Source organism: Comamonas sp. HJ-2 (assembly GCF_053615495.1).
Map to the genome: position 1 here is coordinate 55,399 of NZ_JBSIFD010000012.1, position 114,935 is coordinate 170,333.

At 63.1% G+C, this 114,935-nt stretch carries 99 protein-coding genes (2 of these 99 only partly in view); 49 read left to right on the forward strand and 50 right to left on the reverse strand.

Features of this window, described 5'->3' with window-relative positions; genetic code table 11:
• The 3 genes in view from ACWGXF_RS11390 to ACWGXF_RS11400 are tightly spaced (at most 45 nt apart) and all read left to right on the forward strand, a layout consistent with a single transcriptional unit that may run on beyond the window.
• A protein-coding gene (locus tag ACWGXF_RS11390) for a putative bifunctional diguanylate cyclase/phosphodiesterase (protein ID WP_452101937.1) crosses the window boundary here: on the forward strand, positions 1-298 show its final stretch. The gene continues 1,781 nt to the left of window position 1, outside the view; 298 of the gene's 2,079 nt are visible here — the last part of the coding sequence; its start codon lies beyond the left edge, outside the window; its stop codon occupies positions 296-298.
• Positions 299-343: 45 nt separating this feature from the next.
• A complete protein-coding gene (locus tag ACWGXF_RS11395; protein ID WP_034354761.1) occupies positions 344-1,795 on the forward strand; it encodes an AMP nucleosidase in 1,452 nt (483 codons plus the stop codon).
• A gap of 9 nt (positions 1,796-1,804) precedes the next feature.
• Positions 1,805-3,019 (forward strand): GGDEF domain-containing protein, encoded by a 1,215-nt coding sequence (locus ACWGXF_RS11400; RefSeq protein ID WP_452101938.1) that lies wholly within the window; start codon positions 1,805-1,807, stop codon positions 3,017-3,019.
• A 1-nt stretch (position 3,020) separates the two neighbouring features.
• Here the strand turns inward: ACWGXF_RS11400 and ACWGXF_RS11405 are convergent, their stop codons facing one another.
• Positions 3,021-4,613, reverse strand: coding sequence for a GMC family oxidoreductase (locus tag ACWGXF_RS11405; RefSeq protein WP_012839982.1), 1,593 nt, complete (start codon positions 4,611-4,613; stop codon positions 3,021-3,023).
• 194 nt (positions 4,614-4,807) lie between these two features.
• On the opposite strand from ACWGXF_RS11405, the gene ACWGXF_RS11410 reads away from it, so the two are divergent.
• The 5 genes from ACWGXF_RS11410 to ACWGXF_RS11430 all read left to right on the forward strand — a co-directional run bounded on the left by ACWGXF_RS11410 (position 4,808) and on the right by ACWGXF_RS11430 (position 8,991).
• Entirely contained in the window at positions 4,808-5,656 is an 849-nt protein-coding gene (locus tag ACWGXF_RS11410; RefSeq protein ID WP_452101939.1) for a 3-hydroxybutyryl-CoA dehydrogenase, read from the forward strand.
• 75 nt (positions 5,657-5,731) lie between these two features.
• Entirely contained in the window at positions 5,732-6,547 is an 816-nt protein-coding gene (locus ACWGXF_RS11415) for a crotonase/enoyl-CoA hydratase family protein (RefSeq protein ID WP_012839984.1), read from the forward strand.
• A gap of 21 nt (positions 6,548-6,568) precedes the next feature.
• Positions 6,569-7,894, forward strand: coding sequence for a serine hydrolase domain-containing protein (locus ACWGXF_RS11420; protein ID WP_452101940.1), 1,326 nt, complete (start codon positions 6,569-6,571; stop codon positions 7,892-7,894).
• 154 nt (positions 7,895-8,048) lie between these two features.
• Positions 8,049-8,522, forward strand: a complete 474-nt coding sequence (locus tag ACWGXF_RS11425) for a MarR family winged helix-turn-helix transcriptional regulator (protein ID WP_039050103.1) — start codon at positions 8,049-8,051, stop codon at positions 8,520-8,522.
• Between the two features lie 52 nt (positions 8,523-8,574).
• Positions 8,575-8,991: an organic hydroperoxide resistance protein gene (locus tag ACWGXF_RS11430; RefSeq protein WP_003068688.1), complete on the forward strand. Its 417-nt coding sequence runs from the start codon at positions 8,575-8,577 to the stop codon at positions 8,989-8,991.
• Here ACWGXF_RS11430 and ACWGXF_RS11435 read toward each other — a convergent pair.
• Positions 8,988-9,653, reverse strand: a complete 666-nt coding sequence (locus ACWGXF_RS11435) for a 2'-5' RNA ligase family protein (RefSeq protein WP_256628787.1) — start codon at positions 9,651-9,653, stop codon at positions 8,988-8,990. The genes ACWGXF_RS11430 and ACWGXF_RS11435 overlap by 4 nt on opposite strands.
• Before the next feature lie 176 nt (positions 9,654-9,829).
• On the opposite strand from ACWGXF_RS11435, the gene ACWGXF_RS11440 reads away from it, so the two are divergent.
• Positions 9,830-10,864: a serine/threonine protein kinase gene (locus tag ACWGXF_RS11440; RefSeq protein ID WP_256628789.1), complete on the forward strand. Its 1,035-nt coding sequence runs from the start codon at positions 9,830-9,832 to the stop codon at positions 10,862-10,864.
• 22 nt (positions 10,865-10,886) lie between these two features.
• On the opposite strand, the gene ACWGXF_RS11445 is transcribed toward ACWGXF_RS11440, so the two are convergent.
• Together ACWGXF_RS11445 and ACWGXF_RS11450 are read right to left on the reverse strand one after the other, a co-directional pair.
• Positions 10,887-11,339: a hypothetical protein gene (locus ACWGXF_RS11445; RefSeq protein ID WP_164091272.1), complete on the reverse strand. Its 453-nt coding sequence runs from the start codon at positions 11,337-11,339 to the stop codon at positions 10,887-10,889.
• Positions 11,340-11,359: 20 nt separating this feature from the next.
• A complete protein-coding gene (locus ACWGXF_RS11450; protein ID WP_039050105.1) occupies positions 11,360-12,067 on the reverse strand; it encodes a TetR/AcrR family transcriptional regulator in 708 nt (235 codons plus the stop codon).
• A 120-nt stretch (positions 12,068-12,187) separates the two neighbouring features.
• On the opposite strand from ACWGXF_RS11450, the gene ACWGXF_RS11455 reads away from it, so the two are divergent.
• Positions 12,188-13,396 carry an MFS transporter gene (locus tag ACWGXF_RS11455; protein ID WP_452101941.1) on the forward strand — a complete coding sequence of 403 codons (1,209 nt, stop codon included), beginning with the start codon at positions 12,188-12,190 and terminating at the stop codon, positions 13,394-13,396.
• Between the two features lie 6 nt (positions 13,397-13,402).
• On the opposite strand, the gene soxR is transcribed toward ACWGXF_RS11455, so the two are convergent.
• Complete coding sequence (soxR, locus tag ACWGXF_RS11460) at positions 13,403-13,870, reverse strand: redox-sensitive transcriptional activator SoxR (protein ID WP_003068674.1); 468 nt, start codon at positions 13,868-13,870, stop codon at positions 13,403-13,405.
• A gap of 201 nt (positions 13,871-14,071) precedes the next feature.
• On the opposite strand from soxR, the gene ACWGXF_RS11465 reads away from it, so the two are divergent.
• Entirely contained in the window at positions 14,072-14,566 is a 495-nt protein-coding gene (locus ACWGXF_RS11465) for a RidA family protein (RefSeq protein ID WP_256628794.1), read from the forward strand.
• Between the two features lie 21 nt (positions 14,567-14,587).
• Positions 14,588-15,796: an MFS transporter gene (locus ACWGXF_RS11470; RefSeq protein ID WP_256628796.1), complete on the forward strand. Its 1,209-nt coding sequence runs from the start codon at positions 14,588-14,590 to the stop codon at positions 15,794-15,796.
• A gap of 112 nt (positions 15,797-15,908) precedes the next feature.
• On the opposite strand, the gene htpG is transcribed toward ACWGXF_RS11470, so the two are convergent.
• The 3 genes from htpG to ACWGXF_RS11485 all read right to left on the reverse strand — a co-directional run bounded on the left by htpG (position 15,909) and on the right by ACWGXF_RS11485 (position 20,944).
• Positions 15,909-17,858 (reverse strand): molecular chaperone HtpG, encoded by a 1,950-nt coding sequence (gene htpG / locus ACWGXF_RS11475; RefSeq protein WP_452101942.1) that lies wholly within the window; start codon positions 17,856-17,858, stop codon positions 15,909-15,911.
• Positions 17,859-18,184: 326 nt separating this feature from the next.
• Positions 18,185-20,128 carry a pseudouridine synthase gene (locus ACWGXF_RS11480; protein ID WP_256628798.1) on the reverse strand — a complete coding sequence of 648 codons (1,944 nt, stop codon included), beginning with the start codon at positions 20,126-20,128 and terminating at the stop codon, positions 18,185-18,187.
• Between the two features lie 84 nt (positions 20,129-20,212).
• Entirely contained in the window at positions 20,213-20,944 is a 732-nt protein-coding gene (locus ACWGXF_RS11485) for a Crp/Fnr family transcriptional regulator (RefSeq protein ID WP_452101943.1), read from the reverse strand.
• A 226-nt stretch (positions 20,945-21,170) separates the two neighbouring features.
• Between ACWGXF_RS11485 and ACWGXF_RS11490 the strand changes: the two genes are divergently transcribed.
• The 8 genes from ACWGXF_RS11490 to ACWGXF_RS11525 all read left to right on the forward strand — a co-directional run bounded on the left by ACWGXF_RS11490 (position 21,171) and on the right by ACWGXF_RS11525 (position 31,131).
• Positions 21,171-23,096, forward strand: coding sequence for an AMP-dependent synthetase/ligase (locus ACWGXF_RS11490; protein WP_256628801.1), 1,926 nt, complete (start codon positions 21,171-21,173; stop codon positions 23,094-23,096).
• Positions 23,097-23,107: 11 nt separating this feature from the next.
• Positions 23,108-23,893, forward strand: coding sequence for an ABC transporter ATP-binding protein (locus ACWGXF_RS11495; protein WP_003068658.1), 786 nt, complete (start codon positions 23,108-23,110; stop codon positions 23,891-23,893).
• Between the two features lie 10 nt (positions 23,894-23,903).
• Complete coding sequence (locus ACWGXF_RS11500; RefSeq protein ID WP_034362866.1) at positions 23,904-24,833, forward strand: branched-chain amino acid ABC transporter permease; 930 nt, start codon at positions 23,904-23,906, stop codon at positions 24,831-24,833.
• A 17-nt stretch (positions 24,834-24,850) separates the two neighbouring features.
• Positions 24,851-25,915, forward strand: coding sequence for a branched-chain amino acid ABC transporter permease (locus ACWGXF_RS11505; RefSeq protein ID WP_003068654.1), 1,065 nt, complete (start codon positions 24,851-24,853; stop codon positions 25,913-25,915).
• A gap of 199 nt (positions 25,916-26,114) precedes the next feature.
• Entirely contained in the window at positions 26,115-27,431 is a 1,317-nt protein-coding gene (locus tag ACWGXF_RS11510) for an ABC transporter substrate-binding protein (protein ID WP_012840000.1), read from the forward strand.
• 189 nt (positions 27,432-27,620) lie between these two features.
• Positions 27,621-28,460, forward strand: coding sequence for an ABC transporter ATP-binding protein (locus ACWGXF_RS11515; protein WP_012840001.1), 840 nt, complete (start codon positions 27,621-27,623; stop codon positions 28,458-28,460).
• A 159-nt stretch (positions 28,461-28,619) separates the two neighbouring features.
• Complete coding sequence (locus tag ACWGXF_RS11520) at positions 28,620-29,867, forward strand: phenylacetate--CoA ligase family protein (protein WP_256628807.1); 1,248 nt, start codon at positions 28,620-28,622, stop codon at positions 29,865-29,867.
• A 274-nt stretch (positions 29,868-30,141) separates the two neighbouring features.
• Entirely contained in the window at positions 30,142-31,131 is a 990-nt protein-coding gene (locus ACWGXF_RS11525; RefSeq protein ID WP_003068642.1) for a tripartite tricarboxylate transporter substrate-binding protein, read from the forward strand.
• A 75-nt stretch (positions 31,132-31,206) separates the two neighbouring features.
• Here ACWGXF_RS11525 and ACWGXF_RS11530 read toward each other — a convergent pair whose 3' ends face one another.
• From ACWGXF_RS11530 to ACWGXF_RS11540, 3 genes are all read right to left on the reverse strand, one after another.
• Positions 31,207-31,527 carry a DUF1840 domain-containing protein gene (locus tag ACWGXF_RS11530; protein WP_012840003.1) on the reverse strand — a complete coding sequence of 107 codons (321 nt, stop codon included), beginning with the start codon at positions 31,525-31,527 and terminating at the stop codon, positions 31,207-31,209.
• Between the two features lie 12 nt (positions 31,528-31,539).
• Entirely contained in the window at positions 31,540-32,811 is a 1,272-nt protein-coding gene (locus ACWGXF_RS11535; protein ID WP_081007649.1) for an SAM-dependent methyltransferase, read from the reverse strand.
• Between the two features lie 74 nt (positions 32,812-32,885).
• Positions 32,886-33,503: a hypothetical protein gene (locus tag ACWGXF_RS11540; RefSeq protein ID WP_003068635.1), complete on the reverse strand. Its 618-nt coding sequence runs from the start codon at positions 33,501-33,503 to the stop codon at positions 32,886-32,888.
• 42 nt (positions 33,504-33,545) lie between these two features.
• Here ACWGXF_RS11540 and ACWGXF_RS11545 point away from each other — a divergent pair, with 42 nt between their 5' ends.
• Positions 33,546-34,727, forward strand: coding sequence for an aminopeptidase (locus tag ACWGXF_RS11545; protein ID WP_256628811.1), 1,182 nt, complete (start codon positions 33,546-33,548; stop codon positions 34,725-34,727).
• A gap of 115 nt (positions 34,728-34,842) precedes the next feature.
• Positions 34,843-36,528, forward strand: coding sequence for a phosphoethanolamine transferase (locus tag ACWGXF_RS11550; protein WP_256628813.1), 1,686 nt, complete (start codon positions 34,843-34,845; stop codon positions 36,526-36,528).
• Between the two features lie 76 nt (positions 36,529-36,604).
• Here the strand turns inward: ACWGXF_RS11550 and ACWGXF_RS11555 are convergent, their stop codons facing one another.
• Genes ACWGXF_RS11555 through ACWGXF_RS11575 form a run of 5 tightly spaced genes read right to left on the reverse strand, consistent with a single transcriptional unit; the run spans position 36,605 to position 40,902 of the window.
• Entirely contained in the window at positions 36,605-37,375 is a 771-nt protein-coding gene (locus ACWGXF_RS11555; RefSeq protein ID WP_003068629.1) for an ABC transporter permease, read from the reverse strand.
• An 8-nt stretch (positions 37,376-37,383) separates the two neighbouring features.
• Complete coding sequence (locus ACWGXF_RS11560) at positions 37,384-38,232, reverse strand: ABC transporter ATP-binding protein (protein WP_054073784.1); 849 nt, start codon at positions 38,230-38,232, stop codon at positions 37,384-37,386.
• 57 nt (positions 38,233-38,289) lie between these two features.
• Entirely contained in the window at positions 38,290-39,318 is a 1,029-nt protein-coding gene (locus tag ACWGXF_RS11565; protein WP_202787748.1) for an ABC transporter substrate-binding protein, read from the reverse strand.
• 53 nt (positions 39,319-39,371) lie between these two features.
• The gene (locus ACWGXF_RS11570; RefSeq protein WP_039050116.1) at positions 39,372-39,872 is read right to left on the reverse strand and encodes a nucleoside deaminase; all 501 of its coding nucleotides are present in this window, start codon (positions 39,870-39,872) and stop codon (positions 39,372-39,374) included.
• Positions 39,873-39,885: 13 nt separating this feature from the next.
• Positions 39,886-40,902, reverse strand: coding sequence for an ABC transporter substrate-binding protein (locus ACWGXF_RS11575; protein WP_256628817.1), 1,017 nt, complete (start codon positions 40,900-40,902; stop codon positions 39,886-39,888).
• Positions 40,903-41,373: 471 nt separating this feature from the next.
• On the opposite strand from ACWGXF_RS11575, the gene ACWGXF_RS11580 reads away from it, so the two are divergent.
• Entirely contained in the window at positions 41,374-42,372 is a 999-nt protein-coding gene (locus ACWGXF_RS11580) for an isopenicillin N synthase family dioxygenase (RefSeq protein ID WP_256628819.1), read from the forward strand.
• Positions 42,373-42,560: 188 nt separating this feature from the next.
• Here ACWGXF_RS11580 and ACWGXF_RS11585 read toward each other — a convergent pair whose 3' ends face one another.
• The 6 genes from ACWGXF_RS11585 to ACWGXF_RS11610 form a co-directional block, all read right to left on the reverse strand.
• Entirely contained in the window at positions 42,561-42,815 is a 255-nt protein-coding gene (locus tag ACWGXF_RS11585; protein ID WP_003050754.1) for an acyl-CoA-binding protein, read from the reverse strand.
• Positions 42,816-42,994: 179 nt separating this feature from the next.
• Positions 42,995-44,200 (reverse strand): porin, encoded by a 1,206-nt coding sequence (locus ACWGXF_RS11590; protein WP_256628821.1) that lies wholly within the window; start codon positions 44,198-44,200, stop codon positions 42,995-42,997.
• A gap of 250 nt (positions 44,201-44,450) precedes the next feature.
• Positions 44,451-45,422, reverse strand: coding sequence for a quinone oxidoreductase family protein (locus ACWGXF_RS11595; RefSeq protein ID WP_012840015.1), 972 nt, complete (start codon positions 45,420-45,422; stop codon positions 44,451-44,453).
• Between the two features lie 79 nt (positions 45,423-45,501).
• On the reverse strand, positions 45,502-46,470 hold the full coding sequence (locus ACWGXF_RS11600; RefSeq protein WP_452101944.1) for a Bug family tripartite tricarboxylate transporter substrate binding protein: 969 nt from the start codon (positions 46,468-46,470) through the stop codon (positions 45,502-45,504).
• A 17-nt stretch (positions 46,471-46,487) separates the two neighbouring features.
• Positions 46,488-47,546 (reverse strand): BKACE family enzyme, encoded by a 1,059-nt coding sequence (locus ACWGXF_RS11605; protein WP_012840017.1) that lies wholly within the window; start codon positions 47,544-47,546, stop codon positions 46,488-46,490.
• 114 nt (positions 47,547-47,660) lie between these two features.
• Positions 47,661-48,509 carry a TauD/TfdA dioxygenase family protein gene (locus tag ACWGXF_RS11610; RefSeq protein ID WP_452101945.1) on the reverse strand — a complete coding sequence of 283 codons (849 nt, stop codon included), beginning with the start codon at positions 48,507-48,509 and terminating at the stop codon, positions 47,661-47,663.
• Positions 48,510-48,666: 157 nt separating this feature from the next.
• Here ACWGXF_RS11610 and ACWGXF_RS11615 point away from each other — a divergent pair, with 157 nt between their 5' ends.
• Complete coding sequence (locus tag ACWGXF_RS11615) at positions 48,667-49,701, forward strand: AraC family transcriptional regulator (protein ID WP_452101946.1); 1,035 nt, start codon at positions 48,667-48,669, stop codon at positions 49,699-49,701.
• Here ACWGXF_RS11615 and ACWGXF_RS11620 read toward each other — a convergent pair.
• Together ACWGXF_RS11620 and ACWGXF_RS11625 are read right to left on the reverse strand one after the other, a co-directional pair.
• Positions 49,688-50,899 carry a M20 aminoacylase family protein gene (locus ACWGXF_RS11620; RefSeq protein ID WP_003068607.1) on the reverse strand — a complete coding sequence of 404 codons (1,212 nt, stop codon included), beginning with the start codon at positions 50,897-50,899 and terminating at the stop codon, positions 49,688-49,690. The genes ACWGXF_RS11615 and ACWGXF_RS11620 overlap by 14 nt on opposite strands.
• 84 nt (positions 50,900-50,983) lie before the next feature.
• The gene (locus tag ACWGXF_RS11625; RefSeq protein ID WP_256628830.1) at positions 50,984-52,144 is read right to left on the reverse strand and encodes an ABC transporter substrate-binding protein; all 1,161 of its coding nucleotides are present in this window, start codon (positions 52,142-52,144) and stop codon (positions 50,984-50,986) included.
• 160 nt (positions 52,145-52,304) lie between these two features.
• Here ACWGXF_RS11625 and ACWGXF_RS11630 point away from each other — a divergent pair, with 160 nt between their 5' ends.
• From ACWGXF_RS11630 to ACWGXF_RS11650, 5 genes are all read left to right on the forward strand, one after another.
• Complete coding sequence (locus tag ACWGXF_RS11630) at positions 52,305-54,368, forward strand: molybdopterin-containing oxidoreductase family protein (RefSeq protein ID WP_256628831.1); 2,064 nt, start codon at positions 52,305-52,307, stop codon at positions 54,366-54,368.
• A gap of 195 nt (positions 54,369-54,563) precedes the next feature.
• A complete protein-coding gene (locus tag ACWGXF_RS11635; RefSeq protein ID WP_452101947.1) occupies positions 54,564-56,123 on the forward strand; it encodes a sensor domain-containing diguanylate cyclase in 1,560 nt (519 codons plus the stop codon).
• Positions 56,124-56,428: 305 nt separating this feature from the next.
• A complete protein-coding gene (locus ACWGXF_RS11640) occupies positions 56,429-58,024 on the forward strand; it encodes a flavin monoamine oxidase family protein (RefSeq protein ID WP_256628833.1) in 1,596 nt (531 codons plus the stop codon).
• Between the two features lie 30 nt (positions 58,025-58,054).
• A complete protein-coding gene (locus ACWGXF_RS11645) occupies positions 58,055-58,552 on the forward strand; it encodes a c-type cytochrome (RefSeq protein WP_202787757.1) in 498 nt (165 codons plus the stop codon).
• A gap of 18 nt (positions 58,553-58,570) precedes the next feature.
• The gene (locus ACWGXF_RS11650) at positions 58,571-59,119 is read left to right on the forward strand and encodes a RidA family protein (protein WP_256628835.1); all 549 of its coding nucleotides are present in this window, start codon (positions 58,571-58,573) and stop codon (positions 59,117-59,119) included.
• Positions 59,120-59,202: 83 nt separating this feature from the next.
• On the opposite strand, the gene ACWGXF_RS11655 is transcribed toward ACWGXF_RS11650, so the two are convergent.
• The 5 genes from ACWGXF_RS11655 to ACWGXF_RS11675 all read right to left on the reverse strand — a co-directional run bounded on the left by ACWGXF_RS11655 (position 59,203) and on the right by ACWGXF_RS11675 (position 64,668).
• Positions 59,203-60,828, reverse strand: coding sequence for an MFS transporter (locus ACWGXF_RS11655; protein WP_256628837.1), 1,626 nt, complete (start codon positions 60,826-60,828; stop codon positions 59,203-59,205).
• Positions 60,818-61,156 (reverse strand): DoxX family protein, encoded by a 339-nt coding sequence (locus ACWGXF_RS11660; protein WP_256628838.1) that lies wholly within the window; start codon positions 61,154-61,156, stop codon positions 60,818-60,820. The genes ACWGXF_RS11655 and ACWGXF_RS11660 overlap by 11 nt, the downstream gene beginning before the upstream one ends.
• Before the next feature lie 2 nt (positions 61,157-61,158).
• Positions 61,159-63,048, reverse strand: a complete 1,890-nt coding sequence (locus ACWGXF_RS11665) for an amidohydrolase (RefSeq protein WP_256628840.1) — start codon at positions 63,046-63,048, stop codon at positions 61,159-61,161.
• Positions 63,049-63,199: 151 nt separating this feature from the next.
• The gene (locus ACWGXF_RS11670; protein ID WP_003068587.1) at positions 63,200-63,877 is read right to left on the reverse strand and encodes an isochorismatase family protein; all 678 of its coding nucleotides are present in this window, start codon (positions 63,875-63,877) and stop codon (positions 63,200-63,202) included.
• A 71-nt stretch (positions 63,878-63,948) separates the two neighbouring features.
• Positions 63,949-64,668: a pirin family protein gene (locus ACWGXF_RS11675; RefSeq protein ID WP_039050128.1), complete on the reverse strand. Its 720-nt coding sequence runs from the start codon at positions 64,666-64,668 to the stop codon at positions 63,949-63,951.
• Positions 64,669-64,846: 178 nt separating this feature from the next.
• Here ACWGXF_RS11675 and ACWGXF_RS11680 point away from each other — a divergent pair, with 178 nt between their 5' ends.
• Positions 64,847-65,749, forward strand: a complete 903-nt coding sequence (locus ACWGXF_RS11680) for a LysR family transcriptional regulator (protein ID WP_039050129.1) — start codon at positions 64,847-64,849, stop codon at positions 65,747-65,749.
• A gap of 110 nt (positions 65,750-65,859) precedes the next feature.
• On the opposite strand, the gene ACWGXF_RS11685 is transcribed toward ACWGXF_RS11680, so the two are convergent.
• From ACWGXF_RS11685 to ACWGXF_RS11695, 3 genes are all read right to left on the reverse strand, one after another.
• Positions 65,860-66,834 carry a Bug family tripartite tricarboxylate transporter substrate binding protein gene (locus tag ACWGXF_RS11685; protein ID WP_003068579.1) on the reverse strand — a complete coding sequence of 325 codons (975 nt, stop codon included), beginning with the start codon at positions 66,832-66,834 and terminating at the stop codon, positions 65,860-65,862.
• A 99-nt stretch (positions 66,835-66,933) separates the two neighbouring features.
• On the reverse strand, positions 66,934-67,974 hold the full coding sequence (locus tag ACWGXF_RS11690; protein WP_256628845.1) for a TraB/GumN family protein: 1,041 nt from the start codon (positions 67,972-67,974) through the stop codon (positions 66,934-66,936).
• A gap of 18 nt (positions 67,975-67,992) precedes the next feature.
• Positions 67,993-69,063 (reverse strand): fumarylacetoacetate hydrolase family protein, encoded by a 1,071-nt coding sequence (locus ACWGXF_RS11695; RefSeq protein WP_054073770.1) that lies wholly within the window; start codon positions 69,061-69,063, stop codon positions 67,993-67,995.
• A 109-nt stretch (positions 69,064-69,172) separates the two neighbouring features.
• On the opposite strand from ACWGXF_RS11695, the gene ACWGXF_RS11700 reads away from it, so the two are divergent.
• From ACWGXF_RS11700 to ACWGXF_RS11710, 3 genes are all read left to right on the forward strand, one after another.
• The gene (locus ACWGXF_RS11700; RefSeq protein WP_256628847.1) at positions 69,173-69,964 is read left to right on the forward strand and encodes an IclR family transcriptional regulator; all 792 of its coding nucleotides are present in this window, start codon (positions 69,173-69,175) and stop codon (positions 69,962-69,964) included.
• A gap of 25 nt (positions 69,965-69,989) precedes the next feature.
• The gene (locus tag ACWGXF_RS11705) at positions 69,990-71,138 is read left to right on the forward strand and encodes a DUF3108 domain-containing protein (RefSeq protein ID WP_256628849.1); all 1,149 of its coding nucleotides are present in this window, start codon (positions 69,990-69,992) and stop codon (positions 71,136-71,138) included.
• Between the two features lie 285 nt (positions 71,139-71,423).
• Positions 71,424-71,723 carry a BTH_I0359 family protein gene (locus ACWGXF_RS11710; RefSeq protein WP_003068569.1) on the forward strand — a complete coding sequence of 100 codons (300 nt, stop codon included), beginning with the start codon at positions 71,424-71,426 and terminating at the stop codon, positions 71,721-71,723.
• 84 nt (positions 71,724-71,807) lie between these two features.
• On the opposite strand, the gene ACWGXF_RS11715 is transcribed toward ACWGXF_RS11710, so the two are convergent.
• The gene (locus ACWGXF_RS11715; protein WP_202787767.1) at positions 71,808-72,053 is read right to left on the reverse strand and encodes a hypothetical protein; all 246 of its coding nucleotides are present in this window, start codon (positions 72,051-72,053) and stop codon (positions 71,808-71,810) included.
• Complete coding sequence (locus ACWGXF_RS11720; protein ID WP_452101948.1) at positions 72,050-73,150, reverse strand: AbrB family transcriptional regulator; 1,101 nt, start codon at positions 73,148-73,150, stop codon at positions 72,050-72,052. The genes ACWGXF_RS11715 and ACWGXF_RS11720 overlap by 4 nt, the downstream gene beginning before the upstream one ends.
• A 147-nt stretch (positions 73,151-73,297) precedes the next feature.
• On the opposite strand from ACWGXF_RS11720, the gene ACWGXF_RS11725 reads away from it, so the two are divergent.
• Positions 73,298-74,194, forward strand: a complete 897-nt coding sequence (locus ACWGXF_RS11725) for a ChaN family lipoprotein (RefSeq protein ID WP_452101949.1) — start codon at positions 73,298-73,300, stop codon at positions 74,192-74,194.
• Positions 74,195-74,219: 25 nt separating this feature from the next.
• Here the strand turns inward: ACWGXF_RS11725 and ACWGXF_RS11730 are convergent, their stop codons facing one another.
• A complete protein-coding gene (locus ACWGXF_RS11730) occupies positions 74,220-76,922 on the reverse strand; it encodes a GGDEF and EAL domain-containing protein (RefSeq protein WP_039050135.1) in 2,703 nt (900 codons plus the stop codon).
• 51 nt (positions 76,923-76,973) lie between these two features.
• Here ACWGXF_RS11730 and purU point away from each other — a divergent pair, with 51 nt between their 5' ends.
• The 7 genes from purU to ACWGXF_RS11765 all read left to right on the forward strand — a co-directional run bounded on the left by purU (position 76,974) and on the right by ACWGXF_RS11765 (position 85,002).
• On the forward strand, positions 76,974-77,822 hold the full coding sequence (gene purU / locus ACWGXF_RS11735; protein WP_003068559.1) for a formyltetrahydrofolate deformylase: 849 nt from the start codon (positions 76,974-76,976) through the stop codon (positions 77,820-77,822).
• A 24-nt stretch (positions 77,823-77,846) separates the two neighbouring features.
• On the forward strand, positions 77,847-78,749 hold the full coding sequence (locus ACWGXF_RS11740) for a LysR substrate-binding domain-containing protein (RefSeq protein ID WP_012840040.1): 903 nt from the start codon (positions 77,847-77,849) through the stop codon (positions 78,747-78,749).
• A gap of 111 nt (positions 78,750-78,860) precedes the next feature.
• Positions 78,861-80,780: a UvrD-helicase domain-containing protein gene (locus ACWGXF_RS11745; RefSeq protein ID WP_256628856.1), complete on the forward strand. Its 1,920-nt coding sequence runs from the start codon at positions 78,861-78,863 to the stop codon at positions 80,778-80,780.
• 156 nt (positions 80,781-80,936) lie between these two features.
• Positions 80,937-82,058: an ABC transporter substrate-binding protein gene (locus ACWGXF_RS11750; RefSeq protein ID WP_256628858.1), complete on the forward strand. Its 1,122-nt coding sequence runs from the start codon at positions 80,937-80,939 to the stop codon at positions 82,056-82,058.
• A gap of 138 nt (positions 82,059-82,196) precedes the next feature.
• Positions 82,197-83,744, forward strand: a complete 1,548-nt coding sequence (locus ACWGXF_RS11755) for an FAD-linked oxidase C-terminal domain-containing protein (protein WP_256628859.1) — start codon at positions 82,197-82,199, stop codon at positions 83,742-83,744.
• A 14-nt stretch (positions 83,745-83,758) separates the two neighbouring features.
• Positions 83,759-84,091 carry a hypothetical protein gene (locus ACWGXF_RS11760; protein ID WP_452101950.1) on the forward strand — a complete coding sequence of 111 codons (333 nt, stop codon included), beginning with the start codon at positions 83,759-83,761 and terminating at the stop codon, positions 84,089-84,091.
• Positions 84,082-85,002: a PQQ-dependent sugar dehydrogenase gene (locus tag ACWGXF_RS11765; RefSeq protein ID WP_256628862.1), complete on the forward strand. Its 921-nt coding sequence runs from the start codon at positions 84,082-84,084 to the stop codon at positions 85,000-85,002. Before ACWGXF_RS11760 ends, ACWGXF_RS11765 begins: the two co-directional genes overlap by 10 nt.
• Positions 85,003-85,015: 13 nt before the next feature.
• On the opposite strand, the gene ACWGXF_RS11770 is transcribed toward ACWGXF_RS11765, so the two are convergent.
• The 6 genes from ACWGXF_RS11770 to ACWGXF_RS11795 form a co-directional block, all read right to left on the reverse strand.
• Positions 85,016-86,347, reverse strand: a complete 1,332-nt coding sequence (locus ACWGXF_RS11770) for a D-serine ammonia-lyase (RefSeq protein ID WP_256628864.1) — start codon at positions 86,345-86,347, stop codon at positions 85,016-85,018.
• 75 nt (positions 86,348-86,422) lie between these two features.
• Positions 86,423-88,657, reverse strand: a complete 2,235-nt coding sequence (locus ACWGXF_RS11775) for a phosphocholine-specific phospholipase C (RefSeq protein ID WP_172415294.1) — start codon at positions 88,655-88,657, stop codon at positions 86,423-86,425.
• Between the two features lie 25 nt (positions 88,658-88,682).
• Entirely contained in the window at positions 88,683-88,847 is a 165-nt protein-coding gene (locus ACWGXF_RS11780; protein WP_256628866.1) for a hypothetical protein, read from the reverse strand.
• Positions 88,848-89,075: 228 nt separating this feature from the next.
• The gene (locus ACWGXF_RS11785) at positions 89,076-92,198 is read right to left on the reverse strand and encodes an efflux RND transporter permease subunit (protein ID WP_256628868.1); all 3,123 of its coding nucleotides are present in this window, start codon (positions 92,196-92,198) and stop codon (positions 89,076-89,078) included.
• A 162-nt stretch (positions 92,199-92,360) separates the two neighbouring features.
• Positions 92,361-93,689, reverse strand: coding sequence for an efflux RND transporter periplasmic adaptor subunit (locus ACWGXF_RS11790; RefSeq protein WP_256628870.1), 1,329 nt, complete (start codon positions 93,687-93,689; stop codon positions 92,361-92,363).
• Positions 93,690-93,704: 15 nt separating this feature from the next.
• Positions 93,705-94,991, reverse strand: coding sequence for a TolC family protein (locus ACWGXF_RS11795; RefSeq protein ID WP_256628871.1), 1,287 nt, complete (start codon positions 94,989-94,991; stop codon positions 93,705-93,707).
• Positions 94,992-95,138: 147 nt separating this feature from the next.
• On the opposite strand from ACWGXF_RS11795, the gene ACWGXF_RS11800 reads away from it, so the two are divergent.
• A complete protein-coding gene (locus tag ACWGXF_RS11800) occupies positions 95,139-95,828 on the forward strand; it encodes a heavy metal response regulator transcription factor (protein WP_003068520.1) in 690 nt (229 codons plus the stop codon).
• Between the two features lie 10 nt (positions 95,829-95,838).
• On the opposite strand, the gene ACWGXF_RS11805 is transcribed toward ACWGXF_RS11800, so the two are convergent.
• Positions 95,839-96,180, reverse strand: coding sequence for a DUF5713 family protein (locus ACWGXF_RS11805; RefSeq protein ID WP_256628874.1), 342 nt, complete (start codon positions 96,178-96,180; stop codon positions 95,839-95,841).
• A gap of 58 nt (positions 96,181-96,238) precedes the next feature.
• On the opposite strand from ACWGXF_RS11805, the gene ACWGXF_RS11810 reads away from it, so the two are divergent.
• From ACWGXF_RS11810 to ACWGXF_RS11820, 3 genes are all read left to right on the forward strand, one after another.
• The gene (locus tag ACWGXF_RS11810; protein ID WP_012840053.1) at positions 96,239-97,660 is read left to right on the forward strand and encodes a heavy metal sensor histidine kinase; all 1,422 of its coding nucleotides are present in this window, start codon (positions 96,239-96,241) and stop codon (positions 97,658-97,660) included.
• Positions 97,661-97,759: 99 nt separating this feature from the next.
• Positions 97,760-98,164, forward strand: coding sequence for a hypothetical protein (locus tag ACWGXF_RS11815; protein ID WP_232096845.1), 405 nt, complete (start codon positions 97,760-97,762; stop codon positions 98,162-98,164).
• A 97-nt stretch (positions 98,165-98,261) separates the two neighbouring features.
• Entirely contained in the window at positions 98,262-98,693 is a 432-nt protein-coding gene (locus tag ACWGXF_RS11820) for a hypothetical protein (RefSeq protein ID WP_003068510.1), read from the forward strand.
• 113 nt (positions 98,694-98,806) lie between these two features.
• On the opposite strand, the gene ACWGXF_RS11825 is transcribed toward ACWGXF_RS11820, so the two are convergent.
• The 3 genes from ACWGXF_RS11825 to ACWGXF_RS11835 form a co-directional block, all read right to left on the reverse strand.
• Positions 98,807-99,775: a siderophore ABC transporter substrate-binding protein gene (locus ACWGXF_RS11825; protein WP_452101951.1), complete on the reverse strand. Its 969-nt coding sequence runs from the start codon at positions 99,773-99,775 to the stop codon at positions 98,807-98,809.
• 79 nt (positions 99,776-99,854) lie between these two features.
• Positions 99,855-101,876, reverse strand: coding sequence for a ligand-gated channel protein (locus ACWGXF_RS11830; RefSeq protein ID WP_012840057.1), 2,022 nt, complete (start codon positions 101,874-101,876; stop codon positions 99,855-99,857).
• A 351-nt stretch (positions 101,877-102,227) separates the two neighbouring features.
• The gene (locus ACWGXF_RS11835) at positions 102,228-103,553 is read right to left on the reverse strand and encodes a DUF445 domain-containing protein (protein WP_256628879.1); all 1,326 of its coding nucleotides are present in this window, start codon (positions 103,551-103,553) and stop codon (positions 102,228-102,230) included.
• 152 nt (positions 103,554-103,705) lie between these two features.
• Here ACWGXF_RS11835 and ACWGXF_RS11840 point away from each other — a divergent pair, with 152 nt between their 5' ends.
• Positions 103,706-103,951: a DUF3297 family protein gene (locus ACWGXF_RS11840; RefSeq protein ID WP_003050615.1), complete on the forward strand. Its 246-nt coding sequence runs from the start codon at positions 103,706-103,708 to the stop codon at positions 103,949-103,951.
• A gap of 192 nt (positions 103,952-104,143) precedes the next feature.
• Here ACWGXF_RS11840 and hmpA read toward each other — a convergent pair whose 3' ends face one another.
• On the reverse strand, positions 104,144-105,322 hold the full coding sequence (gene hmpA, locus ACWGXF_RS11845; protein ID WP_256628881.1) for an NO-inducible flavohemoprotein: 1,179 nt from the start codon (positions 105,320-105,322) through the stop codon (positions 104,144-104,146).
• Positions 105,323-105,481: 159 nt separating this feature from the next.
• Here hmpA and norR point away from each other — a divergent pair, with 159 nt between their 5' ends.
• Positions 105,482-107,068, forward strand: a complete 1,587-nt coding sequence (gene norR, locus ACWGXF_RS11850; RefSeq protein WP_256628883.1) for a nitric oxide reductase transcriptional regulator NorR — start codon at positions 105,482-105,484, stop codon at positions 107,066-107,068.
• Here the strand turns inward: norR and ACWGXF_RS11855 are convergent, their stop codons facing one another.
• The 4 genes from ACWGXF_RS11855 to ACWGXF_RS11870 all read right to left on the reverse strand — a co-directional run bounded on the left by ACWGXF_RS11855 (position 107,069) and on the right by ACWGXF_RS11870 (position 113,882).
• Complete coding sequence (locus ACWGXF_RS11855) at positions 107,069-107,479, reverse strand: FKBP-type peptidyl-prolyl cis-trans isomerase (RefSeq protein WP_039050153.1); 411 nt, start codon at positions 107,477-107,479, stop codon at positions 107,069-107,071.
• A gap of 93 nt (positions 107,480-107,572) precedes the next feature.
• Positions 107,573-108,715, reverse strand: a complete 1,143-nt coding sequence (locus ACWGXF_RS11860) for an aminotransferase class V-fold PLP-dependent enzyme (RefSeq protein WP_256628885.1) — start codon at positions 108,713-108,715, stop codon at positions 107,573-107,575.
• Between the two features lie 211 nt (positions 108,716-108,926).
• Positions 108,927-112,223, reverse strand: coding sequence for an acetyl-CoA carboxylase family protein (locus ACWGXF_RS11865; protein WP_256628886.1), 3,297 nt, complete (start codon positions 112,221-112,223; stop codon positions 108,927-108,929).
• Between the two features lie 60 nt (positions 112,224-112,283).
• On the reverse strand, positions 112,284-113,882 hold the full coding sequence (locus ACWGXF_RS11870) for an AMP-binding protein (RefSeq protein WP_256628888.1): 1,599 nt from the start codon (positions 113,880-113,882) through the stop codon (positions 112,284-112,286).
• A gap of 164 nt (positions 113,883-114,046) precedes the next feature.
• On the opposite strand from ACWGXF_RS11870, the gene ACWGXF_RS11875 reads away from it, so the two are divergent.
• Positions 114,047-114,817 carry a TetR/AcrR family transcriptional regulator gene (locus tag ACWGXF_RS11875; RefSeq protein ID WP_256628890.1) on the forward strand — a complete coding sequence of 257 codons (771 nt, stop codon included), beginning with the start codon at positions 114,047-114,049 and terminating at the stop codon, positions 114,815-114,817.
• 46 nt (positions 114,818-114,863) lie between these two features.
• Positions 114,864-114,935: the beginning of a branched-chain amino acid ABC transporter substrate-binding protein gene (locus tag ACWGXF_RS11880; RefSeq protein WP_452101952.1), read on the forward strand. Its footprint extends 1,176 nt past the window's final position; the window shows 72 of its 1,248 coding nt (coding positions 1-72); the start codon lies at positions 114,864-114,866; its stop codon lies off the right edge, out of view.

Consider the following 114,935-nt stretch of genomic DNA (forward strand, 5'->3'; position numbering starts at 1 on the left):
CTCGTCTCTTGCCTATCTGCGCAAGCACCCCATAGACCGACTCAAGATCGACCGCTCATTCGTGACCGATCTGCCCCACAACCCTGATGCGGCCGCCATTGTCAATGCCATCGTGCAGATGGGCCGTAGCCTGCATCTGGAGATTCTGGCCGAGGGTGTGGAAAGCACTGAACAGCTGCAACTTCTGAGAGAGATGGGCTGTGCCATGATGCAAGGGTTTCTCGTGTCAGCGCCACTATCTGCCGAGCAGGCTTCGGCATGGATGTCGCAACACTGTCAACTGCTACAAAGACAATAGTGCATGGCCTCGAATACACCGACACCCTCTCATAAAAGCAGCAGCATGTTTCATACGGATGCCCCTCAGGCATTGGCCCATGTGCAGCAGCTGTACCGCGAGCAAATCGATCATCTGCGAGCTGCCATGCAGCGTTTCGTGGCGGGTGAAACTCCGGCCGCGCCCATTCATGCCTACTACCCGTTCGTACGCATCAAGACCACCACGGTGGCGCAAGCCGATACCAAGCTGACCTACGGCTTTGTGGAAGGCCCGGGCACCTACGAGGCCACGCTGACCCGGCCCGACCTGTTTGCCAGCTACTTCGGCGAGCAACTGCGCCTGCTGATCCTGCACCACCAGGTCCCCATCGAAGTGGGCCTCAGCGACAAACCCATCCCGATTCATTTCTCGTTCGCCGACAACGACCATATCGAAGGTTCGCTCTCGCCAGAGCGCCGCATGCTGATGCGCGATGTGTTCGATCTGCCCGACCTGGAATCCATGGACGACGGCATCGCCAACGGCACCTGGCGCGCGGCGGCAGGCGAGGCCCTGCCTCTGTCGCTGTTCACCGCCCCGCGCGTGGATTACTCGCTGCATCGCCTGCGCCACTACACAGGCACGGCCCCCGACTGGTTTCAGAACTTCGTGCTGTTCACCAACTACCAGTTCTATATCGACGAATTCATCCGCCTGGGCCACGCCGAAATGGCCAAGGAGGACAGCGAATACATTGCCTTTGTCGAACCCGGCAATGTGGTGACCCGCCGTGCCGGCCTGCCCGCGGAAGCCGTCGACGAACTCGGCACGGCGCCGCCGCGCCTGCCGCAGATGCCGGGATACCACCTGGTGCGCGCGGACAATAGCGGCATCACCATGGTCAATATCGGAGTGGGCCCGGCCAATGCCAAGACCATCACCGACCACATCGCCGTGCTGCGCCCCCATGCCTGGATGATGCTGGGCCATTGCGCAGGCCTGCGCAACAGCCAGCAACTGGGCGACTATGTGCTGGCCCACGCCTATGTGCGTGAAGACCATGTGCTGGACGAAGAGCTTCCTCTATGGGTGCCGATTCCTGCGCTGGCCGAAATCCAGGTCGCGCTGCAGCAGGCCGTGGCCGATGTGACGCAGATGGAGCGTGCCGATCTCAAGCGCATCATGCGCACCGGTACCGTGGCCAGCACCGACAACCGCAACTGGGAACTGCTGCCCGACAACCTGCCCCAGCGCCGCTTCAGCCAGAGTCGAGCCGTGGCGCTGGATATGGAGTCGGCCACCATTGCCGCCAACGGCTTCCGCTTCCGCGTGCCCTATGGCACCTTGCTGTGCGTGAGCGACAAGCCGCTGCACGGCGAGATCAAGCTGCCTGGCATGGCCAACCATTTCTATCGAGAGCGTGTGGACCAGCACCTGCGCATCGGCATGCGTGCCGTCGACATACTGCGCGAAGGCGGCTCCGACCGCCTGCACAGCCGCAAGCTGCGCAGCTTTGACGAAGTGGCCTTCCAGTAAAGCCCAGCCATGCCGGAAACCGACCCGTTTTCCATGACATTGATGGTGGCCGTCAATTTGATGACGGTCGCTTTTGCACTGCCATGGTTTATGGGTCAGCAAATGAGCCGGGCGACCAGAAATGCTCAGCAATTCCTGCTTTTGCAGGGGCTGGCCTGGTTGCTCGTCTTCTGCGCCGGGCATGTACTCCCCTTCACATGGAATGCGCTGCTGTCGATATCCAGTGCCGCTGCTGCAACCGGCGCACTGTGGCAGCTGCATAAAGCACTCAAGGGTTGGCTTGGACCTCGCAACAAGATACTCACCCGCTCCCTGGCCGTTCTGTGCCTGCTGACACTTGCGGGCGTGCTGGTTCTGATCGAGAGCAAGCCCTATCGGTTGGCTTGGTTCAATATCAGCTACGGCTTGAGCCTTGTCACTCTGGTCTGCCTGACCTTATCGCCTCAAACCAACTCGGCCACGGCCTGGCGTTATCCGCTATTGGGTGCGGGCCTTTGCATCGCAAGCATTCTGCTCATACGCGGCTACTTCACCTTGAACGCTCCCTGGCTGCGCAGCTTTGCAGAGGAACCCAGCCCACATATGCTGCTTTCATGGCTGATCCCCATAGGTTCCGCCATTTTTTTCGTATCGATCCTGATGGCCTGCCGTGACGAAGAAGTCCGCCAGCGATCCGCAAACGCACCAGAAGACAGCCTGACCGGCCTGCCGCTGCGCCAGGCCATCAAGAACCAGGCCCGCTTCATGCTGAACAGAGCTCGACGCGAAGGCCTGCCGCTGGCCTTGATTCTGATCGACATGGATCATTTTTCCCGGGTCAACAGCCGCCATGGCTATCAGGCCGGAGACGCGGCGCTGCAGCTCATGTCACGCACTCTGCGAAAGCAGATGCGCGGCGACGAGGTCGTGGCCAGATGGCAGGGTGAATCCTTTTGCCTGCTGATTCACGCCGATCAATTGGGTGTCAGGTCGCTGCTGACTCGCATCCAGTCCGCATTCCAGATCGGCGCGCAGTACGAACTGCAGATGGATCTGGACTTCAGCGCGGGTTGTGCCCTGGTCCCCTCAGCCTGGAAGAGCCTGAGCCTCAGCGAGCTGGCCAGCCATGCCGGCACCGCCCTGCAACAGGCCAAGAATCAGGGCCGGGGAAGGGTGGAATGCACCACTCTGACGCCTCCGCCCGGCGAGGATCATGCCCCCTCCGACTTGGCTCCGCTGGCCTGAGTCAGCACTCGGCCTTGATCAGATCTGCCGCCTTCTCGGCGATCATGATGGTCGGCGCATTCGTATTGCCGCTCACGATGCGCGGCATGACCGATGCGTCGACCACGCGCAGCCCTTGCACGCCATGCACCCGCAAGCGTGCATCGACCACATCCTTCACGCCAGGCCCCATGCGACAGCTTCCCACAGGGTGATAGATGGTGTCGGCGTAATTGCGGATGAACTGCTCGATCTCCGCATCGCTGCGCGCCTGTGCCGAATACTCCAGCTCCCGCCCCTCGAAACGGGCCAGTGCAGGCTGCCCGAGAATTTCGCGCATGCGGCGTACGCCGCGCACCAGGCGCTGCATATCGTCGGCCTCGGCAAAGAAGGCAGGGTCTATGAGCGGCATGGCTCTGGCATCGGCAGAGGCCAGCTTCACGCTGCCCCGGCTCCTTGGCTGCAGCAGACAGACATGGCAGGAATAACCGTGACCCAGCACCGTCTTGCGACCGTGGTCGACCAGCTTGCCCACCACAAAATGCAGCTGCAGATCGGGTGCACGCTCCTGCGGCCCGCTGCGGACAAAACCGCCGGCCTCGGCAAAGTTGCTGGTCAGCATGCCCCGGCGCTCATGGCGCCAGCGTCCCATGCCCTGCCAGACATTCCTGAGGCCGGCAAACGACAGGCCAAAGCTGTCCGTCATCTGCGGGCCGTCCACCACCTGCACCACATCGGGGTGGTCATGCAAATGCTCGCCCACACCGGGAAGGTGATGCACGACATCAACGCCTGTTTGCTGCAGGTGCTCGCCCGGCCCTATGCCAGAGAGCATCAGCAGCTGCGGCGACTGCAGCGCCCCCGCACAAAGCAAGACCTCGCGCCGGCAGCGCAGCTGCCGGGTCTGACCACCCTGCACATACTCCACTCCGACAGCTCGGCGACCTTCCATCAGCACCCGCAGCACCTGCACACCGGTCAGGATTTCCAGATTGGGCCTGCTGCCTCGCACCGGTGTCAGATAAGCCTTGGCGGCACTGCAGCGCTCGCCCTTGTGATGCGTGACCTGATACAGACCCACGCCCTCCTGAGCAGTGCCGTTGAAGTCGAGGTTGTGCGCATGACCGGCCTGCACGCCCGCGCGCACAAAGGCCTGGGCCAGCGGGTTCGGATCGCAGAGATCGGAGACATGCAAAGGGCCGCTGGCACCATGCAGCGCATCCGCGCCGCGCGTATTGCATTCGGCCTTCAGAAAATAGGGCAGAACATCACTCCAGCCCCAGCCTGGATTACCCTGAGCGCTCCAATATTCGTAGTCCGCAGGCTGGCCGCGCAGATAGATCATGGCATTGATGGAGCTGGAGCCGCCCAGCACCTTGCCGCGCGGCTGGTAGCCTCGCCGACCATTGAGGCCGGCCTGCGGCACCGTGCTCATGGCCCAGTTGAAGTTTTTCTGCTTGGCCATCAGCGCCAGCCCTGCCGGGCAGTGGATCAGCACGCTTTTGTCTTCGCCACCAGCCTCCAGCAAGGTCACGGTGACCTGCGGGTTCTCGCTGAGCCTGGCGGCCAGCACCGCACCAGCGGAGCCGCCTCCCACCACCAGATAGTCACGCATGTCCGCCCTCCTTGTGCCGCAAATTCTGACCAGAGGCCTGCAGCAGCGAAACGAGGAATAACACGGTCGTGCAGAAGAAACTGTCACCGTTATGACTTCTAACACGCCAACCATGCCCGACTAGGGTCAAACCCGGTCAGAACCGGGATAACATTTTCCCGTTCAAACGCACTTATCTGAATGGAGACAAAAAGATGGCAATCCAAACCGTAGGCATCATCGGCGCCGGCACCATGGGCAACGGCATCGCGCAGGCTTGCGCCGTGTCGGGAATCGACGTGGTGATGGTGGATATCTCCGAGGCTGCCGTGCAAAAAGGCCTGACCACCGTGGCCGGCAGCCTGGACCGCCTGATCAAGAAGGAAAAGATCAGCGAAGCCGACAAGAACGCAGCGCTGGCACGCATCAAGACCTCGACCAGTTACGAGGATTTGAAGTCGGCCCAGTTGGTGATCGAAGCCGCCACCGAGAACTACGAGCTCAAGGTCAAGATCCTCAAGCAGCTCGATACCCTGCTGGCACAGGACGTGATCGTTGCAACCAACACCTCGTCCATTTCCATTACCCAGCTGGCAGCTGCCACGCAGCGTGCCGACAAGTTCATCGGCATGCATTTCTTCAACCCCGTGCCCATGATGGCCCTGGTGGAAATCATCCGCGGCCTGCAGACCAGCGACGCCACCCACGATGCCGTCAAGGCCCTGTCGGAAAAACTGGGCAAGTCGCCCATCACCGTCAAGAACGCTCCCGGCTTTGTGGTCAACCGCATTCTGGTGCCCATGATCAACGAGGCCTTCCAGGTGCTCAGCGAAGGCACGGCCTCGGCCGAGGACATCGACGCCGGCATGAAGCTGGGCTGCAACCAGCCGATTGGCCCGCTGGCCCTGGCCGACATGATCGGCCTGGACGTCTGCCTGGCCGTGATGGAGGTCTACCTCAAGGAATTCGGCGACAGCAAGTACCGCCCCTGCTTCCTGCTGCGCGAAATGGTGGCCGCCGGCCGTCTGGGCCGCAAGACCGGCCAAGGTGTTTACACCTACTAAATCGCCGGCCTCCAGGTCTTGTGCGCGACTGCGGCGGCTGCGACAGCCGTCTAAGGTTGCAGCAGGAGACCTGCCATGCAAATCGACCATCCCAGCCCTCCGCCCGAGGGCTGCATTTCTTGTGAAGTCCGCGGCCATGTGCTGCTGATAGGCATCAACCGCCCGGCCAAGCGCAATGGCTGGACGCCGGCCATGTTCCGGCAACTGGCAGAGGCCTATACCCGACTCGACGACGAGCCAGAATTGCGCGTGGGCCTGCTCCATGCTTTCGGTGAACATTTCACGGCGGGACTGGATCTGCCTGTCATCGCCGAGTTCATGAAAAGCGGCCAGAAGGTCATCCCTGCAGGTCTCGTGGAGCCCCATGACTATGGCCTGCCCGGCTACCGCCGCCGCACCAAGCCCATGGTCGCAGCCGTCAAGGGCATCTGCTTTACCGTCGGCATAGAGCTGATGCTGGGCGCCGATATCGTCGTCGCAGCCGACAGCAGCCGCTTTGCACAGATGGAAGTACAGCGCTGCATCATGCCCACGGGCGGCGCCACGCTGCGCATGCCCGAGCGCGCCGGCGTGGGCAATGCCATGCTGCATTTGCTGACCGGCGACGCCTTCGATGCAGCCGAAGCCCTGCGCTGCCACTTTGTGCAAAAAGTGGTGCCTGCAGGCCAGGAACTGGACGAAGCTTTTCGCATTGCCGAGCGCATTGCCGCCCAGGCGCCGCAGGCCGTGGTGGCCACGCGCCTCAATGTCCTCAAGGCCATAGAGCTGGGCCAGGCCGCCGCCGTGGCCGATTTCATCCCCGTGCAGCAGCGCCTGGCCAACAGTGAGGACGCCGCCGAAGGCGTGCGCTCCTTTATCGAGAAACGCCCAGCCCGTTTTACCGGTCGTTAACCCCAAGTCCAAGAGGTGATGATGAGCTTGAAGTCTTTTTCGCGCAAAGCGCTTGTGCCACTTGCGCTGACAGCTATGGTTTCTGTAGTCTATGCACAGGCTGCCGCGCCCGCGTTGCCCGACCCGGCCAGCACCAGCGTGCAGGCCATGGGCTGGATGCAGGGCTTTCCGCCCGCTGCCGACAAGCTCATCACCTTCGACAACCCCCTGGGCAATACCTTTCCACGCAATCGCTGGACCTTCTCGCATATCCGCGAAATCACGCCCACTGCCAATGTGTGGCGCGGTCCCGGAGCACCCAGCGCCCTGCGCTCGGCTCCGGTCGACATCGAGCAGGTGCGCTTCAAGGTCATGGGCACGGGCGAGGAACTGAGCTTTGTCCAGGCACTGGATCGCAACTACACCGATGGCATTCTGGTCATGCACAAGGGCCGCGTGATCTATGAGAAATATCTGGGCGCACTGGAGCCGCAGCGCCCGCACCTGGCCATGTCGGTCACCAAGTCCTTTGTCGGCACCCTGGCCGCCTTGCTGGCCCATGAAGGCATCATCAAGCCCGAGGCACCGGTGACCGACTATCTGCCCGAGATGAAGAACACAGCCTATGGCGACGCCACGGTGCGCCAGGTGATGGACATGACGATCGGCGTGAAGTACTCCGAGAACTACGCCGATCCCAAGGCCGAAGTCTGGGACTACGCCCGTGCCGGCGGCATGATGCCACAGGGCAAGGACTATGCCGGGCCCAGGAGCTTCTACGAATTTCTGCAGACCCTGCAAAAAGAGGGCGAGCATGACCAGGGCTTTGCCTACAAGACAGTCAACGCCGAAGTCCTAGCCTGGATCGTGCGCCGCGCCAGCGGCAAGCCTCTGGCCCAGCTGCTGTCCGAGCGTATCTGGAGCCGCATCGGAGCCGAGCAGGACGCCTACTTCATGGTGGATCGCATAGGCACGGAATCGGGCGGCGGCGGGCTCAACACCACGCTGCGCGACCTGGCCCGCTTCGGCGAGCTGATGCGCAACGAAGGCCGCGCCGCCAGCGGCCAGCAGGTGCTGCCCAGGGCCGTGGTCCAGGACATCCGCCGCGGCGCCGACCCGGCCAAGTTCGTGAAGGCCGGTTATGCCACGCTGCCCGGCTGGTCGTATCGCAATATGTGGTGGGTCTCGCACAACTCCAACGGGGCCTATATGGCGCGCGGCATTCACGGTCAGGCCATCTACATCGACCCCAAGGCCCAGATGGTGGTGGTGCGCTACGCCTCCCACCCGATTGCTGGCAATGCGGGCATAGACCCGACCAGCCTGCCCATGTACCAGGCGCTGGCCGATGCACTGACCACCCGTTAGGCACTTGCCCGCTAGGCACGAGACAGCTTCAGCCGCGACAGGCTCCGCTCACGGAGCCTGTTTGCATTGCACCAGACCTCTGCACTGTCTCCTGCGGTTTGGTGATCTGCAAATTAAATTGCACACAATTTAATTGTCTGCAATAATTCAACCCATGCGATCCGATGACGACCTTCTCCCCGACAGCTCCGAGCTGCTGCGCCTGGACAATCAGGTCTGCTTTGCGCTGTACTCGGCATCGCTGGCCATGACCAAGCTCTACAAACCCTTGCTGGATGCCATAGGCCTGACTTACCCTCAGTATCTGGTCATGCTGGTGCTCTGGGAAGGCGACCAGCTCACGGTCTCGGAACTGGGCGAACGTCTTTACCTGGATTCAGGCACGCTGACGCCCTTGCTCAAGCGACTGGAGAGCGCAGGCCTGCTGGCACGCCAGCGCGATGCACAGGACGAACGCCGCGTGCGCATCGCCCTCACGGATACCGGCCGGGCACTGCGCGCCGAAGCCGAAAAAATACCTGCCTGCGTGCTTCGGAGCACGCAGTGCACCCTGCCCGAACTGCAGGCTCTCACGGGCCAGCTCGGCACACTGCGCGCACGGCTGGCACCGCGCCGCAGCCACTCCTGACGATTTCCTCCACCCGCCCGCATTGCCGGGCAATCTCGCAAAGGAAGACACCATGGCCCAACTCGACAAGGTTCTCTACACCGCCCACGCCCACACCACCGGCGGCCGCGAAGGCGCTTCGCGCACCGATGATGGCCGTCTGGACATCCAGCTGAGCTCGCCCGGCGGCGCCGGCAAGGGCACCAACCCCGAGCAGCTGTTTGCTGCCGGTTACTCCGCGTGCTTTATCGGCGCCATGAAGGCCGTGGCCGCTCGCCAGAAGCTGACCCTGCCTGCCGACCTGTCGGTAGACGCAGAAGTCGATCTGGGCCCCGTGGGCGAAGTGTTCGGCATCGCCGTGCGCATGAAGATCAGCCTGCCCGGCATGGACAAGGCTGCGGCCCAGCAACTGGTGGACGCCGCTCACAAGGTCTGCCCCTACTCCAACGCCACGCGCGGTAATATCGACGTGACGCTGACCATCGCCTAAAGCGGCTCAGGCCACAGGGCACCGGGCGCTGCAACATAGCGCCCGGTGTCCAGTTCGAAGATGCCTTCAAGCGTCAGCGGCCCGGCAATATCGGCCGCCGCATAGCGGGTCAGCGCCAACTCCCTTACCTCGAAGACCGGCAAGTCCTGGATCAGTGCCAGCAACTTGTCCACAGCCTCTCGCAGTGGCAGCCGTCTCGCATAGTGGCCCAAGGTCACATGGGGTACATAGCGCCAGCCCGGCGCGGGCTCCATGGGCACCAGCGCCTTATGCAGGCGCTGCAAGCATTCCTGCCCCCGATCGACGCCCAGATAAGGCACGGTGGTGAAGCTGCCAGCCCCCGCGACTTGCACGGCAAAAGGGCGCAGCCGCAGGCTTTGCAGCATGGCGACATCGGCGCGCAGCGCCAGCCGGTCATATTCCCGCGCCTCATGCCTGTCCCCGCCCCGGCACAGCCCCCTATAGGCCAGCGTGATATGCGGCTGGCGCGCATGGCGCGGCAACAGGGCATCACCGAGTCTGGATCTGGCCTGCTGCATCAAGGACTCCAGGTCAGGGCCTTGCAGCATCACCACCCAGACGGCGCACCAGGGGCAGCCTTTGTGCCACTCGGCAAAATCCCGGTCCTCGCAGGGCTGTGAAAGTTCTTCGCTCTCTTGCATGCGGGCAGTGTGCCAGCTTCGGCCGCAGGCACGGCACCAGGACAGTTTTCCCACTTTTCAGGCCGCCAAGCCTCGCCTGTCAAATGGGTACCGCTATCAAATCAAAAGCAATCTTGTCGGCGTATGCGCAACCCCGTCCGACCCGGACTGGCCTGTTTGGGCCTGACAATGCAGGGATGAGCGATACACAAGACCCCTCTCACCCCTATGCGGACCTCACGCCAGACTGCGTGATCGATGCGCTGTGCAGCACGGGCCTTGTGCCGGACGGACGGCTGACGGCGCTGAGCTCCTATGAGAACCGCGTCTATCTGGCCCACCAGGACGAGGGCGACAAGGTCGTCGCCAAGTTCTACCGCCCCGGCCGCTGGAGCCGCACCCAGATCGAGGAAGAGCACGCCTTCTCCCAGGAGTTGGCGGACGTGGAAGTTCCCGTGGTTGCGCCGCTGGTGCTGCAAGGGCAGACCGTGCATGAACATGCGGGCTTTCTGTTCAGCATCAGTCCCTGGCGCGGCGGGCGCCGCCCCGAGCTGGACGACTGGGAGGTGCTGGAATGGACAGGCCGCTTTCTGGCCCGCATCCACACCGTGGGTGCCGCTCGGCCCTTTGCGCATCGTCCGGCGCTGAACCTGAAAAGCTTCGGCTACGAATCCATGCACTATCTGCTCGAACATGAGGTCGTGGCGCTCGAAGTGCGCAGCCGCTGGCAGCAGGCTTGCGACAAAGCTCTCTCATTAATAGCACCATCCGCTGACGGATTAAGCGCCGCAGGCCATTTTGGCCTGCATTCTGCGACGCAGATTCGCCTGCATGGCGACTGCCACCCGGGAAACATTCTCTGGACGCCACTGGACGACGAAGGTCATGGCGGCCCGCATTTCGTCGATCTGGACGATGCGCGCAGCGGTCCAGCCGTGCAGGATCTGTGGATGCTGCTCTCGGGCGACCGGGGCCAGCAGACGCAGCAGTTGTCGGCCCTGCTCGAAGGCTATGAACAGTTCCGCAGCTTCGACCGGCGCGAACTGGCGCTGATCGAGCCACTGCGCACCCTGCGCCTGCTGCATTACAGCGCCTGGCTGGCGCGCCGCTGGCAGGACCCGATCTTTGCCATCAACTTCCCATGGTTTGGCAGCACCGACTACTGGCAGGGCCAGGTGGACATGCTGAACGAACAGATCGAAGCCATGCAGCAGGAGCCACTCTACGCCTAAGGCGGTCCATGCCTGCAAAGAGCTAGCAGCGCCCCTGCAAACGGCATTCGGGCACGAGTTGCCCACGCGCATCGCGCCATTGCACGGCATCGCCATTCTGTGCCGGGGCAACAGGCGCAACAGACAGCGCCTCGGTTGCCTGCGGGCGATTGGGATCATGCAGCACGGTGGAGGACCCCACCCCGACACCCACGCTGGCACCGCCCACACCAGTGGAAGCGCCGACACCGGCACTTCCCAGCACCTGCCCGCGCTGATTGACGCCTACGCCCACACCGACAGGCCCGACGCCCGTGCCGACGCCTGCGCTGAGACCGCCGCTGCCAAGGCCCACGCCCACGGAAAACGGCCCCACCGGAATCCCGACGCCCACGCCAGCTCCTACGGAGCCGCAGGCGGGCAAGGCCAGCACCAGAGCAGCGGCACAGATCGTGCTCAGGATTCTGTGATGACCGGGCTTTATGGTGACTGGCATGGAATTCATCTCACTGACTCTCACTGACGTTTGACAGCCGCATTGTCACCCGCCGTGACCGCAAAAAGGTTATCAATCAGTAGCTCGACCAGTGGCTTGAGAGCCAGCTTCTGCGAGCCCTCGGAAGCCAGCAGGTTGTTGTGCACCAGCGCCATCCAGAACGGGCTGGCCAGCAACTGGGCACTGCGGCTGACCGAGCGGGTCTTGAGCTCACCCTCTTTCACTGCCAGCGCCAGCAAGTCCTGCACATAGTTCTGCCAGGCATCAAAAGCCAGCTCTTTGTACAGTCTGGCCAGCTCGGGCGCATGCCGTGCCTCGCTGAGCACCAGACGTGCCAGCATGCCGCGCTCGCTGCTCTCGACCGCTTCCAGCGTCGGCAGCAGACTGCGGCGCAGAAAGGCACGCACCGTCTCGCTTTTTCGACGCTTGAGCGGCTGGTAGACGGCCGAATGCCGCAGCGCATGCTCCACCACGCCCCGCAGCAGCTCATCCTTGGATGGGTAGTAGAGATACAGCGTGCCCTTGGCCACCTGCGCGCGGCAGGCGATGCGCTCCATGGTGCTGCGGGCCACGCCGCACTCCACGAACTCGGCCAGCGCGGCCTCCGCGATCTGCTGACGGGTCTGCGCCGTCTTGTCGAGACTCGGGCCACGCGTGCGCCGCTGACGCTTTGCCACTGTGCCGATATCCGGGTCCGCACAAGGGGCTGCCGTCGCAACATCCGCCATGCTCTGAAATCCTTTTCTAGAATTCATAAAATTGACCAATTAGTCATTTTTAACAATTTTAGGCCAAGCCGACTTGCCCGCACCGGGCATGCGGATGACTGCTCCACCAAAGCCTTCCCAATGCAATCCCGTCTGAGCCCCTATGCCTGGGTCTGCTTTTCCATGTGCGTCGGCGTCATGGGAACGGCGCTTGCCAGCCCGCTCTACCCGCTCTACCAGCAGGCCTGGGGGCTGCAACCCAGCCATATCACGCAGATTTTCGTGACCTATATGCTGGGCGCCTTGATCAGCCTGCTGTTTCTGGGCCGTCTGACCAACCTCTTCGGTTTTCTCAAAGTGCTGCGCCTGGGACTGATGGTGATGACCGTGGGCGTCATCGGCTCGGCCCTGTCCTGGAATGCCTGGAGTCTGGGCGCCTCCCGCTTCATCATCGGCCTGGCCTCGGGCCTGATCACCACCTCGGCCTCCATAGGCATGACCCAGCTCAACAACAAGGGGGACCTGCAGCGTGCTGCTGCGACCACCAGCCTGACGATTGCCTTCGGCTTCGGCCTGGGGCCCGTGGTTGGCGGCCTGATGGCGCAATGGGTGCCCCACCCGCTGGTCAGCAGCTATCTGCCGCCCATCGCACTGAGCTTTCTGGGCATCCATGCGCTGTTCAAGATCCAGCTGCCGGCGACCAGTGCGCCTGTCCACAACGCTCCCGGCCTGACACTGAAAGATGTTCTGCCCAGCATTTCCCAGCCGCGCAAGCCCTTTCTCTACCACTATGCGCTGGGCTGCATGGCGGCGTTCTCTGCCTTCGGCATGTTCAGCCTATTTGCCGCCATGGCCCCCAGCTTCATGGCCCAGATGCTGCCCTGGCACGGACCGGCAGTCTCTGGCCTGTCCATCGGCGTCATCCTGTTTCTGTCGGCCGGCATTCAGCTCATCGCCCGGCCCTACCCCACCAAGCGACTGATCATCATCGGCTTCTTCGCCCTGGCGGCGACCAATGCCCTGCTGGTTCTCAATCTGTTTGCCGGCTCGCCATGGCTGTTCGCACTGAGCGTGCTGAGCATGTCCTGCGGTCATGCACTGTGCAATCTCTCGGGCATGGCCGTGGTCAACAAGGTCTCCAAACCCGCCAACCGCACGGGCCTGCTTTCCACCTATCTGGTCGTGGGCTATGTAGGCACCATCGTCCCCATCCTGGGCATGGGCTGGCTGTCAGACCATATCGGGCTGACGGGCGCATTGATAGCCTTCTGTGCCTGTCTCGGCCTGCTGTCGGCACTGCTGGGCGTCATCAGCGCAAGGGCACGCGTGCTGCCCGTGCCGCGCCAGTAAACCCAGCTATCTGAAATGCGGGCCGGCTCCTTGCGCCGCAAGACAGTCATGGTCGTTGCGCAGCGGGCAGGCCTGCAGAGACAGGCAGCCGCAGCCTATGCAGGAGTCGAGCTGATCCCTGAGCTGGGTCAGCATGGCAATGCGTGCATCGAGCTGTGCCTGCCAATGCAAGGACAGGCGACTCCAGTCGGCCTTGCCGGGTACGCGGTTGGCCGGCAGATGGGCCAGTGCCTGCGCGATCTCGGCCAGGGGCACGCCCATGCGCTGGGCCACCTTAATCACGGCCACCCGTCTCAGCACCGCGCGCGCATAGCGGCGCTGGTTGCCCGCAGTGCGCGCACTCTCGATCAAGCCCTGCTTCTCATAGAAATGCAGCGCCGATACCGCCACCCCGCTGCGGCTGGCGACCTCTCCCACACTGAGATCCGGCATTCCCTCAGCCTCGGCCACCAGGCCGCTTCCGCATCCATTCATATCGGCGGTCTCTTCACACTGCACAGTCATCTCCCGCTGCTTTCCCGTTGCCCCTGCCTGGCCGCCATGACCGCAATCCTGTGTGGTCATACAAACCTCTTGACCTCAAGCTTAGTTGAGGTTGAACAATTCCAGCAGCTTCCGAAACAAAGGCCTGCTGCTGGCGGGCCCTGCCGAAGCCGCCTTGCCTGAAAGACTTTCATGGACGCCAAGCCCAGTTTCATTGCCCAAGCCTCTTCCCCACAACCGTGCTATCTGCAGCCCACCGGTCTTTATGACAGCCTGCCCAATGGCTACACCCACGTGGTCACCGTCCAGGAGCCGCTACGCTGGCTCTTCGTCTCGGGCCAGGGCGGAGAAAACGCCCTGGCCGAGCTGCCAGACAGCTTTGCCCAGCAGGCTGCGCAGGCTCTGGCCAATATCAAGACCGCCCTGGCCGCCGGCGGCGCGGACATGGGCCATGTGCTCAAGCTCACCGTGCTCATCGTCGATCATTCGCTGGAGCGCTTCGAGCACTGGCAAAGCGCCGTGAGACAGCATTGGGGCAGCGGCGAGGCCGGCGACCAGCGGCCGCGCTTTCCGGCCTGCACGCTGATTCCCGTGCCCAAGCTGGCCCTGCCCGGCATGCTGATCGAGGTGGAGGTCACGGCGGCCCTGCCCATGGCGGTGGGCGCCAAAGCCGCCACTCCCGCCTGACACCCTGCACCTGAACGCCTCATGAAGACCACAACACCAGCGGCCACTACCGTCCTCTCCAGAACCACCCTGCTGCTCATGGCCACGGCCTGCGGTCTGTGCGCCGGAGCCAATTACTTCAACCAGCCCTTGCTCAACTCCATGGTCCGGCATCTGCAGATCAGCGATGCCCAGGCCTCCAGCACCGTGACCATGGCCCAGGTCTCCTACGGCCTGGGGCTGCTGTTTCTGGTGCCGCTGGGCGATATGCTGGAGCGCCGCCGCCTGGTTCTGACGCTGATGCTGCTGGCCGCCTGCGGCATGCTGCTCTCGGGTATCAGCGGCCTGGCAGGCAGTTTTGCGCTGCTGGCTGCCGGCACGCTGATGGCCGGTGTCTTCTCGGTGGCCGCCCAGGTACTGGTGCCCATGGCGGCCACCTTCGCCGCTCCCGGCACCAGCGGCCGCGCCGTAGGGCTGGTCATGAGCGGCCTGCTGATCGGCATTCTGGCCTCGCGCAGCGTGGCGGGGATCCTGTCCGATCTGGGCGGCTGGAGCACCGTCTACTGGGCAGGTGCCATCGCTACGGCCTTCATGGCCCTGCTACTGGCACGGGCCCTGCCCAAGGCGGCTCCCGCCGCTCCCGTCAGCTATGGCGAAGTCATGAAGTCCCTGGGAGACTTGCTGCGCCGGCATCCGCGCCTGCGCAGCCGCGCGCTGATTGGCGGCACCGGCTTTGCCACCGTGAGCGTGCTGTTCTCCACCATGGCGCTGCTGCTGGCCGGGCCGGGCTTTGAACTCTCGGATCTCATGATCGGCCTGATCGGCATAGTCGGCATTGCCGGCGCACTGATGGCCAATGTGGCAGGCCGCATGGCCGACAAAGGGCTGGAGCAGTCCACCACGCTGGCCGGCGCCATTCTGATGCTGCTGGGCTGGCTGTGCCTGTGGCTGGGCGGCAGCAGCATCTGGTGGTTCATGCTGGGCCTGCTGGTGGTCGACGGAGCCTTGCAGGCCCTGCACATCAGCAACCAGAACGTGGTCTATGCATTGGCGCCCGAGGCCAGATCGCGCATCAATGCCGTCTATATGACCACATACTTCCTCGGCGCCTCCCTCGGTTCGGCACTGGGCTCGTGGGCCTGGCTGGCACATGGCTGGACCGGCACCAGCCTAATGGGCGGCCTGCTGGGCCTGTTCACCCTGGCCATGGTGCTCTGGGATCGCAGCCTGCTTGAACGTTCACGCAGCTAATCAATTTTGATAGCTTTTAGCACTCTACCCATAAGCGATACAGCCGGAAATCATAAAAAATCCCCGCAGAGCCACCACTCTGCGGGGATTTTTATCGGGGTAACCGAACCGCTCAGGCCAGCAGCGCGTTCACACGCTTGACATAAGCAGCCGGATCCTCGGGCATGCCGCCCTCGGCCAGCACGGCCTGGTCGAACAGAATCTGGGCCAGATCGTTGAAGTGGACGGAGCCGTCCAGCTTCTTGACCAGGGCGTGATCGGGGTTCACTTCCAGCACGGGCTTGGACTCGGGCGCGGCCTGGCCGGCCTGCTTGAGCAGGCGGGCCAGTTGCAGGCTCATGCCGCCGTCGCTAACCACCAGGCAGGCGGGCGAGTCGACCAGGCGGCTCGTGGCGCGCACGTCTTCGGCACGGTCCTTGAGCGCTTCCTTAAGCTTGGCCAGCACGGGCTTGAAGGCTTCGGCGGCTTCCTCGGCGGCCTTCTTCTCTTCCTCGTTCTGCAGCTTGCCCAGATCCACGGCGCCCTTGGCCACGGACTGCAGCGGCGTGCCGTCAAAGTCGTGCAGATAGTTGAGCGCCCACTCGTCCACGCGATCGGTCATCAGCAGGACTTCGATGCCCTTCTTCTTGAACACTTCGAGCTGCGGGCTGTTCTTGGCCGCAGCCAGGGTGTCGGCCGTGATGTAGTAGATCGCGTCCTGACCTTCCTTCATGCGTGCCTTGTAGTCGGCAAACGATGTGTTCAGACCTTCGTGCATGGTGGTGGCAAAGCGCAGCAGCTTGGCAATGCGCTCCTTGTTGCCGAAGTCCTCGCCCAGGCCTTCCTTGAGCACGGCGCCGAACTCGTTGTAGAACTGTGTGAACTTGCCTTCCTTGGCCTTGTTCTCTTCGCTGACCACGTCCTGCACGCCATCGGCAGCCTCGGCCGCAGCTTCGTGCCTGTCGTGCCGTGCCAGGTCTTCCAGCATCGACAGCACGCGCTTGGCCGAGCCATCGCGGATCAGGCGCACATCGCGGCTTTCCTGCAGCAGCTCGCGGCTCACGTTCAGCGGCAGGTCGGCGGAGTCGATCACGCCCTTCACAAAGCGCAGATACTGGGGCATCAGCGCCTCGGCATCGTCCATGATGAAGACGCGCTTCACATAGAGCTTGATGCCGGCGTGCTTGTCGCGCTGGTACAGGTCGAACGGGGCCTTGGCGGGGATGTAGAGCAGCTGCGTGTACTCGGTATTGCCTTCGACTCGGTTGTGGCTCCAGGTCAGCGGGTCCTCGAAGTCATGGCTGATGGCCTTGTAGAACTCCTTGTATTGCTCTTCCGTGATGTCCTTCTTGGCGCGGGTCCACAGGGCGCTGGCCTTGTTCACGGTTTCCCATTCGCCGGTCTTGACCATCTCGCCGGGCTGATCGTTCTCGCCGTCCTTCCACTCCTCCTTTTCCATCAGGATGGGCAGGCTGATGTGGTCGGAATATTTGGAGATGACCTGCTTGAGCTTGTAGCCGTTGAGAAACTCCTCGGCATCTTCACGCAGGTGCAGGATGATGCTGGTGCCGCGCTGGGCGCGTTCGATCTGCTCGATCTCGAAGTCGCCCGTGCCGCCGCTGATCCAGCGCACGCCGGCCGATGCCGGAGCACCGGCGCGGCGGGTTTCCACCGTGATCTTGTCGGCCACGATGAAGCCCGAGTAAAAGCCCACGCCGAACTGGCCGATCAATTGCGAATCGGCCTTCTGGTCGCCGCTGAGCTTTTCCATGAAGGCCTTGGTGCCGCTCTTGGCAATCGTGCCCAGATTGTCGATGGCCTCCTGCTCGCTCATGCCGATGCCGGTATCGGTGATGGTCAGCGTGCGGGCAGCCTTGTCGAAGGAAACGCGCACTTCCAGCTCAGGCTGATCGCCGTAGAGGCTGGCATCGCCCAGCGCCTCAAAGCGCAGCTTGTCGCAAGCATCCGAAGCATTGGAGATCAGCTCGCGCAGGAAGATTTCCTGGTTGGAATACAGCGAATGCGTGACCAGGTGCAGCAGCTGGGCCACTTCGGCCTGGAAGGAATGGGTTTGCTTTGTCATGTCTTTGTGAGCGAAAAACTGAAAATCAAAAGCCGCCCGGAGAACCTCTCAAGGCGATTCGCAGTCATAGCTAGGGCCTGCCCCTGATATTTCAAGGGCTATTCGGGCAAGAAAAAAGCGCAAGCACTTATTCAAAAAGAATAGCTACTTGCGCTTATCAATAAAGAGTCAGAGGCCAATTTCACTGAAAAACTGGCGCACCCCAAGCAAGAGACACCGAGGAAGGGCCTGGGCGGCCCCGCCGCCCCGCACCGAGGGTGTCGCCCCCTCCCATAGCGCGCAGCGCGTAGAGAGAGGGGGAAGCCGCAAAGCGGCTCAGGGGGAGCTTAGAAACTCTCGTGTGGAGCCAGATAGCGCCATTGGCCGGTGGGCAGATTGCCCAGGGTCACGCCGCCGATGCGGATGCGCTTGAGGCCCACGACCTTGAGGCCGACCTGCTCGCACATGCGGCGAATCTGGCGCTTCTTGCCTTCGGTCAGCACAAAGCGCAGCTGCTCGGGGTTTTGCCAGTCCACCTGGGCCGGCTTGAGCGGCTGCTCGTCCAGCGACAGGCCGTGGCGCAGCAGAGCCAGCTTTTCCTCGGGGAAGACGGACTGCACATCCACGTCGCGATCGCCGAAGGTCACTCGCACCAGGTATTCCTTGTCGACTTCCGAGTCCTCGCCAATGATCTGGCGCGCCACGCGGCCGTCCTGCGTCAGCACCAGCAGACCCACGGAGTCGATGTCCAGACGGCCGCAGGGAGCCAGGCCCTTGAGCTGGCTGAAGTTGAAGCGCGTCTTGCTGCGGTCTTCGTTCCAGCGGTTCTCGTTGGTGATCAGCACCACGGCGGGCTCATGGCCGTCCTCGGCCTGACCGCTGACATAGCCCATGGGCTTGTTCAGCAGGATGGTGACCTGCTGGTCCTGGCGCTCCTGAGCCTTCTGGTCGATCTCGATCCTGTCGCCGGGCACCACGTTCTGGCCCATGGTTGCGACTTCGCCGTTGACCGTGACCCAGCCGTTTTCCACCCACTCATCGGCTTCGCGACGCGAGCACATGCCCATGTCGGCAATGCGCTTGTTGATGCGCACGGCACCGGGACGGTCGTCCTGGCGCGCTTCGGCTTCGGGAGCACGCTTGACGGGAATCGCACGGTCCGAGCCATCGGCTGCGGGGCGATAGGTGCGAATACCGGTGGTGGGGCGACGGGTCGCCTCCGACACAAACGAGCCGGGAATATGGCGCTTTTCCGGCTCGCCACCACGCTCGTCGCGGCGTTCGCCACCACGCTCGTCGTTGCGGCGGTTGTTACCGCGACGGGCATCCCCGCGACGGTCGTCACGATCAAAGGAGCGGCCTTCGAGACGGTCACCGTAGCCACGGCTCTGCGGACGATCACCAAAGTCGCGGCCCTGCGGGCGATCGCCACCACGGCGCTCGCCATCACGGGGCTGGTATTCGCGGCGTTCGCCACCTTCGGAGCGGTCTTGGCGACCAAAACCACGGTTTTGCGGACGGTCACCAAAGTCACGACCCTGAGGACGCTCATCGCGGCGGCCTTCAAAGCGATCACCGCCACGACGTTCGCCGTCGCGTGGACGGAATTCACGGCGCTCGCCACCTTCGGAGCGCTCAAAACGGCCCTGTTCAGGACGGCCAAAACCGGACGAACGTGGACGGTCGCCAAAGTCACGACCGCCTTGCGGACGCTCATCACGGCGGTCGTCACGAGGATGGAATTCACGACGCTCGCCGCCTTCGGAGCGCTCAAAGCGACCCTGGTCGGGGCGGCCAAAACCGGACGAACGTGGACGGTCACCAAAGTCACGGCCGCCTTGAGGGCGGTCGTCACGAGGACGGAACTCGCGGCGCTCGCCACCGCGATCACCATCACGCGACTCGCCATAGGGGCGGAAACCACGGTCATCGCCGCCAAAACGGCGCTCGCCGCCTTCGTCGCGATCCGCGCGGGGACGGCGCTCATCGCGCTGCGAGAAGCCGCCGCGACGCTCACCGTCATCACGAGCAGGGCGACTGCCATCAGGACGACCAAAGCCTGAAGCGCGGGGGCGCTCGTCGCGCTCACGCTGAGGGCGTGCGCCACGCTCGCCACGCGGGCCGCGATCGGTGCCGCCAGCGGGCCTGGAGCCACGGGCTGCCGCTGGCTTTTCGGCCTTGGCTGGCTTGGCCGGTGCACGCAAAACAGGGCGCGCCGACGAGGAATCAGAAGGCGCGGAGGAATTGCCAGCACCAGGGGCGCCGGACTCTTTAGGAGGTTTGACTGACATTTGGGCGTAATTGTCTCGCGACGCGCGGGCGCGAGGCGAGAGTTATCCACAATTCCAGCGCGGAGCTAGGTTATAGGACGTCCCTCAGGCAAGCGCCTTGCGCGACGCACAGAACTCACCATGCCGCAGCGCTTCCAGGTCCAGTACGCGCAGACCGCCATACTCGATCTGGATCACGCGCTCGCACTGCAGCACGGACAAGGCCTCGTTCACACGCTGACGCGACAGGCCGACCAGATTGGCCAGCTCCTGCTGGGTGATGCGCAGAATCTGCCCCACGCCGGGATAGAGCAAGGGGTTGAACAAGGCGGCCAGAGTGCGCGCCACGCGCAGATCGGGATTGCTCATGCGGTCTATCTCGCGCGCCGCGATGAACTGGCCAAGGCGCTCGTTGAGCTGGTTCATCACAAAACGGTTGAAACCTATGGAGTGATCAAGCAGCCAGTGGAACATGTCTATGGGCAGGCCGCCCACAACAGTCTTGCGGATGGCCTGCACGTTGTAGCGATAGGGCTCACGCTTGATGACCGTTCCCTCACCAAACCAGCCGCCGGGAGGCAGGCCGGCCAGCGTCATGCTGACTCCGTCGGCGCTTTCGGTGTTCATCTTGAGAAGGCCGTCGACCACGCCAAACCAGTAGGTAGGCGGGCGACCGGTGCGGCAGACATAGTCACCCGGCTCGGCATCGCCGACGAGCAGCACGCGTGCCACGTTTTCACGCTCTATGGGCAACAGAACGGGCCACCAGGGAATGCCATCGAGTTCTGAGCTCAAAGGCTTGCGCCGCCTTTGATGCAGGGACAGTTCTTGACTCATGCCCAGAAGCATTGCCAAAGCCGCGCTGGCGCAACAGCGGGATTTCCACGAGGCAGCAAATGCGCCATTTTCAGCAGCATTTGTTACAGCGGATTTTCACTATGCAGGCTTTCCCTCAAATTGTCGTCAAACAGACATCCTGACGTCAAAGTCGCTCATAGCATGTCTGCAAGACTTTCGTGAAGGGTAGCCGCGGCGGCTCCAACCCCAACCAAGAGGATCAGGCATGACAACCACGTTCCCGCAACTGCTGCTCAAGCACGCGACAGAACGCCCCGATGCGCCCGCCCTGCGCGAAAAGGAGTATGGCATCTGGCAAACCTGGAGCTGGCGCGAAGCCGCACAGACCGTGCGCCACATGGCCTGCGGCCTGCGCGCGCTGGGGCTTGCAGGTGGCCAGAACCTGGCGTTCATCAGCGATAACCGGCCCCATGTCTACATGGGCTTTCTGGCCGTTCAGGCCTGTGGCGCAGTGCCCATTCCGCTGTACCAGGATGCCGTGGCCGCCGAGATGCGCTTTGTGATGGAGGACGCGGAGATCGCGTTCGCTTTCGCCGAGAACCAGGAACAGGTGGACAAGCTGCTGGAAGTGCGCGAGAGCGTTCCCGGCATTCGTCACATCATCTATGACGATCCGCGCGGCCTGCGCAAATATGACCAACCCGGACTCATCAGCACCGATGAGCTGCTGGCCAAGGGCAAGGAATGGGATGCACGGCACGCGGGAGCCTATGAGGCCATGGTCCAGGCCGTCTCGCCCGACGATGTCTCGGTCATCCTCTACACCTCGGGCACCACGGGCAAGCCCAAGGGGGTGTGCCAGACCCACGCCAGCTTTGGCGAATCTGCCCGCGGCGGCGTGCAGACCGATGGCCTGAATGCTTCCGACAATGTGATCTGCTATCTGCCGCCGGCCTGGGTGGGAGACCATCTGTTCTCGTTTGCGCAATGGCTGGTAGCGGGCTTCACCATCAACTGCCCGGAATCCGCCTCGACCATCGCCATCGACCTGCGCGAGATCGGACCCAGCTACTACTTTGCTCCGCCGCGCATATTCGAGGGCATGCTGACCTCGGTCTCCATTCGCATGGAAGATGCCTCTCCGCTCAAGCAATGGATGTATGCCAAGGCCATGGAGGTGGCACGTCGCGTAGGCTCGGACATTCTGGACGGCAAGAGCGTCAGTGCCATGGATCGCTTCAAATATCAGTTGGGCAGCTTGTTCATCTACGGGCCGCTGCGCAATGCTCTGGGCCTTTCGCGCATCCGCGTGGCCTATACGGCAGGCGCTGCCATCGGCCCCGAGCTGTTTCGCTTCTTCCGCTCCATCGGAATCAACCTCAAGCAGCTCTACGGTCAAACCGAAACCTGTGCCTATGTCTGCCTGCAGCGCGACCGCCAGGTGGAACTCTCCAGCGTGGGCCAGGCGGCTCCAGGCATCGAGCTCAAGATTGCCGACAATGGCGAGGTGCTGGTCAAGGGTGTGTCCGTGCTCAAGGAGTACTACAAGCGCCCCGACGCCACGGCCGAGGTGATCGACGCCAGCGGCTACTTCCATACCGGCGATGCCGGAGTGATCGACGCCAACGGTCAGCTGCGCATCATCGACCGCGCCAAGGATGTGGGCAAGACCAGCCGCGGCGCCATGTTCGCGCCCAACTACATAGAGAACAAGCTCAAGTTCTTCCCGCATATCAAGGAAGCCGTTTGCTTCGGCCATGGCAAGGACGAGGTCTGTGCCTTCATCAACATCGACTACGAGGCCGTGGGCAACTGGGCCGAGCGCCAGGGCCTGCCCTACGGCGGCTATGTGGACCTGGCCAGCAAGGCCAAGGTGCTGGAGCTGGTGGCCGACTGCATAGACAAGGTCAACGCCGACCTGGCCAGCGAGCCCGGCATGGCCGACACCCAGGTGGCGCGCTTTCTGGTGCTGCACAAGGAGCTGGACCCCGATGACGATGAGCTGACCCGCACCCGCAAGGTGCGCCGCAACTTCATCGCCGACAAGTACGGCGTGCTGGTGGATGCGCTCTACACCGGCAAGCAGCAGCAGTTCATCGAGACCCTTGTGAAGTTCGAGGACGGCCGCACGGGCAGCGTCAGCGCCACGCTGACCATCGTCGAAGCCAAGCTCCACCCGGCTGCCGCCTGAGAGGAATTTTCATGAATACAAGAACCAGCGGCGAAGTGATTCTGGACATCAAGAACATCAGTCTGCGTTTCGGCGGCGTCAAAGCCTTGACCGATATCTCGTTCAATGTCAAAGAGCACGAAATCCGCTCCATCATCGGCCCCAACGGCGCCGGCAAGAGCTCCATGCTCAACTGCATCAACGGGGTCTATACACCGTCCGAAGGCTCCATCACCTTTCGCGGCCAGACCTTCAGTCATATGAACAGCCGCCAGGTGGCCGAGATGGGTGTCGCACGCACCTTCCAGAACCTGGCGCTGTTCAAGGGCATGAGCGTGATCGACAACATCATGACCGGCCGCAACCTCAAGATCCGGAGCAACATCCTCATGCAGGCCCTGCGCATCGGCCCTGCGCAACGCGAGGAAATGCAGCACCGCGAGTTCGTCGAACACATCATCGACTTTCTCGAAATCCAGGCCTATCGCAAGACTCCCGTGGGCCAGCTTCCCTATGGCCTGCAAAAGCGCGTGGACCTGGGCCGGGCCCTGGCCATGGAACCTCAGGTTCTGCTGCTGGACGAGCCCATGGCCGGCATGAACGTGGAAGAAAAGCAGGACATGTGCCGCTTCATCCTCGATGTGAACGAGGAGTTCGGCACCACCATCGTGCTCATCGAACACGATATGGGCGTGGTCATGGACATTTCGGACCGTGTCGTGGTGCTGGACTATGGCAAGAAGATCGGCGACGGCGCTCCCGATGAAGTACGCAACAACGAAGACGTGATCCGCGCCTATCTGGGCGCAGGCCACTGAAGGAGCAGTCATGGGATTTTTCTTAGAGACATTGTTCGGCGGCCTCATGGTGGGCACGCTGTATGCACTGATCGCCATCGGCTTTGTGCTGATCTTCAAGGCCTCTGGTGTCTTCAACTTTGCGCAAGGCGCCATGGTGCTGTTTTCGGCCCTGGCCATGGCGCGTTTTTCGCAATGGATTCCCGGCTGGCTGGGCCTGGAGCCGGGGCTGGTCGGCAACCTGCTGGCCATCGTCGTCACCCTGGCTCTGATGGTGGGCGTGGCCTGGGTGATCGAACGTCTGGCCCTGCGCCATCTGGTCAATCAGGAGCCCATCACCTTGCTGATGGCCACGCTGGGCATTGCCTATTTGCTCGACGGCCTCGGCCCCATGGTCTTTGGCAGCGAGGTCTACAAGATTGACGTAGGCATGCCCAAGGACCCCGTCTTCATCATGGACAGCCTGTTTCAGGGCGGCGTGATGATCAGCCTGGAAGACCTGTATGCGGCCTGCATCGCCGCCATCCTGGTGATCTGCCTGAGTCTTTTCTTTCAGAAGACCAAAACCGGACGCGCGCTGCGTGCCGTGGCCGACGACCACCAGGCCGCCCAGTCCATCGGCATTCCGCTGTCGCGCATCTGGGTCATCGTCTGGTCGGTGGCCGGCGGCGTGGCTCTGGTCGTCGGCATCATCTGGGGCAGCAAGCTGGGCGTTCAGTATTCGCTGTCGCTGGTGGCCCTGAAGGCCCTGCCCGTGGTGATTCTGGGCGGCCTGACATCACTGCCCGGCGCCATCATCGGCGGCCTGATCATCGGCGTGGGAGAGAAGCTCTCCGAGGTCTACATCGGCCCCATGGTGGGCGGCGGCATCGAGACCTGGTTTGCCTATGGTCTGGCCCTTTGCTTCCTGCTGGTACGACCCCAAGGTCTGTTCGGCGACAAGATCATTGACCGCGTCTGAACAGGGAGAACAAGAATATGTTTTATCGTGAAAACGGCCAGTTCAAGACCAGCTACGCGGCAGACCAGCAGATCTTCGGCGTCGCGCAGGACCGCTGGGTCATCCTGCTGGTGCTGGCCTTTGCCTTCCTGGCCATTCCCTTCATTGCCAGCGACTACACCTTTCAGGCGATTCTGATTCCTTTCGTCATCATGTCGCTGGCGGCGCTGGGACTCAATATCCTCGTCGGCTACTGCGGCCAGATTTCGCTGGGTACCGCCGCCTTCATGGCCGTGGGTGCCTATGCGGCCTACAACCTGCAGGCCCGCATTGAAGGCATGCCTTTGCTGGTAGCACTTCTGGGCGGTGGCGTGGTGGCCATGGCGTTCGGCGTGGTGTTCGGTCTGCCCAGCCTGCGCATTCGCGGCCTGTATCTGGCCGTGGCCACGCTGGCCGCCCAGTTCTTTGTGGACTGGCTGGCGACCCGCGCGGCCTGGGTGACGAACAACTCCTCTTCCGGCTCGGTCAGCGCCAAGCCCCTGGCCATTCTGGGCTGGGCCATCGACACGCCCATGGAAAAGTACCTGCTCTGCCTGGCGATTCTTTGTCTGCTCGGCCTGGCCGCCAAAAATCTGGTGCGCAGCTCGGTAGGACGTGAATGGATGGCCATGCGCGACATGGACGTGGCAGCTGCAGTGATCGGCATTCGCCCCACCTACGCCAAGCTGTCGGCCTTTGCGGTCAGCAGCTTTATCGTCGGCGTGGCCGGAGCGCTCTGGGGCTTTGTCCACCTGGGCGCCTGGGAACCCGCGGCCTTCAGCCTGGACCGCTCGCTGCAGCTGCTGTTCATGATCATCATCGGCGGCCTGGGCTCGGTCGTGGGCAGCATCTTCGGCGCCGCCTTCTTCGTGCTGCTGCCGCTGCTGCTCAACCAGGTGCCCCACTGGCTGGGCCTGCCGCTGTCCACTGCCACGGCGACCTATCTCGAGCACATGATTTTTGGTGCGCTCATCGTGTTCTTCCTGATTGTGGAACCCCACGGATTGGCCAAGCTCTGGGCCACGGCCCGTCAGAAGCTGCGCGTCTGGCCGTTTCCGCATTGACGACTCCCCCTTGTGCCGCTGACGCGGCTTCTCCCAAGGGGGACGGTACCTTCGCCAGGGAGGCTCCGCCGCGAGGCGGCTCTTGCTCGGTGCCCCTGAATTGCTGAGTGCTTGATTGAGAGATAGCTGATTTATTTACAAGACACCGCAGAGTGCCTGCAACCGGGACAGCGTCCCATACAACCCAAGGAGACAGTCGATGATGTTCAAGAAAGTTGCGATTGCTGCCGCTGCTGTTGCTGCAGGCATGGGAGCCTTGATGGCCTCGCCTGCGGCTCAGGCCCAGGAGCAGTTCGTGCCTCTGCTGGTGTATCGCACGGGCCAGTTCGCGCCCCTGGGTATTCCATGGGCGGACGGCAAGCAGGATTACCTCAAGCTGGTCAATGCCAAGGGTGGCGTCAACGGTGTGAAGATCAAATTCGAGGAATGCGAAACCGCCTATGACACGGCCAAGGGTGTGGAATGCTACGAGCGCCTCAAGAACAAGGACGGCGGCGCCTCGGGCTTTGACACCCAGTCCACCGGCATCACCTTTGCCGTGACCGACAAGGCTCCCGGCGACAAGGTGCCGGTGGTCACCCCAGGCTATGGTCTGTCCCAGTCCGTGGACGGCAAGGTCTTCGAGTGGAACTTCCCGCTGCTGGGCAACTACTGGACAGCCGCCGACTCCATCGTGCAGGACATTCTGAAGAAGGAAAAAGGCAACCTTAAGGGCAAGAAGATCGCTCTGGTCTATCACGACTCGCCTTATGGCAAGGAGCCGATTCCGCTGCTGGAAAAGCGCGCCGCCAAGGATGGCTTTGAGCTGATCAAGCTGCCCGTGACCGCCCCCGGCGTGGAGCAAAAATCCACCTGGCTGCAGATCCGCCAGAACCGCCCCGACTATGTGCTGCTGTGGTCGGCCGGCGTGATGACTCCTACGGCCGTGCGTGAGGCGCAGGCCACGGGCTACCCCCGCGAGAAGATGTATGCCGTCTGGTGGGGCGGCTCCGACCATGACGTCAAGGACATCGGTGCCGGCGCCAAGGGCTACAACACGGTGACCATCCACAACACGGCCGAGAGCGACAAGGTGCATGGCGACATCAAGTCCATGCTCTACGACAAGGGTCAGGGCACGGCCAAGGACGCCAAGGAACTGGGCCAGCTGGCACATACTCGCGGCATGGTGATCTCCATGCTGCAGGTTGAGGCCATCCGCACCGCTCAGGAAAAGTTCGGCAAGGGCAAGGTCATGACACCCGAGCAGGTGCGCTGGGGCCTGGAGAACCTGAACATGACGCAGGAACGCCTGAACGAGCTGGGCTTCGGCAAGATCATCCGCCCCTTCAAGACCAGCTGCGACAACCACCTGGGCGCCGATTGGGCCCGTATTGCCACCTGGGACGGAAGCAGGTTCAAGGTGACTTCCGACTGGTACCAGGCCGACAAGTCCATGGTCGATCCGCTCTACAAGGAATTTGCGGAAAAGTACGCCAAGGAAAAGAACGTCAAGGTAAGAACCTGCACCCCCTGAGGCGATTCACGCCTTCCCCCCTCACTGGCGCCAAGCGCCTGAGGGGGACGACGGCGCGGCCTGCCCAGGTCCTTGCTTGATGTCTCTGACCAAGGCCCGCCTCGTCGCAACCGGATTTATAAAAATCAGCCTCGAGCGCTTATCCATAAAGTGCAGACAGCTATCTATTTTGAGTTATCAGGTGACCGCATGACCGATATCGCGCACACAGTTTCCACTTCTGCCCAGACCGCACCGCTGGTGGAAGTCAATGGCATCGAGGTCATCTACAACCATGTGATCCTGGTGCTCAAGGGCGTCTCGCTACAAGTACCCCACCAGAGCATCGTGGCCCTGCTGGGCGGCAATGGCGCAGGCAAGACCACCACGCTGCGCGCCATCTCCAACCTGCTCAAAGGCGAGCGCGGCGAAGTCACCAAGGGCGGCATTACGCTGGAGGGCGAGCAGATCGCCAACCTCTCGCCCGCCGAACTTGTCAAGCGCGGAGTGGTCCAGGTCATGGAAGGACGCCACTGCTTCGCCCACCTGACGATCGAAGAAAACCTGCTCACCGGCAGCTACACACGCACGGACAAGGGCGAGATTGCAGCCAATCTCGAGAAGGTCTACAACTACTTCCCGCGCCTCAAGACCCGGCGCACCAGCCAGGCTGCCTACACCTCGGGCGGCGAGCAGCAGATGTGTGCCATCGGCCGTGCGCTGATGAGCAACCCGCGTATGGTTTTGCTAGACGAGCCTTCCATGGGCCTGGCGCCGCAGATCGTGGACGAGGTCTTTCACATCGTCAAAGACCTCAACAGCAAGGAAAAAGTCACCTTCCTGCTGGCCGAACAGAACACCAACATGGCGCTCAAATACGCCGACTACGGCTACATCATGGAAAGCGGGCGCATCGTCATGGACGGCTCCGCCAAGGATCTGGCCAGCAACGAGGACGTCAAGGAGTTCTATCTGGGCGTGGGCGGCGGCGAGCGCAAGAGCTTCAAGGACGTCAAGAGCTACAAACGCAGAAAACGCTGGCTGGCCTGATGGCTGCCCCCTGAGGCGCTTCGCGCCTTCCTCCCAGGGGGACGACAGCCTCGCTGCGCGGCTGCGCTTGCTCGCTGTCTCTGGCTTGGTGCGCGCCAGTTTTTAGCTTGCGCCCATTGACTTCCGTTTTGCTTGCAGATTTTCTCTACAGGATTTGCCATGAGTGATTTCTACGATGCCCTGGAAACCCGCAGCCCCGAACAGCGCGAAGCCGACTGCATGGCCAGCCTGCCGCTGCAGATTGCCCATGCACAGCAGCGCTCCAGCGCTTTTGCCGAAATTCTCAAAGGTGTGGATGCATCCCGTATCACCAATCGCGCAGCGCTGGCCACCTTGCCTGTGACGCGCAAGAGCGAGCTGCTGGAGCGCCAGGCCGCACAGCGTCCGCAGCAGATTTTTGGCGGATTCAATGCCATTGGCCTTGGCCACGACATGCCCAGGCTGTTTTCCAGCCCCGGCCCCATCTACGAGCCCGAAAGCCGCCGCCCCGACTACTGGCGCATGGCCCGCTCCATGTACGCCGCAGGCTTCAGGGCTGGTGAGCTGGTGCATAACTGCTTCAGCTATCACTTCGTGCCCGCCGGATCGATGATGGAAACCGGCGCCCAGGCCCTGGGCTGCACGGTGTTCGCGGGCGGCACGGGCCAGACCGAGCAACAGGTGCAGGCCATGGCTGATCTGCGGCCTGCAGCCTATGTGGGTACGCCCAGTTTTCTGAAAATCATTGTGGAAAAGGCCCTGGAGATGGGAGTGAAGCTGCCCAGCCTGACCAAGGCCATGGTCAGCGGCGAAGCCTTCCCCCCCTCGCTCAGCCAATGGATGCGCGAGCATGGCATAGATGCCTACCAGAGCTATGGCACGGCCGATCTGGGCCTGATTGCCTATGAGACCAGCGCCCGTGAAGGTCTGGTGCTGGACGAGGGCGTGATCGTGGAGATTGTGCGCCCCGGAACCGGCGACCCTGTGGCGGAGGGCGAGGTGGGCGAGCTGGTCATCACCACGCTCAACCCCGACTATCCGCTGATCCGCTTTGGCACGGGTGACCTCTCGGCCTATCTTCCGGGAACCTGCCCCACGGGTCGCACCAATGCCCGCATCAAGGGCTGGATGGGCCGCGCCGACCAGACCACCAAGGTGCGCGGCATGTTCGTGCATGCCAAACAGGTGGCCGAGGTCGTCAAGCGCTTTCCGCAAATCGTCAGGGCCAGGCTGGTGGTGACGGGTGAGATGGCCAACGACCAGATGCAGTTGCTGGTTGAAACCACGGAAACCGCACCGGGCTTTGCCCTGCAGGTGATCGACGCCTTGCGCGAAGTCACCAAGCTGCGTGGCGAAGTGCAGATGGTGTCTCCCGGCAGCCTGCCCAATGACGGCAAGGTGATCGAGGACGCACGCTCCTATCAGTGAAGCTCTGAAGAGCTGCCGGCATTCGACTGGCTCTGCAACCTAAAGGTTTTGTACTGGGACTTGAGCTTGGCCAAGCCCCTGCACATGTGTCGCCAATACGCGACAGGCAATCGGTTTGCTTTAACGCAAATGCAATGTGATCGCCCGCTCCATCAAGGGATAACACTTAGAAAATAACAAAAACCCCACAGATTAGCGCTACCTAGAATCCGGCTTTACGTCACGACAAGTCAACCGTCCTGGTCTGCTTGCACATTATTTTTAGGGAGACACTGTGAAAACTATTTTCAAGATCGCCACCATCGCTCTGGCCGCCACCGCAGCCATCAGCAGCCATGCCGACAGCTACCCAGCCGCTGGCAAGACGATCACGATCATCGTGCCTTTCACGGCAGGCGGCCCCACCGACAAGGTGGCTCGCGACCTGGCCGAATCCATGCGCAAGCAGCTTAACAATGCCACCATCGTCATCGACAACGCAGACGGTGCCGGCAGCACGATTGGCACGGCCAAGGCCGCACGTGCACGCAATGACGGCTACACGCTGCTGCTGACGCATATCGGCATGTCCACCATTCCGACGCTGTACCGCAAGCTGTCCTTCAACGTACTCAACGACTTCGAGTACGCCGGCATCATCAACGATGTGCCCATGACGCTGATCGGCCGCCCCACTCTGCCCGCCAAGAACTTCGCCGAAGTCAAGGACTGGGTCAGCAAGAACCAGGGCAAGGTGAATCTGGCCAACGCCGGCGTGGGCTCGGCATCGCACCTGTGCGGCCTGATGTTCCAGGCCTCGCTGCAGCAGGACATGACGCCCGTGCCCTACAAGGGTGCAGCTCCTGCGATTGCCGATCTGATGGGCAACCAGGTGGACCTGCTGTGCGACCAGACCACCAACACCACTTCGCAGATTGCCGCCAAGAAGGTTCAGGCCTATGCCGTGACCACTGCCAAGCCTCTGACCACGCCTGCACTCAAGGACCTGCCCACGCTGCAGTCCCTGGGCTTGAAGGACTTCAACGTGACCATCTGGCACGGTCTGTACGCCCCCAAGGGCACGCCTGCCGATGTGGTGCAAAAGATCAACGAGGCCATGAAGGCTTCGCTCAAGGACCCCGAGTTCATCAAGCGCCAGGAAGCCCTGGGTGCCGTGATTGCCACCGACGACCGCACCAACCCTGCGGGCCACAAGAAGTTTGTGGAAGCCGAAATCGCCAAGTGGGGCAAGGTCATCAAGGCCGCCGGCATCTACGCCGACTGAGAACGCACGATCCGTTCAACGCAAAAAAGCCTGCATCTGCAGGCTTTTTTGCATGGGGCGACCGAAGAAGGCCGCTTACCAGGTCACTTCCTTGCCATCGGCGGCGCTGCGCCTGAGCATGTCGACAAAAGGCACGATGCGCTGGCCCAGGGCCACGCCGTCCTGATTTGCAGGCACGGCATCCTCCTCCTGCGCTTCGTCTTGCGGCTGCGCACGTCTGGCCGCATCTTCGGCGGCTGCAGCCTCCAGCGCGACGATCGCGGCCGGAATCTGCTCCACGGTGATGATGCCATGCACCTCATCGGGAGACTTGCCGATGATTTCCAGCAGCTTGCGGCCGTTGGCGTCCAGCATGATGAGGTCTGCCGTGGCACGCGATTTGAATTTGTAGGGCATGGAGCGATTCCTTCAGCGGTAGATGTATTCGCGGTTGAAAGGATAGCCGCTCTGCGCACCCGCCATCGCACCGCTGCGCAGATCGCCATCGGGTTTGCTGCACAGCATCTGATGCAACGCAATCCAGCCATGCTCGAAGCCCATGGCCGAGCCCGCCAGATAAAGACGATAGGCACGCAAAGCCCTGGCGGCCTTTTCCTCGTCGTACTGGGCTTGCAAAATGATTTGAGCTTCGCCCAGCCTGGCCTCCAACCCATCCGACCAGGCCCAAAGCGTGCGCGCGTAATGCGGGCGCAAGTTCTCGGTATCCACCATTTCCAGTCCGCTGGCCGCCAGATCATGCAGCACGCGGCTGACATGCATGAGCTCTCCACCGGGAAAGATGTAGCGGTTGATGAACTCGCCCATGCCGGCACCCAGCTCCACATTGCTGACGCCGCCCGCCGTGATGCCATGGACCAGGGCCAGTCCGCCGGGCCTGAGCATGGAATAAATGGTTTCGAAGTATTCCTGCAGATTGGCACTTCCCACATGTTCGAACATGCCGACTGAGCCGATCTTGTCGAATGGCTCCACATCACCCATTTGCCGGTAGTCGCGCAACTCGACCTGAACCTTGCCCTGCAGGCCCTTCTCGGCAATCAGACGCTGCACATGATCGAACTGGTTGCGCGACAGTGTGATGCCGTGGGCCTGCACGCCGTAATGCTCGGCTGCCCAGAAGACCAGTCCGCCCCAGCCAGAGCCTATGTCCCAGAAGCGTTCTCCGGGCTGGAGCTTGAGCTTTCTGCAGATGTGATCGAGCTTGGCCTCCTGCGCCTGCGCCAGGCTCATGCCCTGCTCTTTGTAGTAAGCGCAGGAATAGACGCGGCGCGGGTCCAGCCACAGTGCGTAGAAGTCGTCGGAGAGATCGTAATGAAACTGAATCTGCTCCGCATCGCGGGTCAGCGTGTGCATCGCCAGCGACCTGGCCTTGGAGACCGTCTGCCCCAGCCAGGAGGGCGTATGACCGACCGGATCACCGCGCAACAGCCCGGCCGCTGCCGCCATGATGTCGCGGGAGCTGCCCTTGACCTCCACCCAGCCCTCGACGATGGCCGAACCAATCGAGCCGATCTGGCCGTCCAGCAGCGCCGCAACAGCCTTGGGAGAGCGAAAAATGAGTTGAACCGCACTGTGTTCAGGCCCGATACGCTCGCCCGAGGGAAGCTGTATCGATGCAGTCACAGGAAGTCTTGCTAGCAGCGGCTCCAATGTGCTCAACAGGTTTTTCATGAAAACCATTGTTCACATCGACTATGGCAGGGTCAAGACGGAAAACATCCCTGCCGAAAACTGCCTCCAGGTCTGGCAGAGGATCAGTTACGGGCTTTCACCAGCCTGTCGTAGGCCTTGAGGGTGGCTGGGGCCACAGACTGCAGCACTTGTTCATAAGCCGTCTTGTGACGCGCCAGCAAGCGCATGGAGGCAACGGTGCGGCTGCGGCAGAACCAGTGGCAGGTGTGTTGCATCAGCATCAGCTCGGCCGTCATGGTGAAGGCTCGGCGCTTGCGCTCCTCCTCGTCAGCCGCATCCCCCACACGGGCGGCCGCCAGCGCCTGGGCATGAAGCTTCATGGTCTCGCGCACATCCATGGTGGCCGAAGGCAGAACCCTGGTCATATAGGGCAGCGCCAGCGGCAGGGTACTGGCACGCGTCTGCTCGGCCGGCAGGGTGGCGAACTCATCCGCGAAACGCTGAAACTGGCTCACCAGACTGCTCTCGGTATTGGCCAGCACGGGCCAGATCTGTTCACGCCTCTGCGCATCCTTCTCGCCGATGACACGCAGATATCCCTCCATCAGATTGGCCATGAGCTTCTCGATCTGAAAGCGTGCCAGATGCTGGGCCAGAAGCTGGGTGTGCTGACGCTGCTCCTGCTTCTTGAGCACGTAGAGCACGGTGGTGACAATGATGGCGAGCGTTAGAAAATCCATGAAGCGAAACCAGACAGGCGGACAAGCGCAATGAGAAAAAGGATGAGTGTAGTCAGCCTGAGGGCTTTGCTGGGAATTAGTGCCGCAATTGCAGGCCTGACGGGCTGCAGCAGCGCCGGCTATTACTGGCAAGGTTTCAAGGGACAGATGCAGATTCTTCAGGCCGCACGACCTATTGATGACTGGCTGGCAGAAGACAGTACCTCCGCAGCACTGCGTCAACGCCTGCAGACTGCGCAACGGATGCGCCGCTTCGCCAGCCGGGAACTGGCTCTGCCCGACAACGCCAGCTACACCCGCTACGCTCAGCTGCAGCGTCCGTTTGCGGTCTGGAACGTGGTGGCAGCCCCGGCCTACAGCCTGGAGATGCACCAGTGGTGCTTTCCCGTCACCGGCTGCATTGCCTACCGAGGCTACTTCAGCAAGAGCGACGCACAGGCGCAGGCACTGACGCTTCAGTCCCTGGGTTTGGAAACCAGCGTCTATGGCGTGCCTGCCTACTCCACGCTGGGCTATCTGAACTGGCTGGGCGGCGACCCCTTGCTCAGCACCTTCACCTCCTGGCAGGAGGGTGACTTTGCCGGCCTGCTGTTCCACGAACTGGCCCATCAGCTGCTGTATGTGAAGAATGACACGGTCTTCAACGAATCCTTTGCCACCACAGTGGAACGCATGGCCACGCCCTTGTGGCTGCACAGCCATGCCAGCGCCGCCACGCAACAACGCTGGCAACAGAGCCTGCAGCGGCGCGAGCTATGGCAGCAGCTGACGCGCGAGACCCGCCAGCGCCTGCAACAGATTTATGAACAGAAAAATACTGAAGCCTTTGATGCCAAAGTGCTGGAAGCCATCAAAAGCAAAGTATTTGACGAATTCCGCGCCACTTATGCGCAGCTCAGAGCGCAATGGATTGCCAGCGACGAGCCCCTGCTGACCAGTCTCGCCCTGCGCGAGCAGTATTACCGGCGCCTGACCCAGACCGATGAATGGGTGGCCCAGGCCAATAACGCCAGCTTCGGTGCCCTGGCCGCCTATGACGACTGGGTGCCGGCCATGACTCGCTGGTGGCAGCAACTGCGCGGCGAAGGCCCAGCCACTCCCGAGACCTGGCGCAGCTTCTATGCGCAGATGCGCGAGCTGGCAGCCTTGCCTGCTGAAGAGCGCAAGCTGCGGCTATGCGCCCAGTGGGGAAAAGCGGCAGAAACAGCGACCCAGTGCCAATAAATACGTCAAATTGACATAAAACAATTTTTTACAAGGGTTAACCATGTAGGAGGCTTCAGCGGTTTTTAAGAAAGTCCCGCCAGACTTCTCCGATACCTATTTTTTGCCGTCCACCGTGGCTACCCAAGACTCCGTTTCCGCCCCATTTTTCAAGGGGCTTTTTCAACCTCGCACGCCTCAGTTCATCGCTCTGGCCCTGGCCATCTGGCTGACACTGACGGCGAACTGGGCCCTGTGGCTGCGCCTGCCTTCCCTGGATGGCTATCACGGCAGTCTGGCCCTGCTGGCCCTGCGGGTTGTGCCGCTGGTGCTGGGCGCCAGCCTTCTGCTGACCTCTTTGTTTGCCTGGCCGCGCTTTACCAAGCCGCTCTGGGTGGCGCTGCTGCTGGTGGCGGCCAGTTCCCAGTACTTCATGGTCAGCTACGGCACCGTGATGGACAAGGGCATGATTCACAACATCCTGCAGACCGATGCGCGCGAAAGCTCGGACTTGTTCAACATCAAGCTGCTGGCCGAGGTGTTGATCATCGCCATACTGCCAGCCATCTGGCTGTGGAAAACCCCGCTCAAACGCGCCAACAGCGCCTGGCGCAATATGCTGCGCACCGCCTTGCTGCTGCTGGGCGGCATTGCCCTGATAGCCGCATCACTGGCCGTTTCCTACCGCGATCTGGCCCCCGTGGTGCGCAACAATCTTTGGCTGCGCTACATGATCAATCCGATCAACCCCGTGCTGTCCGCAGCCTCGGTGGCGCTGGATCCTCTGCTCAACAAGCCCAGGCCTTTTGTCAGCATCACAGGCGGCGCGGCCCTGGGTGCCAGCTATGCCGCAGCCCAGAAACCGCCGCTGCTGGTGCTGGTGGTGGGCGAGACTGCACGCTCAAAGAATTTCAGCCTCAACGGTTACGAGCGCGATACCAACCCCGAGCTGGCCAAGCGCGATGTGCTGAGCTGGCGCAATGCCCGCTCCTGCGGCACCAGCACCCGCGAATCGGTGCCCTGCATGTTCTCCAACCTGGGCCGCGAAGGCTTTTACGCCTCCAAGGTCGAGCATGACAACCTGCTCGACGTGCTGCAGGCCGCCGGACTGGCCGTGCTTTGGGTGGACAACCAGGCAGGCTGCAAAGGCGTGTGCAAGCGTATCCCCATGGCCGATACCGCCGACAGCGTGAATACGCCGGCCGGCAAGGCGCTGTGCGCCCAGGATGGCGAATGCCTGGATGCTCTGCTGCTCAGCGGCCTGGACGAGCGCATCGCCAAGCTGGACCCCGCACGCCGGGCAAAGGGCCTGGTTCTGGTCATGCACCAGATGGGCAGTCACGGTCCCGAGTACTTCAAGCGCTCCACTGCAGACCTCAAGGCTTTCAAGCCCGAGTGCGCCACCAATGCACTGTCCAGCTGTTCGCAGCAAAGCGTGGTCAATGTCTACGACAACTCCATTCGCTATACCGACCACTTCCTGGCCCAGACCATAGACTGGCTCAAGACCCAGCAAAACCAGTTTGAAACCGGCATGTTCTACATGTCAGACCATGGCGAATCGCTGGGCGAGCTCGGTGTCTATTTGCACGGCATGCCTTACGCCATGGCGCCCGACGATCAAAAACATGTGCCCATGATTGCCTGGCTGGGAACGCTGGGTGCGCGCACCGGCCTGAATCAGGCCTGTCTGAGCAAGACTCTGGACCAGCCGCTCTCGCACGACAACCTGTTCCATACGGTGATGGGATTGATGGATGTCACTTCTCCAACCTACAAGCAGCCTCTGGATGCATTTGCCAGCTGCCGCACGGCCAGCTAGCCATTGACTGCGCAGCACAAAAAAAGCCTGCCGGATGCACGATCCGGCAGGCTTTTCCGCTTTCAGCAGCTGCGTATCACTCGCCCTGAGAGCCGCGGCGCGCCCAGCCCGTGGTGTGCTTTTCCAGCAGGTTGAACAGCTCGTACATCACCATGGCCATGGCTCCCACCACGATCAGCCCCGCAAAGGCCAGGCCCATCTGCATGGAAGAGCCGGCGGAGACCAGCAGATAGCCGATACCCTCGTTGGCAGCCGTCATCTCGCTGACCGTGGTGCCGACGAAGGCCAGCGTGATCGCGACCTTGAGCGAGCCGTAGAAATACGGCAGGGAGCGCGGCAGGCCGACCTTGATCAGCACGTCCCAGCGCTTGGCTCCCAGCACGCGCAGCACATCCTCGAGTTCGGGCTCCAGCGTGGCCAGACCCGTGGCGATATTGACCATGATGGGGAAAAAGCTGATCAGAAAGGCCGTGAGAATGGCCGGGCCTGCGCCGATGCCGAACCAGACCACCAAAATCGGCACGAACGCTGCCTTGGGCAAGGCGTTGAAAGCCGTCATCAGCGGGTAGAAGGCCGCATAGGCCAGACGCGAGGAGCCGATCAGAAAGCCCAGCAGCACGCCCACCACGATTGCCAGGGCAAAGCCTGCCATCGTCACCCAGTAGGTGCGCCAGGCATGCATGGCAATCGTGCCCGCAAACTCATAGAGCTGATGGCCAATGGCCCAGGGGCTGGGGAAGATGAACTCCGAGACGCCTAAGCCCGAGCAGATGATCTGCCAGAGCAGGACGATCAGCAGCAACAGCAGCCAGGGAGCCCAGCGCTCGGCGGTTTTTTGATGTTTCATGATGCGCCTTATTGAGGAATGGCGGCAGCGGTTTCGGGGCCGCTCTTGCGCAGGGCGCCGATATGGCCGCGCAGCTCGTAGACGATGTCCGAGAACTCGGGGGTGTAGGTGACCTCCAGATCACGCGGGCGCGGCAGGTCGATGTCGCGGCGCACCACGAAGCGGCCCGGGCTCTTGCTCATCACATAGACGGTATCGGCCAGGAACACGCTCTCGCGCAGATCATGGGTGACCAGGATCACATTGAACTTCTGCTCGGCCTGAAGGTCGCGCAAGATGCACCACAGCTCTTCGCGGGTGAAGGCATCGAGCGCGCCAAAGGGCTCGTCGAGCAGCAGCATCTGCGGCTCGTGAATCAGGGCGCGGCAGATGCTGGCGCGCTGCTGCATGCCGCCGGAAAGCTGCCAGGGAAACTTGCGCTCATAGCCTGCCAGACCCACCTTGCCCAGCAGCTCTATGGCACGCGCCTCGTATTCCTTGCGCTTTTGCTTGAACTGCGAACGGTGCGGCTCCACGATCTCCAGCGGCAGCAGCACATTGTCCAGCGTGGTGCGCCAGGGCAGCAGCGAGGAGGACTGAAACGCCATGCCCGAGATCTTGAGCGGCCCTGTCACGCGCTGGCCATCGACCGTGATGCGCCCCATGGACGGCATCTTCAGGCCCGTGGTGAGCTTCATGAACGTGGACTTTCCGCAGCCCGAAGGACCGACGATGGCGATGAACTCGCCGCGCTGCACCGTGAGGTCGATGGCCTCCACCGCAAAGTGATTGGCCTGCAGCAGCTCTTCGTTATAGGCCAGCCAGACGTCTTTGAATTCGACGAAGGGCCGGACAGCTTCTGTATCTGATGATTTCATAAAAACAGGCTGTAGCAACCGTCACACAAGCGCATACAGCTATCAATCAATGAGCAATTACTTTTTGGGAAAGACGTCGAGATCCGCGACTGGCGGCAGAAAGCGGCCGTTCCAGAGCGTCTCGGGGTTCACGCGTGTCTTGGTCGCATAGACGTCCGAGATCTGGGAAGCCATCAGCGCCATGCGTGTGGGGCTGACCTGCCCAAAGCCCTCGCCGCGCGCGTCGGCTGTGTTGATCACGGTGTCGATCGCCAGCTGCAGACGGCGGGTTTCGAGCGCCGTGTTGACGATGCCGTCGCGCTCCTTCACATAGGCAATGGCTGCGCCGGGGTTGGCCATGACTTCCTTGGCGCCCTTGCTGAAGGCCTTGAGGAAGGCACGCACGGCTTCGGGGTTCTCGCGCACCAGCTTGGCGCTGGCGATGATGGCGTTGCCATAGAGCTTGACGCCGTTGTCGGCAAACGGCATGACTGCCACATCGGCCGCCTTCACGCCCCGCGCCTCCAGGTTCAGCAGCGAAGTAAAGGTAAAGCCCGTGATGGCATCGATATCGCCGCGCACCAGCATGGTCTCGCGCAGCGGCGGATCCATGGTGGTCCATTGCACATCGCCGACTTTGTTGGCCTTGGCAAACAACGGAAAGCCGCGTCGGCCTGCATCAAAGACCGGCGCTCCCAGCTTCTTGCCCGTCAGGTCCGCCGGCTTGGCGATGGCGCTCTTCTTGAGCGCCATGACCGAGGCCGGCGTGTTGTTGTAGACCATCATCACGGCCACGGGCTTGTCCTTGACTTCGGGGTTGTTGGCATGAAACTCCATGAGCGCGGCCAGATCGGCAAAGCCCATGTCGTAGGAGCCTGATGCCACGCGCTGGATGGCGCCGCCCGAGCCGCTGCCGGCATCCACCGTCACATTGAGCCCTGCGGCCTGGAAATAGCCCTTGGCGACTGGCTGCAGAAACAGCGCCGCAGGCCCTTCGAAACGCCAGTCGAGCTGGAATTTGATGGGCGTTGCGGCAAAGGCTGCCGTGGCGCTGGCAAAGCTGCCCAGGGCCAGAACGGATTGCAGGAACAGGCGCTTGGTTTGCATGATGGCTTCCCTCTCTCTATGTCAATGAATTGCGGTTGAGTTCGTGTCGGCGCTCAGACTTTCCAGGCGCCCTGGTGTGAACTGCTGGCCTCTTCGATCAAGGCCGGCCCGATACATTCGATGGCGTGCGAAGCGGTCTGAAACACATCGCGGCAGGACAGCTCGGCATCCTTCTGATCGATCCGCTCGCCACGGAACACGCGCAGCCGCTCGGCATCGATGCCATAGACCACGCGGCCGATGGCGGACCAGAAGATCGCGCCGGCACACATCACGCAGGGCTCGGCAGACGAGTACAGCGTGGCGACGGCCAGTTCATCTCGTGAATGCAGGGGGCTGGCCAGGCGGATGGCGGACAGCTCGGCATGGGCCGTGCAATCGCCGCTTTCGCCGTTGGCATTGCTGGCCCGGGCCAGCACGCGTCCGTCGGCCGCCACGATCAGCGCGCCAAACGGCCGGTTGCCGCGCTCGCGCGCCGTATCGGCAAGCGCAATGGCTTCACGCAGATAGCGGCCATCGCTGTCATTCAAGGTCTGGGCTTGAGGCAGGGACATGGAGGCTTCCTCCTCAGGCCTTGAGCATGCGCGCCGACCTGGCTGGCAGCATGCTGCTGTTGAACAGTGCATCGGCAGATGGCGTGGTCTTGAGCGCAAAGGTCTGCACCACGCCGTCCAACTGCTGCTCCATCAAACGCTTGCTGAAATCGCCCAGTCCATGGCTTTTCGTATCTGCCGCGGCCACATACTGTGCGGTGATGGACCAGCGCTCCAGCTCCAGCTTCTCATCGAGCATCGGCTCGCGCTGGCGCACGGCGGTAATGCCTGCTGCGGGGTTGGCAAGGCACTCCACAATCGCCCGGTTGGTGGCGCGCAGGAAGGCGGCCACGACCTGCGGCTTCTCGGCGATCAACTGGCTGGACGCGAGAATCGCATTGCCATACAGATGAACGCCGGCATCGCTGTAGCGCAGTATGGAAAGCTCCTCGGGCTTGAGGCGCGCAAAGAGCGACACCGCCGAGTCATGGAAATAGGTGGCGGCATCCACATCGCCACGCACCATGACGTTGTCGCGTGCCGAGAACTCCGTCGTCGACCAGGCAAACAGATCGGCGGGCAGATTCTTGCGCCGCGCCACCATGGGCCAGGCACGGCGCGTGGACTCCACTGCCGCTGCAGCCACCTTCTTGCCCTTGAGACTTGCGAAGTCCGAAGTGATGCCTCTGTCCTTGCGCCCGATGATCACAAAGGGCGCGCGGTTGTAGTACTGGTAGACGGCTTGCACGCGAGGTGTGCCGGCGTTCTGTGCATTGAACTCGATCAGCGAACTGATATCGCCCAGTCCGAGCTGGTAGGCACCACTGGCGATACGTGTAATCGAAGCCACCGAGCCCGACCCTACGTCCAGACTCACATCCAGCCCCTCATCGCGGTAGTAGCCGTTTTGCTGGGCCAGAAAGAACGGCGCCGTCTGGCCGTTGACGCGGAAATCCAGCGTGAACTTCAGCGGAGTCAGCGACTTGCCCTGGGCATGAACCCAGGGTGCGCCGCAAAGAGGCAGGGCGGCAAGAAATTGGCGACGTAGCATGGTGGAACTCTCAGGTCTCTGGCGACAGGAACGCCAGCAGCTGCCGCTGCTGACAGGACTTGAGCAATTTCCGGGCACTGCACGCGGATGCAGGCTGAACGCTTCTACTCGTTCAACCTTCTAGCAATTGGCGTGCCTGCTTTGGGTTGCGCCTCGCCAGGTATCAACAAAGTGCATGCAAAAGAGATGGATGCATGGATTCATGCACGGCAATGCACCAGATTGAAGCCATGCACCAAAACCAAGAGTGTCAGCGCCCTGGTAAATGGCTGGCACGCTGTTTGCTGCACTCAAATCAAGAGTAGAAGCGTTCAGCACGGTGCTCTGACCTTCCTCCGGTCAGCAGCTTCGCGGGTCATTGCTCTTGAAGTGGGTGCGGCACACAGCCGCGCCTGGTATCCACACTTCAGATGCCCGCACCAAGCCTCACTGGCAACACCGGTGTCTGAAGTCATCGCAAGAGAAATTCTTATGCAGACCATGACCAGCCACTCTTACAGCCTTGGCGAACTGGACAAGGAAGCCCGCATGGGCGGGCAAGGCGCAGAAACCTCGGCGCGCGAAGTTCGCGTCATAGACATCAGCGACTTCGAGCAGCGCAAGCAGGAGATTGCCGAGCAGATCTGGAGCGCTTCGATAGAAATCGGCTTCTTCCAGGTTTCCGGCCACGACATTGCCCAGGCCGATATCGACGCCGCGTTCGGTAGAGCCGAGCAGCTATTCGCCTTGCCGCCCGAAACCAAGTCGCAATGGCCGCTATCGCGCAATGCAGGCTGGGAGCACAAGGCGCAGATTCGCCCTTCCACGCGCACTCCCGACCAGAAAGAGTCCTATCAGGTCACACGCCCGCGCATGCAAGGCTTGTGGCCCAGCGAGCAGGAGTTGCCCGGCTTCAAGCAGGCCACGCTGGCTTTTGAGCATCAATGCTGGCAGGTTGGCATGCAGCTGCTGTCCTGCTTTGCCTACAAGCTGGGCTTTGACGATGAATTCTTCACCCGCGCACATGACCCCGCCGTGCCCAGCTACCAGAGCACGCTGCGCATGCTGCATTACTTTGCAGTGGACCCGGCGCTCAAGGACGAAATCGGCCTGTGGCGTGCAGGCGCACATACGGACTTCGACTGCCTGACGCTGTTGTTCCAGCGCGCCGGCCTGGGTGGGCTACAGGTGCTGCCCGGCAAGGAGGCCGAGACCCAGCAATGGACGCCCGTGAAGCCCGTGGATGGCGTCATCACCTGCAATATCGGCGACATGCTGATGCGCTGGAGCGACGACCAACTGCCCAGCAACTTCCACCGCGTGCGCAACCCTCAGCCCCATGAGTACCAGGGGGCCCGCTATAGCCTGGCCTTCTTCTGCCAGGCCAATGAGGATGCGGTGATAGAAGGGCCGGCCAAAAAATATCCGCCCATCACAGGGGCGGAATATTTGCGTCAGCGCATCAGCGCCAATTTCTCGAACAGGTACTGACCCCTCCTGAGCAGCCCTGCCGCTTCCTCCAAGGGGACGACACCTTCGGGGCGGCCCTTCCTCGGTGTCCCTGGCTGGGGGGCGCCAGTTTCCAGCCCCCCCGTCTCTGGTGCAGTGTGATGTGGTCCGAATTGAAACGACAAAGCCCCGGAGCCCGGGGCCTTGTCGGCGATCAGGGGTGGCGCGAATCAGCGCAGCGACTCGATGAGATCGATGTACTGCTGCTTGGCCTCATCCGGCGTTGTGCCTTCCAGCTTGGCCCAGGCATCCCACTTGGCGCGGGCCACCATGTCGGTGAAGCTGGGCTTCTTGGCTTCGTTGTCACCCTCGGTTGCCTGCTTGTACAAGGCATAAATCTTGAGCAAGGTGGCGTTGTCGGGACGCTCGCCAAGCGAGGTGGAATTCTTGACGGTCTCTTCAAACCGGGCGTTCAGATCGGACATGAAAGGTCTCCTGGGCTTTAATAGTCGAGGCCAGTGTAGCCAAAAATCCGGGAAATTAGAACGACCGTTCTTTTTATTTCACAAAGTACTGCAACGCCGACAAGCAGCCCTTTGCGGAACGCACTCCCTCAAATCCGCCTCTTCGTGATTCGCCTCGCGGCAGCAGCAACGGACTGCCTTCAGAACATCATGCGCAGACCCGCATCAAAGCCCAATGCGCTGCGTGGCTGCATTCCGGGGCTGTTGCTGTAGGCCGGTTGCGGCATGATGACCGGGCTGCTGACGGCCAGCGGCGTCACACCCATCACCGCAGGATTGTTGTGTCCATTGCTCACGCTGATACGTGACACCGTGGTGTAGAGCGCCGTGCTTTTGGAGAGGTTATGCACATAGCCCAAGGCCAGCTTGTTCACCGATGCGTCGCCGGCTCCCTGCCCATTTTTGAATTGCACCCTGGCCACCGACGCCCTGAGCTGATGCAGTCCGACAGGAATTTGCACACCAGCCAGAAGTCCGTCATAGCGGTCTGTGGCCCGCACATCGCTGCGCGCATTGCGCACCTGCGACCACTCGCCCAACACACGGACCGGGCCGAAGTTGTACGAACCGCCCAGGTTCAAGGACTTGATGGTTTCCTTGCGGCCGTTGAAAGTGCCCAGCATGCTTTCGCCATAGCCCAGCGCAATATCGGTGGGGCCGCTGGCCCAGCCAATGCGCCCACCGGCATAGCGGCCGCGCCTGGCATCATTTTCCGGGAAGGCATACATCAGCTGACCATAAATTCCGCCCAGCCCTGTCGGCAGGTGGTAGCCGATGGAGTTGTTGGCGCGCAGATAATTGTCCGTGCCTGCCGACAAACCGTTTCCCAGCAAGCGTTCGGGCAGCGTACCGCTGGTCTGCGTACTCAGCGCACGGTTGATGGCCAGGTTGCTGCTGACCACCGCCAGCAAATTGACGCCCACGCCGTTGACGGAATAGGGATCAAAGGCCCAGTCATTCAGAAACGACGGCGTGTGATCACGCCCAAGGCGCAGCTCGCCCCAATTGCCCGCCAGGCTGACGGTGGAGCGTCGCCCAAAGTTCAGCGCACCGCCGCCCGTGTCGTTGGTCACAGGTGCTTCCAGCCACATGCTGGCAGACATTCCAGCCCCCAGATCTTCAACGGCACGAACACCCAGACGGCTGGCCAGATTACCCGAGGGTGACAGTGCCCAGATACCTTGGCTGGCCGTACGGCCGGAGCCATCCCAGGAATTGCTGCGCACCATGTAGCGGCTGACGCCCGCATCCATGACACCAAACAGCGTCACGGATGACTGAGCGCTGGCCAGGCTGCTGGCGGACAAGGCAAAAAGACTCCAGATATAGCGTGAAATACGTGGCATTTCATGTCTCCTTTTCGTTATGAATTCGCGGTATTGATCCGCGAAATCACTCTAGAAAAGGAAGGCTGCAGCTCTTGTGCAGTTGATGCCATTCATTGCTTATTTGGTGCCATGTTCCCAAGGTGAAATCCCTAGGAATGTCGCCCTGCCGCATGGCCAATGTCAGACAGAAAAAAGCCGGAGCCTTGGGAAAGGCACCGGCACGGATTTTCGCAATGGCTTTACCCGCCCAATATTTGCGCCCAGCAGCTCATGGCACGAGTACCGTGGCCCCCACAGTCTTGCGCGCTTCCAATGCGCGATGGGCTTGTGCCGCCTCGGCCAAGGCAAACTCCTGCTGAGGCTCGCTCACGATGCGCCCCGCCAGCACGTGCTCGAACAGCTCTGCAGCCATCTCCAGCATATGTGAACGGGGCTGGATGTAATGCATCATGGCCGGCCTCGTCATCCAGATCGAGCCTTTGGCGGCCAGCAGCGATGAGTCCACCACCACGGAGCCGGAAGAGGTTCCGTTGCTGACCAGCGAGCCACGCGGCTGCAGGCAATCGAGCGAGTCCATCAGTGTGTCCTTGCCTACCGAGTCGTAAACCACGGGAACGCCCTTGCCTGCCGTGATTTCCTTCACTCGCTCGACGATGTTTTCACGCGAAGTCACGATGGTGTGTGCGCATCCGTTCGCCCTGGCCAGCTCGGCCTTCTCATCCGTGCTGACCGTACCAATCATGTTGACCCCCATGGCGCGAGCCCACTGACAGGCAATCAGGCCTACGCCTCCGGCAGCTGCGTGATAGAGAATGGTTTCACCGCCCTGCAGCGGATAGACCTGACGGAACAGATACTGGGCCGTCATGCCTTTCATCATGAGTGTGGCTGCAGTACGGTCTGAAATTCCGTCGGGCAACGGAATCAGCACTTCTGCAGGCATCACACGCGCCTGTGCATAAGCGCCTTGCGGGCCGGTCAGATAGCCGACGCGGTCACCCACCCGGATATCCGTCACACCCGTTCCGACGGCCTCGACCACACCGACGGCATCCGAGCCCAGCCCGTTGGGCAAGGCCAGCGGATAGCGCCCAGTGCGGAAGTACACGTCGATGAAGTTGAGCGCGATATAGCTATGCCGCACGCGCGCCTGGCCTGGGCCGGGGTCTCCCACGGCAACGTTTTCCAGTCGCAGGACTTCTGGACCGCCAGTCTCGTAAAAGCGAATGGCCTGAGTCATGAAATGCTCCTGTATCTATTGAGGTGCAAGTCCGGGCATCCTCAGTCGCAGACATGCCCGGACCGATTGACGAGCCGACTCAGTTCAGCTTGATGCCGAAATTCCTGACGATCTCGCCATTGCGCTGGTATTCGGCCTGCAGATCGGTAGACAGCTGCTCCAGCGTGCGCTCCTGGCGAATCGGCTCAAAGCCTGTGGCCGCATAACGTGCCTGCACCGCCTGGCTGGCATTGACCTTCTGCAGCGTGGCATTGATCTTCTCCAGCAACGGCTGCGGCGTCTTTGCCGAAGCAAACACACCCGCCCAGTTGCTGAAATCAAGCTCCGGATAACCGAGCTCTGCCATCGTCGGCACCTGGGGGTAGTCGGCCAGCCGGCTTTTGTAAGCCACGGCCAGCAGCCTGACCTTGCCGCTGGGAACCAGCGGTTTGGTGGTCACGGAGCCATCGAACATCAGCGGGATCTGATTGCCCATGATCTGTGCCAGCGCCGGTGCCGAGCCTGGAAACGGCACATGCTGCATGTCCAGCCCCGCCTTCTGATTCAGGATCGCCCCTGCGTACTGCGATGCCGTCCCCTGGCTGTAGGAGGCAAAGGACAGCTGGCCCGGATGGGCCTTGATATAGGCAATGGCCTCCTTGGCATCCTTGGCCGGGAACTGAGGCGAAGCAATGAAGACCATGACGGAGCGTGCCATCTGCGAGACGGGTCTGACATCCTTCATGGCATCAAAGCCCCCCTTGAGTATATGCGGAACCTCGGTCAGGATATTGGTCACCGTCACCAGCAGGGTATTGCCGTCTGAGGGCTGGGACAGCATGTATTTCACCGCCATGGCACCGCCGGCACCGGGGCGGTTTTCCACAATCACAGGCTGTTTGAGCTCATGCGCCAACTGATCGCTGATGATGCGAGCAAACACATCGATCGTGCCGCCGGGCGGGGCAGGAACAATGAGCTTGACGGGCTTGTCGGTGAAAGCGAAGGCGCTGCCAGTTGGCAAAGCTGCAGCCAGAGCAATGGACAGCAGGACTGGAATGCGTTGCATCGTGCGCTCCTTTGACCTCAGGCGACTTTGCGCAGAAAACCCTGCTGAGCACCGTTGCGATTCGGAGCAAAGCCGTTCCTTGCCAGGCTCTCCTCCACCGTGTCGTAGAACACGCCGATCTGGCAGATTTCGCGCGCCTGGGCAGGAGTGGCGATGGGGCGGCTGCATTCCTTGGCAATGCGCACCAACTGCTCGATCTGCTCCACCGTGCCCATTTTTCGGGTTCGGGTCTGATTCCACAGATTGTCTTCGGTGCCGCAGCGCACATGCAGGCCCATGGCAATGCCCATGAGATTGATGGGCAGCACGTTCAGCACCGAGGCCTCTACCGTGAGCACCGCACCGTCGGGCACGGCGCGCACAAAATTGGCCAGGCTGTAAACGCTGGGCTGGTCCATTCCGCCGCCGATGGCCACCCAGTTCAGCACCAGCGGTCCTTTGTAGATGCCGCGACGCATCAGCCGCTCCACCGACTCGAAGCTGTTGATGTTGTAGCACTGGAAGGCACTCTGAATGCCGGCCGCACTGAGGCGGCGTATATGCTCTTCGGCCCAGCCCGGCTGTGCTGGCACGGTCATTTCCTTGTAGGCATTGAACACCGCAGGGTCCTCCATCGAAGTGCCCTCGATATCCCGCGCATCGAACTGCTCCAGAATGTTCATCTGCGAGGTATTGATGGTCACCGTCACCTGATCGGGCTTGGGGTCCAGCTCAGCCAGCATGTGGCGGGTATCGTCAGACAGCCATTTGGCGGCCGCGCCATCGGTTTCGGGTGCAAAGCTGATCGACCCACCTACCTGGATGATCATGTCCGGGACACGAGCACGCACGCCGGCAATCAGCTCGTTGAACTTGGAAAGCCGCTTGCTGCCGCGGCCGTCGAGCTCGCGTACATGCAAGTGCAGCACCTGGGCGCCGGCGTTGTAGCAGTCCACGGCTTTTTGAATCTGCTCCTCCATCGTGACGGGAATTTCGCCGGGGAAGTCCTCCGGCAGCCACGAAGGTGCATAAGGAGCTGCAGTGATGATGAGAGGCTGCTGATTTTCGGCAACCAGGTGACCGTCGAGGAAATTCATGATGATGTCTCCGTTGTTATATGAATGCCATGCCCGCACTCAGAGCCTTGCGTACAACTGTGCTTCGCACCGCCCGGCCAGGTTCTGCGCCTTGCCACGAACGTCTTTCGATGCTCAAAAAGTCGGTGTGCCAATGATTCCGGCGCGCTCCATCTTTCGATGGCTGGGCGGGTAGTCCATCACCGCGTAATGCTGTGTCGCGCGGTTGTCCCAGATGGCGATGCTGCCGGGCTCCCAGCGCCAGCGGACCTGGTACTCGGGGATCGCGGCCTGGCTGATCAAGAACTGCAGCAGACTGGATGAGCCCTGGGTGAAGTCCTGGCCCACACGCACATTGGCGGGCGTGTGGAAGTTCGTGAAATGAGTGGTGAAGCCGCTGACAAACAGCACTTTTTCACCGGTTTCCGGATGTGTACGAACCACCGGGTGCTCCGCATCCGGAAACTGCGCCTTGAGGGCCAGACGCTTCTGCGCAGGCATGGCTGCGCCAAAGGTGCACTCAATGCTGTGGCGTGCCCGCAGCGGGGCTATCACGTCCTTGATATGCGATGGAAGCATCTCGTAAGCCAGCGCCATATTGGCCCACATGGTGTCGCCGCCGACCGGCGGACATTCGATGCAGCGCAGCACGCAGCCCATGGGCGGCACCTCGCGCCAGGTGGCATCGCAATGCCAGGAGTTTTCATACCGGTCCAGCGGCTTGTCCGGCGTCTTGTAGATCTGCACCAGGCCGGGATGCTCGGGGTCGCTGCCGACCACCGGGTGGTCCTCCAGCTCGCCAAAACGCCGGGCAAAACCGACATGCTCGGCGCGACTGATACTCTGGCTGCGCAAGAACAGCACCTTGTGCTTGAGCAAGGCCGTCTTGATCTCTGCGAAAAGCCCATCATCGCGCAGCGCATCCGCCAGTTGCACATCGACCAACTCCGCGCCTATGGCACAGGTCAGAGGGTTTATCTGCATCACTGTCTCCTACACTTTTTTGAACCCAGGCTTGTTGCTAGTCTCTGCCGCCCGGTAAGTCCACTGTAGAAAACCTGTGTCACATAGGTTGTGCATTTCATGCCGCACGCTATGCATCTCATGCCAGAATTTCTCCGACTTTTTGCGTGGAGCAGTCATGGTCACTTTTGTGCGCGCGGCATCTCTGACGAATTTCTCGGAACTCTTCAGCGAACTGGGAGGAGACCCTGATGCGGCATTGCGTCGTGCCGGCCTGCGCCCAGCCGTGGTGCGCGAGCAGGATCAGCTGATCGATGCATTGACGGCCGGACGCCTGCTGGAAGAAGCTGCAAGCATCACGGGTTGCGAAAACTTCGGGCTGCGCATGGCGCAATCACGGCAGGTTTCAAACTTCGGTGTCATCAGCCTTTTGTTGCTGCACCAGCCCACCTTTCGCAAGGTGCTGAGCACGCTGATCGAGCATGTGCACATGCTCAATGAGTCGCTGGTGATTCATATGGACGACGCCAATGGCGTCGTGGTGCTGCGCGAAGAGTTCACCCTGCCGGATGCATTGCCGCAATCCATGGAACTGGCAATCGGCGTGCTGTTTCGTACCTGCAACCTGCTGCTGCATGAGCAATGGCGCCCGCTGCGGGTCTGCTTCAGCCACCCCGCGCCCGGCGACACCGGCCTGCACAAGCAGATGTTTCGTTGCCGCGTGGAGTTTGATGCGGACTTCAACGGCATTGTGTTTCGCACCGAGGACCTGGATGCTCCCAACCCCTTGGCCGACCCGGTTCTGGTGCGCTATGCCAAGACCATGGTGGACACCACGCAGCAAGGCCGTCAGGCCTCCATCGGCCAGCAGGTGCGCAAGGCCATCTATCTCATGCTGCCCTCGGGCAATGCCACCTGCATCTGCGTGGCCCAGGGTCTGGGGCGCAGCGTACGGACCCTGCAGCGCGAGCTTGATGGTGAAGGCCTGAGCTTTACCGACCTGCTACAGGAGGTTCGCTCGGATCTTGCCCAGCGCTATGTGCGCAACCCTGACTACCCTGTGGGCCAGATCGCCTCCATGCTGGGCTACAACAGCCACAGTGCCTTCACACGCTGGTTCAGCACGCTCTTTGGCTGCCCGCCCGAGGTCTGGCGTGAAAGAAATCTTCCACCCAGCCCGCAGCGGCGGGGCCAAGCCTTCAGCCGCGCGTAGGCTGGTCCAGCCAGCGCTGGGCCAGCTTGACCCAGAAGGTCGCACCCAGCGGAATCAGCGCATCGTTGAAGTCGTAGCTGGGGTTGTGCAAGGTACAGGGGCCACCGCCATGCCCGAGGGCGCGATGATCACCATCGCCGTTGGCGATAAAGCAGTAGGCTCCGGGCTTTTCCAACAGCATGAAGGCAAAGTCCTCGGCCCCCATGGATGGCTCTTGCGGCACCACACCGGCATCGCCCAGAATCTCGCGCATCACGGCCTGGGCAAATTCGGCCTCGGGGGCCGTGTTGATGGTTGGCGGGTAGTTGCGCACGAACTCGAACGAGCATTGCGTGCCATGCGCCGCACAGACGGCCTCGCTGATCTGCTGCATGCGCTGCTCGATGAGGTCCAGCACCTCCAGCGTAAAGGTACGCACCGTGCCCTGCAGCTCCACGCTGTCCGGCACGACGTTGGTAGCCTCGCCGGCATGGACCATGGTGACCGACACCACGCCCGCCTCAATGGGCTTGACGTTACGGCTGACGATGGTCTGGAAAGCCATGATGAGCTGGGCCGCCACGGGTACCGGGTCCACCACCATATGCGGCATGGCGGCGTGGCCGCCCTTGCCGCGTACCACGATCCTGAATTCGTTGCTGGATGCCATGGCGGGCCCCGCACCCACGGCCATGGTGCCGGCCTTCATGCCCGGCCAGTTGTGCATGCCAAACACAGCCTGCATGGGGAACTGCTCGAACAGTCCGTCGTTGACCATCTCCCGGGCACCGCCACCGCCTTCCTCGGCAGGCTGGAAGATGGTGTAGACCGTGCCCTCGAAGCTGTCGCGATGTGCGGCCAGATATTGCGCCGCCGCCAGCAACATGGCCGTGTGGCCGTCGTGACCGCAGGCATGCATCTTGCCCGCATGGCGGCTGGCATGGTCAAAGGTGTTGAACTCCTGCATGGGCAGGGCATCCATATCGGCGCGCAGGCCGATGGCTCGGCCGCTGCTGCCGCCGTCGCGGCCATGGATGACGCCCACCACACCGGTCTTGCCCAGACCGCGATGGATCGCTATGCCCCATTGCTCCAGCTTCGCCGCGACCAGATCCGAGGTCCGTATTTCCTCGAAACACAGCTCGGGGTGGGCGTGGATATCGCGACGCAGCGCGGCAATGTCAGGGGCGCTTGCTTGAAGTTCGGGCAGCAGGGCCATGCGCTCTCTCCTTGGGGTCATCAATGGCAAAGATGCCATGATGGCCCAAAGCGAGAGAGCTTGCGCCCTGCGCGCCTCAAAGCCTCACACCCGGACCTTTCCGTCGCCCGTGAGCATGGACAGCTCGACAAAACGCGGCTTGCCGGCCTGTGGGCGGAAGGCGATGGGAAAGCCCGCCACCTGCTGGCCATTCATGGCCTCCAGTGCCGCCACCAGGCCATCGCGCTGCAGCCGGCCAGCGACAGAGGCAGATTTCAGCGCTTCGCTCACGACACGGGCAGCCAGATAGCCTTCCATGCTGGAGTAATCGGGCTGCAGCGACGCGCCTCCTTTCTGCAGTGCGGCCTGAAACTCACGCGCCAGGGGATGCGATGTCTTGAAGGGCGAGGGCACGACCTGGGTGACCACCACGCCCTCGGCCTCCTTGCCAAGAGCCTGCGCCAGTGCAGAAGTTCCCACGAACGACACGTTGTAGAACTGACCGCCATAGCCCGCCTGGCGTGCCGCTCGCACAAAGGCAGCGCTGGCCGCATAGGTGCAGACCTGCACGATGACATCAGCACCCAGCGGCACCAGAGTCTTGACGGCCTTGGCCACATCCTGGGAGTTGCGCTCCACCGTGGCTGCACCCACGGGTTTGAGGCCATGGCCTTGCAGCGCCTGCATCACCCCCTCGAGACCTGACTGACCATAGGCGTCGTTCTGATGAAACACCGCGATCTTCTTGAGGCCCAAAGAAACCAGCTGTCTGACCATGAGCGCGGTTTCATCGGCATAGGAGGCACGCAGATTGAAGACCGCCTGCGCCAGCTTGGGGTCGCGCAGGCCGGCGCCCCCCGTCAGTGGAGCAATCAGCGGCAGCTTGGCTTTCTGCAGCAAAGGCAGTGCGGCCATGCTGGTGGGCGTGCCCAGATAGCCAAACAAGGCCATCACATCATCGGCAATGAATTTCTGGGTATTGGCCACGCAGCGCTCTGGCTCATAGCCATCGTCCAGCGTGCGCAGCTCCACCTGGCGGCGACCGATGCCGCCCTTGGCATTGAGCTGATCGAAATACAGCTTGGCGCCCTGCACAAACTGCATACCCAGCTGTGCCGAGGGGCCGCTCAGCGCGCAGGACTGCCCAAGCACAATCGGCCCGCTCGAATCCTGGGAATGACTTGCGCCGATCCAGCTCCCGGCTGCCACAGCTGCGCCAGCAGTCATGAATTGACGACGGTTCCACTCCACTCGCTTGTACTGCATTGCTCTTGATCTCTCTCTACGGGCTACTCATTGCTACGGGCTGGATCGGCCCGTTTCTGGGGTCTTGCATCTCAGGTTTTTTGACATGGATGCGCGCCGCATAATAGGCCCACAAAACGGTCTTCAGACGCAAACCGATCCAGATTTTCGAGCCCACGACATGCCTCATATCGTTCAAGTACGCGGTGCCTGCCCGCATGACTGCCCGGACACCTGCGCCCTGCTCACCACGGTGGTCGATGGCACGGCCACCAAGGTGCAAGGCAATGCAGAACACGCTCACACGGGCGGCGTGCTCTGCGCCAAGGTCAGCAAGTACACCGAACGCACCTACCACGCCGGGCGAGTTCTGCAGCCTCTCAAACGCAGCGGCCCCAAAGGCAGCGGCCATTTCTCCCCCGTGAGCTGGGACGAAGCCCTGAGCGATATTGCCCAGCGCCTGCACGGTATTGCCCGGCGCGCGCCCGAAGCCATACTGCCCTACAGCTATGCCGGCACCATGGGCCTGGTACAGGCCGAAAGCATGGACCGGCGCTTTTTCCACCAGTTGGGCTCCAGCCTGCTGGATCGCACCATATGCGCCAGTGCCGGTAGCGAGGCGCTGACCGCTACCTATGGCGGCAAGCTGGGCATGCGTGTGGAGTTCTTTGCCGAAAGCAAGCTGATCCTGATCTGGGGCAGCAACAGCATCGCCAGCAATCTTCATTTCTGGCGCTATGCGCAGGAAGCCAAGCGCGAGGGCGCCAAGCTGATCTGCATAGACCCGCGCAAGAGCGAGACCGCCGACAAATGCCACGAGCATCTGCAACTGCTGCCCGGCACCGATGCGGCACTGGCTCTGGCGCTGATGCACGAACTGATCGTGCACGACTGGCTGGACCATGACTACATCGCCCAACACACTCAGGGCTGGGAGGCACTCAGGGCCAGAGCATTGCAATGGCCGCCCGAGCGCGCCGCCAGTGTCTGTGGCCTGAGCGTGGAACAGATTCAGTCCCTGGCCCTCGATTACGGCACGACCAAGCCTGCGGCCATCCGCCTCAATTACGGTATGCAGCGTGCGCGCGGCGGCGGCAATGCCGTGCGCGCCGTGGCCTGCTTGCCGGCTCTTGTCGGCGCCTGGCGCCACCGCGCTGGCGGGCTGCTGCTGTCCGCCTCGGGGGTCTCGCCGTTCAAGCGCGCAGATCTGCAAATGCCGCAATTGCTGGGCGAGCGTCGCCCACGCACGCTGAACATGAGCCAGATTGGCGATGTGCTGCTGCATGAGGGCGATGCCGGCTTCGGCCCCAAGGTGGAAGCCGTCGTGGTCTATAACAGCAATCCCGTGGCGGTGGCGCCAGAGTCGGCCAAGGTGGCTGCGGGCTTTGCGCGCGAAGATCTGTTCACCGTGGTGCTTGAACATTTCCTCACCGACACCGCAGACCATGCCGACTATGTGCTGCCCGCCACCACGCAGCTAGAGCATTGGGACATCCACGGCAGCTACGGCCATACCGATGTGCTGTTGAATCGCCCCGCGATCGAGCCCCAAGGCCAGGCGCGCAGCAACGCGCAGATCTTTCGCGATCTGGCCATGCATATGGCCAGGCTGGACCCCGCTTTTGCCGCAGCCTGCTTCTCTGATTCCGACGAAGCGCTGTGCCGCGCAGCGCTAGCACAGACAGCCATTGATTTCGACGATCTTCTGCAACAGGGCTTTGCCCATATCCCGCTGCCCGATGCGCCGTTTGCCGAAGGTGGCTTTGCCACGCCTTCGGGCAAATGCGAATTCGACAACCCCGCCCTGGCGCGGCTGGGCATCAACACCCTGCCCGACTATCTGCCCAATTACGAGCCCCCCACGACCGCCTACCCGCTGGCCATGATCTCGCCACCCGCACGCAACTTCCTCAACAGCAGCTTTGCCAATGTGGCCAGTCTGGCCCGCATGGAAGAGCGTCCACTGCTGGAGATGCACCCCGATGACGCAGCTGCGCGCGGCATTGCCGACGGTGACCGGTTACGCGTCTTCAACCAGCGCGGCGAGCATGTCTGCCACGCCGCCGTCAACGGCCGCGCTCGCACCGGCGTGGTGGTGGGCCTGGGCATCTGGTGGCGCAAGCAGGGAGCCAACGGCACGAATGTGAACGAGCTGACGCATCAGCAGCTCACCGATATTGGCCGGGCGCCCTGCTTCTACGACTGCGCGGTACAGGTGGAAAAGTTCAAGGAGTTGTCAGCCTGACGCGGCTGCATTGTGGTTGACCATGAGCAGGGCCACGGCGCGAGCAACCATAATGCAGACACTCAATGAATATGCGGCCGGGGTCTGAGCCTGTCAGAGCACACAGGTACAGCGCAGAGCCGCCCTGCTCTCGCGACATCATCTGTGAAGAAATCTCTCCCCTGGCACCGCCGGCTTGCGCCTAACCGGCTTGATTTGCGTCGACTGATCCTGGTCCTGACCATCTGCAGCGCGCTGATCCCGTTTCTCAACACCTTCTATGCTGGCTATCTGGTGCAGCGCCAGCAGCTGATAGACAACACGCTCGAAGGTCACCATGCCTATGCAACCAAGCTGGCGCAGAGCACGGATGATTTTCTGCAATCCGCCCTGCAGCAGCTGGAATACAGCGCCAATCTGATGGGCGCGCACATGGATGACGTGGACTATCTGGCCAAGGAGGCCACACGTCTGCGCCTGCAAACCAAGAGCTTCAACTCCGTCACCATCATCGACCCTACGGGCTATGTGCTGGCGACATCGCCCGAAACCCTGCAGATCAAGGGCAAGACACTGCAAAGCGCCGGAGTGACACAGACCTTGAGCACTCGCGGGCCCGTCATCAGCCAGCCCTATATGTCCACGGCCGGCAACTACATCGTCTTCGTCTCGCAGCCCATTTTCGACCCTCAGGGCGAATTCCTGGGAGCGGTAGGCGGCAGCATCTACCTCAAGGAAGACAGCATCCTCGACACCCTGCTGGGCTCGCACTTCTACCAGGATGGCACCTATGTCTATGTGGTGGACAAGAACAAGCACATCATCTATCACCCCGACAACCACCGTATCGGCGATCAGGTGATCAACAACGATGTCATCAACGCCGTGATCCGAGGCGAGTCGGGTACGGCGCCGGTCGTCAACAGCAAGGGCGTGGAAATGCTGGCCGGCTATGCCGTCATCCATGCCTCGGGCTGGGGCATTGTGGCCCAGCGCCCCAAGGCGGCCACGCTGGCCCCGCTCAACAAGCTGATGCGCTCCGTGCTCTACAAGACCCTGCCCATCGCCCTGCTGATGCTGGTGGTCATCTGGTGGAGCGCGCGCCGCATTGCCAGCCCGCTGCGCCAGCTCGCCAATGGCGCTCACGATATGGACAAGCCCGAGACGGCACAGAACATCCAGGCCGTCAAGTCCTGGTACTTCGAGTCCTACGAACTCAAGAAAGCCATGCTCAAGGGCCTGGGCCTGCTGCAACGCAATATCACCAAGCTGCGCGAGGACGTGAACACCGATCCGTTGACCGGGCTGGGCAATCGCCGTCATCTGGAAGCAGCCATCAGCGCCTTTCAGACGCAAGCGCTGCCGTTCTCGGTGATTGCCATCGACATCGATCACTTCAAGCATATCAACGACGGTTTTGGCCACGATACAGGTGACGAGGTGCTCAGACAGCTCGCACGCACCATGCGCGAGGTCTCGCGTGTCGATGACCTGCCCTGCCGCGTGGGTGGCGAGGAGTTTCTGCTGCTGCTGCCCGGCACGGGGCTGGAGGCCGCCGCCCATGCCGCCGAGCGCATGCGTCAGCTGGTCGAGAAAATGGAGATACCGCCAGTGGGCCATATCACCATCTCGCTAGGCGTGGCCCACTGGCCCGACAGCGATCCCGATATCAAGGCCGTCTTCCAGCAGGCCGATGCCATGCTCTACGCAGCCAAGCGAGGTGGACGCAATCGTGTCATGGTCAGTGAGGCCTGCGAGCCTCCCAGCGAGCTCTGAGCCCGGCAGCACCGTAGTTCCGCTCCCACACTCAAGGCGTATCCGCTGTCACAGCCGATACGCTTTTTTTTGCAGCTTATTGTGTGACTCCGTTGCACCAATTTGGCCATTGACGCTTCAAATTAGTGAGCATGCACCATAAGCGTTAAAAGGATTGAGCGCAAATTGATCTGAATTTCATAACAAGTGACTGATTTCATTGAATTAATGCCTTGAGCCCTCTGACCTGGCACAGCTCTTGCTGAAAACCCTTGCCCCGCAACCCCGGATGGACAGCGGAATACACAACAGCAAAGGAATTTCAGATGCCAGAGCCAAGCAAGCATGTCAGTCGCAGACAACTGCTCTCGATGATCGGAAAGGTCGCGGGCGGCAGTGCCATGTACCAAGCCATGAGTTCACTGGGCTACGCCGCCGAGTCGCATTACAGTGGTCCGGTCAAGCTCGGCAACGCCAGACCTGGCGCGTCGGTTCTGGTGCTGGGCGCGGGCCTGGCAGGCATGGTGGCAGCCCACGAGTTGCGCGCAGCCGGCTACAAGGTGCAGTTGCTTGAATACCAGAGTCGCGCCGGCGGTCGCTGCTGGACGCTGCGCGGCGGCGATGAGTTCAGCGAACTCGACGGTACACGTCAGAAAGTGGGCTTTGCCAAGGGCAACTACTTCAACCCCGGCCCCTGGCGCGTGCCCTACCACCACCATGCGATGCTGGACTACTACAAGCGCTTCGGCATCAAGCTCGAAGCCTTCAACCAGGTCAACTACAACGCCTATCTGCACAACAGCAAGGCCCTGGCCGGCAAGCCCCAGCGCTTTCGCCATGTGCAGACCGATGTCTACGGCCATGTGGCCGAGCTGCTGTCCAAGGCTACCAATCAGGGCGCGCTGGACCAGAGCGTCAGCCGGGAAGACAAGGAACGCCTGCTGGAGAGCCTCAAGGCCTGGGGCGTGCTGGACAAGGAATACCGCTACCGCGCCAGCAATGCGGTCAGCGATTTCCGTGGCTACGACATCGACCCCGGCGGCGGCCTGATGGCGCAGGCCAAACCGTCGACGCCCATGGGCCTGCACGAGCTGCTCGAATCCAATTTGTGGCGCCAGATGGGCGTGGGCAATATCTACGAATTCCACAGCGCCATCTTCCAGCCCGAAGGCGGCATGGACATGCTGGCCCAGGCCATGGCGCGCGATCTGGGCTCGGCCATACGCTACAACGCCAAGGTCACCAGGATCGCCCAGAACGACAAGGGCGTGACCGTGGACTATGTGGACGCCCTCAAGCCCGGCGCCACGCTGCAGGCCCGCGCCGACTGGTGCGTGTGCACGATTCCGCTGTCCATCCTGAGCCAGATCGAAGTGCAGGCCGGCAGCGCCATGCAGAACGCGATTGCTGCCGTACCCTACGGCAGCTCCATGAAGGTCGGTCTGGAGTTCAAGCGCCGCTTCTGGGAAGAGGACGAGCGCATCTACGGCGGTATCAGCTACACCGATCTGCCGATTCAGCAGATCTCCTACCCCTCCACCGGCTATATGGGCAACGGCCCCGCCGTGCTGCTGGGCGCCTATGCCTTCGAGAACTCCAACAGCTACCGCTTCTCCTCGCTCAAGCCGGCCGAGCGCATTCGTCTGGCGCTGGAGTACGGCGCGCAGATCCATCCGCAGTACAAGCAGGAGTTCCTCAACGGTGTGTCAGTAGCCTGGCATCGCATGCCCTGGATCAATGGCTGCTTCGGCAACTGGACAGATGCGCTGCGCGAGCAGCACTACAAGGATCTGGCCCAGATCGACGGCCGCCTGGTGCTCGCGGGCGAGCATGTCTCGTACATCCCCGCCTGGCAGGAAGGTGCCGTGCTGTCTTCGCTGGACGCCATCCAGCGCCTGCACGCCAAGGCCTCCAGCCTCTGATCGCCCATGTCTGCAACAAGGAACTTCACCATGCACACATTGCACCGTCTTTGCTCCGCTTTCGCCCTGGCCCTGGGTCTCTCCGGCGCCGTCCTGGCCCAATCACAGGGCATGAAAACCCAGGATGTGAAAAACCTGCAAACACTGCAGTCTGCCGCCGTTCTTTCCATCTCGCCCGCCGACACCCAGGCGCTGATGCAGAATTTCTCGGCAGTCCGCCCACGCTTCAGCCAGAGCGGCGGAGAGACCCTGTACCAGGCCATCTGCCAGGGATGCCACATGGTCAAGGGCGAAGGCGCCAAGGGCGCCGGCTTCTACCCAGCGCTGGCCTCCAACCCCAAGCTGGCAGCCGCTGCCTACCCGGCCTCGGTCGTCATGAACGGCCTGCACGGCATGCCGTCCTTTGCCAGCAAGCTGTCCGACGAGCAGATTGCCGACGTCGTGAACTATGTGCGCAGCAGCTTCGGCAATCAGTACCCGGACAAGCTGTCTGCCGCCGACGTCAAACCCTTTCGCGTCACCCCATAAACCCATTCAGGAGATCACATGAACGTTCCATCCATCTTCAAGACCGCTACCACAGCCGCCCTGCTGGGCGCTGCAGTCCTGCTCACCGGCTGCGCCGCCACCACCTCCTCCGGCGGTGGCGATGTCCTGCGTTACAAGACACCGGGCTCGACCTTCCCCATCGCCGCAGCCGTGGAAATCCCCACCGATGCCCGCACCGTCTACCTCTCGGGCAAGGTGCCGCCCGTGGTGGACAAATCCAAGCCCGCCACTGATCCTACGGCCTACGGCGGAGATACCGAGGGCCAGACCGTGGCCATCCTCAAGAGCCTGGAAGAGCAGCTCAAGAGCATGAATCTCGGCATGAGCGATGTGGTGAAGATGCAGGTCTTCCTGGTGGCCGATCCCGCCAAGGGCAACAAGATGGACTTTGCCGGCTTCATGCGTGGCTACACCCAGTTCTTTGGCACGGCTGCCCAGCCCAACCTGCCCGCACGCTCGGCCTTCCAGATTGCAGCCCTGGCCAACCCGGCCTGGTATGTGGAAATCGAGGTCGTGGCAGTGCGTGCCGCCAAGCCCGTCAAGTAAGTGACGCTCCAGCCCCTGGAAAAATAAATCGGGTGGCATTCATCGCCTGTACCGTCAGCGATGAATGCCGATTCATGCGCTGCTTAGTGAGCGGTGGAGCCAGATCCCTGCTGGGCGCTGCGCGCATCCAGGGCCAGAAAATGGTGAACCACGGGCTTGTCCGGCCCCTGGTGGTAACGCAAAGCGGCGGCCTGCAGATCGGCGTCGGCCTTGGACACGCGACCATGCTGGCGCAAGTGCTCGGCCCAGGACTCGACCAGAAACCACTCGATCACCCGACCTGGCTCGCCGGTGTGCTCGGCCACGCCCCAGGCATAAGCCCCATCGCGACGGCGCTCCTGGGCCACTTGCTGCATGGCCTGGAAAAAGGCGGTCAGATCTTCGTGGGCAATGCGGTATTCGATCTGAATCATGACCGGGCCACGATCGTGAGCCACGGGTTCTGCCAGCAGGGGCTCGGGCCAGTGGTTGGACGGTTGCAGATCCGCCTCGCCTGCTGGCAGCTTGACGCGGTGAAAGACCAGGGACACCAGCACCAGACCCAGGGCCCCGATCAGCAGCGTGACCGGCAGGCCCAACTGGCCGGCAATCAGGCCCCAGCCCAGGCTGCCCAGGGCCATGGCACCGTTGAATACCATCAGGTAGATGGCAAGACCCCGGCCGCGCACCCAGTTGGGCAGCACCGCCTGGGCCACGCCGTTGAGCGTGGTCAGCGCAACAATCCAGCCCAGGCCCAGCACCAGCATCAGCGCCACGGCAGCCCACTGGGGCGGCGCAAGGGTCAGCATGCCCATGACCAAGGCCGTAACCACAGAAGCCAGCAACACCAGACCGTCGGTATCGAGACGCTTGCGCAGCTTGGGCAGCAGCACGGCGCCCAGGATGGCTCCGGCGCCCACAGCGCCCAGCATCACGCCATAAAAGCCGGCCGTGCCGCCCAGCATGCGCCGCGCCACCAGGGGCAGCAGGGCCCAGACCGAGCTGGCGAACAGGAAGAACACAGCGGCGCGCAGCAACACCACATGCAGCTCGCGGCTGGCACGGGCATAGCGCACACCGGCCCGGAAGGCGCCGAAGAACTGCTCGTTGAGCGCCGAGGCCTCGGCCTTGGGACGCTTCCACCAGATGAGGGCGGCGATCACGAACACATAGCTCAGCACATCAAGGCCGTAGGCCGCCGCGGCGCCGAAGCTGGCCAGCAGCAGGCCGCCGGCGGCCGGGCCGATGGCACGGGCGATGTTGATGCCCAGGGAGTTCAGGGCCACGGCGCTCTTGAGTTCGCTGCGCGGCACCAGCTCGGGCACGATGGACTGCCAGGTCGGACCCATGAGGGCGGCGCCAATGCCGCCCACAAAGGTCAGGGCCACCAGGTATTCCACCGTGAGGGTGTTGGTCTGGGCCAGCACCAGCAGCGTGCCGCTCACGGCGCCCAGCAACACCTGCACGCCGATGAGGAAACGACGGCGGTCCAGGATGTCGGACAGCACGCCGGCCGGGATGGCCAGCAGAAAAACTGGCAGCGTGGCCGCCGTCTGGATCAGGGCCACGGCCGTGGGGCTGGACGAGAGCTCGGTCACCATCCAGGCGCTGGCCACATCGCGCATGAAGCTGCCGATATTGCCCAGCACCGTGGCGGCCCACAGCACTGCAAAGACGGGAATGGCCAGGGGCGCGAAGCTGCCCGAGGCGGCTTTGGTGTTATCCGGCATGGGAGTCTCCTAAATCGTGCCAGGCGACGAGCAGCATGCCGCCGACCAGGCCCCAGTGTTCAAAAAATGCGTTGACAGCACGCTGGCGCTCGGCCTGCGGCGCTGCCCGGAAGCGGTCGGCCAGCAAGGCCGAGACCGCTAGCTGCAGCACCAGAGCGGTGGCCGCAATGGGAGCAGCCGGGGTCAGGCCCAAGGCCTTCACCTCGGCCACAACCCCACGGAAATCCCGGGCCCGGCGCCATCCCCCCTGCAGATAGGCCGCACACAGGCACAGCAGGGCCAGCGACTGCAGCCAGGGCGCGGTGGCAGCGGAACGCAGCGCGTCCATGCTCAGACCGCCCAGCAGGCGCAGCCCAGGGCGCCCCAGAAACCCTTGAGATCGGCCACGGGCAGCTTGCTGCTCCAGGCCGTGGCATGGGCGTGGCCGTGCAGATTGCAGTTGCTGGCACAGGCGCAACTGGCGGCGGCATGGCGCATCACGGACTGCAGCGGCGCGCCTTCCTGCACACCCCAGGCGCCATAGCCCTTGAAGGTGCGCACGGGCGACCAATCGGGCATGGCCAGCGGCGGGGCCGATTCATCGAAGTCGGCAAAGGTGCCAGCGCCGTAGACCACCTTGCCGCCCACCACGGTGAGCAGTGCCGAGGTGTCGGCAATATCGGACTCGGGGCAGGCGAAGAAGTCGCGGTCGGGCACGATCACATCGGCCAGCTGGCCCACCTGGATGCGGCCCTTCTTGCCCTGTTCGTTGCTGAACCAGGTCACGTTTTCGGTCCACATGCGCAAGGCCTGGTCGCGGCTCAGGCAGTTGCGCTGGGGCGTGAGCTGCAGGCCGCCCACGGTCTTGCCCGTGACGAGCCAGGACAGCGAGACCCAGGGGTTGTAGCTGGCAACACGGGTGGCGTCGGTGCCGGCTGACACGTTGACGCCCTTTTCCAGCATGCGCTTGACGGGGGGCGTGGCCTCGGCAGCGGCCGCGCCATAGCGCTCGACGAAGTATTCGCCCTGGTAGGCCATGCGGTGCTGCACGGCCACACCACCGCCCAGGGCCGCGATGCGGTCGATGGACTTTTCGGAGATGGTTTCGGCATGGTCGAAGAACCAGTTCAGGCCGGCCAGGGGCGTGTCCTGGTTCACCTTCTCGAAAACATCGAGCGCGCAGTCAATGGTCTCGTCGTAGGTGGCGTGCATGCGCCAGGGCCAGCGGTTCTGGGCCAGGATGCGTACCACCTCTTCGAGCTCGCCTTCCATGCCGGGCGCCAGCTCGGGCTGGGGCTGGCGGAAGTCCTCGAAGTCGGCAGCCGAGAACACCAGCATCTCGCCTGCGCCGTTGTGGCGGAAGTAGTCCGTGCCCTGCTTGTACTGCGAGGTGGCGGTCCAGCGCAGAAAGTCGTCCTTCTCTTCCTTGGGCTTTTGCGTGAACAGGTTGTAGGCCAGGCGGATGGTGAGCTGGTCGGCATCGGCCAGCTCCTGGATCACGTCGTAGTCGTCGGGGTAGTTCTGCATGCCGCCGCCCGCGTCGATGGCACCGGTCACGCCCAGGCGGTTGAGTTCGCGCATGAAGTGGCGTGTGGAGTTGAGCTGGTAGTCGCGCGGCAGCTTGGGGCCCTTGGCCAGCGTGGCGTAGAGGATGGAGGCGTTGGGCTTGGCCAGCAGCAGGCCCGTGGGGTTGCCGGCGCTGTCGCGCAGGATCTGGCCACCGGGCGGCTCGGGCGTGTCCTTGGTGTAGCCCACGGCGCGCAGGGCAGCGGCGTTGAGCAGGGCACGGTCATACAGGTGCAGGATGAAGACCGGGGTGTCGGGTGCCACGGTATTCAGCTCGGCCAGCGTGGGCAGACGCTTTTCCACGAACTGGTGCTCGCTGAAGCCGCCCACAACGCGCACCCACTGGGGCGCAGGGGTCACGTCCACCTGAGCCTTGAGCATGGCCATGGCATCGGCCAGGCTCTTCACGCCGTCCCAGCGCAGCTCCATATTGAAGTTCAGGCCGCCGCGGATCAGATGCAGGTGGTTGTCTATCAGACCCGGCAGCGCACTGCGCCCGCCCAGATCGATGCGTTTGGTCTGCGGGCCGGCCAGAGGCAGGACCTCGCGGTCACTGCCGACGGCGCTGAAGCGCCCCCGGCTCACGGCCACGGCCATGGCCGCGGGCTTGCTGCGATCCAGCGTGGTGAAACGGCCGTTGAACAAGATCAGATCGGGGGCGGAGGGCAGGGTCATGGAGGTCTCCGGTGGTTCAGCGGCGCGAAGAGTGCGCCAGATTTCTTGGCGAGCAGACCGAGGTCGCATTGAGGACCGCATCCGTACATGCGTACGGCGAGAACCGCGGGCGCGAGATCGGTCTGCGCTGCAGAAAGATGATGTGCTCTTTTTAGCCTTCGTGGGCGCCGAACATGGTCTTGGCGTAAGTGATGCCTATGCCGTAGCCGCCACCCAGCTTCTTGGCGATGCCCGTGGTCATGTCATAGGTCTCGGTACGGGCCCAGTCACGCTGCATTTCCAACAGGTATTGCAAGGACGTGATGGGCTGGGCTCCAGCCTGCACCATGCGCTCCATGGCACGGTTATGGGCTTCGGTGGAGATGTCGCCGCAGGCATCTGCGATCACGAAGACCTCAAAACCCTGGTCCAGTGCCGACAGAGCCGGTCCGACGATGCACACGCTGGTCCACAGGCCGGCCAGCACGATGCGGGGCTTGCCGATCTCGTTGACCTTCCGGATCACAGCCTCGTCTTCCCAGGTATTCATCGAGGTGCGGTCCAGCAGGGTCTGGCCGGGGAAAGGCGCGGTCACTTCCTCGAACATGGGGCCGGAGAAGCTTTTTTCTGCCACGGTGGTCAGGATGGTCGAGGCACCGAAGCCGGCGGCGGCCGAAGCAACCAGGGCCGCGTTGGAGCGCAGTTGCACGGGATCGATGGAGTGCGTGGCAAAAGCCATCTGCGACTGGAAGTCGATCATGATCAGCGTGTGGTCATGGGGGTTGAGCAGCTTGGCACCGGGCTTGGCGACAGCGACGGGACGGGCGATGGAGGCATTGGCGTTGGTCATGGTGAAACTCCTGGGTAAAAGGTGAGAGCGAGGCTGCGGGAAAAACAGGAAAGCCGAATGGAAACCGGCACTTACAAGCTAGGCAATTCACGGGGACGCAGGTCAAAGACCAGCACCTCGGCCTGCTCGCCCTGATCGAAGCGCAGAGCCCCGGCGTTACGGATGCGGGCTCCGTCGCCTTCGGACAGGCGCTCACCGTTCACGCTGAGGCTGCCGCGGGCCACATGCACATAGACATGGCGATCGGTGCCCACATCGAGTTCGGCGGATTCAGCGCCATCGAACAGGCCGGCATAGACCCGGGCGTCCTGGCGCACGGCCAGCGTGCCGTCCCGGCCTTCGGGGGCGATGATCAGGCGCAGGCGGCCGCGCTTGTCGGCATCCTCCACATGGACCTGCTGATAGCGTGGAGCGGCGCCGCGCTCGTCGGGCACGATCCAGATCTGCAGAAAGTGCACCGGATCCTGGGCCGAGTGGTTGAACTCGCTGTGCTCCACGCCGGTGCCGGCACTCATCATCTGCACGTCGCCGGGACGGATCACCGAGCCCGTGCCCATGGAGTCCCTGTGTTCCAGCGCGCCGTCGAGCACGTAGGAGAAGATTTCCATGTCGCGGTGGCCGTGGGTGCCAAAGCCCTGACCGGGGGAGACATGGTCGTCGTTGATGACCAGCAGATCCGAAAAGCCTTGCTGGTTGGCATCGCGGTAATGGCCGAAGGAGAAGGTGTGGCGCGATTGCAGCCAGCCATGATTGGCACGGCCGCGGTGGTTGGATGGGCGAACTTCAAGCATTTCTATCTCCTAAACAATCGATGGCGTTCACACTTGCTGCAGCAGGCCTTCATGCCTTTCTTCTCTGCATTCCGTGTTGCGATGGATGAAGTATCGGCGGCCTGATCGACGCCTATGCTGAAAGAAAATCCTCTTAATCATCGATAATTTCGATGATTGTTTTTTACGCACTTAAAGCATGCTCAAACTCTCTCTGGAAGCCATAGAACTGGTGGACACCATTGCGCGCCACGGCTCCTTTGCCAGTGCGGCCGAACGCCTGCACAAAGTGCCTTCGACCATCTCCTATGCCGTGTCCAAGCTCGAGGAACAGCTGGGCCTGAACCTGTTTGTGCGCAACGGCCCGCGCGTCAGCCTCACGCCCGCGGGCGAGGAACTGCTCAAGGAGGGGCGCTGGCTGCTCGCGGCCGCGCGCCAGCTCGAATCGCGGCTGCGCCAGATCGCCACGGGCTTCGAGACCGAGATCCGCCTGGTGCACGACTCGCTGATCCCCACGAGCGCCTTCGGCGCCGATATCCAGGCATTCGAGGCACTGAATAGCGGCACGCGGCTGCGCATCGGCAGCGAGACCCTGACTGGCACCTGGGAAGCCTTGCGCGAAGGCCGCACCGACCTGATCGTGGCAGCGGGCGAGGGTCCAGCCGGCGGCGGCCACAAGGCCGTGGCCGTGGGCCAGCTCGATTTCGTGTTCTGCGTGACTGCCAGCCACCCGCTGACGCGTCTTGGCCGTCCGCTGGCGCGCGCCGACCTGCTGGAGCACACCGCCGTGGTGGTGGGCGACGGCGCCCGTTCGCTGGCCGACCGCACCGTGGGCCTGCTCACCGGCCAGCGGCGCATCACCGTGCCCGATATGCAGGCCAAGATAGCCTGCCAGGCCGCCGGGCTGGGCCACGGCTTTGTGCCGCGCGCATGCGTGCGTGTGGAGCTGGAGACCGGGGTACTGGTGGAACTGGCGGTGGAAGAACCGCGCCCACCCGAAACCTTCTGGCTGGCCTGGCGCAGCGATGCCCGTGGCCGGGCCCAGCAATGGTGGCGCGAGCGCCTGAACCGCCCACTGCTGCCCGGCATACTTCCCTACTGAAAACGGCCCTGCAACTCAAGGTGGCAGGGCCGCTACGATGCGAGCCGACGAGGTTTGCGGCAACGGCTCAAGCCATGCCCAGGACCTCGCGAAGCTCAGGGAAAGGACGATCAGTCCAGCTTCACGCCGGCCGCCTTGATGACCTCACCCCAGCGCTTGGCTTCGGTGCGCGCCAGCTGGTGGAACTGCTCGGGCGTGCCGGGCAGGGCTTCCATGCCGAAGTCGGCCATGCGCTTGACCACGTCGGGATCCTTGAGGGCTTTTTGCAGGTCTGCATTGAGGCGCTGCACGATGGCTGGCGGCAAGCCCTTGGGACCCAGAATGCCCTGGAAGGCATAGACCTCGGAATCCTTGAGACCCAGTTCGGCCAGCGTGGGCACATTGGGCAGATTGGGCACGCGCTTGGCCGTGCCTATGGCCAGGGCCCGCACCTTGCCGGACTGGATCACGGGCAGGCCCGATGCCAGATCCAGGAACATGCAGGGCACCTGGCCACCCATCACATCGGCCAGGGCGGGCGCGGCACCCTTGTAGGGGATATGGGTCAGACTGGTGCCGGTGCGGTTCTTGAACAGCTCCATGGCCAGATGGTGGGGCGAGCCATTGCCGGGCGAGGCGTAGTTGAGCTTGCCGGGGTTGGCCTTGGCATAGGCCAGGAATTCCTTGAAATCCTTGGCTTCGAACGCGGGGTTGACCACCAGCGCCATGGGGAAGCGGCTGATGCCGCCCACATAGGTGAAATCCTTGTCGGGGCTGAAGGGCAGCTTGCTGAACAGGTGCTCGTTGAACGCCAGGATGGCGTTGTCGGCCGACATGATGGTGTAGCCATCGGGCTTGGCCGCGGCAACGAGCTGGCCGCCGATATTGGTCGAGGCGCCGGGACGGTTGTCCACCACGATGGTCTGGTTCAGCGTCTTGCGCATGGACTCGGCCACGGTGCGGGCCAGCACATCGGTACCGCCTCCGGGTGGGTAGGGAACGACCCAGCGCACAGGGTTGGCGGGCCAGTCCTGCGCCATGGCGAAGGGGGATGCGGCAGCAGCCGAGCTGGCTGCCACGGCAGCCAGGAATTGACGACGATCCATCGTTTGTCTCCTTGAGGGTGATGTAGGGGGTTGTGGAATGTTTTTTAGACCCCGCCAGGCTGCCTTTTCCTATTAAGTGATAGCTGCCTGTGCTTGTCTCTATTCGGTTTGAATCGGTTCTGACTCCGATTTCTGTATGGGTGGCAGTTTGAAGCTCACGCGCTCGACCCGGTAGCCTTTCTGACGCAGCAGCTCAGGCAGGCCCTTGGGCCCGACCATATGCAGCGAACCCACGGCAGCAAACACGGTCTTGCCCTGCTGGAGCTGACGAACAATGCCATCTGCCATGCCCGGATTGCGTCCATCCATGAGGCGCGCGTACTTGAGCCGGTCACGCTCGGTCTTGATGCAGTCGCACCAGTCGGCATAGTTCTCCAGCTGTTTTTCGTTGCCGCTGGCCCAGATATTCGCCAGCTGCAGCAGGATTTGCGGGGACTTGGGATCTTCGAGCTGGTCCAGCCCGTCGCGCACGCTTTCCTGCACCTCCAAGGGGTCGTCGGAAAGCAGCTCCTCGAGCTGGGTCTGCACCGATTCCAGCCCCAGCACGGGCTTGTGCAATGCATGGGCCATGCCCGCCAGCAACAGGTCGGCGCCAAACTCGGCCACCAGCCCCTGCTTGCGGCCCAGTTGGCTGACCAAGCCCAGCAACTGGGCATCCGGACGTTGCGTGCTCAGATGTTCGGCACAGGTTCGCTTGCGCTGCTGCGCCAGCCGGGCGTCCAGATCTGCGGGCAGCGCAGGGGCGTCGACACGGGCCTGGAAGCCGTCGATCAACTGCTGCATGACCTGCGGATTCAGCACATCCAGCTCCAGCGCCAGCAAATCCGTCGCAACCATGGCACGCAAGATGGTGCGGCCGGGCAAGATCCACTCCCGCTTGCCCACATGCAAAGTGCCGTAAAGCCAGCTGGTGCGCTCGCCGTCCTGCACGCGCCAGAGCAAGCCTCTGTCCTGCATCTGGGGGGCCATGGCCTGCACTTCGGCCGGCGTTGGCGGGCTGAACGGTGGCGGGCAACTGGCAGCAGATTCGGCGGCTGGCTCTGCCGCCATGGACAGGCCCGTCAACAAAGCGAGCGCCATGGTCGGCACGGCCTTCAGAGGCAAAATCCAGCGCGAGAGATTCAGACTTGGCATGGGCATGGCGACTGCAACGGAGGCTTAGTCTTCAGAGCTATCCAGAGGCTGAACTTCGGGCAAGTCATCCTTGCTGCCGCCGGGCGGCGCAATGTTCTGGTCGATGGCGCCGAAAATGCTCTGGCCGTCCTTGCCCTTCATCTCGATGCGGATGGTGTCGCCGAACTGCATGAACTCGGTCTTGGGCGCGCCGTCCTGAATGGTCTCTATGCAGCGCTTTTCGGCGATGCAGCTATAGCCCTTGGGCCATTCCATGCGCTTGTTCTTGCCGCTGCCGGTCTCCACGCCCTTGTTGCTCACCGTGCCGCTGCCCACGATGGAGCCGGCGCGTACATTGCGGGTCTTGGCGATATGGGCGATCAGCTGGCCGAAGTGAAAAGTCATCTCCTCGCCCGCATCGCACATGCCGACCTTGCGGCCGTTCCAGGTGCTCTGCAGCGTCAGATGCAGACGGCCGCCCTTCCAGGCATCGCCCAGCTCGTCCAGTGTCACGGCCACAGGGCTGAAGGCCGTGGCGGGCTTGCTCTGAAAGAAGCCGAAGCCCTTGGCCAGTTCGCCGGGAATCAGATTGCGCAGGCTCACGTCATTGGCCAGCATGACCAGACGGACGCCATCCAGCGCATCCTTGGCATCCGTGCCCATGGGCACATCGCCGGTGACGACGGCAATCTCTGCCTCGAAGTCTATGCCCATGGCCGTGCTGGGCACGATCACATCGTCGCAGGGGCCGATGAAATCATCGCTGCCGCCCTGGTACATCAGCGGGTCGGTGTAGAAGTTGGCCGGCACCTCGGCATTGCGCGCCTTGCGCACCAACTCCACATGGTTGATATAGGCCGAGCCATCGGCCCACTGATAAGCTCGCGGCAGCGGTGCCATGCAGCGCTGGGGATCGAAGGGAAACGCGTGGCGGGCCTTGCCGTGATTGAGTTCATGCGACAGATCCTGCAACTGGGGAGCCATATAGCTCCAGTCGTCCAGCACCTGCTGCATGCGATTGGCAATGCCGGTGGCATAGCAGGCCTGGCTCAGGTCACGCGAGACCACGACCAGTTGCCCGTCGCGCGAGCCATCCTTGTAGGTTGCCAGTTTCATTCTCTGTCCCTCTGCTCACGGCAGCGGTGCTGGCACAATGCCTGACAACGCTAGCCAAAATTACGATTGGTTAAATTGATTTAACTAAACAAAACACGATTCTATTGCAATGGAAAAGGAACGCGCAGGGATTCAGTCGGTCGAAGTGGGTTTCTCCCTCATCGAAGCGCTGGCGCAGGCCAGCGGCCCGCTGATGCTCAAGGATGTCGCCGCCGCCGCCGGCATGAGTGCCGCCAAGGCGCACCGCTATCTGGTGAGCTTTCAGCGCATCGGCCTGGTGGCGCAGGACGAGCGCAATTCGCGCTACGACCTGGGACCTGCGGCGCTCAAGATCGGCCTGGCCTCGCTGGCCCGCCTCGACCCGGTGCGTCTGGCGCGGGAGCGCATTCCGGCGCTGCTCGAGACTCTCAACCACACGCTGGCCATTGCCGTCTGGGGCAACCATGGCCCGACCATCGTGCATTGGGAGGAATCGGCGCAATCCGTCACCGCCAACCTGCGCCTGGGCGACGTCATGCCCATGCTGGCCTCGGCCACGGGTCGCTGCTTCGGCGCCTGGCTGCCGCGCGAGGCTACGGCAGCATTGCTGGAGCCCGAGATCGAGCGTGCACGCAAGGCCAGACGTCAGGACCTGCCCCAGACCGAAGAGGCCGTGGCGGACATGCTGGCCGAGGTCCGTACGCGCGGCACGGCCCGCGTGGTCGACACCGTGCTGCCGGGCATCGTGGCCTTTTGCGTGCCGGTCTTCGACGCATCCGGCCATATCGTGCTGGGTCTGATGACCCTGGGCTCGCTGGCGACTTTCGACCCGGACTATGGTGGAGCCATAGACGCGCCACTGCAGGCTGCCGCCCGCCAGCTTTCCAGCGATCTGGGCTGGCGCGCCGATCCCAGCCACTGAAACCCGCAATCTCCGATCCACGCTCATGGGCCGCACCCCTCAGGCAAGCCAGACACGCAAAGCGCTGCTGCCCATCACCGGCTTGGTGCTGGCAGCCCATGGGCTGTTGCTCTGGGGCCTGCCCGAACTGAGTCCGCCGGACAAAGCGGCGGACGACCAGATCGTGATGGAGACGCGCATGCTGCAGGCGCCCCCTCCTCCGCCGCCTGCACCCGCAGCGCCCAAACCGGCTCCAGCTCCAGCGCCCAAACCCCAGGCCTCACCCCGGGCGCCGGCTCCTGCTCCCGTGCCTGCCCCAGCACCGGACGAACAGGAATCAGAGCCAAATCCGCCTCCAGCCCAGGAACCACAAACGCAAGAAGCGCCTGAAAAAGAAGCACCCACCAATACAGGGCAGCCCGCTGCTGCAGAGCCGGCTCCCGAGCCCATGGCCGAGCCTCCCGAAGCCAATGGTGCCGACACGGCCCGCCCCATCCAGGTCACGCCCGCAGGCGGCGCGCCGCTGCCACCTGACTCTGTGCTGCCCGTCACCCTGCCCAACTCCGCCACACTGGAGTTCAATGCCTCGGGTCAGGTCAAGGGTTTTCAATATTCGGCCGGCGCCCAGCTGCAATGGCAGCATGACGGCCAGTATTACCAGGCCAGACAGTCGATCAGCATGTTCTTGCTCGGCGAGCGCGCCCAGACCAGCGAGGGGTTGATCACGCCCAAGGGCCTGCAACCGCTCAACTTCAGCGACAAGGGGCGCAAAACCCAGTCCGCCGCCTTTGATGTGGCCAGTGGCAAGGCGCACTACAGCGGCGGCCAGACCGATGCGGCCATCGGCGATGGCGTGCAGGACCGCCTCAGCGTGTTTCTGCAGCTCTCGGCCCTGATGGCCGCCGCCCCAGAGAAATACCCGCCAGGCACGCTGATAGAGCTGACCACCAGCAGCGCACGCTCGGCCGTGCGCTGGCAGTTCCGCGTGGGTGCCAGCGAGGCGCTGGAGCTGCCATTTGGCGGCGTCATGGCGCTGCGCCTGGACAAACTGCCCGGCAAAAGCAGCAACGACCAGCGCGGCTCGGTCTGGCTGGCTCCGTCCATGCAATACCTGCCCGTGCGCATCAAGCTCACTCAGGGACAGGACGACTTTGTCGACCTGCAGCTCAAGAAATATCTGCCCGCGCCGCAATAGCCTCCATGCCGCCCCCCTGGCGTAAACCCCGGGAGCACCGCGCCCAAAGCGCTCACTCACCTCCCAGCCAAGGCCTGCAACCTGCATCGGCTCGGGCTGAACGCTGTCGCGCCATTCAAGGACTTGCCTACTACAGATCGGGAAAGCCGGTTGCCCACAACCATGTCAAATCCATGGAATACTGTGCCCAAGTGCCAAGAGCAGGCATTTCCACCTTGAAATGCGGCACCCTGTCGCCATATCCATGGCAGGCATGCTCATAACGGAAGTGAAAGGAGGAACACCATGCAAATGCTTTACGACTCTGAATCCTTTGCGGTGCTCCATCTGCGTCCCGATATGGAGGCAGACGTTCCGGCAGGCAAAGCCAAGGCCGAGACCGAGCAAGCCCATCAACTGCCGCGTCACGGCTTTGAAATCGTGGACAAGCGCTCGGGCAAGGAGGTGTATCTGGATGGCTCCTGGGCCGAAATGTTCCAGAAGCAGATCCTTGCCTGGCAGCAGGACGCCCCCACCGAGGAGGAGGTGGAGGAAATTCTCGACACCTACACGGGCCTGGCCCAGCAGCCGGTCATCATTCACTGAACACCTTGCAAAAAGCCACTCGAAAGAGTGGCTTTTTTGATGTCTGAAAGCACACTCTAGTGCTTGCCGGAAGAGCGCGAGCCGCTATGACTTTCTGCACAACAGCATCAACACGCAGGCACTCAGCATGCAGCCCAAAAAGCCCAGCAGCCCCCCAGCCGCACCCAGCGCAAGCCAGTAGCCCCAGTCAATGCCTTGCTCTGCGCAGTGAATCTCGCACTGGGGGTTGTGCTCCCAGGCCATCCACATCAGAAGTCCGGCCATCGCAAAGCCGGCGCAGGCGCTGGTGATCAGGACCGACTTCCAGGGATTTCGCCTGCTGCGGATCATGGCCTCGCCCCCGGCAGCGCTCTGTTCAGCCACCGGTACAGCGGCGCTACCAGCAGCAGCACGGCAATCAGCCGGCAGACCTGGAAGGCCGTGACCACGGGCACGCCCAGTTGCAGGACCTTGGCGGTGATGGCCATCTCGGTAATGCCGCCCGGCGATGTGCCCAGCAGCAAGGTGACCCAGGGCAGGCCGGTGGCCCAGTGCAGCAGCCAGGCAAAGCCGGCGCAGACTGCCATCAGGCCCACGGTACCCAGCGCCACCATGCCCAGCCAGCGCGGAGCCGTGTGCAGGAACTCACGTCGAAAGCGCACCCCCAGGCTTACGCCGATCACCAGTTGGGCGGCATTCATCAACCATTGCGGCACGGCAGACAGCTCCAGGCCTGCCATGGTCAAGCCCATGGATACGGCCAGCGCGCCGAGAAACCAGGGATTGGCACGCCTGAGCCTGAGCATCAGCAATGCCCCGGCGCCGGTGGCCAGCACCAGCCAGGCAAAGCCTGGCCATTGCACGGTGCGCACGCTGGGCAGCGTCAGGCCCGGGTCACCCTGCAGTCCCGACCATTGCAGTGCAAAGGGAATGCTCACCGTCACTATCACCAGCCGCAGGCTGTGCGCCGCCGCCACCAGATCTGTGCGCGCATGCTCGCGCTCGGCCAGCAGCGTCATCTCCGAGGCCGCACCTATCGCCCCCGAGAAATAGGTCGTGGCGCGCAAGCGCTCTTCATCCATGCCCGGTTGCGTCAACATGAAGGGGGCCTGGACGCGATACAGCCAGCGCCCGAAGACCCAGCCCAGCAACAGGGCCCAGGCAATGGCCAGCGCAATCGCCCACCACAGACCGGCGACCAGCTCGGTCACCGCAGGCGTGAAGTACAGGCCCAGAGCGCCGCCTATCGTCCACTGCCCCAGATCGCGCAGCCTGGCCCAGCTTTGGGTGGGCGCCCCGCCAATCGATAGCAGGGAGACGGAAATCAGCGGACCCAGCATCCAGGGCAGCGGCGTATGCAGCACCAGACAGAGCTGGGCTGCCAGCCAGGCCAGCAGCAAAGTAGCGGCCACACGGGCCAGAAACACGGGAGGAAGCAATACGGACATGTGCACGGGAATCCGGCAAGGCACGACAATGGGCGCGCGACAGGGGCAATGCCCCGCAGTATCGCGGCAAAACTCGGTGGGCAAAGCCGGTACGAAATCTACAGCTACGAAGCCATGCCCCGTCTCAGACGAACGCAATCAGCTCATATGTGGACTTTCATTTCTGCGGCGCAGCCGCGCCAGCGTTTCAATCCTTTGGCCCTGACAGCTCTAGCCAGCGCCCTGCTGCTGGGCGGCTGCGTCCATCAAAGCGCTCAGTTGACCTCCGACACCGAATGGCGGCAGACACTGGGGCAGTGGGCCGGAACACCGGCCATTCTGCTCGGCGAGCAGCATGACCAGATCGCCCATCATCAGTGGGAAGCCGCTACCGTGCGCCACCTGGCAGCGCAAGGCAGGCTCGCAGCCCTGGTGGTCGAGATGGCCCCCGCAGGCGGCAGCACCCGGAGCCTGCCCGCATCGGCCAGCGATGAGGAAGTGAAAACTGCTCTGCAATGGGCTCAGGGCGGCGGCCCGGGCGGCTGGCCCTGGCAGGACTATGGCCCGGTGGTGATGGCTGCCGTGAAAGCCGGCGTGCCCGTGCTCGGTGGCAATCTGCCACGTGCCCGGATGAAGCAGGCCATGGGCGAGTCCCGCTACGACGGACACCTGCCGGCTGCTGGCTGGCAGCTGCAGCTCGAGGCCATCAAGGACGGCCACTGCGGCCTGCTGCCCGAATCGCAGTTCGCGCCCATGGCCCGAATTCAGCTGGCCCGTGATGAATCCATGGCCAGAGTGACTGAAACAGCGGTGCGCGAACTGGGCCAGCCCGGCAAAAGCGTGCTGCTGGTGGCGGGCCGCGGCCATGTGCGCAGCGATATCGGCGTGCCGACCTGGCTGCCCGGCGATTTCAAGCAAAAGGTGGCGATAGCCCGATCAGACAAGGCTCAGACTGCTATCGCCATGAAGGCAGACAAGCTGCTGACGCTGGAGGGCAACGCCTCCGAAGACCAGTGCAGCCAACTGCGCGAACAGTGGAAGAACAGACCTGCGCCCAAGCCCTGACGGGTTGCTGCAACGCTGGTGACCCTCAGCCCGCGGTCGCGACAGCCACCAGCGGCTGCCCCTCACGCGTCTTTTCCAGCAGGCGCGTGAAGTCCTCGGCCGGCAAGGGCCGGCTGCAGAAATAGCCCTGAAAGTAGTCACAGCCTTTTTGCTGCAGGAAGCTCAGCTGCTCCTGGGTTTCCACGCCTTCGGCCAGGACCTTCAGACCCATGGCATGACCCAGGGCAATGACCGAGCTGCTGATGGTCATATCGTCCGCGCTGTGCGGAATGTCGCGGATAAAGCCCTGGTCGATCTTGAGCAGATCGAGCGGAAAACGCTTGAGGTGCGCCAGCGAGGAATAGCCGGTGCCAAAGTCATCGATGGCCAGGCGCAGGCCCAGCTCACGCAGGCGGTTGAGCACGGCCAACGCCTCTTCGGGCTTTTCGGCCAGTGCGCTTTCGGTGATTTCCAGCTCCAGCAGACTGGCCGGAAAACCCGATTTGTTGAGCGCTTCGGCCGTAGCCCCGGCAATATCGGTCAGCAAAAACTGGTGCAGCGAGACATTGACCGCAATCGCCAGATCGGGCAGTCCGGCGGCGCGCCATTGCTGACCCTGACGACAGGCCTCACCCAGCACCCACAGGCCCAGCGGGCCGATGACACCCGAGTTTTCCGCCACGGGAATGAAACGGGCCGGCGAGATCAGGCCTTCCTCTGGGTCCAGCCAGCGCAACAAGGCTTCAGCCCCCACCAGCCGCCCCGTCGCCAGCTCGATCTGTGGCTGGTAATACAGACGCATATGGCCCAGCTCCAGCGCACGGCGCAGGCGCGCCTCCAGCGCCAGACGCTCGCGGGCGGCCTGGGTCATGTTCTCATGGAAGAAGCACCAGGCATTGGAGCCTCTGGCCTTGGCGCCATACACCGCTGCATGAGCGCCCTGCAGCAGATCGTCGGCTGTCAATGCATGGTCGGGATACAGACAGATGCCTGCGCTGACGCTGACCACCACCGAGAGGCCATCCGGCGTGGTCCAGGGCTGGCCGGCTGCGGCCATCAGGCGCTCGGCCACGTCCACCGCGCTGTCGCGACCGCAAATGGATTGCGCCACCACGCAGATTTCATCGCCCGCCAGGCGGCCAATGATGTCGCCGTGCCGCAAAGCACCCTGCATCTGCACAGACACATGCCTGAGCACCTCGTCGCCGATGGAGTGGCCATAGCTGTCGTTCACGTCCTTGAAGCGGTCGATATTGAACAGCAGCACGGCCATGCGACGGTTGGTGCTCTGACTCAACTCCACCGCCTCGCCCAGCATGCGCGTGAATTGAGAGCGGTTGGGCAGACCGGTCAAGGTGTCGCGATGGGCCAGAAACTCCAGTTGCTGCTCGCGCGCCTTCTCGGCCGAGATATCGGTGAACATGCAGACGTAATGCGTCACCTTGTCGTTGGCATCCTTGACCGCGCTCAGCGACATGCGCTCGGGAAAGACCTCTCCATTCTTGCGCCGATTCCAGATTTCGCCCTGCCAGTGCCCTGTGGCATGCATGCTGGCCCACATGGCGTCGTAGAAAGCCTTGTCATGTCGGCCGGACTTGAACATGCGCGGCGTCTTGCCCAGCATTTCCGCTTCGCTGAAGCCCAGCAGCTTCGTGAACGCGTGGTTGACCGAGAGAATTCGGCTGTGTGCATCGGTCACCACCACGCCCTCGATGGTGTTGTCCACCACCGTGGAAGCCAGGCGGCTGCGCTCGTCGGCCTCGCGACTCGCAGTCTGGTCGGAGAGCAGGCCCGAGATCCGTATCAGGCGTCCGCTCTCATCCTTGTAAGCCTGGCCGCGTGCGCGGAACCAGCGATACAGACCGTCAAAGCACAGCAGACGTGCCGTCAGCACCAGCATGCTGCCCTGCTCCAGCGCCTGCTCGGCCTGGGCGCGCGCACCTGCGGCATCTTCGGGGTGCAGGCGCTGATGGAAATCGAACTCGCGGGCCAGATCCTGGCCCTGATAGCGCAGCAAGGCACTCATGCCCGTGGAGAAGTTCAGCCGCTGCTCAAGCGCGTCCCACTCCCACACGCCGTTGCCGCTGCCCTCCAGCGCCAGGCGCAGCATGGTCTCGCTGCGCATCATGGCATTGCGCGCACTCACCATCTCGCTGAGATCCTGCAGCACGCAGACCAGGGCCACCGGCCCGTCCACACCCGAAGCCGCCACACGGCTGGTGGTGCACAGCACGGGCGTAACCTTTCCGGTGCCGGCATTCACGCATTGGCGCAACACCTGGAAGTAATCGGTGCTGCCGTCCAGCAGGCGCTGCAGCTGCAGAGCAACGTCGTCCTGGTCATTCACAGGCACCAGAACACGAAAATCCTGACCGCGCAGCGACTCGACGCTGCAGCCCAGCCAACCCGCCAGCTTGGCATTGGCCCAGACAATCTCTGCACCGCCCACATGCACGCGAGCCATACCGGCCGGTGCGTGGCGCACCACCAGCTCCAGCTCCTGCGCCGTCTCCCGGCCACGCTGGTCGGCGCGCGCCTTGCGCTGCATGAACCAAAGTGCAATCAGCGCTGTCGCCAGCAACCAAACAATGAACAGGCCTATCTGCCAACGCAGAGACTGTCGATTCAGCGATACATCAAAATAGCCGAGCACGCCCGCCTGCGCCCCCAACCAAAGCATCCCCACGCACAAATAGAGGGTGACAATCACCCAGGGTGTGAGCGCAGAATGCCCCTCCTCGCTTTTCATGAATTTCCTTTGTCCGCAGGGTCCTCGCCTTGCTGCGACAATTGCCGAGCTATGACCCAAGCCTATATTTTGACTTTATCCTGCCCAGACCGACTGGGCCTGGTGCATGCCGTTTCCGGATTCTTGCTTGAACAAGGCGGCAATATTGAAGAAGCAGCGCAGTACAACGACCCGGTAACCGGTCTGTTCTTCATGCGCGTGCAGTTTGCCTGCGATGGCAAAGACGCCGCCTCTTTAAAGGCATCCGTTGCCGAATTAGCTGATCAATATCAAATGCAGTGGAGTTTGCACTCCAAGGCCGAGCGCATCAAGACCGTCATCATGGTCAGCAAGGAAGGCCACTGCCTCAACGACCTGCTGTTCCGCTGGAAGTCGGGCCTGCTGCCCATCGAGATCAAGGCCATCATCAGCAACCACCGCGAGTTCTATCAGCTGGCGGCCAGCTACAACATCCCCTTCCATCACATTCCCGTGACTGCCGCGACCAAGGCCCAGGCCGAAGAGCGCCAGTACGAGATCATCGAGGAAGAAGGCGCCGAGCTGGTGGTGTTGGCACGCTACATGCAGGTGCTGTCCAACGACCTGTGCAAAAAGCTGTCCGGCCGCGCCATCAATATCCACCACAGCTTCCTGCCCAGCTTCAAGGGCGCCAAGCCCTACTACCAGGCGCATGACCGCGGCGTGAAGCTGATCGGCGCAACCGCCCACTATGTGACGGCCGACCTCGACGAAGGCCCGATCATCGAGCAGGACGTGGCACGCGCCGACCATACCGACACCGTAGAGGACCTGACGGCCCGCGGCCGCGACACCGAGAGCCAGGTTCTGGCCCGTGCCGTGAAGTGGCATAGCGAGCGCCGCGTCATTCTCAACGGTCACAAGACCGTTGTGTTCCGCTAAATCCCTGGGCTTGGGATTGATTGTATGACCCGCAGCCCCGGCGCCTTGAACAGCATTACGGCCAGGCGGATTCCGCCGATACAGTGCCTGCTCACCTTCGAGGCTCTGGCGCGGCTGCGCTCGGTCACCTTGACGGCGGAGGAGCTGTGCGTAACGCCCAGTGCCGTCAGCCACAGAGTCAAGCAGCTGGAGCAGATTCTGGGGGCTCGCCTGTTCGGCCGAACGGATTTCTCGCTGACCACGGACGGCAGCTCCTATCTGGCCCATGTGCGTGAAGGCCTGGGCGCCTTGCAGCGCTTTCCAGGAGCGTCAGCCTCGCCTGGGCGCAGACGCCTGAAGCTGGCCGTCACCCCCACCTTTGCGCGCGTGATCCTGATCCCGCGCCTGCGCCAGTTCACCGAGGCCTATCCCGAGATAGACATTGCGCTGCAGGTGTCGATTCCGCTGCTGGATGTGATCGGCGAGGATGCCGACCTGATGGTGCGCTTCGGCGCCGGCCACTATGCCGATGTGGAGCATATCGAACTGGCCCGCGACACGGTCACGCCGCTGGCCTCGCCCAGCTTCATCCGCGAACATGGCCCGTTCGAGCGCCCGGACGACCTGGAAGGCATGCCGCTGCTGCGCAGCCCGCTGGAGCCCTGGCGCACCTGGTTCGCAGCGACCGGCCTCGACATGGCCGAACCCAACGAAGGCTCGCAGTTCAACGACATCGGTCTGATGTGCGACGCCGCATCGGCCAGCATGGGCATTGCCCTGGTACGCCACAAGCTCGGCGCCCCCTGGCTGGAAAACGGTACGCTGGTGCGCCTGTTCGATGTCGATGCTCCCAGTCCCCACGCACACTATCTGTGCTGGAAGACCGGCATCATGGACCGCTGGGAATGTGCGGCCTTCGCCGAGTGGCTGCGCAAGGCCATGGGCTGAGCTGCAACCCGGCGGCTTCGCGGCGGCGCAGTTCTTGCTCGCAGTCCCTGGACCGGCGAACAGCCGTTGCACGGATAGCTCGATGGATAACGAAGATGGAGCACCCACTGCATGAACCTGCAGCCCAGGCTGTACCCCGGCCTTGACCAGAACCAGGCCCTCAACAGCGAAGCGTCCTCGCTGCTCATCCGCGCCCTGGCCGGCACGGGCAAGACGACTACGCTGGCCATCAAGGCCACCGACCTGATCCGCACCCAGGGCGCGCGCAACGTGCTGATGCTGGCCTACTCGGAGGCCGGCATCAAGGCCATTCAGGCGCGCCTGGACCGGATCTCCGCCGTGCGCCTCGAAGGCCTGCATCTGCTCACTCTGGAGCATTTTTGCGCCCGCCTACTCGAAGAGCAGGGCGACCCTGTCCCCATGCTCTCCTCCAGCCTGGAAAAGAACCTGCTCATCCAGCAGGCGCATGAAGCGCTGTCGCAAGAGGCCGAACGGCATGCCGAGCTCGACATACCCGAGCTGGCGGACTACTTCGCACGACCTCTGGACATCAGCGCCTTCCTCGCTTTCGAGGCCCAGGCCAAGCAGTGCATGCTGGAACTCGACATCAACGACAGCGGCCTCGGCGCGCTGGCATATTGCCGCGACAACGCTCTGGACTACGGCCTGTACCGGCTGCTGCGCAGCTATGAGCGGCTACGCGCAGGCCCCACCCAGGAGCCGCTGTTCTATGCGCCCGGCGACTGCACCTACGCGCTCGCCTGCCAGCTGGCAGCACTGGACTTCGACGCTGGCTTCCCGCTGCTGCAGGGTCGCTTCGAAGCCGTACTGTTCGACGAACTGCAGGACCTTGACGAAGCCGCGCTGCTGGTGCTGCGCCATCTGGCGCGCGGCAACGGGCGCTTCATCGGTGTCGGCGACTTCAACCAGCACATACTGCCGGGCGCCTCATCCATCTTTGGCGACAGCGCCCAGCGCATCCTGCAGGAGCTGCCCGCGGGCACCGGCCAGGCCACGCTCAACACGACCTATCGCTTCGGCCCCCTCATCTGCCAGGAACTGAACCAGCGCTTCGGCGTGGAGTTCGACGCCCATTACCGCAACGCCTCGGCCTGGTTCGAACATCTCCATGGCGATGACGAGGACTGCGCCCGGCAATTGCTGGATATTCATGCCACCGTGGCCCGTCTGCCCCGCAAACCGCCGGACCCGCCGGCCGTACTGCGTGTCATCCTGCATTCACCCGAAGATTCGGTACTGCTTGAATGGCTGTTCGCCCACGAGGGCGTGCACTATGCCTGCAAAGGCATGCAGCGCTTCTACCAGCGCCGCGAAATCGCCCTGGTGCTGGCCATGCTGTGGGCCATGCAGGGCTGCAGCGGCGGTGCGCTGCTCTCGCAAGGCATTCTGAGCAGCGCTGCCGAAGGTCTGATGCGCTATGTGCGCCATGCCAGCCCGCCCGACCGGGATCTGCTGGCCAACGGCCTGTTCGACATGACTGCACTGGGCGACGCCCCGCCGGAGTCCGACACGCTGCGCATTGCCGCCGAACTCATGGGACAGCAAGCCGCCATGCGCCGCTTCCTCGCCGCCTACATCGCACCAGACTCCCCCTGTGCCCGGTTGCTGGCCTTGCCCGCAGACCAGTGCGCCGATGCGGGGCAGTTGCTTCTGCACCCTCTGTTGCGACAGTTCTTCGCCCAGGCCCCCATCAGCCAGGACGAACTGCGCCAGTGCCTGGCCAGCCTGCAAGCGCTGTCGCGCATCTGCGCCGGGCTTTCCGTCGATGAATTCCTGGGCCGCCTCAGCCTCATGGTCCAGTCGAGCATCGCGCAGCATCAGCGCCATGAAAAACCCAGCTTGCAACTGCTCACGGTAGAACGCAGCAAAGGCCATGAATACGAGTATGTGGCCGTGCCCTTTGTCAATTCCAGGCACTTCTCGCCCAATGCGAGCGACCCACAGCGCAACATGCTCTACGTCGCCATGACCCGCGCCAGCAAGCGCCTGTGGATACTGGAGAGCAGATGATGACGCAAGGCCATGGGGCGATGCAGATCAAGCCCGTATCTCATCAGCGGGTCAAAACACCATAACGTCGCCCCCAGCCGACATGGCCACAGTTGCCCTCTCCCACCCTTGTTGCAGTCCTCCCACCATGGGCTCACAACAACGAGGAGGAGACCCATGCAAACCCCATCGCGCTGCGCCTGGCTACTGGCCGCCGGCATCACCGCCAGCCTGACCCTGCATGCGCAGGAGAACAAGCTCACCATAGGCGCCAGCTTGCCACTGTCAGGCTCGCAGGCCGAGGCCGGCAAGGAAGGGATGAGCATCATGCAGGCGCAGGTGGAGGCCTTCAACAAGCAGGGAGGCCTGGGCGGCAAAGCTTTGACACTCAAGGTGCTGGACGATGGCTACGAGCCGCAGCGCGCCGCCGGCAATGCACGCCAACTGATCCAGGAAGGAGCCCTGGCCCTGCTCAACTGCTGGGGAACGGCCAGTTGCACAGCCATGCAACCCGAGGTACAGCAAGGCCAGACGGCCCTGGTGGGCGTGATTGCCGGAGCCGGCAGCATGCGCCAGCAGCCGGGCCGTTTCATCTATCCGCTGCGCGCCAGCACCCAGGCAGAAGTCGCGGCCATGCTGCAGCAGATGCAGACCATAGGTCTGCGGCGGATCGCCATCGTTCACCAGAACGACGGCTTCGGCAAAAACAGCCTGCAGATCGCCCTGAACGCCTTTGCAGCCAATGATCTCAAGGCCGCGGCAACTCTGGCCGTGGAGGCTTCGGGCAGCAACACCCCGGACCTGGCCAGACAGCTGGCCGCCCTGCCCGATCTCCAAGGCGTCATCGTGCTGGCGGGCGCCCCTGCCACCATAGGTCTGATCACCATGGCCAGACAGGCTCATGTCACGGTGCCTTTCTACAACCTGGCCGCTCAGGCCAACCGTGCGGTGGCGCAAGGGCTGGGCCCTTATACACGCGGCATTGCCTTCACCACCCTGGTACCCAGCCCCTGGAAGGGCGCGGTTCCGGCCATCAAGGACTACCAGCAGCTCCTCGACCACGGCGGCATGCCGCCGGCCTCCTATCTGGGCCTGGAAGTCTTTCTCAACACCCGAACCTTGCTGGATGCGCTGCGTAAAGCTGCGCCCACAAGCAATCGAGCGGGCTTGCTGGCCGCCCTCGACGCCATGGGCGAGATTCGCTACGGCGCCATGCATCTGCGCTTCACACCGCCGCGCAGCGGCTCCAGCTATGTGGGGCTGACCATGATTGATGCGAGCGGTCATTTCAGGGAATAAATCAACTCCAAGTCTTATTCAACAATCATCAACAGCTATTGTTTCAAGAGCAAATATCATCATCGTCGCAAAGCATTTCAAGCAGCTTTGCAATAAAGCTCACACCAATGCGCGGGCGCATCCCCTACATTTGCAGGCATGACGTTCGCCAGCACTTTTACCGATCTCGTCGCCACCTCCAGCGCAGCGGCCAACGCCGCACACCACCCGCCCGAGCAGTCCGAGCGTGCTCGGCGCCAGGCCGAGGTGGTGGAGGCACTGCGCCCCCATGTGCCGGCGCATGCCCTGCTCTATCAGAGCGAAGACACCACGCCCTATGAGTGCGACGGACTGACGGCCTACCGCCAGCGCCCTCTGCTGGTCTGCCTGCCCGAGACTTATGCTCACGTACAGGCTGTGCTCCAGGCCTGCCACGCCATAGGAGCGCCCGTCATTGCACGTGGCGCGGGCACCGGGCTTTCGGGTGGCGCCATGCCTCACCCCATGGGCGTGACGCTGTCGCTGGCCAAATTCAACAAAATCCTCAAGGTCGATGCCTACAGCCGTACAGCCCTGGTGCAGTGCGGTGTGCGCAACCTCGCCATCAGCGAAGCCGCTGCCCCCTACGGTCTGTACTATGCGCCCGACCCCAGCAGCCAGATCGCCTGCACCATCGGCGGCAATGTGGCCGAGAACTCGGGCGGCGTGCACTGCCTCAAGTACGGGCTCACGGTGCACAACGTGCTCAAGGTCAAAGGCTTCAGCATCGAAGGCGAGCCCGTCGAGTTCGGCTCGGATGCGCTCGACACCCCCGGCCTGGACCTGCTGGCCGTCATGATAGGCAGCGAAGGCATGCTGGCCGTGGTGACCGAGGTCACGGTCAAACTCGTGCCCAAGCCCCAGCTGGCGCGCTGCATCATGGCCAGCTTCGACGATGTGCGCAAAGCGGGCGACGCAGTGGCTGCGGTGATCGCGGCCGGCATCATTCCCGCCGGACTGGAAATGATGGACAAGCCCATGACGGCCGCCGTGGAGGACTTTGTGCGTGCCGGCTACGACCTCACGGCGCAAGCCATCTTGCTGTGCGAGAGTGACGGCACGCCCGAGGAGGTCGAGGAAGAGATCGCCCGCATGAGCGAAGTTCTGCGCCACGCCGGCGCCACGGCCATCACCGTCAGCGAAAGCGAGGAAGAGCGTCTGCGCTTCTGGAGCGGGCGCAAGAACGCCTTCCCCGCAAGCGGTCGTATCAGCCCCGATTACATGTGCATGGACTCCACCATTCCGCGCAAGCGTCTGGCCGACATCCTGCTGGCGATTCAGGAGATGGAGAAGAAATACCAGTTGCGCTGCGCCAACGTGTTCCATGCAGGAGACGGCAATCTGCACCCCTTGATACTGTTCGATGCCAACAACCCCGACGAACTGCACCGCTGCGAGCTGTTCGGAGCCGACATTCTGGAAACCAGCGTGGCCATGGGCGGCACGGTTACGGGCGAGCATGGTGTGGGCGTGGAAAAGCTCAACAGCATGTGCACCCAGTTCACAACGACCGAGAACGCCCAGATGTTCGCGCTCAAGGCGGCGTTTGATCCGCAATCGCTGCTCAACCCCGGCAAGGTGATTCCCACGCTCAACCGCTGCGCCGAGTACGGCAAGATGCTGGTGCGCGGCGGACAGATTGCCCACCCCGATCTGCCGCGCTTTTAACCTCCTGGAGAACCATGCAGCGCAAATACAGGTTGATTCTGAGACTGTCTGCGCTGCTGCTCATGACTGCCAGCCCAGGTGCGCATGCACGCGGCTATGCCTCCACCGGCAAATGCGGTATCTATCCACGCCTGGCCATCACCAGCCCCTCGGGCATCTGCGTAGGGCTGATAGCCGACGATGCCCATGGTCTGCGCTTTCCGCGCCGCGTATTGGAGATTGAGCCGGGCCGTATCTGGGTGCTGGACATGGGCAACTGGATGCCCCAGGTGGGCCAGCTGATCGAGCTGCGCCTGCCGCCAATGCCAACACCACGGCCAGGGCCGTCGAAGCCAGAGTGTTGCTGAGCAAGCTCAACTACCCTTCGGGCATGGCGCGCGGTCCGGACGGAAAAATCTATATCGGCGAGGCCGACAAGATATGGCGCGCTGCAGTGCCTTCACCCGGACAGACACCTCAGCCCGAGTTGCTGGCCAGCGGCCTGCCGGCCGACGGTGCGCACCTGCTCAAGCAGCTGGCGTTTGCGCCGGACGGCAGCCTCTACGTCAATATGGGATCGGCCACCGATGCCTGCCAGGGTGAAGACCAGAAGCAAGCCGTGCCCTGCCCCGAGCGCAGCGCGGCCATGCCGCGCGCTGCCGTCTGGCGCATGGTGCTGCAGTCCGGCAAGCAGCCCGTCAAGGAATTCAAACCCTTTGCCAGCGGCCTGTGCAACTCCATGGCGCTGGCCGTGATGCCCGACGGCCCTGCGGCAGGCACCGTCTGGCAAGGCGAAAACAATATCGACTACCGCGACCCCAGGCAACCGCCGGAGGAGCTCAACCTGCTGCGCGCGGGTGCCGACTATGGTTGGCCTTACTGCATAGGCGCACGCCAGAACGCACAGGGTTATGAAAAGCGCTTTGACTGCAGCAAGACCGAGGCACCGCATATGCTTTGGCCCGCCCACGTGGCTCCGCTGCAAATGCTGGCCACGCCTATGGGCAGCGCGTTTGGCGGGCAATTGCTGGTGGCCTGGCACGGCCAGCGCGCAGACGGTCAACGCCTAGTGGGCTTTGCGCGCGACGACAAGGGCCGGCCCTCTGGCAAACCCATTCAATGGCTGAGCAACTGGGACGCCAGGCCCGGTCTGCGCCCCGGCGGGCGCCCCACGGGCATGGGCCTCGATCATGCGGGCCGGCTGCTGGTGGTGGAGGACTTCAACCGCAGCCTGCTGATGCTGATGAGTGAAGCGGGCACGGCGCCAAGACCCAGGTAACCAGGTAAGGTGCTCAGTTCAGCAGATCGCGTCCACGTGCCAGAAACCTCGCGTACTCCTCGTCGGGGACAAACAAGCCGCCCGTGGTCCAGACAATATGTGTCGCGTTTGCCATGTGCGGCAGCAGCTTCTGGCGCTGCAGATAATCCTGACCCGCAACACTCTCCAAAAGGGCGCGCGGACCGCTAAAGCCCGCTGCGGCCGATGGCTCGATCTGCAGCCCCTCTCTATCCTTCAACAGGCACAGATGGCGAAACAGGGTTTCGTCCTGCACCGTGAAAACTCCGCCGAGAAAACCACGCACCACGTCGGCAGCCAGCTCCGATGCACGCGGCACTGCCAGGCCATCGGCCTCGGTCTGGTTGTTCAGGCCCAGCTCATAGACCGAAGGATGGGCTTCCAGACCAGGCAGCGCTGCAGCACCGGCGAGCATCTCCACCATGAAGCAGGGCGACTGCACGGGCTCGGCAAAAAAACAATGCACATGCGGCCCGAATGCCTGCTGCAGGCCCAGCGCCACGCCGCCGGGTGCACCCCCAACGCCGCAGGGAATATAGACAAACAAAGGATGCGTCTCATCCACGGCAATCCCGTTCTCTGCAAGTTGCGCGACCAGGTGCGGAGCCGCCGCCGCATAGCCAAGCAGCAGCGAAAGCGAATGCTCGTCATCCACAAAGTGACAATGTGTATCCTGGTCGGCCAGCGCGCGGCCTGCGGCCACGGCCTGGGCATAGTCGCCGGCATGCTCCACCACCTTCACGCCACGGGCTCGCAGGCGCTGCTTTTTCCACTCCTTGGCATCGGCAGACATATGGACTGTTGCCTTGAAACCAAGGCCCGAAGCCATGACGCCAATCGACAGGCCCAGATTGCCCGTGGAGCCGACCGCCACCTGGTAGCTGGCAAACACCGCACGCGCAGCATCGGAGGCCAGTTGCAGATAGTCGCCATCGGCCAGCAGGCCATGCTGCAAAGCGATCTGCTCCGCATACTCCAGCACCTCATGCACGCCACCGCGTGCCTTGATGGAGCCCGCTACTGGCAGGCTGTGATCGGCCTTGAGCCAGAGCCGACCCAGTTGCTCGGGCAGCTGCAAAGCCTGCTGCATCTGCGGCACGTGCAGCAGCGCCGACTCAATACGTCCGCCAGACGCCTGCAACCCTGGAAACAGCTGCGCCAGCAAGGGTGCAAAGCGTTCAAAACGCTGTACAGCCTGCTGAACCTGAGCTGCGTCTATAGAGTGCGTGGACCGAGCCCCCTCGCGGCGCCCGGCCCATAGCGCGGGCCGGGCATGACGCAGGTCTTCAACAAGGTCGCGCAGTGCGGGGAAAGTCATGGCAGGCATCCATCGTCATACAAGACCGCCATATTAGGGCCAATGGTGCATGCCAGACAGGTCAGCAAAGGCGCAGCATGGTCGCTATACCTCGCCCATGGCCGGGTCGCTGATCGTGTGCTGACCGGTTTCCACGCGGCCGGCAAAGCGCCGGTAGTACGCCGGATCGCTGTTGCAGGTTACGGCAAAGTCATACCACTGGCCGCTGGCCTTCAGCTCCCAATGCCTCTCGGCGCTGGCGGCAGCGGCAACGCTAACCGTCCATGGACCGTCGCTCAGGTAGGCCATGGGTGTGATGGTGAACACCGCAGCCTGAGCGCCCTTGTTCATCAGATCCACATAGACATTGCCATTGGCGATGTCGTAGCAGACACGCACCTCGGGGGCAGCCTGCGTACTGCCCAGGCGATTCAGGTCACCCTTGAAGTGACGGTGAAAACCGTTGGGACCCAGCACCCAGAGATCGTACTTGCCGAAATTGTCGCGCACGGCATCCCAGGTATCGGACAGCGTCTTGCCCGCTTCCACCATATAGCGGCGCGGTGTGCGATCCAGCTTGTAGCGGTCATAGACATGGAAGACGGCCGCCTGTGTACCGGTGTTGGCAAACACCAGCTCCACCTGGCTGTTGGCCTGACAGCGCGCACTGGTGTGCAGCTCGTAGGGCAAGGCCCGCGAGGGACGCGTACCGACCGCCTGCAAAGGCAGCTGCATATCGCGCGGCACCGGCACGGCGGGCAGCTTTTGCTGATCGGCACGCAGCTGGTCGGCGACATCACGTGTGGATCGTCCGGCCAGCAGGGGCAGGGTCTCGTTGTTCGGCGTCTTGAAGTTGAAGGTGCTCAGAAGATCTCCACATACCGCACGACGGAACGGGCTGATATTGGGTTCCTTCACGCCAAAGCGGGCCTCCAGAAAACGCAGCACCGACGTATGGTCGAATACCTGCGAGTTGACCCAGCCGCCACGACTCCATGGCGAGATCACATACAGCGGAACGCGCGGCCCGGGACCGTAGACACGGCCATCGGGGGCGGGCTGGCTGCGGCTGCCGACCGGCGCGCCATGCGTGAAGTACTCGGCCTGCAGATCGGCCTCCGGCAGCGTGGTCTTGCCTGCATAGGTCTTGTCGGCGTTCTGCGATGGCGCCGAGGGCGAAGGCATATGGTCGAAGTAGCCGTCGTTTTCGTCGAAGTTGACCAGCAGCACGGTCTTGCTCCAGACCTCGGGATTGGCCGTCAGCGCGTCCAGCACCTCCTGCAGAAACCAGGCGCCCTGCACTGGGCTGGATGGGCCGGGGTGTTCGCAATAGATGGACGGTGCATTGACCCAGGACACCTGGGGCAGCTTGCCTTCGCGAATATCGCGCTTGAAGGCGTCCAGGTATTCCTCGGGCTTGTTGCCGGGCAAGGTGTTGGCCACGCCTTTGTACAGCGGGTTGGCAGCGTTGTCGCTGGCCGCATCATAGGCGTGGTAGGGCAAGGCCTGGCCGGTGTTGGTATACGGCGCATTGGGCGCGCCGCCGCTGGAGACCGGAAAGCCTGAGGCCAGATTCGCTCTGCGGAAGTTCTGGAACGCCCCCAGCATATTGTCGCCCCATTCGTCGGGCATGTTCTGGTAGCTGATCCAGCTCACCCCGGCTTCCTGCAGCCGCTCGGCATAAGTCTTCCATGTGTAGCCGGTGTTGGCGTCGCTGGGCACGCCGTTGATGGCATCCCACTCGTTGTTCACGAAGGCCACGTTCTGCGGTATGGCACCGTTGGTACCTGTCATGTGGAATGACCTGTTGGCGTCGGTGCCGGTGTGCATGGCGCAGTGGTAGGCATCGCAGATCGTGAAGGCATTGGCCAGCGCGAACTGGTAGGGCAGCTCCTGCTCCTTGAAATAGCCCATGGAGGTGTCCGTCTTGGCCACGGGCCAGCGCGACATGCGGCCGTTGTCCCAGGCCTGCTGACTGTCCAGCCAGGAATGAGGGGTGCCGGAAACGCGCTGCGCGTTGTTGGCCGTTCCGTCCAGATGGTAGGGCGTGATGACCGTACCGTTGGCACGCTCCTGCTGCCAGACCTTGCGGCCGTTGGGCACGGGAATCGTCATCCGGTCGCCAAAGCCGCGCACCCCCTTGAGTGTGCCGAAGTACTGGTCGAAAGAGCGGTTTTCCTGCATCAGTATCACCACATGCTGCACGTCCATGACCGTGCCCGTGACATTGTTGGCCGGAATGGCCAGCGCACGGCGGATGCTGGGCGGAAAGGCCGCCAGTGCGGCAGCGGAAAAGGCGGCGTTCTTGCCGGCCTGCAGAAGGTTGCGTCGCGAAATCATGGTGAAGCCTTGTCTGTCACCGCGCTCAGGGAGCACAGCGCATCTCCGGCTTGGCCGGCTCGTTGGGGGTCGTGGGATTGGTGGGGGTCGTCGGGACAGGCGGGCTGTCATCGCTGCCACCACAGGCGGCCAGCGTGGCTGCCGTCAGGCAGACGAGCGCCAGCGCCTTGATCAAACGCTTGTTTCGCATGGAGTCTTTCACTTGGATGTCGACAGGTTTCGACCGGCAAGAATCTAGGAAAAGCTCGTGTCATGCCGATGACGTCCGTGTTTCAATCCGTTTCCTCGCATCGCGCCAGCGCCCGGAATTCGCGGGCCTTGCTCGGCACGAAGCGCCATGCGAAAAGGGCCGATGCATTCGCATCGGCCCTGTGCAGAAAACATCGAAACGCCAGTCAGAACGCTGGCGCTTGCACGGCTACTGGCGCTTCTGGTAACCGAGTCTGTACAGCAGCGGCAGCACCAACAGCGTCAGCACCGTGGACGAGAGAATGCCGCCAATCACCACCGTGGCCAGCGGCCTTTGCACCTCGGCCCCCGTTCCCGTGGCAATCGCCATGGGCACAAAGCCCAGCGATGCCACCAGGGCCGTCATCAACACGGGACGCAGACGCGTGAGCGCCCCTTCGGTCACGGCCTGTTCCAGATCCATGCCCTGTTCGCGCAAGCTGCGGATATAGGAGATCATGACCAGGCCGTTGAGCACGGCCACGCCGCATAGGGCGATAAAACCGATGGCCGCCGAAATGGACAGCGGAATGCCGCGCAGCCACAGCGCCGCAATCCCGCCGGTCAAGGCAAACGGAATGCCGGTGAAGACAATGAGACCGTCGCGTACATTGCCGAACATGGCAAACAACAGCGTGAACACCAGCGCCAGCGACACGGGCACCACGACCATCAGGCGCTGGCGGGCCGACTCCAGGTTCTCGAAAGTTCCGCCCCAGCGTGTCCAGTAACCTGCAGGCAACGCAACACCTTCGAGTTCCTGCTGAGCCTGTGCCACAAAGGAGCCGATATCTCGCCCGCGCACATTGGCGCTGACAACGATGCGGCGCTTGCCGTCCTCGCGGCTCACTTGATTGGGCCCCGGTGCCAGCTCCACCGTCGCCACCGATGACAGCGGCACAAAGCCCAGACGCCCGTCGCCGCCGCGCGGCAGCGCAATCGGCAGGCGGCCTATGCTGTCCACATCGCTGCGCATGGCCTCGGGCAGGCGAACCTGGATGGCAAAACGTCGATCTCCCTCGAACACCGTGCCGGCTTCACGCCCGCCAAAAGCCGTGCTGATGGCATCTTGCACATCACCCATGTTCAGACCGTAACGCGAGGCTTTTTCGCGGTCGATCTGCACCGTGAGCATGGGCAGGCCCGTGGTCTGCTCGACCTTGACCTCGGAGGCACCAGGAATCTTTTGCAGCATGGCGGCTACGGCCTGCGCGGACTTTTCCAGCTGGACCATGTCATCGCCGAAGATCTTGACGGCCACATCGCTGCGCACGCCCGAAATCAGCTCGTTGAAGCGCAGCTGAATCGGCTGCGAGAACTCGTAGTTGCTGCCCGGAATCCTTTCCACGGTCTCTTGTACGGCAGCCAGCAGATCGTCACGCGAGCGCGCCGGATCGGGCCATTGCTCACGCGGCTTGAGCATGATGTAGCCATCCGAAATATTAGGCGGCATGGGGTCGGAGGCGATCTCTGCAGTGCCGGTGCGCGCAAACACACGCTCGATTTCAGGGAACTGCTTTTTGAGCTCGCTCTCGATCTGCATCTGCATCTGCACCGACTGCGTAAGGCTGGTGCCCGGTATGCGCAACGCCTGAATCGCAAAGTCGCCCTCATTGAGATTGGGTGCAAACTCGCTGCCCATGCGCGTGGCCAGCAGCAGACTCAGGGCAACGATGACGCTGGCCGCCGTCAACACCACTGCTGGTGCATGCATGACCTTGTCCAGCACCGGCGCATAGGCACGGCGCGCCCACTCCATCAAACGGTTTTCCTTCTCGGCCACCTTGTCGCCCATGAACAGCGCAATCGCGGCAGGGATGAAGGTGATGGACAGCAGCATGGCACCCAGCAGCGCGATCACCACCGTCAGCGCCATGGGGTGGAACATCTTTCCTTCCACACCGGTAAGCGCAAAAATGGGCAGATAGACCACCATGATGATGAGCTGACCGAACAACAACGGACGCCTTGCCTCCCTGGCTGCCGCAAACACTTCCTCGAAACGTTCGCTGCGGGTCAATGATCGGCCTGCTGCTGCCTGGGCATGGGCCAGACGACGCACGCAGTTCTCCACGATCACCACCGCGCCATCAATGATGATGCCGAAGTCCAGCGCCCCAAGGCTCATCAGATTGGCGCTGACGCGCATCTGCACCATGCCCGTGAAGGTGAACAGCATGGACAGCGGAATGATCAGCGCCGTGATCAGCGCTGCCCGCAGATTGCCCAGAAACAGGAACAGGATCGCCACCACCAGCGCTGCTCCCTCGATCAGGTTCTTCTTGACCGTGGCAATGGCCTTGTCCACCAGATTGGTGCGGTCGTAGACCGTCACGGCCTTCACGCCGGGCGGCAGGCTTTTGTTGATCACCTGCATGCGCTCATGCACCGCCTGCGCCACGGCACGGCTGTTCTCGCCAATCAGCATGAACACCGTCCCCAGCACCACTTCGCGTCCGTTGTCCGTGGCAGCTCCCGTGCGCAGCTCGCGGCCCAGGCCCACATCGGCCAGATCGCGCACGCGAATCGGCTGGCCTTGTGCCGAGCCCACGATGACTTCGCGAATATCGGCAATTCCCCCCACCTGTCCCGGTGCGCGGATCAGATACTGCTCGCCCTGGCGCTCGATATAACCGGCGCCCACATTGGCGTTGTTGCGCTCCAGCGCCGCGACGATATCGGCCAGCGTGAAACCATAGGCCGCGAGCTTTTGCGGCTGCGGTGCCACCAGATATTCCTTGGCGAAGCCGCCGATGGAGTTGATCTCGGTCACTCCCGCCACATTGCGCAGCTGGGGCTTGATGACCCAGTCCTGGATCTCGCGCAGATCCATGGGGGTATAGGGCGAGCCGTCGGGTCTGGTGGCACCGTCATCGGCCTCCACGGTCCACAGATAGATCTCGCCCAGCCCCGTGGAGATAGGTCCCAGCGCAGGCGCGACACCCGCCGGCAGGGCATCGCGCGCCTGCTGCATGCGCTCGTTAACCAACTGGCGTGCAAAGTAGATGTCCGTGCCGTCCTTGAATACCACCGTCACCTGGGACAGGCCGTAGCGCGACAGCGAGCGGGTCTGCTCCAGCCCCGGCAGGCCGGCCATCACGGTCTCTATGGGGAAGGTGACGCGCTGCTCGGTCTCCAGCGGCGAATAGCCTGGAGCCGAGGTATTGATCTGCACCTGCACATTGGTGATGTCGGGCACGGCATCGATGGGCAGACGCTGGTAGTTGTAGATACCCAGGCCCACCAGGGCAAGCGTGGCCAGCATGACCAGCCAGCGCTGGGCAATCGCAAAGCGGATGATGCGCTCAAACATTCAAACTCCAAATATCTTCATCTGCCCTGTCACACTGGCGCAATCCAAACCAGAGACACCGAGCAAGAGCCGCCTCGCGGCGGGGCCACCCAGGCGAGGGTGTCGTCCCCCTTGGGGGCGCCGTGCAACGGGAAGGCGCGCCGCGCCTCAGTGGGTGGCTAATCAGTGCACATGCTCGGCTGTTGCCTTGCCAAGCTCGGACTTCAGGACGAAGCTGCCGTCCTTCACATAGCGCTGGCCTGTGCTCAGGCCCTGCAGCACTTCGGTGTTCTGGCCGTCGGTCTTGCCCAGCTTCAGGGCCTGCGCCTTGAAGCCGCCGTCCACCGGCACAAACACCACGGGCTTGTCGCCGTCGATCTTCTGGATGGCCGCACTGGCCACCGTCACCGCCGCCTTCTGGCTGGATGCCGTCAGATCCACATTCACGAAGAGGCCCGGACGCCAGATGCCATCCGGGTTGTCCAGGGTGATGCGTGCCGGTGCCGTGCGGGTTTCCTGCCCTATCAATGCGCCCACATAGGCTACCGTCCCCGTGGCTTTCGATTCAAAGGCCGTCGCATGCACAGTGGCCTTTTCGCCCACGCGCACAAAGGGCAGGTCGCTGGCGGCCACCTTCATTTCAGCCCAGACCGAACGCAGATCGGAGATGGTGAACACGGCCGTGCTGTCCTGCACGGCTTCGCCAACGGCAAGATGCTTTTCCACCACCACCCCATCGAAGGGCGCGCGCAGCTCGAAGCGGTTCAGCGCCCCAGCAGTGCCTGAGCCGGCACCGATTGCAGCCAGCTTCTGCTGCGCATTGGCGGATGCGATCTCGGCCTCGCGCAGTGCCTGCTGGGCCTGCAGATAGTCCTGCTCGGCCGAGATCTTTTCCTGCCACAGCTGCTTTTCGCGCTGGTAGGTGGTGCGCGCCAGTGCGAGACGCTTTTGCGCGGCCATCAGCTCGCTGCGCTGCTCTGATACCGCAGGGCTGGTCAGGGTGGCCAGCAACTGGCCCTTCTTCACCACCTGCCCCAGATTGGCCGCTACGCTCTCCGCCACGCCCGCCACCCGCGGCACCACATGAGCCGTCCTGTCCTCGTTGAAGCGAATCTCGCCCGGCAGCTGCAGCATGCTGGCTATCAACGCCGGGCCGGCCTCGGCCAGCGCCACGCCCGCAGCCCTGGCACGCTCGGCATCGAGTTTGAGCAGGCCTTCATCCTCATCATCGGCATGAGCGGATTCGGGCTTGGCTGCGGGTTTTCCGGTGCTTGCTGCCTGTTCATGCCCAGGCTCGCTGCCATGGTCATGCCCCTCTTTTTCGTCATGCTCATGCCCGTTGTTTTCTTCATGGGCATGACTCTTCTCTGCAGCATCGTGACCGTGGCCTTCAGCGCTGACAGCCGCCGGCTGCGTACCGTAGACAATGGCTGCAGCAGCGGCCGCGCCGAGCGCCAGAATGATGGCGATGGCAATCGCCGTGCGGCGGGGCTTAGGGGATGTGGAATTCATGATATGTGCTTGTTCTTACTCAAGACCGGGCACATCGCCCAGTTGGCGGGTGATGTCCGCAGCCGCCTGATGGGTTGCCACCAGCTGCTCCAGATAGAGGCTTCGTGCCTCGGCCAGCGTGCGCTGGGCATCCAGCACTTCCAGATAGCTGAACTTGCCCAGGGCAAAGCCCTTGGCTGCGACTTCGTAAGCGGACTCGGCTGCCGGCAGGACCTGCTGTGCAAGTTGCTCGGCCTGGGCCCGGCTGGACTGCAGTTGCTCGCGTTGCTGCTGCAACTGTGCGTACATTTGCTGGCGTGTGGCCAGCAGCTCCTCCTCGGCCTTGTCGGCCAGACGCAGCGCCTGCAGCTGATTGCCGCGGTTGCTGTCCAGAATCGGCAGCGGCACCGAGATACCCACCACCAGCTGATTGCGTCCCACTTCCTGTGCACGCTTCATGCCCAGACTCACGCTGGGGTCGGGCAGGCGCTTGGCACGCTCGAGCTCGGCGACGGACCTGGCTTGAAAAACGGCCTGCTGCGCGCGCAGCATCTGCGGTGAATGCTCCAGCTTTTCCAGCATCAGGCCTTCATCGGGCAGCACAGGCAGTTGCGCCAGCTCCCCCACCGCACTGCCAAATGCCGCAGGCTGCGCTCCCCACAGCGCCGCCAGTTGCTGACGTGCCACACGCAGACCGGAGCGCGCTTGCGCCAGGGCCAGCTCGGCACTGCTCTCGGCCACGCGGGCCTTGGTTTCCTCCAGCGGAGCCACCTTGCCTGCCAGCACGCGCTTGGCCGCGGCATCGCGGGCACTGCCGGCAATCTCCAGCGTCCTCTGGTGCAGCTGCACGCGTTGCTGGCCGGCCAGCACATTGGCAAAAGCCGTGCGCACATCGGCACGCAGACCGGCCTGCGCGGCCTCCAGCTCGGCCCTGGCCAGCTCGCGACCATGCCCGGCCGCCTTCATGCGGGCCTCGCGCTTGCCGCCGATCTCTATGGACTGGTTCCATTGCAGAGTCATGGACCTGGTTTCGCGGCGCGTGTCTTCCTGCGAATAGGCCAGCTCGGGATTGGGTCTGGCGCGACTCTGGATCAATGCCCCCTCGCTGGCCGCCAGGGCCTGCGCTGCCGCTCGCAGACCAGGGTTGTGCTCCATGGCCAGCGCCAGTGCGGCCTGCAGGCTGATGGGGGCGACTGCCGCTGCTGTTGCTGCTGTTGCTGCTGTTGCTGCTGTTGGCGCAGCTTGTTGCGCCCAGGCACAAGGCACGAAAAGGCCCAATCCGCTGCCCAGCAACACAGCGGCCGCCTTGGTGATGAATGTCATGGTGATGCTCCGCCGGCATGCCTGCCCTTCCATTGGCAGTCTTGTGCAAGCGGAGCAAATCTAGCCTCGCGGCCCCCACAGGGTTCTGACCTCAAGATGACAAATTTGTCATCTTCGCAAACGACCGACTTGCTCGACAATCTGCGCATGAAGCTTCTAGTCATCGAGGACGAAACCAAACTCGCCGAATACTTGCAAAAAGGCCTGGGCGAGGAAGGCTTTGTGGTCGATGCCGCGCACAACGGCATTGACGGCCTGCATCTGGCCACCGAGCAGCCCTACGACCTCATCATTCTGGACGGCATGCTGCCCGGCATAGACGGCCTGGCCGTGCTGGCGGCTCTGCGCCAGTCTCGCCAGACACCAGTGCTCATGCTCACGGCCCGCGCCCAGGTGGAAGACCGCGTCAAAGGACTGCAGGCCGGCGCCGATGACTATCTGGTCAAGCCTTTTGCGTTTTCAGAACTGGTGGCTCGCATTCATGCACTGCTGCGCCGTGGCCTGCAGGCCCAGGCCACGCCCGAAGCCACTGTGCTGCGCATGGCCGATCTGGAGCTGGATCTGCTGCGTCACCGCGCCACGCGTGCTGGCCAGCGACTGGACCTGACGGCCAAGGAGTTCAATCTGCTGAGTCTGCTGCTGCGGCGCCAGGGCGAAGTGCTGTCGCGCACCGAGCTGGCCTCCCAGGTCTGGGACATGAACTTCGACAGCGAAACCAATGTCGTCGAGGTCGCCGTGCGCCGCCTGCGCCTCAAGCTCGACGCGCCGTTCGAGCTGCCCCTGCTGCACACGGTGCGCGGCATGGGCTATGTGCTGGAGCTGCGCCTTGATGCCTGATGGCCGGTGCTTACCATTCGCGTAGAGCGATCAGTTCCTCCACATCCGCATCTTCAAAACCATAAGCCTTGGCTACGGCCTCGAAGTCAGCCGCAATGCATTCACGTGCCGCCGTCTCTATCTCGCTGCCCTGCTCTTCGAACTCCTGCTGCAGATCGTTGAAACGCTCGGTAGCAGCGTGGGCCAATCGATACAGCTGCTCCAGATTCTGCGGCTTTTGCTGCTCTATCTGCAGGCAGAGTTCTCTCAGAATATCCTCGCCCTTGCGAACCAGTTCTTCAGGGAAATAGCTGTCCTCGTACATCTCCAGCAAGAAGGCGTAGTTGTTCATGATGGCGTTACCAAGACTCATGGTCCGTTCCTTTTCCAGCAAACCGCAAACAATGAATCTTCCAGCATAGCAGCCACTCATGACCGCTGATCACGTCTCTCCAAGCACTCCTCAGATCCCGAACCTGAGCCGCCGGCTGTCGCGCTCGCTGGCCCTGCAGACCATGCTGGGCCTGGGCCTGGTCTGCGTTGCCGTTTACTGGGGCAGCTGGCTGGCACTGGCCCAGCGCCAGCAGGAAAGCCTGGAGCAAAAGCAGGTCACGGTCACCCATCTTCTGCAACAGGCGCGTGCCAACCGCTCCGCGTCCAGCATGCAGCACATGCTGTCCGACTTTCTCACGGGCCATGAGGATATGTCGATCCGCGTCAGCTATGCCAGCGGCGCGCTGCTGTTCGAGAAACTGCACCAGCCCCTCGACGATGTTCACAGCGCACGGCGCAGCTTCAGCGTCGTACTGCCAGCCCATGTGGACCAGCAGGAACAGCAGCTCGTGCAGGTGCTGCTGATGCTGGACCGCCGCCCCGACGATGCCCTGCTGCGCCAGTTGGCCTGGATTCTGGGCCTGGCCGCCGTCAGCGGTGCGCTGCTGGTGTCGCTGTTCAGCGCCTGGCTGGTGCGCCGCGGGCTGGCGCCTCTGCATTCGCTGGTGGAGCAGACCCGGCAACTGGGCGCCAAGGATCTCACGCACGACTGGCAGACCAGGCTTGACGACAGCAACCAGCCCCAGGAGCTGCGTCCGCTGATTGCACAGTTCAACGCGCTGCTGGAGCGGCTGGCGGTGGCCTACCGGCAGATGGAGGCCTTCAATGCCGATGTGGCCCATGAGCTCAACACCCCGCTGACCACGCTCATCAGCAGTTGCGAGCTGGCTCTGCGCAAGCCCCGCGATGCCGACGAGCTGCGCGATATCCTGGCTTCCAATCTTGAAGATCTGCAGCGCATGGCCGGCATCGTGGCGGACATGCTTTTTCTCTCTCACGCCGATCGCGGCGAGAGCGCGCACCGCATTCAGGTGGCCAGCCTGGCCAGCCTCGCGCACGAAGTGGTGGAGTATCACGAGGCCGCGCTGCAGGAGGCCGATCTGCAGGTGCGGGTGCAGGGCGATGCACAGGCCCAGGTCGATGCGCGACTGCTGCGCCGGGCGCTGTCCAATCTGCTGGGCAATGCCACCCGCTATGCCACGCCGGGAAGCTGCATAGAGATACAGATCAGCACGCCGCAGGCCGGCCAGGTCAGGCTGGCGGTGCAGAACCAGGGCCAGGCCATTGCCGCCGAACATCTGCCCAGGCTGTTTGACCGCTTCTACCGCTCGGACGCAGCCCGCAGCCAGGCCGATCGCAACCACGGCCTGGGCCTGTCCATCGTGGCCGCGATCGCGCGCATGCATGGCGGACAGGCGTTCGCACGCTCCGACCTGTCTGTCACCAGCATCGGGCTGAGTCTGCCTACGGGCCAGGCCCTACCAGCCCGGGCGCCTGTTTCATCCGGCAAGCAGGTGTAAATACCGGGGATGCCCACAAGCAGCACCGCGCGGGGATGACATGGAGCTGCGCGATCAGGCCGCAAGATGGCCGGCCATGCATCGCTGAAAGGAGACACCATGCATTGCTTGAGAAACGCTGCCTGCCTGGCCCTGGCCGCCAGCGCAGCTCTTGGCCTGCCCGCTCTGGCTCAGGGCCGGATTCCCGATATGCAGCAGGCCGGCGTGCTGCGCTACAGCTGCGGCGGCATAGGCGAAGATGAATCCACACTCATGCGCGCCGCGATGAAGGACTACCCGCTGTCGCTGCTGTTTGCACAAAAGGACGGCGCCTATCTGGCCAATGTGGCGGTCGAGGTCAGCTCCGGCAAGGACAGCAGCCGCTTCACGGCCAACGGCCCGGTCTGTCTGATCCAGCTGCCCGCCGGCAGCTACAAGATCACCGCCACCACGAAGGAAGGCAGCAGCCAGACCCAGACGGCAGAGATCGGCAAGGGCCCGCATCAGCTGGACTTCCGCTACTAGCAGCTAGCCGCCTGCAGGCGGCAATGCCCCGGGGCCGTCCAGGGGAGATGCGCGCGGTCGCGCTGCGCGAGGCCAGGCAATGAGGACAATAAGCGCCATGTCCCAAGATCAAGACGCATCCACCTATCAGGCCCATCTGCAGGCCGGCAACGCGCTGGTGCAGCAGGCCCAGAAGATTGCCACGCAGGACTTCGAGCAGGCCCGCGCATTCTGGCAGGCCGCCGGCAAGGAGTTCTATCTGGCGCACAAGGCCGATATGAGCGAGCCCGAAGCCGCCTTTCGCCTGGCACAGGCCTGGATGGCCGAGGCCCACGCCTTGCAGAAGGAGGAGAACCGCAACGCGCTGGTCATGTGGGCCAACGCCGCTGCGCAATGCGAGCTGGCCTTCGACCTGGAGCCAGAGAACGGTCGCATCGCCATGACGGCCGCCAGCTGCCACCTGTTTGCCGGCCAGACCGATGCCGCCAAGGCCTGGCAGCTGATTGGCAAACAGTTGCTGCCGCCCGAGCCTTCCGCGCCCGATGCCTGATATTTTTTGATAGCTTGCTGCGTATTAAAACAAAGGGGTTCAGTGCATGAATGCATTGAACCCCTTTGTTTATTGGCGAGAGCAGCTATTAAATTTGCCACCTCCCGCGAAGCCTAGCGCTCGAGTGCAGCGCGAATCTGCCGCGCATTGGCCCGCATGGCCTGGGGGCCGCTGCTGCCCAGCAAATACCAGAGCTGAGGATCGACGAACACCAGCTGCTGCTTGCGGCCTGCACGCGTGTTCTTGATGGTGTCGTTGTCGAACAGCTCCCGCGACGGCACGACCGGCTTGCCGTCCTTGTCCCTGGTGCTGCCCGTGCCCGCATTGCGGTCGATCACGAACAGCCATTCGGGGTCAATCCTGGCGATATCGTCCATCTTCAGCGCAATGCCGCGCGCCTGCGCCGGATCCGCGGGCAAGGCAGGCTTGATGCCCAGCACGTCATGCAGCAGACCGAAGCGCGAACCCGGGGTCTGGGCGCTCATGTTTTTGTTGACGGCCAGCACCAGCAGGCCCGGTGCGGCCTTGGCTGCGGCAGCGCGGGTGGCCTGCACATCGCCGCGCACCTGCTGCATGAGCTGCTCGCCCTGCGCCTGCTTGCCCCAGAGGCTGGCCAGCAGCTTCACATTGCGCTGCATATCGCCGAGCAAGTCCTGGCCCGAAGTGCTCAGGTCCAGTGTCGGTACGATACGGCTCAGCGCTTCGTACTTGCTGGCCGAGCGGCCGGCCACCACGATCAGATCAGGGCGGATGCGGCTCAGCGCCTCGTAGTCGGGCTCGAACAGCGAGCCCGCCACCTGATAGCGGGCATCGGCGTAGCCCGCCAGATAGGCGGGAAAATGGACCTTGGGCACTCCCGTCACCGGCAGCTTGAGTGCCTGCATGGTGTCCAGCGAAGCCAGGTCGTACACCACCACACGCCGGGGAGCGAAAGGCAGCTCGGCCACGCCCCTGGCATGCTCGACCTGGATGCGGGCGGGCTGGGCCGCAGACGGCTGGTCCGCCTGCGTTTGCGCCCAGGCGGTTCCGGCCGTCGTCAGCAGTGCCAGGGTGGCGGCGCGACGGCTGATCAGTTGCTGCATGAAGAACCTTGAAAAACAAAACAGAAGAAAAGTCAGCAGCCCTTGCCGCGAATCTTGGCAACGGCTGCGATGGCGATAATCAGAACTTGACGTTCATGCCCAGCCAGTAGCGGCGGCCGTCGAGCACGGTGTCGTAATTGACGCCGTCATAGATGACCTGCTTGTCCAGCAGGTTGTAGATGCCCGCATACAGCGTGACGGTCTTGCTGAGCTTGTAGGAGCCGCCCAGGTCCAGCATGGTGTAGCTCTTCTGGGTGAAGCTGCCCGAGGACGCTCCGCCCGTGGGGGCGCTTTCCTCACCGCGGTAGGAAGCCTTGAGCCAGCCGTTGAGCTGGGCCGTGGGGCTCCAGTCCAGCGAGACATTGAACAGATGGCGCGGCAGCTGGTTCAGCGGCAGGCCGGCAAACTGGCCGCTCTTTTGCTCGGACTTGGTGAAGGTGTAGTTGGTCTTCAGGCGTAGCGTCTTGCTCAGCTGGGTGCCCAGCGAAGCCTCCACGCCGCGCGTGATGGCGTTGTCCACATTGATGTTCGTGGTGGGCACGCGGCCCGAGCTGTTGAGCGGGCCGCAGCTGGGGCAGGCCACGCGGGTGATCTTGTCCTCGAACTCGTTGTCGAACACCGTCAGCCCCGCCGTGGTGCCGGCGCCGCTGTCGTAGAGCACGCCGATTTCCTTGGTCAGCGAGGTTTCGGGCTTCAGATCGGGGTTGCCGTAGATATTGCCGCCACGGCTGACCTGGCCCCAGTCACCCACGGTCTGACGCAGCGACGGCGCTCGAAAGCCCGTGGAGACGCCGCCCTTGACCGTCCACTGCGGGGCCGGATTCCACACGCCATACAGGCGCGGGCTGACCTGGCCGCCGGCCTGGCTGTCATGGTCGTAACGCAGGCCGCCGGTCAGTGCGAAGTCCTTGTGCAGACGCCATTCGTCCTCGGCAAACACAGCCCACTGGCTGCGGTTGATGCTGGTGCGGCTGGCATTGGGCAAGGTGTTGGTGGTGGTGTCAGTCAGGTCCTGCTCGTTGTAGCTCACGCCCGTGGTCAGCAGATGGTTGGCCCCTAGCGGCGCCACCCAGCTGCTGTTGAAGACCGTGTTCTTGATGGTCATGTCGCGCGACAGATTGCGCGTCTTCTCCTGCTGCAGATAGGTGTCCGAGGACGCCCAGCCCCAGCGTCCCTTGTGCTGCAGCGAGAAGTTGTCGCGCTCGAACTTGCGGTCGCTGAGTGCGGCCGTGGCCGCCAGTGTCTTGCCCGGCGTCGATGTGTAGTGCTGCTTGCCCGTGCCCAGCTCGGCAATGATGTCGTGGTCCTTGTTGGGCGTCAGTGCCAGCTTGACGTTGAGCGCGCGGTTGTCGTAGTCGTTGTAGCCGTTGAGGATGTTGTCCTCGCCTCGCTTGTTGTAGTTGCCGTAGATGCTCAGGCCCAGCAGATCGGTCTGTATGGGGCCGGACAGATAGAAATTGCTCTGGTAGATATTGCCCGAGGAAGAGCGCTCCTGCAGCGTGGCCTCGGTGCGGATGGAGCCCATCCACTCTTTGGCCACCTTGCGCGTGATGATGTTGATCACGCCCCCCATGGCGTCCGAGCCGTAGAGCGAGGACATGGGGCCGCGCACCACTTCGATGCGCTCTATCGCCTCCAGCGGCGGCACCCAGCTCTGGTCGGTACCCGTGGAGCCGTTGGCCTGGGTTTCGCGGGTATTGGTGCGCTTTCCGTCCACCAGGATCAGGGTGTAGTTCACGCCCATGCCGCGCAGGCTGATGTCGTTGGAGTTGTTGTCCGAAGGCACCAGATTCACGCCTGGCACGTCGCGCAGCGCATCATGCAGATTGTTGTAGCTGCCTTTTTCCAGCTCTTCGCGCGTGATGACGGAAATCGAGGCCGGCGCATCCTTGATCTCCTGCTCGAAGCCCGAGGCCGTCACCACCACGGTCTCCAGCGATTTCTCCTGTGCCGCCGTCAGCCCATGGGTCAGCAGGCCGGCAGCCGCCAGCGCCATGCCCAGCATGGGACGCAGCGACCGGCGGGCGGTGGACAGAGGACGGGAAGACGAAGAGGCGCAGGCCGTGGCGAAGCCTGCAGCAGCGGCTGCATGAGTTGACATGATGAGTCCGGAAGAAGATGCACATCGACCCGGCAAGGCTGCGTCCCAGGACCGGAGCCACGGACAGCAGGAGCGGGTCAGCGAAGCATTCGCGCTGTTGGAGTGATGAAGAAGGCAATCACGATCTGCACATGAGATCGTCCTGGCTAAACCATGCAGCTGGGCATGGCGGCATGCGGCCATTCAATGGGCGTGCCTGGCTGAGTCAAGGATTGCAGCAAGTTCTTCTTGTTGCGAATGGTTCTCATTGTAACTGTAAACAACAGCTGTTTAAAAGAATTTTTACTGTTAAGTACTTTGACAAGAGCGCTAACCAGCGCCAACTGGCACCGGCATGCGGCTCATAGAGCTTTATCCCAGCCAGGCCAGCAGGCTGCGCCACAGGGCCGCGGCATGCGAGATCAGAAACAGCAGCAAACCGATGGCGCCGCCCACCAGCGTGCCGTTGATGCGTATGTACTGAAGATCCTTGCCGATATGCGCCTCGATCAGCGTGGCCAGTTGCTCGGCATCCCAGCGCTGCACCGTGTCGGCAATATGTCTGGCGATGAACTGCGAGACATCGGGAGCCAGCGTCGTCGCCCAGCGCTTGAGGCGCTCGTTCATGGAGTTGCGCAGCGCCTCGTCATGCGCGAGTGCCTGGCCCAGCCAGCGCCCCATCACGGCGGCACGCCGTGCCATGGCCGAGTTTTCGTCGGCCAGATCGCGCTCCAGCTTGGTGCGCCAGCCTGCCCATAGCTCGCGCAGATAGACGGCCAGCTTCTCGTCATGCAGCAGATAGTTGCGCAGTTTTTCTACCCTCTCGGCGTAGACCGGGTCGTTCTGCAGACCGTCGATCAGGCGCTGTATGGAGCTGTCGAAGGCCTCGCGCAGACGGTGGCCGGGGTTCTGGGCCACGTCCTGCAGCAGGCTGTCCAGAGCGCTGGCGATCAGACTGGCGCCCTTGTCGCTGAGCCAGTCCGTGGGCAGCATTTTTTCCTTGATCGGGTGCTCGCGCTTGAGCCAGACCACGATGGTCTGCGCAATCAGCACATGGGTCTGCTCCTGGCGCAGCACGCGGCTGATGCGCGCCAGCACATCGTCGAGCACCTCCTGATGGCGCCCGCCCGCCGTCAGCCCCGACAGCAGCGATGCCGCCGCGCGCGACAGATCCACATGCTGCATCACGGCCTTGAGCGACTGAGTCAGAAACTTCTCTACCTGCTTGTCCTGCACCATCTCCAGCGCGGCCAGCGCCAGCCGCGCCACCTGCCTGCCCAGCAGCTGGCTGTTGGCGGGAGCCGTCAGCCAGTCCGCCAGCGCCTGGGCGGGGTTGTTGCGCTCGATCAGCGCCACCAGCGAAGGCGCGTCGAGAAACTTATCGCGCACGAAAGTGGCCAGGTTGCGGCCTATGCGATCCTTGTTGCGCGGGATGATGGCCGTGTGCCGCCCCACCAGCGGCAGCGGAATATGGCGAAACAGCGCCGAGACCGCAAACCAGTCGGCCAGCGCCCCCACCATGGCGGCCTCGCAGATGGCCCGCAGGCACACCAGCCACAGCGGCACGGCCTGGCCCTCCAGTCCCCAGCGCGAGCCCGCCAGCGCCGTAGCGATGAAGCCGGCCGTCACCAGCAGCAGCAAAATCAGCGGCAGCCGCTTGGCGCGTTGCAGGGACAGGCGTTGTTCTTCGGTGAGCATGGCGCAAGCATAGGCGAGTCATGCCTGCTCGCCTATGCTTGCGGTACTGATGACGGCGCATTGCCTGTCATGCCCCATTGCGACAACAGGAGACAGGCTTTTGCAATTGCACCGAAAATAGCGCTCTTGTATTCCCTGACTCTCGAAAAATCATGACCGAAGCCACCCGCCCCGAACTGCCCGACCATCTGTCCGTTGACCCTCGCAGCCCCCACCATGTGGCCGCCGTGTTCGAGCACGACATCGGCATCCGCTTCAATGGCAAGGACCGCTTTGACGTCGAGGAATACTGCGTGAGCGAGGGCTGGGTCAAGGTGCCCGCCGGCAAGACCCTGGACCGAAAGGGCAAGCCCCTGCTGATCAAGCTCAAGGGTACGGTCGAAGCGTATTACCGTTGACCCCTGAGGCTCTTGCTCGATGTCTCTCACTTGGCAATCGCCTAATTCAAAGAGCAATTAGCCAAATCGCTGCCTCAATAAAGAGAGCTGCTTGCGCTGTATTTACATGGGTCTTGGATGCTTTCAGCAAAAAATCCATTAAAAACAAGCGCAGACAGCTCTTTTTTAATGAGCGCTCAGACGTTCAGATGATCAAGCCAGCGCTTCCGCAGGACCGAAGAACTCGTAGTGCACCTGGGCCTCGGGCACGCCCAGCTCGCGCAGCGACTGCTTGACACTGCGCATGAAGCCGCGCGGGCCCAGGAAGTAGACATCGGCATCGCGCGACTCGGGCAGCCACTGGGCCAGTCGGTCAGTGCTCAGCAGGCCCTGGGCATCGACCTCGTCGCCCGCATCCGCCTGGTCGTAGCAATAGCGGCGCGTGAGCTGCTCGTGGCTGCTAGCCAGCGCATCGATCTTCTCGCGGAAGGCATGCACGCCGCGATCGCGCGCGCAGTGGATGAAGGTGATCTCGCGCCCCGTGGGCAGCGCGGCCTGCAGCATGGGCAACGTGGGCGTGATGCCCACACCGCCGCTGATCAGCACCAGGGGCTTGGCATTGGCCTGCAAGGTGAAATGGCCGGCAGGCGGGAACAGCTCCAGCGTATCGCCCACGTGCAGCTGGTCGTGCAAATGGTTGGAGACCTTGCCGCCGGCCTCGCGCTTGACGCTGATGCGATAGCTCTTGCCGTTGGCAGGCGCCGACAGCGAGTAGTTGCGGCGCTGCTCCAGGCCGTCGACCACCACACGCAGGCCGATGTACTGGCCTGGCTGATGGGCAATCACCGCGCCGCCGTCCACGGGTTCCAGATAGAAGGACGTGATCTCGGCGCTTTCGGCCTCTTTGCGCACCAGCTTGAAGGCACGCGCACCACGCCAGCCGCCGTCGGTTGCCGCAGTCTGCTCGTACACCGCGCGCTCCGCACCGATCAGGATATCGGCCAGCTGCTGATAGGCGGCGGCCCAGGCGGCGATCACCTCATCCGTGGCGATCTCTGCCCCCAGCACCTCGCGAATGGCGCGCAGCAGGCAGGCACCGACGATGGGGTAATGCTCGGCCTGTACCTGCAGCGCCACATGCTTGTTGATGATTTGCGCAGGCAGATTGCCCAGGTTTTCCAGTCGGTCGATGTTCTTGGCATACATCAGCACGCTATGTGCCAATGCTCGCGGCTGAGCACCGCTTTGCTGGTGCGCCTGGTTGAACAGCGGGCGCACCTCGGGATACTCACCCAGCATGGTCTGGTAGAAATGCGTGATCAGGGCCTCGCCGCCGGTTTCCAGCAGCGGTACGGTGGCCTTGACGATCTCGCGTTGACGTTCGGTAAGCATGCAAATCTCCTGGTTGCTGCCTTGCCAGCTGCAAGGCTTGAGCGGATAAATGCAAACGGCGTGCCAGCAACAAGACCATTGCAGAACAATGGCTTGCAAAAACATGCGTCAATATGACATCTATCAATTGCTGTCTTATTGACACCATCCGATGTCGTTATGACAACATCTCACATTCTCAACGCCGTCAGCCCGCTGATCGCCGATCTGGCCCAGGACCTGTCCGAGCGCGAACGTCTGCGCCGTCTGCTTGCCGCACTGCGCAATCTGTTGCCCGCCGATGCCGTAGCCCTGCTGAAGCTCGAAGGCGAATGGCTGCGCCCCATGGCGATCGACGGCTTGATGCCGGACACGCTGGGCCGGCGCTTTCGCCTGGGCGAGCATCCGCGCTTTGCCCAGTTGCTGGCGGCCGGCCAGGCCATGCGCTTCGAACCCGACAGTCCCCTGCCCGATCCCTATGACGGGCTGGTGGCGCACAAAGGCCAGGCCATCAGCGAGCTGCATGTGCATGACTGCATGGGCTGCGTGCTGCAGCTGGGCGGCCTGCCCTGGGGTCTGCTGACGCTGGACGCACTGGAGCCGGGCCGGTTCGCCGACCCCGCGGCGCTGGCCATGCTGCAGGCCTTCAGCAATCTGGCCGCAGCCACCGTGGCCACGGCCGAGCGCGTGCACCAGCTGTCCCAGCTCGCGCGCGGCGCCACCGGCTCGGCCAGAGCGGCCGCGCCGCAGGAGCGCGGACTGCAGGGCGCAAGCCCTGTCATACGCCAGTTGCAGAAAGACATTGCCCTGGTTGCCGCCAGCGATCTTTGCGTGCTCGTCACCGGCGAAACCGGCACCGGCAAGGAACTGGTGGCCCAGGCAGTGCATGCGCAGTCGGGCCGTGCCGACAAGCCCATGATCAGCATCAACTGCGCGGCCCTGCCCGACAACCTGGTCGAGAGCGAGCTGTTCGGCCATGTGCGCGGGGCCTTCACGGGAGCACTGACCGAACGCAGCGGCAAGTTCGAGCAGGCGCATCAGGGCACGCTGTTCCTAGACGAGGTCGGCGAACTCTCGCTGCCCGTGCAGGCCAAGCTGCTGCGCGTGCTGCAAAGCGGCCAGCTGCAGCGCCTGGGCTCGGACCGGGAGCACCATGTGGATGTGCGCGTGATCGCCGCCACCAACCGCGACCTGGCTGCGGAAGTCGGCGCCGGGCGCATGCGCGCGGACTTCTATCACCGCCTCAATGTCTATCCGCTCGCCGTACCGCCGCTGCGCGAGCGCGACAGCGACGTGCTGCAGCTGGCGGGCTATTTCCTCGAGGAGAATCGATCCAGACTCAGGCTCGGCGGCCTGCGCCTGGATGCGGCCGCACAGGCGGCCCTGCTCAATCGCAGCTGGCCCGGCAATGTGCGCGAACTCGAGCACTGCATCAGCCGCGCCGTGCTCAGGGCCCTGAGCCGCAATGACGGCAGCGCCAGCCGCGCAGGAACCAGGCTGCGCATCGTGACCCTGGGACTTGCCGATCTCTGGGAGCGGGCCGAGGCGCCTGCCGCCGCACAGGCCACAGCATCCATGGACCCGGCCACCGCAGCGGCTGCGCCCGAGGCCGGTCTGCGCGCCACCGTCAGCGCCTATGAGCGCCAGCTGGTCAGCTCCAGCCTGGCCCGCCACCGGGGCAGTTGGGCCGCCGCAGCGCGCGAGCTGCAGCTCGATCGAGCCAATCTGCAGCGCCTGGCCAAGCGGCTTGAGATCGACAGGCCTTGATCAGCGGCCCTGGATGCCCAGCAGCTCCACATCGAAGTTCAGCGTGGCATTGGGGGGAACGGCACGGCCTGCACCACGGCTGCCATAGGCTATGCCGGGAGGACATGTCAGCTTGGCCTTGCCACCCACTTTCATCTTCTGCACGCCCTCGGTCCAGCAGGGAATCACGCCATTGAGCGGGAACTCGATGGGCTGCTTGCGTGCATAGGAGCTGTCGAACTCCTTGCCGGTATCGGGGAAGTAGCCGCGGTAGTGCACCTTGACGGTGTCCGTCGCCTTGGGACTGGGCCCGCTGCCTTCGACCTGGCTTTCATAGATCAGCCCGCTGGCGGTAGTGACCGGCGCAGCATGAACCACTGCGCCAGCGCCCAGAGCAAATACAAACCCGATCACGGAGATTGCTTTTTTCATATCGGATGCGCTGAGTAAATAAACAAAACCCGACTTTATTACGAAGTCGGGTCGAAAAAATGTCATGGCAGCTATACCGCCAGCCGCAGCCTCTCAGATCCGGGCAATGCCGATATCGTCCAGAGCCTTGGACAGATGCGCCACGGAGCGATCCGAGTCATGCCATTTGTCCAGGCCGAACAGGCCGATGCGGAAGGTCTGGAAGTCCGGGCCTTCATCGCATTGCAGCGGAACGCCAGAGGCGGTCTGCAGGCCCACCTTGAGGAAGGCGCGGCCGCTCTGGATTTCCGCGTCAGTGGTGTAGCTCACGACCACGCCAGGGGCCTTGTAGCCCTCTGCGGCGACGCTGGGAAAGCCGCGCAACTGCAGCAGCTCGCGCACCTTGCGACCCAGTTCCATCTGTTCTTCGCGCACCTTGGCAAAGCCGTATTCGCGCGTCTCCAGCATCACGTCACGCAAACGCAGCAACGCATCCGTGGGCATGGTGGTGTGATAGGCGTGCTGGCCTTTTTCGTAGCCTTCGGCAATCTGCATCCACTTCTTCAGGTCGCAGGAGAAGCTGGAGCTCTGCGTATGCTCTATGGCCTCGCGGGCGCGCGCCGAGAGCATGACCATGGCGCAGCAAGGCGAGCTGCTCCAGCCCTTTTGCGGCGCCGAGATCAGCACGTCCACGCCGGTTTTTTCCATATCGACCCACATGGCACCGGATGCCACGCAGTCCAGCACGAACAGCGCGCCAACCTCGTGCGCGGCATCGGCGACGGTGCGCAGGTATTCATCGGGCAGCATGATGCCGCTGGCCGTCTCCACGTGCGGGGCAAACACCACTTTGGGACGCTCCACGCGAATGGTCTCGGCCACATCCTCCGCCGGACATGGCGCCCAGGGATCCTGGCTGCCCTCGCCCTGCTTGCGCGCCTTGCAGACCACGGAGCCGCCGCCCAGGCCCGCATCGGCATCGAAGATCTGCGTCCAGCGGTAGCTGAACCAGCCGTTGCGCACGATCAGCACCCGCTCGCGGTTGGCGAACTGGCGCGCCACGGCTTCCATGCCGAAGGTGCCGCTGCCGGGAATCAGCACGGCCGTGTTGGCGTGATAGACGTCCTTGAGCATGCCCAGGATGTCCTGCATCACGCCCACGAACTTCCTGGACATGTGGTTGAGCGCTCTATCGGTGTAGACCACCGAAAATTCGAGCAGGCCATCGGGATCGACGTCGGGCAAAAGTCCGGGCATGGGATATCTCCAATCGCAAATACTGGGCAGTCAAAAACACCCCGGAGCAGACGTTGGGCCGCCGGGGCGCTGGTGCAAGACATTCAGCTTAGCATGAGCCGGAATATGGTTTTGCGTATGCAGCTCATATCAAAAACATGAGCTGAAAGCGCTTTGCACATCGGAGATTTCGGCCGATTGAACGCTGAAATTTCGATATCCCCATCAGCGTTTACCATGTGTCCACAAAGCGTCCGCCTTCCTCGCGCAGGCGCGCACCGGCCAGGCCGCGCACCAGCCAGGCGCGGGTCTCCGCAGGGTCGATGACGGCATCGACTTCCAGCGTGGCCGCCATGTGCATGGCCTCGCCATGTGCGTATTGCTGGGCCAGCAGCTTCTGGAACAGCGCCTCGCGCTGCGCGCCCTCCGGCAGGGCTTCAAGCTCCTTGCGAAAGCCCAGCCGCACAGCCCCTTCCAGGCCCATGGCACCGAACTCGCCCGTGGGCCAGGCCACATTGAAGATGGGCGCATGAAAGCTGCCCGCCGTCATGCCCATGGCACCCAGGCCGTAACCCTTGCGCAGCACCACGCTGAAGTACGGGACACGCAGCTTGGCCGCCATGACGAACAGCCGGCTGACATGGCGCACCTGGGCGGTTTTCTCGATCTCCGGCCCGACCATGAAGCCGGGCGTATCGACCAGGCTGACGATGGCGATGCCGTGGGCATTGCACAGTTGCATGAAACGCGCCGCCTTGTCGGCCGCGTCGGCATCGATGGCGCCGCCCAGATGGCCTGGGTTGTTGGCCATCAGTCCCACGGGCCGCCCCTCGATGCGCGCCAGCGCCGTGTGGATGCCGGCGCCAAAGCCGGTCCTCAGCATCAGCAGGCTGCCCTCGTCCACCAACCCGGCCATGGCTGCGCGCGTATCGTAGGCACGCAGGCGGTTCTCGGGCACGACCTGACGCAGCAGGCGCTGATCGGGCTCGGACCATTGCTCGACCCGCCCCTGGAAGAAGGACAGATAGTGCCTGGCCGCAGTCACGGCCTGGGCCTCGTCGTCGACCAGGATGTCGATCACGCCATTCGCATGCTGCACGCAGGCAGGGCCGACCTCCTCGGGCCGGAAGACGCCCAGGCCGCCGCCTTCGATCATGGCCGGTCCGCCCATGCCGATATTGCTGCTGCGCGTGGCGATGATCACGTCGCTGCAACCCAGCAGCGCCGCATTGCCCGCAAAGCAGCGGCCATGGGTGATGCCGACCACGGGCACCTGGCCCGACAGCGCCGCATAGGCCGCGAAGGTATGCACATGCAGGCCCGCGACCACGGGCGTGTCGGTATCGCCGGGCCTGCCGCCGCCGCCTTCGGCAAACAGCACCACGGGCAGCTTCTGCTGCAGCGCGATGCCCAGCATGCGGTCGGTCTTGGCGTGATTGCGCGCGCCCTGGGTGCCGGCCAGCACCGTGGCGTCATAGGACATGACCACGGCGCGCGACCGCTCCACTCCGAACTGCCCGGCATTGATGGAGCCCATGCCCGTCACCATGCCGTCGGCCGGCGTGTTGGCCACCAGATCGTCGAGGCTGCGCCTGCGTGTCTGCGCCGCAATCGCCAGCGCCCCGTATTCGATGAAGCTGCCTTCATCGCAGAGATCGGCAATGTTCTCGCGCGCGCTGCGGCTGCCCTGGGCATGGCGCCTGGCCATGGCATCGGGCCGCGCTGCATCGAGCGTGAAGCCATGGCGATCCTTGACGCGCTGCAGATCGTCTCGAATGTGGTCGGGGTCCTGCAACTGCGCCTGAACCTCGGCATGCGCGGCCTCCCCCTGAACGGGCGCGAGCACCAGCAAGGCCTGGTCCTGCGCCACATAGCTGCCGGCCTCCGCCAGCAGCGCCTGGACCCGGCCCGCCGCCTGCGCGAACAGCACGTGCTGCATCTTCATGGCTTCGAGAATGCCCAGTTCGGCGCCCCTGGCCACCTGCTCGCCCACCGCAACAGACCACTGCACGACCCTGGCCGGCATGGGGGCCAGCACTGCATTTTCAGGAGCTTGCTGCGCTTGGGATACATTGTTTTCAGACTCAAAAGTATCTGAATTCCTTGAATGACTTGCGCTTGAAGCTATCTTTTCTGCGGCTTCCACCAGCTGCGGCAGGACCTCTTCCAGCCAGCGCGTGTGCACGGTCTGCTCCAGCATCTCGGGCCGCTGGGCCAGGGCCTGCAGCAGCGGCAGATTGGTGGCCAGGCCCGCAATGCGGCAGTCGGCCAGCGCGCGCCGGGAGCGGCGCAGCACATCTTCGAAACGCGGCGCGTGGCTGTGCACGACGAGCTTGGCCAGCAAGGTGTCGTAGTGCGGCGACGGACTGGCACCCTGCTGCGCATGACCGTCCAGGCGTATGCCGGGGCCTTGCGGCCAGTGCAGCTCGGCAATGCGGCCGCTGCCGGGGCGGGAGTGGCCCTGGGCATCCAGGGTCTCGGCATTGATGCGCCACTGCATGGCATGGCCGCGCGGCCGGGGCGGGGCATTCACGTTGAGGCCCAGGTCGGCAAAATGCTCGTCCGCCGCAATGCGGATCTGGGCCTGCACCAGATCGACGCCAAAGACCTCCTCGGTAATCGTGTGCTCCACCTGCAGGCGCGGGTTGGCCTCGATGAAGACATAGGGCAGAGACTCGGACTGCAGATCGACCAGAAACTCGAATGTGCCCAGGCTTTCGTAGCGCAGCCTGGCTGCCATGCGCAGCGCATCCTCGGTGATGCGCTCGCGCAGCGGCTGCGTCAGGCTGGGGCTGGGCGCAATCTCCACCAGCTTCTGAAAGCGCCGCTGCAGCGTGCATTCGCGCTCGCCCAGCGCCATCGGCCATTCGCTGCCGTCGCCCAGCAGCTGGATCTCGATATGGCGCGCGCCGCTCATCAGCCGCTCGACATAGACGCCGTCCACGCCGAAGGCTGCCTGGGCCTCGCTGCGGCAGCGCTGGTAGGCGGCCGCCACCTCGCCGGCCTCGGTGACCGCACGCATGCCGCGACCGCCGCCGCCGCCGATGGCCTTGATCATGATGCCACTGGCCCCGTCGGCCTGCTGGCGCGCAAAGAACTGCTGTGCCTGCTCCAGCGTCACGGCCTCGGTGCTGCCGGGCATCAGGGGCACACCGCATTGCTGCGCCAGCGCACGGGCTCTGGCCTTGTCGCCAAGCAGCGCCAGTTGCTCGGGCGTCGGGCCGATGAAGCGCAGGCCCGCTGCCGCACAGGCGCGCGCAAAGTCCGCGTTCTCGCTGAGAAAGCCATAGCCCGGGTGCAGCGCGTCGCAACCGTGCTGCTGCGCGATCCGCAGCAGCTGCGCACCATCGAGATAGGCTGCCGGGCCGCTGGCGCCCAGTGCCTGCGCTTCGTCAGCGGCCTGCACATGCGGGGCCGCCGCATCGTCGGCGGCGTACACCGCCAGGCTGGCAATGCCCAGCTCCTGCAGCGCACGGATGATGCGCAGCGCGATTTCACCGCGGTTGGCGATCAGGACTTTCTTGAACATAGGAATCTCGTTTGAATGGTTCGCAACTTGCGCCGATCCGGAGCCGGCAGCGTGTGTCGATCAGGGGATGTCCCTGAGCAGGCGGCGCAATACCTTGCCAGCCCCGGTGGCCGGCAAGGCATCGATGAAACGCACCTCGCGCGGAGCCTTGTAGCTGGCCATGTTTTCCTTGCTCCAGGCCAGCAGCCCGTCCGCTTCCAGGCTCTGCCCGGGCTTGCGCACGATGAAGGCGCGCACGACCTCGCCTTTCTGAGCGTCGGCAACACCGATCACGGCCGCCTGGGCGATGGCCGGATGCTTGATCAGAATCGTCTCCACCTCCTCGGGGAACACGCTGTAGCCCGAGACCTTGATCATTTCCTTGAAGCGGCCGATAAAGGTCAGATAGCCGTCCGCATCGAATTTGCCCATGTCGCCGGTATGCACCCAACCGTCCTTGAGCGTCTTGGCCGTGGCCTCGGGCTTGTTCCAGTAGCCCTTGAAGTTGCCCGGGCCGCGAATGATGATCTCGCCCACCTCGCCTGCGGCCAGCGGTGCGCCGGTCTCTGGATCTATCACCCGGATTTCGTTGCCCGGCGCGGGCTTGCCATGGGTGCCCCAGCGGATGGCATCGCCCGGCATGAAGGTATCCATGGTGTGGGTTTCGGACAGGCCGTAGGCCGCCTCGCTGGAGATGGCGTTGGGTGCGAACCTGCGCCATTGCTGCGCCAGATCCTCGGTATAGGTGATGCCGAAGCTGGTGACGGTGTTGCGGCGCAGCGCGCTGAAATCCATCTTCTCCACGCCGGGCACCTGCATCAGCGCTACATTCATGGGCGCGATGCTGTACCACCAGCTGACGCGATAGCGCTCCAGTGCCTGCGCCACGGCCAGCGGATCGAAGCGATGCAGCAGCACGCAGGTCGCCCCCGAATGCACGGGCATGTTCACCCCCATGGACATGCCGGCGATGTGATAAAGCGGCGCCACGGCCAGCAGGACATCCTCGGCGCCGACCCCGGTCACCAGGGACGCGCCGGCGGTCTTGTACGCGGCCGCGCCAAAACTCAGCATGGCGCCCTTGGGCAGACCCGTGGTGCCCGAGGTATAGGTCATCAGCGCCACCTCGTCCATGTCCACATCGACAGGCGCGGGCCTGGCACCGCTGTGCATGAGATCCCAGAAGGACGTCACATTGGCGGGCAGCGGCTGCACGGGGGCCTGCAGTTCCACAGGCAGGGGCAGCGTGGCTCTGGCGGGCAGCCAGTCGCCGTAGCGCACGGCCAGCACATGCTGCAGCGCGGTGCTGCCGCGCACCTTGTCGACCACGGGCAGCAGCACATCGGCCGCGATGATGACCCGTGCCTGCAGATCGTTGAGCTGGTATTCGAGTTCATGCTCCTTGTTCAGCGGCCCGCAGGGGCAGACGATGGCTCCGATCTTCTGCACCGCGTAATGCGCAACGATGTACTGCGGGCAGTTGTTCATGAACAGGGCGACGGGCTCGCCGGGCTTCACGCCCAGTTGCTGCAGATGCGCGGCCACGGCATCGCTGGCCTCATCCACCTGGCGCCAGCTGATGTGCTGTCCGTACCAGATATAGGCATCGCGCTCGGGATGCTGACGCGCATTGCGGCGCAAGGCCTCATGTAGGGGAATGAGGATTTCGGATTCAGCCATGGTTGTCTCCTGGGTGTCTCGTATAGACCGAACAGCGGCGCCACTTGCGAGCTTTCTCAGGGATTGCCTTAGGGCAATCTGCTGCTCGGCGTCTTGTCAATGTATACCTGCCGGTAGAACAATGCTACCCATTGGTATAACGAATGCGACACACGCAAACCCTCATGCCCGCCACGACCAGAAAGACCGAGAAAAAGCCGGCTGCGCCCGTGGCGCCGCGCGGCCGCCAGCGCCTGCCCACAGCCGGCTCCGACGAGAAGCGCGAGCGCATTCTCAAGGCCGCCGAAGCCCTGTTCGACCGCTATGGCTATGCCAACACCACCATCGAACAGATCGTGCAGGCGCTGGGCGTGACCAAGCCCTTTGTCTACTACTACTTCCGCAACAAGCAGGAGATCTTCGAAACCCTGTGCTGGGCACCGACCGAGGCCTGTTTCACGGTGCTGGACTTTGCGGCCGACGACCCGCGCCCCGCGCATGAAAAAGCCATCGACGGTCTTCAGCGACTGATCGCCGCCACCATTGCGCACTACCCGGCGGGCTTCTTCCCCTACCGCGAGCCGCAGGCCTTCAGCCCCGCCTATCTCAAGGCCTCGCGCAATGTGGCCCAGCAGTTCTACAAGCAGTTCTGCGCCCTGCTCGACGAAGGCCGCGCCAGCGGGCATTTCGATTTCCGCGACACCCGCATCACGGCACAGGCGGCCTGCAGTCTGCCCGGCTTTCTCTACAACTGGTATCAGCCTGGCGGCAAGCTTGGCCCGGCCGAGATGGTGGTCGAGCTCACCGATCTGGCCTCGCGCGTGCTGGGCCTGCACACTGCTGCGGCCCCTGCGCGCAAACGCGCGGCCAGAGCCGCACCGACGCCGGCAGCGCAGAACCCTTCGCCCCCCAGGCGCCGCAAGAGCGCTTCATCCACCACCAACAGCGCCAGCTGAGAGCCTCGAAGGCCAAGGCGCCATTCCAACTCCTGGAGACAAAACCATGTCAGTTCGCTTCTCAGCCCTTGCGCTGGCCGCCGGCCTTTGTGCCGGCACCGTATCCGCCCAGACGGCA

Coding starts and splice junctions, on each gene's coding strand:
- ACWGXF_RS11395 (WP_034354761.1), top strand. CDS start 344: ATGTTTCATACGGATGCCCCTCAGGCATTGGCCCATGTGCAGCAGCTG.
- ACWGXF_RS11400 (WP_452101938.1), top strand. CDS start 1,805: ATGCCGGAAACCGACCCGTTTTCCATGACATTGATGGTGGCCGTCAAT.
- ACWGXF_RS11405 (WP_012839982.1), bottom strand. CDS start 4,613: ATGCGTGACTATCTGGTGGTGGGAGGCGGCTCCGCTGGTGCGGTGCTG.
- ACWGXF_RS11410 (WP_452101939.1), top strand. CDS start 4,808: ATGGCAATCCAAACCGTAGGCATCATCGGCGCCGGCACCATGGGCAAC.
- ACWGXF_RS11415 (WP_012839984.1), top strand. CDS start 5,732: ATGCAAATCGACCATCCCAGCCCTCCGCCCGAGGGCTGCATTTCTTGT.
- ACWGXF_RS11420 (WP_452101940.1), top strand. CDS start 6,569: ATGAGCTTGAAGTCTTTTTCGCGCAAAGCGCTTGTGCCACTTGCGCTG.
- ACWGXF_RS11425 (WP_039050103.1), top strand. CDS start 8,049: ATGCGATCCGATGACGACCTTCTCCCCGACAGCTCCGAGCTGCTGCGC.
- ACWGXF_RS11430 (WP_003068688.1), top strand. CDS start 8,575: ATGGCCCAACTCGACAAGGTTCTCTACACCGCCCACGCCCACACCACC.
- ACWGXF_RS11435 (WP_256628787.1), bottom strand. CDS start 9,653: ATGCAAGAGAGCGAAGAACTTTCACAGCCCTGCGAGGACCGGGATTTT.
- ACWGXF_RS11440 (WP_256628789.1), top strand. CDS start 9,830: ATGAGCGATACACAAGACCCCTCTCACCCCTATGCGGACCTCACGCCA.
- ACWGXF_RS11445 (WP_164091272.1), bottom strand. CDS start 11,339: ATGCCAGTCACCATAAAGCCCGGTCATCACAGAATCCTGAGCACGATC.
- ACWGXF_RS11450 (WP_039050105.1), bottom strand. CDS start 12,067: ATGGCGGATGTTGCGACGGCAGCCCCTTGTGCGGACCCGGATATCGGC.
- ACWGXF_RS11455 (WP_452101941.1), top strand. CDS start 12,188: ATGCAATCCCGTCTGAGCCCCTATGCCTGGGTCTGCTTTTCCATGTGC.
- soxR (WP_003068674.1), bottom strand. CDS start 13,870: ATGAATGGATGCGGAAGCGGCCTGGTGGCCGAGGCTGAGGGAATGCCG.
- ACWGXF_RS11465 (WP_256628794.1), top strand. CDS start 14,072: ATGGACGCCAAGCCCAGTTTCATTGCCCAAGCCTCTTCCCCACAACCG.
- ACWGXF_RS11470 (WP_256628796.1), top strand. CDS start 14,588: ATGAAGACCACAACACCAGCGGCCACTACCGTCCTCTCCAGAACCACC.
- htpG (WP_452101942.1), bottom strand. CDS start 17,858: ATGACAAAGCAAACCCATTCCTTCCAGGCCGAAGTGGCCCAGCTGCTG.
- ACWGXF_RS11480 (WP_256628798.1), bottom strand. CDS start 20,128: ATGTCAGTCAAACCTCCTAAAGAGTCCGGCGCCCCTGGTGCTGGCAAT.
- ACWGXF_RS11485 (WP_452101943.1), bottom strand. CDS start 20,944: ATGAGTCAAGAACTGTCCCTGCATCAAAGGCGGCGCAAGCCTTTGAGC.
- ACWGXF_RS11490 (WP_256628801.1), top strand. CDS start 21,171: ATGACAACCACGTTCCCGCAACTGCTGCTCAAGCACGCGACAGAACGC.
- ACWGXF_RS11495 (WP_003068658.1), top strand. CDS start 23,108: ATGAATACAAGAACCAGCGGCGAAGTGATTCTGGACATCAAGAACATC.
- ACWGXF_RS11500 (WP_034362866.1), top strand. CDS start 23,904: ATGGGATTTTTCTTAGAGACATTGTTCGGCGGCCTCATGGTGGGCACG.
- ACWGXF_RS11505 (WP_003068654.1), top strand. CDS start 24,851: ATGTTTTATCGTGAAAACGGCCAGTTCAAGACCAGCTACGCGGCAGAC.
- ACWGXF_RS11510 (WP_012840000.1), top strand. CDS start 26,115: ATGATGTTCAAGAAAGTTGCGATTGCTGCCGCTGCTGTTGCTGCAGGC.
- ACWGXF_RS11515 (WP_012840001.1), top strand. CDS start 27,621: ATGACCGATATCGCGCACACAGTTTCCACTTCTGCCCAGACCGCACCG.
- ACWGXF_RS11520 (WP_256628807.1), top strand. CDS start 28,620: ATGAGTGATTTCTACGATGCCCTGGAAACCCGCAGCCCCGAACAGCGC.
- ACWGXF_RS11530 (WP_012840003.1), bottom strand. CDS start 31,527: ATGCCCTACAAATTCAAATCGCGTGCCACGGCAGACCTCATCATGCTG.
- ACWGXF_RS11535 (WP_081007649.1), bottom strand. CDS start 32,811: ATGGTTTTCATGAAAAACCTGTTGAGCACATTGGAGCCGCTGCTAGCA.
- ACWGXF_RS11540 (WP_003068635.1), bottom strand. CDS start 33,503: ATGGATTTTCTAACGCTCGCCATCATTGTCACCACCGTGCTCTACGTG.
- ACWGXF_RS11545 (WP_256628811.1), top strand. CDS start 33,546: ATGAGTGTAGTCAGCCTGAGGGCTTTGCTGGGAATTAGTGCCGCAATT.
- ACWGXF_RS11555 (WP_003068629.1), bottom strand. CDS start 37,375: ATGAAACATCAAAAAACCGCCGAGCGCTGGGCTCCCTGGCTGCTGTTG.
- ACWGXF_RS11560 (WP_054073784.1), bottom strand. CDS start 38,232: ATGAAATCATCAGATACAGAAGCTGTCCGGCCCTTCGTCGAATTCAAA.
- ACWGXF_RS11565 (WP_202787748.1), bottom strand. CDS start 39,318: ATGCAAACCAAGCGCCTGTTCCTGCAATCCGTTCTGGCCCTGGGCAGC.
- ACWGXF_RS11570 (WP_039050116.1), bottom strand. CDS start 39,872: ATGTCCCTGCCTCAAGCCCAGACCTTGAATGACAGCGATGGCCGCTAT.
- ACWGXF_RS11575 (WP_256628817.1), bottom strand. CDS start 40,902: ATGCTACGTCGCCAATTTCTTGCCGCCCTGCCTCTTTGCGGCGCACCC.
- ACWGXF_RS11580 (WP_256628819.1), top strand. CDS start 41,374: ATGCAGACCATGACCAGCCACTCTTACAGCCTTGGCGAACTGGACAAG.
- ACWGXF_RS11585 (WP_003050754.1), bottom strand. CDS start 42,815: ATGTCCGATCTGAACGCCCGGTTTGAAGAGACCGTCAAGAATTCCACC.
- ACWGXF_RS11590 (WP_256628821.1), bottom strand. CDS start 44,200: ATGCCACGTATTTCACGCTATATCTGGAGTCTTTTTGCCTTGTCCGCC.
- ACWGXF_RS11595 (WP_012840015.1), bottom strand. CDS start 45,422: ATGACTCAGGCCATTCGCTTTTACGAGACTGGCGGTCCAGAAGTCCTG.
- ACWGXF_RS11600 (WP_452101944.1), bottom strand. CDS start 46,470: ATGCAACGCATTCCAGTCCTGCTGTCCATTGCTCTGGCTGCAGCTTTG.
- ACWGXF_RS11605 (WP_012840017.1), bottom strand. CDS start 47,546: ATGAATTTCCTCGACGGTCACCTGGTTGCCGAAAATCAGCAGCCTCTC.
- ACWGXF_RS11610 (WP_452101945.1), bottom strand. CDS start 48,509: ATGCAGATAAACCCTCTGACCTGTGCCATAGGCGCGGAGTTGGTCGAT.
- ACWGXF_RS11615 (WP_452101946.1), top strand. CDS start 48,667: ATGGTCACTTTTGTGCGCGCGGCATCTCTGACGAATTTCTCGGAACTC.
- ACWGXF_RS11620 (WP_003068607.1), bottom strand. CDS start 50,899: ATGGCCCTGCTGCCCGAACTTCAAGCAAGCGCCCCTGACATTGCCGCG.
- ACWGXF_RS11625 (WP_256628830.1), bottom strand. CDS start 52,144: ATGCAGTACAAGCGAGTGGAGTGGAACCGTCGTCAATTCATGACTGCT.
- ACWGXF_RS11630 (WP_256628831.1), top strand. CDS start 52,305: ATGCCTCATATCGTTCAAGTACGCGGTGCCTGCCCGCATGACTGCCCG.
- ACWGXF_RS11640 (WP_256628833.1), top strand. CDS start 56,429: ATGCCAGAGCCAAGCAAGCATGTCAGTCGCAGACAACTGCTCTCGATG.
- ACWGXF_RS11645 (WP_202787757.1), top strand. CDS start 58,055: ATGCACACATTGCACCGTCTTTGCTCCGCTTTCGCCCTGGCCCTGGGT.
- ACWGXF_RS11650 (WP_256628835.1), top strand. CDS start 58,571: ATGAACGTTCCATCCATCTTCAAGACCGCTACCACAGCCGCCCTGCTG.
- ACWGXF_RS11655 (WP_256628837.1), bottom strand. CDS start 60,828: ATGCCGGATAACACCAAAGCCGCCTCGGGCAGCTTCGCGCCCCTGGCC.
- ACWGXF_RS11660 (WP_256628838.1), bottom strand. CDS start 61,156: ATGGACGCGCTGCGTTCCGCTGCCACCGCGCCCTGGCTGCAGTCGCTG.
- ACWGXF_RS11665 (WP_256628840.1), bottom strand. CDS start 63,048: ATGACCCTGCCCTCCGCCCCCGATCTGATCTTGTTCAACGGCCGTTTC.
- ACWGXF_RS11670 (WP_003068587.1), bottom strand. CDS start 63,877: ATGACCAACGCCAATGCCTCCATCGCCCGTCCCGTCGCTGTCGCCAAG.
- ACWGXF_RS11675 (WP_039050128.1), bottom strand. CDS start 64,668: ATGCTTGAAGTTCGCCCATCCAACCACCGCGGCCGTGCCAATCATGGC.
- ACWGXF_RS11680 (WP_039050129.1), top strand. CDS start 64,847: ATGCTCAAACTCTCTCTGGAAGCCATAGAACTGGTGGACACCATTGCG.
- ACWGXF_RS11685 (WP_003068579.1), bottom strand. CDS start 66,834: ATGGATCGTCGTCAATTCCTGGCTGCCGTGGCAGCCAGCTCGGCTGCT.
- ACWGXF_RS11690 (WP_256628845.1), bottom strand. CDS start 67,974: ATGCCCATGCCAAGTCTGAATCTCTCGCGCTGGATTTTGCCTCTGAAG.
- ACWGXF_RS11695 (WP_054073770.1), bottom strand. CDS start 69,063: ATGAAACTGGCAACCTACAAGGATGGCTCGCGCGACGGGCAACTGGTC.
- ACWGXF_RS11700 (WP_256628847.1), top strand. CDS start 69,173: ATGGAAAAGGAACGCGCAGGGATTCAGTCGGTCGAAGTGGGTTTCTCC.
- ACWGXF_RS11705 (WP_256628849.1), top strand. CDS start 69,990: ATGGGCCGCACCCCTCAGGCAAGCCAGACACGCAAAGCGCTGCTGCCC.
- ACWGXF_RS11710 (WP_003068569.1), top strand. CDS start 71,424: ATGCAAATGCTTTACGACTCTGAATCCTTTGCGGTGCTCCATCTGCGT.
- ACWGXF_RS11715 (WP_202787767.1), bottom strand. CDS start 72,053: ATGATCCGCAGCAGGCGAAATCCCTGGAAGTCGGTCCTGATCACCAGC.
- ACWGXF_RS11720 (WP_452101948.1), bottom strand. CDS start 73,150: ATGTCCGTATTGCTTCCTCCCGTGTTTCTGGCCCGTGTGGCCGCTACT.
- ACWGXF_RS11725 (WP_452101949.1), top strand. CDS start 73,298: ATGTGGACTTTCATTTCTGCGGCGCAGCCGCGCCAGCGTTTCAATCCT.
- ACWGXF_RS11730 (WP_039050135.1), bottom strand. CDS start 76,922: ATGAAAAGCGAGGAGGGGCATTCTGCGCTCACACCCTGGGTGATTGTC.
- purU (WP_003068559.1), top strand. CDS start 76,974: ATGACCCAAGCCTATATTTTGACTTTATCCTGCCCAGACCGACTGGGC.
- ACWGXF_RS11740 (WP_012840040.1), top strand. CDS start 77,847: ATGACCCGCAGCCCCGGCGCCTTGAACAGCATTACGGCCAGGCGGATT.
- ACWGXF_RS11745 (WP_256628856.1), top strand. CDS start 78,861: ATGAACCTGCAGCCCAGGCTGTACCCCGGCCTTGACCAGAACCAGGCC.
- ACWGXF_RS11750 (WP_256628858.1), top strand. CDS start 80,937: ATGCAAACCCCATCGCGCTGCGCCTGGCTACTGGCCGCCGGCATCACC.
- ACWGXF_RS11755 (WP_256628859.1), top strand. CDS start 82,197: ATGACGTTCGCCAGCACTTTTACCGATCTCGTCGCCACCTCCAGCGCA.
- ACWGXF_RS11760 (WP_452101950.1), top strand. CDS start 83,759: ATGCAGCGCAAATACAGGTTGATTCTGAGACTGTCTGCGCTGCTGCTC.
- ACWGXF_RS11770 (WP_256628864.1), bottom strand. CDS start 86,347: ATGCCTGCCATGACTTTCCCCGCACTGCGCGACCTTGTTGAAGACCTG.
- ACWGXF_RS11775 (WP_172415294.1), bottom strand. CDS start 88,657: ATGATTTCGCGACGCAACCTTCTGCAGGCCGGCAAGAACGCCGCCTTT.
- ACWGXF_RS11780 (WP_256628866.1), bottom strand. CDS start 88,847: ATGCGAAACAAGCGTTTGATCAAGGCGCTGGCGCTCGTCTGCCTGACG.
- ACWGXF_RS11785 (WP_256628868.1), bottom strand. CDS start 92,198: ATGTTTGAGCGCATCATCCGCTTTGCGATTGCCCAGCGCTGGCTGGTC.
- ACWGXF_RS11790 (WP_256628870.1), bottom strand. CDS start 93,689: ATGAATTCCACATCCCCTAAGCCCCGCCGCACGGCGATTGCCATCGCC.
- ACWGXF_RS11795 (WP_256628871.1), bottom strand. CDS start 94,991: ATGACATTCATCACCAAGGCGGCCGCTGTGTTGCTGGGCAGCGGATTG.
- ACWGXF_RS11800 (WP_003068520.1), top strand. CDS start 95,139: ATGAAGCTTCTAGTCATCGAGGACGAAACCAAACTCGCCGAATACTTG.
- ACWGXF_RS11805 (WP_256628874.1), bottom strand. CDS start 96,180: ATGAGTCTTGGTAACGCCATCATGAACAACTACGCCTTCTTGCTGGAG.
- ACWGXF_RS11810 (WP_012840053.1), top strand. CDS start 96,239: ATGACCGCTGATCACGTCTCTCCAAGCACTCCTCAGATCCCGAACCTG.
- ACWGXF_RS11815 (WP_232096845.1), top strand. CDS start 97,760: ATGCATTGCTTGAGAAACGCTGCCTGCCTGGCCCTGGCCGCCAGCGCA.
- ACWGXF_RS11820 (WP_003068510.1), top strand. CDS start 98,262: ATGTCCCAAGATCAAGACGCATCCACCTATCAGGCCCATCTGCAGGCC.
- ACWGXF_RS11825 (WP_452101951.1), bottom strand. CDS start 99,775: ATGCAGCAACTGATCAGCCGTCGCGCCGCCACCCTGGCACTGCTGACG.
- ACWGXF_RS11830 (WP_012840057.1), bottom strand. CDS start 101,876: ATGTCAACTCATGCAGCCGCTGCTGCAGGCTTCGCCACGGCCTGCGCC.
- ACWGXF_RS11835 (WP_256628879.1), bottom strand. CDS start 103,553: ATGCTCACCGAAGAACAACGCCTGTCCCTGCAACGCGCCAAGCGGCTG.
- ACWGXF_RS11840 (WP_003050615.1), top strand. CDS start 103,706: ATGACCGAAGCCACCCGCCCCGAACTGCCCGACCATCTGTCCGTTGAC.
- hmpA (WP_256628881.1), bottom strand. CDS start 105,322: ATGCTTACCGAACGTCAACGCGAGATCGTCAAGGCCACCGTACCGCTG.
- norR (WP_256628883.1), top strand. CDS start 105,482: ATGACAACATCTCACATTCTCAACGCCGTCAGCCCGCTGATCGCCGAT.
- ACWGXF_RS11855 (WP_039050153.1), bottom strand. CDS start 107,479: ATGAAAAAAGCAATCTCCGTGATCGGGTTTGTATTTGCTCTGGGCGCT.
- ACWGXF_RS11860 (WP_256628885.1), bottom strand. CDS start 108,715: ATGCCCGGACTTTTGCCCGACGTCGATCCCGATGGCCTGCTCGAATTT.
- ACWGXF_RS11865 (WP_256628886.1), bottom strand. CDS start 112,223: ATGTTCAAGAAAGTCCTGATCGCCAACCGCGGTGAAATCGCGCTGCGC.
- ACWGXF_RS11870 (WP_256628888.1), bottom strand. CDS start 113,882: ATGGCTGAATCCGAAATCCTCATTCCCCTACATGAGGCCTTGCGCCGC.
- ACWGXF_RS11875 (WP_256628890.1), top strand. CDS start 114,047: ATGCCCGCCACGACCAGAAAGACCGAGAAAAAGCCGGCTGCGCCCGTG.